This window comes from Bifidobacterium pseudolongum subsp. pseudolongum DSM 20099 (assembly GCF_000771225.1).
In the GTDB taxonomy this organism is placed as follows: Bacteria; Actinomycetota; Actinomycetes; order Actinomycetales; family Bifidobacteriaceae; genus Bifidobacterium; species Bifidobacterium pseudolongum.
On record NZ_JDTZ01000005.1, the window covers coordinates 230,685 to 325,574 of the forward strand.

Here is a 94,890-nt window from a genome sequence, read left to right on the forward strand (position 1 = left end):
TCAATCAGAACAACATCAGCCTGCCCTTGTGGAATATAGTGCTTGCCCTTATTCGGTTCAATGACAGTACGCGCCCTTTTGCCATCATCTTCTTTTTGTGAGTACTTTCTGATGAAGCTGGACGGTTTGAGCACTGTTTCCCCATCGCGTTTCTGCAACCCCAATTTGGTGGCAATCTGGTTGTACACATGCAGTTGCTCGTCATGATTGACCAGAATATAAGCAGACGGACGGCTCACATCAGGGATGGGAGCCTCAGCATCAGCCTCAATCTCATCGGCCTCCAGACTCTCCGTCATCATCCGATAAAACAGGTGACTCAGCAACACGGTTTTGCCAGTGCCAGCAGCTCCACCTACAAGAACAAGCGTTGGCAAATCGTCCTTGCCATTCGCACGCGCAGCATGCAGAGCTTCCAAAACCACACGTTCCGCGTCTTTTTGCTCGTCACTCAGTTCATGGAACGGGGATGCCTTGAACAATGCAGAATCCAAAATAATCTGTTCAGCGGGGAACAGCTCCGGGTCCTGCTTGTGCAGCCCAAGCCAGATGTCCTGGAACATCGAATCGAGCAGCGTGTCCGTATAGTATTTGCCCTGCGCATTTGTGCGTCGATTGTTCAGCCGCTTCACTGAATCAACGCTCGACATGTAATGCATGAACCGATTCTCTATATCAAGCGTCAATGATTTATTGAAGAAAGCACTGCCAATCACATATTGTTGCGCATTGCTGGCAGCAGCAATGTGGCGCCAATCATCACGAGACTTCACATCCTGCAATAAATGTTGGCGTGTGCGCGTAATAATGTCATTCGTCTCTCCCACATAAACAATATGCCGCTTCTTTTTCGCAGCACCATCTTCTGCGTGCACAATGTACACCACAGGATATTGCCCCAAATATTCCCATGCCTCTTGTTCCGACACAGAGTCGCGCGCAATGAGTTTGGCTATTTGACGCTCCATCAGCGAGCGCAGCGTAGATTCTTCCAGTTGATCTGGCCGTGCGGGAATATGAATGATATACGGGTGGCGCGGCAATTGGGTGGGCATGCTCATATTGGCATGATATCAGCTGTTTTTTGTTAGTATGACTGTCATGATTTCCAACGAGACCATTAACCAAATTCGCGAATTCATTGCCGAACGTGACTGGAGGCAATTCCACACTCCCGGCAATATGGCCAAATCCATCAGCATCGAAGCCGGCGAGCTCCTCGAATGCTTCCAGTGGAGTGACGAACCGCGCGATGGAGACTGGGAGCACGTGCACGAGGAGCTGGCCGATGTGATGATCTACTGCATCCAGATGGCCGACGTGATCGGCGTGAATCTGGACGAAATCATCCAAAGCAAGATGGCGAAGAACGCGGCAAAGTATCCGGTAGAACAGAACAAAGGATCCGGCACGAAAGCGAAGTAAGGGCAGTAGCGATAGATATCACCTCTGGAATGCATCCCGTGACCCATGTTGATCACGACTCCGCCTGCGCCGCAACAAGAACATCGCCACTGCTGCGAGAACAAGCCATCCAGCCGGATACACCAAACAGATGTACACTGAACTCACAACAAAATAGAACAAGTAAAAAGCACAGATTACCACCAACATCCATTTGGCACCAAGTATTATTCGCTGACCAAAATTAAGTCCTTTAAATGAGTTCTTACTCGAATCATCGATTTCAAGGAAACGTTTCACCCTTGTAACGATTCCACACTTTTGTGATACTCCAGATTTGAGCCCATCTTCGGTTTGGCGGTATCCTCTTGGATCAACCTTGCGATTCCACTCATCTGAAGCGCGGGCATCCGCAAGAGCATTCATGACACGCCTATCCCCAGGAAAGCGCTCATGCAACTGCTGCTGAAAATCAGCAGCATCCTCAATCCTGCCAGCGTTACGTAACGCTCTGTATAAACACAGGCCATACTCGGCGTTGGTGTTATCCAAACCCCAAGCTTGTTCATACAAATTTGCCGAATCAGCCGTATGCTCCCTTAGCTCATCAACCAAGGCTTTCACTCCGGAACATTGTGCGTTCTGCGGATCAATTGCCTGTGCTCGGCCTGCAGCCACCATTGCTTCAGCCACATTATTCAGTTCGACGGCTACCATTGCATGCACAGACCAAGCTTCTGCATCCCTTCTACCATCCGAGGCAAGATAATGTCGACCCAACTGAAGCGCCTGTGTATAGCACTCAGCATCATACAAGTCCGCCATTTCAATTGCCACGTCCCGCAGCGAATCATTATTCTGCATTCTCTTCCTTAATATTCAATACCGCTAGCTGAAATACCACCAGTTAATGATTTATCAATTTCCGCGTTCAACAGCTTGAGTCCGCGCGAATATCAGCTGCGCTTGGTGCATCCTGTCACCATTCGCAACCACCTGCTGAGGCATTGAACCTTGAGAGGGTATACGCCCTCCCTCTTGCTCCAACACCAAGAGACGGCACTGAGCAGCCTGAGTTTTATCGGCATTCTCCCGAATCCGCGAATTGACATCTTGCATAGACATCACCAAAGCTTTGATTTGCACCTGTGCGGCATTAATCGTCGATTGGTCAGCGACTTCCGCTTGCATCATACTTTGAAGTATTTGCAACTGTTGCGAAATTTGTTTCTGTTGACGCAACAACAGCTCTTGCTCGCGTTCAAGTACATGTATCATTTGCTCCTGCAGCTTCCGATCATGCTGCATCTGCGCCTCGTGCTGGGCAAGAATCTTTTCCGTCAGATTCCGCTGCTCTGACACTTGCTGCCATGCACGTTGCTCACGTTCCTCTGCTGCAATTCGACGTTCTGTTTCCAGATTCCGCTTCTCACGCTCGACCTGCGCCGTTTTCTCGGCCAGTTTGCGCTTCATCTTCCGACGCATTCGACCGCGTTCGCTCTCACATAGCTCCTCGCGGACACGTCGCTCCTGTTCGAGAGCCTGTTGGGTTTGGTTTGACTCCGTCTTTTTTGAGAAGAAATGGACAACCGCTCCCCCGACCGCAAATATGCCGGCCAGCGCAATCAGGCCAAAAAGCGAGGAATCTCCAGAGCCCCTCTGAGATATGGCTTCGACCTCATCATCGTAGCTATCATCTTCCGCCGGAATTAGATCAGGAAGAGCCATCAATTTACCATTATCATCCCTGATGCCTTTATCAATATGTCCACCATGACGTAAAGCCCACTCAGCTTTATCATCCAGATAATATGTTGGTCGCCCCATGCGTACTACTTCAAACTCCGATGGACCATATCTCTCGCTTACCGTCCAGTCTATTGAAATACAAGCAAAAGCCATTCTAAATATGAGACATTTCACAAAACATTCATTATTCGCGACAACGCTTACGGGAAGCGGAATCCAGCTTCTAAGAAAACTAACTTTTTCAGTAACTGATAAAACCTAAACAAGAAAAAGAGAATAGTAAACAAATATATAGAAACTAGAAAAAAGGTTCATTTTGCTATCATACTCTTTCGAAGAAAGGTAATTAATAATTACTTATGGTTACAGCATGCAATAGGAAAGCAACACGGAGTCATGTGGGAACCTAAGACTCTTATACGGGAAAGAATCTTAAGATCCCCACACCATCCAGCCTACTCAGGCATGATCAACATCTCATAACTGGACGTCAGAGCGAGCATCAATCCCGGTAGCACGCAGCCCACTGTGAGACCATGAGCGCAAGAGTCTGAGCGGCCTCAGATAGTTCATCGAAACTCAAGGATCGGCTCCTGACCCCAAGGGCCCAGCCATCCGTGTAACCTTGAACCAAATATCCCCGACCAGAGAGGTACTTATCCGCTAAAGGTTTCTTATTTTCCTTGTATTTCCCCGAGACGCGTTTTCCACTACGACGCCGTAGCCCTAGATCTTCGACACGCTCTGCATTTTTCTCAAGCACCTCACAATCCAGCGTATCAAGGGCGTCAATCCAACCTGGACGAATATTCGATTCAGGAGAGGGGAAATTGACAGCATCCAGAGGAACCTCTATACCAAGAAAAATTTCATAATGCTCTTCTTCAACATTTTTTAAAGTACCTCTACCTTTAACAGCAACATGTCCACGAATCCGCCGATTATCCCCTTCGTCTTGTGCACTGGAATCATGAAATTGCTCACGACTCTCGAAAGACAACGTCGGCCTACCACTGCCCCCTACACTAACGTTAAAATCCCACTCGTCCTCTGGCATATAAGCGCTCATATCTTCCTTCAGCTGGCGGAACCTATGTCGAGTCGTGGATCGCGGTACCTGAATAGAACGAATATCCGCTTCTGTCAACCTTGACTCATTAAAACAACGGAGAACTTCACCCCAAAGAAGGACGCCACTAACATCTTTGACAAAATCGATGGCGTCCCTTTCATCCTTCACAAGGAGCAATAGAAAATCAACCACCCCACTCTCACGCTCAAGCTGATCTCTAGTGACAATGTGGTCAAATTTGGCTTCGATTCCAATTCGAATTACATCGCCATTCTCGTCGTTGGCAGTCACTACGACATCCGTGCGCTCTGCTTCCTCGCATGCAACAGTTTGAAAATCCTTCACCGTGCAACCAATCTTAAGCGAAATAAGGTCAAGGAAATCTTGAGGATTGTGACGGATTTCCGCAGCCAGGGCCCTTGTGGCAGCAGGTTCCGAGGTATAGATAGGTGAATTCATGTTCCCTCCTCCATGAAACAGTTTCTTTCAGCAACAAGATTAACGCGAGAATGACAGACACTCAGCCTGTGACCATCCATTGAGCACCTATATTTGCAGCGGAGATATTATCTGACACATCTGCCATCCCCACTCTGACCATATCCACAATATGCAATAAATGGCAGTACATATCGGCTCCCCGAAGAGAGAGATAAATTATATATTTTTACAGCTAGATCATTCCCAATCGCTATGCAACGTCGTATCAGTAACAAACAGACAAGGCATGCGTCAGAATCTCGCCCGCGTCAGAACTCTTCGCCGCAATCGTTGCAGTGATAGTATGGCATGGGACGGTCATACTCAAGCACGCATCCACCCAGCGCCACTTTGCCTTCGTCGAGCTTACGTTGCAGCTCCTCGGTGAACGCCGGCATACCATATATGAGATGCGCGATATTCCGCGAACCGCAGTATGGGCAGACGACTTCCGCATCTTCCGTATTCTCTACGTCGTTGTCGTTCTTCATATTCGCTCCTTTACCGTTGTTCACCATCCACTTCTGTATTGTGGTCGTCACGCGAGCGCTCCATACCCATTCTTACGCGGCGCGAACAGTTTTCGGTTGTTCTGATGGGGCTCCCACATCCCCCTCAGCGTCGCGCATCCGCGCATATCGCGATATCGCGAAACGCTAATATCGCCCATTCCGTTGTGCGATGCCGCACTTCGCACCATCGCACGACGCACCGAAGTACTCCACCCCACGTCCCCTGATATAGACGCCGGAATATAGCCTGCAGATATGGCAATCGAATACACGGACGAGAAACGCTTCACGCAGGACCAGATCCATGAACTGTTCGCATCGGTCGGTTGACAATCCGCCCAGTATCCCGACCGCGTCTACCGCGCACTGCTCGGCAGCGACACCGTCATCAGCGCATGGGACGGCGATCAGCCCGCGGGCCTCGCGCGCGTGATCGACGACGGTGAAATGCTTGCCTACATGCATTGGGTACTGGTGAATCCGAAATACCAGGGCATGCATGTTGGCAGTGGTCTTGCCGAACGCGTCAAGGAGCGGTATGCCGGCTACATGTTCCTCGAGGTGATGCCTGAAGAGAGCAAAAACGCTCCGTTCTACCAGCGCCACGGTTTCACGCTCATGGAAGACGGCCGCGCGATGCAGATCGTAACCCGCTCTTGACTCCCGGAGCGGATTGCACCCGCCACTTTCTGACTGTATCTCCACTGGGGAGGAGCATTTTCTTCTCCACCCCCGGGTATCACCGGCCGCTACCCCATTGTTTGCAAGGCAGATACTCGCCCCCTCGCCAGAAAATGCTCCTCCCCAGCGGAAATACATTCACCAAACGGGGCGGAATCTCGAGGATATGGCTAGGTCCCTCATCGAAGCGAGCGAACACTGAATAGCAGACTCTTGCTGACTACTTCAAAGGGAAAAGTTCTTTCATGAACAGAGCTCGCTCCGATAAACAGTACATAACCCGAATTCTTACATTGAAAGAATCTATTCTTTCAATGTAAGAATTCTCTTTCATTCTGAAAGGTTTCATATCACCGCCGAAGTGCATCCAATCGCCAGAAAACACGGGAAACGCCCATGGCGTTCGAGCTCACCACTCTATGCTGGAAACACCACATCGCTCACAATCAGGAGCCCTCATGCAGCGCACACCAATCCCCGCCATCCCCGACGCCCCGCCAAGCATACGCAACCTCGCGCACGGCCGCTCGATCCATGACACGAGCAGCTCGCCCGAGGCGCGCGTCTACGCACTCGGCGCCGAGGGCGCAAGCAGCAACGCCCTGTTCGCGAAGACCGCGGCCGCCGGCACACTCGCCCACGAAGCGCGCATGAGCACCGCGTTCCACGAGCTCGGCCTCGGCCCTGAGGTCGTCGAATATCTGCCTGGCGATGACACGCACGCCGACTGGCTCGTCACGCGCGCGGTCATCGGCGAGGACTGCACCGCCGCCCGCTATCTTGCCGAACCGGAGCGGCTGTGCGACCTCCTCGCCGTCCGCCTGCGCACGCTGCACGAGCTGTTCCACACGCAGCCCGATCGCCTCGCCGCGCTCAACATCCCCGACGTGCGCGCGCGGTATCTCAACAACGTCGAGCGCGGCTGGCGCGCCGGCCGCTTCGACGCGCAATTCCGCCCGCGGACCACCGCCACAGACGCCTACCGCATCGCCGCTGAGGCCGCCGGCGAACTGCGAACGGACGCGCTTCTCCACGGCGACTACTGCCTGCCGAACGTCATCCTAGACGACTGGCGCTTCTCCGGTTTCATCGACTTCGACCATGCAGGCCTCTCCGATAGGCACATCGATGTGTTCTGGGGCGCGTGGACCCTCTGGTTCAATCTGCACACCAGCGCCTACTGCAGCCGTTTCCTTGATGCCTATGGCCGCGACGTCATCGACGAGGGCAAACTGGCCGCAATCGCCGCGATGGAATGCTTCATGTAGCGCGAAATCCCCGCCTCGTGCACGCCGCCTACTTCCCCGCGCGCGGCAGCCAAAACGCGCCGACCGCACGGCACTCCTTTTCGAACTGCTCACGCTTGCCATCGCTCAGATCGAGCTGATGTTCGGGGATCGCCAAAAACAGGTCGTCCGGCGCATCCAAAGGCGCACCTTCGCCGTCGACCGCCACAAAACCGGCGTTGCGCAAGTCATTCGCGGAATATTGGATGAGCGCGAGCCGGTCGGTCAGCAAGTACACGCGCAGCCAGTTGTACAGAAAATCCAGCGTTGCAGTGCCGTAGCCCGTGGGCACGGGCACGAGGGACGCGTGTAACTGGCGCACATCGGACCGGTATCCCAGCCACGGATCCGACTGCACGTCCACGAATTGCGCGGCGTGCACGACCTTCATGAACCGCCGCCGCTGCGCATCCTGATATTTCACGAGAATCACGAACGGCACGACCACCATCGCGACCATCATCGCGAACCCGAGCAGCACATGCCCGCGCATGCCCAGCACGTATGTCACCGTATGTCACGCCGGCCAGCACTACAAGCGCGCCCAGCAGCGCCGCCTGCGGCGTCTTGCGCGCCATGGCGACTGCCGTGAGTTTGCTGCGGACCGCGCGGTCCTCCTCCGGCGAGCGCGCCTGCAGCATCCGCGTGGCGCGCTTGGCGTACAGGCAGCACGGCGAGCCGATGAACGCGAACAGCGCGCCGATGAACGTGAAGACGATGATCGGGTAGCTCCACTCGCCGAAGTCGTTGAATATGGCAATCACCGTGAACACAAAGTCAACGAGCAGGATGCCCCAGCCGATGAGCTGCCAGAACAGGTAGGGGTGTTTTTCCGCGAAACTCATACTGCTTGTCCGTTTCTGTGACGCCCGTGTGCACCTTCCGCATGCTGCAAGCCGTGCGCCGCCGCTGCCCAGACGAACGTCATTTTCGAATCGCCGAGCATGACGTTCGTCTACGCATTCGCGACGATTGTCATGCAGCAAGCCGCAAAACATGACATTCGTCTGCAGATGGAGCTTCGGGCCTAAGGCATTGCGCCCCGTTCTACCAGCGATATGGCTGACATAGAACCTGCGCCTGACCGACGAGCGGTTCATGACTCGCACACGCACGCCCGTTGCGATTGCCGACCCCCGCCAACCGCATCGATTTCTACGCCACGTTTTTGCACAGCAACCGACGTGTGGCGCTGCCAATCCAGCAGCACCTCGCGCAACATTGGCCGCAGGCGGCCTAGAAGGCGCTTGCACCACGCCTCAAAACACCAATTGGGCCCCCACACTCCGGTATCTGCGCTGAGGAGGAGCATTTTCCTTGTGGGCTGGCCCTATGGACGACGTAGTTTCAAGGAGCATACTCGAAGCCCACAAGGAAAATGCTCCTCCCCAGCGCAGATGCATGGCAAACAGCCCATAGAACCTGACGCAACAGCTAAAATGTTAAGCTAGCTTGACAGTTAAGTAAACTTTACATAGAATCAGAGCATCATCCGCTTGTCATTCCGCGATAGGAGGCACGACATGTGTGAGAAGTTAGCAAAGAAGCCATGCAGGTTTGGACGCATCAAGCCCAGCGGACCTCCGGCGCTGCGGCTGGCCATCCCCGCTGGCCTTGTGGTTGCGACCGTCATCGGCATCGCCCTGCAGGCGGCACCGGTTTTTCCACACAACACCATGAATGCATGGCTCAGGGCCCTGCTGATCGGGGTATGCGTCGCACCGGCAGCCATCACTTTGGTTTGGACGGTGGTGGTCGATAGGTCGACCATCCCGGAAGCCCTCCCCCATCCTGAACATAGCGTGGAATGCACTTGGTATGACCAGGCCGCCAAAGACAGCTTCCATCTTCTGCTTGCAGGCACAGGACTAGGCGCCGCCCTCACCAGCTTCTGGCTGCCCCCAATGGTGTCTTGGACGCTTATTGCGGTCTTCGCCTTCGCCGCCTTGGCGTTCGCGGTCAGCTACCTTATCCGCAGGGAATCGTGAACCATGCGGAACCGCTTGCCACAGCTGCGGCGCGAAAGGCACTTGTCGCAAGAAAAACTTGCCACAATGCTTGGCGTCAGCCGTCAGACCATCATCTCCATCGAAAAGGAACGCTTCGACCCGTCATTGCCTCTCGCCTTCCAGATCGCAGGCGCCTTCGACTTGCGCATCGAGGATATCTTCACCCCTGATGCACCGCTCTGAACGCGTTCTGTTTTGCTTGGCCCCACACCAATATCAAACGGCGCTGGGTGTACTCCAATCGTCCACGTTGTCGCCGTCCTCTTCGTAGTCATCCTGACGGGAATCCCATACGTCGTATACCGTCAGCGCGGTCCACGCCACGGCAAGCAGCACATAGAGCCGCGAGCGGCCCTTCGCCTGCGCACGCTTGTACGCGGATGCGGCGGCCGCGCACGCCGTGGCGGCTCCCAGATACGCAAACGTCCTGCTTGTGGTCCATTCCTCGAGGATTTCGCTGAATTTCATGAGACGCTCCTTATCTGTTTTGCCCACAACAGTCCCATTGTAAGGGCCGTCGCAGGGCGTCGCCGCTGCTATCTGCCTTACGAGAGTGCCCGCAACTACTCCACGCAGGGCTTGAGGTAGCGGCCGGTGAGGCTGAGCGGGTTCTCCGCGACCTGCGCCGGCGTGCCGGTTGCCACGATTTCGCCACCGTTCTGGCCACCGCCCGGCCCCATGTCGATGATCCAGTCCGCGTTCGCGATCATATCGAGGTCATGTTCGATCACGAGCACACTCGCACCGTGGTCGATGAGTTTCTGGAACACACCGATCAGCGTGCGCACGTCGAGTGGGTGCAACCCGATTGTCGGCTCGTCGAACACGAACAGCGTGCCTTCCTGCGCGCGGCCCATCTCGCTCGCAAGCTTGAGCCGCTGCGCTTCGCCACCCGAAAGCGCCGGCGTGCTCTCGCCGAGCGTCATGTACCCGATGCCGAGCTCATGCAGGGTGTCAAGTTTGGCGCGCAGACGGCGCTGACTGGTTCCCGCGAAGACCTCGCGCGCCTCGTCGACCGTCATCGCGAGCAAATCGGGCAGCGAAACCGGCGCATGCCCACCCTTGGGCTCCCACGTGATTTCGCCGGCCTCGTCGCTGTACCGCGTGCCGTGGCAGTCCGGGCAGTCGATGTCCACGTCGGGCAGAAACTGCACGTCGAGTGTGATCTGCCCGGTGCCGTCGCACGTGGGGCAGCGCAGCGAGCCGGTGTTGTACGAGAACGCGCCCGCCTTCAGACCACGCGCCTTCGCCGCCTCCGTGCGCGCGTAGAGCCGCCGCAGGTCGTCGAGCACGCCGCTGTAGGTGGCGACGGTGGAGCGCACGTTCGCGCCGATCGGCGTCGCGTCGATCATCGTGACGCGTTCAACGCCCGGCGCGTCCAATTCGCGCACAGGCTCCGGCATCCGCTCGTCCGCGATCTTCGCGGTGAGCGCCGGCACGAGACTTTCCAGCACGAGCGTCGTCTTGCCCGATCCGGAGACGCCAGTCACCACGGTCAGACGATGTTTCGGCACGCGCGCGTCCAACGCGTGCACGGTGTGCAGCGGCGCGGTCTTGATCTCAATCGCGCCTTCGCTGAACACCGCATCCGCCGGCGCCTGCGGGCGCACGATCTGCGAGTGTTCGCTCGCGAGGAACGGCGCGATGAGCGAATGCGGGCTGCGCTCCACATCCCCTACCGTGCCCTGCGCAATCACCGTGCCGCCGTGCGCGCCGGCGCCCGGACCCATTTCGATGATCCAGTCGGTCGCGCGCAGCACGCGCGTATCGTGGTCGACGACGATCACGGTGTTGCCCTGCGCCTTCAGGTCGCGCATCACGCCGAGCAGGCCGTCCACGTTCGCCGGGTGGAGGCCGATGGACGGCTCGTCGAGCACGTACATCGCGCCCGTCAGCTCGCTGCGCACGGCGCGCGCGAGCTGGATGCGCTGCCGCTCGCCGGTCGACAGCGTGCTGCCGGCGCGGTCGAGCGTGAGGTAGCCGAGCCCGAGTTCGAGCAGACGGCGGGCGGTGCGCGTGAACTCGTCGACGATCGCCTGCGCCATCTCGCGCATGTCCGCGGGCATCGCGCCCGGTATGGTCTGCACCCATTGTGCGAGTTCGTCGAGCTGCATCGCGCACTGTTCGGGCAGCGTTTTGCCATGCACGGGCAGTGTGCGCGCGCGTTCATTCAGACGCGTGCCGTGGCAGTCCGGGCATGGCGACTCTTTGATGAACGGCTCGACGCGCTTGAGGCCCTTCGCGTCTTTCGCTTTGTCGAGCGCGTTGAGCACGGTGCGCGCGGCGCTGAAATACGTGAAGTCCATCTCGCCCGCGCGGTTCTGCTTCTTCAAGTGGTACACGATGTGCCGTTTTTCCGCGGGCCCGTGCAGCACAATCTCTTTTTCGTGGGCGGTGAGGTCTTTGTACGGCACATCGGTGCGCACGCCCATCTCGCGGCACACGTCCACCATGACCGACCACATCAGTGACCGCCACGGCGCCACCGCACCCTGCTCGATCGTCAGGTTCGGGTCGGCGATCAGCGTGGAATCATCCACCGTGCGCACAATGCCCGTGCCGGAGCAGGTGGGGCACGCGCCGCCCGAGTTGAACGCGAGGTCCTCCGCGCCGAGCGCCTGCACCTCGGCGCCGCACACCGGGCAGATGATCGGCCGCTCGAGCGCGACGTTCGGCGTCGGGTCGAGCATGTGGCCGTTCGGGCAGGTGTAGTTGCCCAAGCGGGAGGTCATGAGGCGCAGGCTGTTGAGCAGTTCGCTCATCGTGCCGAAAGTGCTGCGGATGCCGGGCACGCTCGGCCGCTGGTGCAGCGCGAGCGCCGGCGGCACATGCTCGATCGCGTCGAGCTTCGCTTCGCCGCTCTGTGCGATGCGCCGGCGCGTGTAGGTGGAGAGCCCCTCCAGATAGCGGCGTGAGCCTTCCGCGTAGAGCACGCCGAGCGCGAGCGACGATTTGCCCGATCCGGAGACGCCCGCCACAGCCACCATTTTGCCGATTGGCACCTGTACGTCCACACGCTTGAGATTGTGCACCCGCGCGCCGGTGATGTCGATTGTCTGCGCCATGCTGCCGCTCCTCCGTTCGTTTTCACTATTGCCGAGCGTAAGGGGGGGCTGGCCGCGCTCCGCCGAGGGCACATTCAATGTGACATTTTCATGCTCCACGTCGCAACGAAGGTCGGCACATGGTGTTCGTGCAGGTTGCCTTCGCCGTTCGTGTCCTCATACAGCGCGCGCAGCACGAAGCCGGCTTCGTGCTGGCCGCCGATCTGCTCGTCGAGCGTGTGCGAGAACTGCATGCCGCAATCCGTGCGGAGCAGCATCTGGCGTGCGCGCTCGTCGTGCAGCGGATTGAACGGCAGTGTATTCGTCAGGGTCGTCTCGTCATCGTCGAAGATGTAGTTGATGCCGTTGTCGTAGCCGCCGATGAGCGATCCGCCGGTTTTGAGCACGCGGTGGCATTCGCGGAACACGGGGCGCACCTGCTCGATGTAGCAGTTGGATACGGGGTTGATGATCAGGTCGAAGCTTTCGTCTTCGAACGGCAGCGGTTTCGTCATGTCCGCCTGGACCACCTCGATCTCGTAGCCCTCGCGCTGTGCGACCTCGGTTTCGCGTTCGCATTGGCGCGACGAATAATCGAGCACCGTGCATTGTGCGCCGAGCGCCACCATGATCGGCATCTGCTGCGCGCCACCGCTCGCAAGGCCTAGCACGCGCTTGCCGCGCACATCGCCAATCCACTCGTGTGGCACTGGTTTCGTTGGGGTGAGCAGGATGTCCCAGTCGCCGTGTTGCGCGGCGACGAAGGTGTCGTGTGAGATCGGCACGCCCCATTGCCAGCCTTCATCGACCCAGCGGTCGATTGTCCGTGCGTTCTCACTCTGGTAATCCATGTTCGCCCCCCTACATGTGGCTGCTTCGAAGCTGGGTACCGCTTATCGGCGCATCACTTGTACAACAAGGTAGCATAGCTATCTCGCGTATCTCGCTTACGCGGGTGCCCTAACCCGGCAGCCTTGAAGTATCGGCGTCGCGAATCATCGGAATTCCAGCAATCTGCAAGGGCGATACTCGCCCCTGCCGAAATTAAGGCACCCGCGTAAGCGAGATACAGCCGGCACATGCCTTTTCCATGGCAAATTTGGCCTATTCCCTTGCCCTACCGCTCGTCAACCATACCAATCAGCGCATCGGCCTGATGCTCGATGGCCGACTTGGCTGCATCATCGAGCTCAAGGGTGTCGCTGATGAACATCTCACGACTCACCGCAACACCGGTGAAGGTGGCCGGAGCAAAACGCATCTTCATGAATTCAAGCACCGGCAGCAGCGTCGCGAAGCTGTCGCGCACGCAATTCGCGCCGCCCGCGCCGCTCATCGTCATCGTCTTGCCGAACAATGGCGACGGCGAACCATCCTCCGCCGGGCGCGACAACCAGTCCAGCAGGTTCTTGAGCGGACCGGGCATACCATGGTTGTATTCGGGTGTCACAATCCACAGCGCGTCGGCGTCGGCCACCGCAGTACGGGCGGAGACCACTGATTCGGGATTCGGGAATTCCTCGTCCTGATTGAACACCGGCACATCACGCCAATCGAGGACGCTCACATTCGCGCGGCCGGCGAGCGCATGCGCGGCGAACTGCGCGAGTTGCCTGTTGAATGATTGTTTGCGTAGCGATCCGACGATCATCAATACCGTCGGCAGGCTGCCGTCATGTTCCGCGATGCGGGCTTCATTGGCTGGTTTCATGGTTTGGTCCTTTCCGGAGGCCGAATTACCTGTTCACTGTGTTCAAGAGCCCACTTCCCCAAAATCATCCACATCACGCGTTCAGCTGACCATTGGTGTGCATATCTGCGCCAACTGTCGTAGGCAACACTGGCCGCACCAATCTTTTTGCAGGAGGAGAAACTCAACGCGGTGAATACGCGTATCAACGAAAATCACCGACACGCCGGCAGGATTGACCTTCACATCATGTCAGGCCGTAGCGTACAAACCATGCACATGCAGAAACAACTCACCATCGGCGAGACGTCTGTGCTGTGTGCAGTCAGTGTACGTATGCTGCGGCATTGGGAATCGGTGGGCCTGCTCCGGCCCGGCCGCGACAGCAACGGATACAGACTGTACAGCGAAGACGACATCGCGCGCATACGGCGCATACGGCGCATCCGCCTGTACCGGGACCTTGGCCTCACCACGGAGCAGATCCGCGCGGCCCTAGACGGCCCGGCCACGGAAACGCTCACGCTGATGCGCGAGCAACGGGCGCGCATCAGCGGGCACATCACACAACTGCAGTTGATATTGCAGGACATCGACGAACTCAGCGCATACGCGCACAATATGAAAGAGAATGAGGACATGGACAGCCCATACACCGACGAAGCACACGACCGCTGGGGAGACAGCCCACAGTGGATGGAATACGCGGAATACCGCACCCGCACGGACGACGCGCAACAGCAAGCGGATCTCGACGCCATGCGGGCACTCGAGCTCGAATTGGCGCAGGCGATGCGCGACGGCGTCAAGCCCGGCAGCGAGGCGGCAGATGAGCTTGCGTTGCGGCACCGGGAATCGCTCACGTGGTATCACGTGACTCCCTCGATGCACGTGTGCCTCGCGAAGATGTATGTCAACGATCAACGATTCCGCGCGCATTATGACAGCATCGAGCCCGGATTGGCGGCCTGGTTGCACGACGTCATCGCAGCACAGGCGGCCACGGAAGGCGTGAACGCCGAGCACGCACGCTGGGAGTAGCTCAACTCCGCACTTGCGGCACTTCGAAGATCGTGCATGTGTTGAGCTCGCGCCGCAGCTCCTTCCAGTTGGGCAGTGCGTCGGTCATGCGCGCCTGGAAGCCGGCGCCATGCCCGTGCTCCCACAGATGCACCATCTCGTGCACGAGCACATACTCGAGGTATTTCGGGTCCATCAGCCCGAGCTGCAGGTTGAGCCGGATCCGCGCGGTCTTGGGCGTGCACGACCCCCAGCGCGAGCTCATCGTGCGCAGCGTGATCTTCGATGGCGCACGACCGACCACTGGCTCCCACTTGCGCAGCAGCGCCGGCAGCTGCCGCTCGATCGACTGCCGCGCGCGCTCAAGCGACTGCTCGTTCCAACTGAAGGCGCCCTCCGGCGCGCCCTCGCGCTGCATGCTGACCGCGCTCACCAGCACGTCCGGGTCCACGTTCGGCGAGGCGAATGTGCGCGAGCGTGCGGCCGCCATCTTGCGCAGTGCTTCGTCGATCCACGCGCGCCGCTCGCGCACGAACCGCACGATGTCCTGCTGCGGCATACGCGCCGGCGCCGTGACTTCAACAGCGCCATACGGCGGCTTGACGCGCAGGTACATGTTACGGTTCTTCTTGCGCAGCACGCTCACCTGCACGCCGTCGACGGTGATGACTTCGCGAGAGATCAGTGCGTGCGGCGAAGCGGAGCGGCCTGCGAGCGAACGCGCGCGGGGGAGGTTGCGAAAAGGCATACCCGATATTGTCAGCGGCCAAGGGGACAACAACGACACGCCGATTTGATTTGACTTATCGCATGCTGTTGGTATTCTTTTTCTCTGTTGCGTCCTGAACGCGATGGATCGGGCCCGTAGCTCAGGTGGTTAGAGCGCATCCCTGATAAGGATGAGGTCGGAGGTTCAAGTCCTCCCGGGCCCACGTGGGGAGCATTCTCACGTGTTCCCCCGTTGGGGCTATGGCGCAGCTGGTAGCGCATCTGCTTTGCAAGCAGAGGGTCCTCGGTTCGAACCCGAGTAGCTCCACTCGCGTCAACCGTTGAAAACATTGGGTTTTCAGCGGTTTTTTTGTTTTCTGCGTCAGGTTTCATTGCCACGAAAACATCCTCTATTCGGTGAGCATCGCGGTGATCTGCGCTTCGGGCCAGTAACCCCACGATTCCACAATCTTGCCGTCCACCACACGGAAGTTCTCAAGCGCATCGAACGCGAACCAACGTCCTGTAGGGGCAACGCCGCAGCACTCACCGGCTTGATACCCCTTGTATTGGATGCGCGTAGCGACCAGCTCCCCTGCTGAGAACACATCTTCGAACACAAGCTGCAAGTCGACGAACATATCCTTCACGATCCGCAGGATATTCACCGCATCCGCGTTGCTGCGCGCGCCAGCCGGACTATGGTCCACATAATCCTCCGCCACAAGCTCCATCACGCGGTCATAATCATGGTCGAGATAACCCGCTATGAAGAACTCTTTCACCACTTCGTTGGGGGTTGTATCTGTCTGCATCGCGCATTCTCCTTTGAATTGCTATGTATCTCGGCTGGGAGGGAGCTTTTTCCTGCCTGGCCTCGAGTATTCCCCACCTGTCAGTGGCTTGATTGCGTGCCTCATAGTCGGCATGCGCCGGGAAAATGCTCCTTCCCAGCCAGAATACCTCTGGAATCCATCCGAAGACCGACCTGCAGGCACACAAAAAGGCGCCCGGTTCCCCGGACGCCCTGCACTGCACCGATGAGCTTCACTTGACAAGCGCTGCCATGCTCACTTGCTTTCCACCGTCACGGTCGCAGTTGGAGCGGCGGAAGTTTCCGGTGCCGCTGCAGCCGCTTGCTGGTCTGCGAGCGAATTGCGGATGTCCTGCAGCAGGATGACCGTTTGCTCTTCTGGGCTCAGATCAGGCTGGGACGCCGCGACATCCTCGTCGCCGCCCTTCTTGAGCTTGGCCATCGCCTTTTCGCTCATATCGCGCAGTTTGTTGATCGGCACGACGATGCAGAAATAGACGGCGATCGCGATGATGAGGAAGTTGAGCAGCGCGTTGAGCAGGGAACCGAAGGAGATGACCGAGTTCTCCCCTGCCCAGTTCGTGATTGTCCAGTTCCATGTCTTGCTCAGGTCCGGCTTGCCGAAAATCGCCGCAATGAGCGGGTTGATGATGCTGTCGACGAGTGCGTTGACAATGCCAGTGACCGCCGCGCCCATGACGACGCCGACTGCCATGTCCACCATATTGCCGCGTGCAATGAATTTCTTGAATCCGTCCAACATGTTCCGACTCCTTTTCGATGTTTCCGACGGGTGTTGCATTGCCGCCCGCTGTCCTGTTCCTGTTGCGGCGAACAACACTGCTAGTCAACGAACGCGTAGTTGCCATAGTAAGCGCACTGAACGCATGCCAATGACCAAACGCGCGTTTTTCCGGCCCGCATTCCGCAACGCGCGCAACAATCGCCCACGTGCGCACGTTCGCTCACGGCATCAGTGCACTATTGTTCGCAATGGGGCCGGTCATACAATGGTCGCGGCCGCCAAGCGCGCCAATCCCCCTATGCCCGAAATCAGGAAGGAAACCGCCGTGCAACCGATGACCCGTGACACGATCACACCGAAGGATTCATCGGAAGGCGGCGGGCCCAGACGCTCTCATGACCGGCTCATCACGCGCGACATCGCGCTCATCATGGCGGGCACGTTCTTCTACATGACGAGCAGCATGATGGGTACGCCAATCATCGCGGGCTTTTCGCAATCGCTCGGCGCGAACGGCGCGATCATGGGCTTCATCGCCGGCGCGCTCTCGCTCAGCTCGCTCGTGTGCCGCCCGATCGCGGGCAATCTTTCGGACCGCACGAGCAAACGGCGGCTCGCGATCCTCGGCGCATCACTCTTCCTCATCGCGAACCTGTGGTATTACTTCGTGCCGAACACCGGCTGGCTGCTGTGCGCGCGCATCCTCAACGGCATCGGCTTCGCGTGCATCTCCGTGTGCATGTCCACGTGGCTGTCGATGCTGCTGCCGATTTCGCGCATGGGCGCCGGCATGGGCCTCTACGGCACGATGAACGCCCTCGCGCAGGCGGTCGGCCCCGACCTCGGCATCCGCGCCTCGCGCGCGATCGGCTACCGGCACACGTTCCTCATCGCCGCCGGACTCGCCGCGTGCATCATCGTGTGCGTCCTGCTGATCAAGGACGGCGGCGTGCCGGTGCGCGAGCGCCTGAGCGCGCATGCAGGCGGCGGCAGGCACCGCCTCCACCTCGACTCGCTTTTCGAGCCGAAGGTCATTCCGCTCGCGCTGATCTTCATGCTGTTCGCGATCCCGTACTTCGCGAACCAGTCGTTTATCGTCGAATACGCGGCGGCGAAGCACGCGCACGTGATCGTCTCGCTGTTCTTCCCGTGCTATGCACTTACGCTGCTCGTCTCGCGCATCCTCCTGCGCAACTGGTTCGACACGAAGAGCTTCCTGTTCTTCATGATCACGGGAACGGTATGCCAGGTACTCATGCTCGGTTCGCTCGCCGCGATGGCGAACAACTGGTTCATCGTGTTCGCGGGCATCGCGACGGTGGGCGCATACGGCATGATGAGCTCCATCACGCAGGCGAAGGCGGTCGTGATCGCGGGCAAGGCGCGCAGTGGCATGGCGAACACCACGTATTACGCGGGCATCGACCTTGGCATGTTCCTGGGGCCGCTCATCGGCGGTTTCCTGTACGGCGGACTGCCAATCAGCTGGTTCTACCCGGCCCTGCTCGTGACGATGCCGCTCGCATGGGCTGTCTACATCCCGTTCCACCGCATGCACGGCGCGCGCAAAGACATCTGACGAGACCAGTCGGCCGGCGCGATGACAGCGTTGGCGAAAAGACCATCCACAAAATGAGTATGTGCTTGTGCGGGTGTTTTCGCTGTCTTTAGAATGATGCTGTTTTGTCCATTATGACCATCAGAAAGAGGAACAATGCTCACCGATGAGTATGTGAAGCGCGTGTACGCGAAGGTCGAGGAACGCGACCCGGACCAGACCGAGTTTCTGCAGGCTGTGCAGGAAGTGTTCGAGAGCATCGAGCCGGTGTTCGCGAAGCACCCGGAATACGAGGCGGCCGGCGTGCTGCAGCGTTTCGTGGAGCCTGAACGTTTGGTCAAGTTCCGCGTGGCCTGGGTCGACGACAACGGCGACGTGCAGGTGAACCGCGGCTACCGCGTGCAGTTCAACTCCGCGATTGGCCCGTACAAGGGCGGCCTGCGCTTCCACCCCACCGTCACCGAAAGCGTGATCAAGTTCCTGGGCTTCGAGCAGATCCTGAAGAACTCGCTCACCGGCCTGCCGATGGGCGGCGGCAAGGGCGGCTCCGACTTCAACCCGAAGGGCCGTTCCGACGCCGAGGTGATGCGCTTCTGCCAGGCGTTCATGACCGAGCTGCAGCGGCACATCGGCCAGTTCACCGATGTGCCGGCGGGCGACATCAACGTGGGCGGCCGCGAGATCGGCTACCTCTTCGGCCAGTACAAGCGCCTGCGCAACGAGTTCACCGGCGTGCTCACCGGCAAGGGCCTGCAGTTCGGCGGCTCGCTCGCCCGCACCGAGGCCACCGGCTACGGCCTGTGCTACTACACGCAGGAAGCGCTGCGAGTGCTGCGCGACGACTCCTTCGAAGGCAAGACCGTGGTGGTCTCCGGCTCCGGCAACGTGGCGATCTTCGCGATCGAGAAGGCCACGGAACTGGGCGCCAAGGTCGTGACCTGCTCCGATTCCAACGGCTATGTGTATGACCCGAACGGCATCGACCTCGACGTGGTCAAGGACATCAAGCTCGGCCACCGCGGCCGCATCAGCGAGTACGCCGAGCGCGTGGAAGGCGCCGAGTACCACGAAGGCTGCAGCGGCGTGTGGACCGTCAAGTGCGACATCGCACTGCCGTGCGCCACGCAGAACGAGATCGACGCCGAGTCCGCGCAGGCGCTCGTCGACAACGGCTGCACCGTGGTGTGCGAGGGCGCGAACATGCCGTCCACCCCGCAGGCCATTGAGATCTACCAGAAGAACAACCTGCTCTACGGCCCGGCCAAGGCCGCGAACGCGGGCGGCGTGGCGGTCTCCGGCCTGGAGATGAGCCAGAACTCCTACCGCCTGAGCTGGACCTTCGAAAAGGTGGACGAGGAGCTCAAGGGCATCATGAAGAACATCGTGGCCGAGTCGCTCGCCGCCGCCAAGGAATACGATCATGAAGGCGACCTGATGTTCGGCGCCAACGTGGCCGGCTTCGTCAAGGTGGCCGACGCAATGGTGGCCCAGGGCATCTTCTGATCCGCGGCGAATCACCAGACGTGAATAGCGCGCTCCCGTCAGGGGCGCGCTTTTCTTATGGATAAACGCCGCCGCACACCCCACGCGCGTTCTTATGCTGGACGTATGGCAAAGGTGTATTCGAGGGGTCCCCATGCGCATACAACGCGCGTCGTCGGAGCGATCACACGCGCGCGCAAACCACAGAAAGTGGTGACGGCGAAGAAGCTGCGCGAGCAAAAGGCGCGCACGGAGCAGGTCAAGGAGAGCCGCGCGATGCGCAAGATGCTGCGCGAGAAGCCGAAACTGCGCGGCTGGCTGCACCTCATCGCCTTCCCCTTCTCCGTGGCCACGTCGGTGCTGCTGATTGTGCTCGCCCCATCCGGCTGGATGAAGGCGGGTGTGAGCGTCTACGGCGCCACGATCATGCTGCTGTTCGGTGTGAGCGCCGCACTGCACTTGGGGCACGGGCATTTCCCGCGGCTTGTGGATGAGGTGCTGTGCCGCATCGACTATTCGAACATCTTCCTCGTGATCGCCGGCACATGCACACCGTTCCTGTTCGCGCTCGACAACTGGACGGTGTGCTGGACGTACATCGGCATCATATGGATCACGGCGATTATGGGCACGCTCGTGCATCTCGTCTACCCGGTGGGTTTGGACTGGCTGTTCACGATCGTGTACATTGTGCTGGGGCTCGCGCCGATCACGATCATCCACCTGTTCTGGAAATCGCCATACATCGGACCGGTCCCCACGATTCTCGTGATCGCGGGCGGCGCGTGCTACATCGCCGGCGCGGTCTGCTTCGCGCTACGCAAGCCGAATCCGGTGCCCAAGTGGTTCGGGTTCCATGAACTATTCCATTTGGGCACGATCGGCGGGTACGTGTGCCATGTCATCGCCCTGTTCATGACCGTTCTGGCGATGCGCTAGCGACGGTCGCGGGGATCATGTCCCACGGCATGCGCTTCGCGACGAGCCAGAAGACCAGCAGCGCGAACGTGAGCCACCAGAACGGCTGGTTCGCGCCGTCCACAAGCAGCAGGTACCACGTACCCAGCACCGCGGTGCGCGTCACGTAGAACGCCACGCGGTACGTGCCGGTGCGCGGCGCCGATTCCACGGTCATCTGCGTGTATTGGCAGCCGAGCGTCTGGCCGCGGTGGCGCCACGGAATCCACACTTCGAACGCGGCGAACGCGCACACGGCCAGCAGGCGCGGCACCCACTCCACGAGCTCGGTGCCCACCTCGAATGCGCCGACGTTGAAGCGGCCGTTGTTGAGCGGCACCGCGAGCTTGTAGAACGCGTACATGAATGCGATGGAGATCGTGAACACACAGATCTGCATGAGGATCACATCGATGATGAGCGCGACGGCGCGGTGCACGAATCCGGGCCGGGTCACCATGCCGCCCGTCTCGATCTGTTTCTTCGGCCAGACGAGTCCGATCAGTTTGGCGATGCCGAAGCCGATCACCGCGCCAAGTGTATTCGTGAGCATGTCATCCACGTCGAACTGCCGGTAGGCGCACGGGTAGAGGCCCCAGAAGCCGGTGAGCTGCGACGTTTCGATGAACACCGAGCAGCCGAACGAAAACGGCAGCGCCACCCAGAAGCGCCAGCCGGCCCAGCGGCACAGCATGAACCCCATCGGCATGAAGAACACGACGTTCATCACGAGCTGCAGCACGCCGTACAGGCCCGTCTGTGCGTCCTGGATGAATTTGAGCAGGTCGAGCTGGGGGAGCAGGTGGTGCGTCGCGCAGAACCGCACGGGATCGTCCGGCATCGGGTACAGCGTGAACGCCACCAGACCGAGCGCGTACAGCACCGCCAGATATGCGGACAGTCCGGCGGCGAGGCGCAAGCGGTGGTCCTTGTGGTACAGCATGGCCAGGATCGGCAATGTGAGCACTGCGGACGCGAACGGCCACAGAATGACCGCGAGCGTGAACGAATCGCTGAATAATCCCAAATAACGAAGCACAAAGCCCAGTGTAGCGGCCGTGCCCGGTTCCGGTCTGAGCAAAGGGGAGCGTGGGTGCGCGCGGTCGCGCGGATTGTGGATAACCGGGGCGTCGGTGCACATACGCCTGTGCAAGTTGCGCGGCTGGATTCGGCGCCCGTATCCTCACGTGCATGAGAGCACATACCCAAGCCGGCGAGCTCATGCGCGCCGCACAACAGCAGCGGCGGTGCGCGTTCGCCACCGACCAGTCCACGTATGCGGCGATGACGCGGCGCACTGCCGCCGGCGAATACGTCTCGCCGTACCAAGGGCTCTATGCGAACCGCACGCATTGGCAGACACTCACGGAGTGCGAGCGGTCGGCGTACATGGTGCGCGCGCTGCACTGCAAAAAGCCGCACTGGGTGTTCACGGGGTACTCCGCGCTTGATGTGCAGGGAATCACGCATTCACGCTCTTCGCATGACGGCGCCGTGTGGATCGCAGACCACCAGCGCAACGCACACAAGCACAACTCGCCGCGCACGCCGTTGCGCAGAATCCATCTGCCGAGTGACGTGGGCACGCGGATCATCGACGGCATTCCCGTCACCGCCGGCGCGGTGACCGTGGCCGTCAGCATCGCGCATCTGCCGTTCATGCATGCGCTGCCGCTTGTGGACGACGCCCTGCGCAAAGGCGCCACTGTAGAACAGCTTGAGGAATGCTGCCGGCAGTTGCGTGTGCTCACTCCGGCGCTGCGCACACTGCTGCATTGCGGCAATCCGAAGAGCGAGAGCGGGGGAGAGTCGATCGCCCGCGCGGCGATACGACTGCTCGGGTTCGCCGAGCCGCAGCTGCAGGTGGAGTTCCCCGACCTGCGCAATTCCGGGCATGTGATCAGGGTCGATATGCTGTGGCGGCTGCCGGATGGGCGCATGATCGTTCTGGAATTCGACGGCGTGCAGAAATACCTCGACCCGACGATGACCAGGCATCGCGATGTGCGCATTCTTGTGCAGACACAGGGGGAGCGGGATGAGTCGATACGCCGATCGGGTATGACGACAATTGTGCACTGCTTCTACGAAGATGTGGTGAATCTCCGTGTCTTCGATCGGTTGCTGCGCAACGCGGGAGTGCCGTGGGTAGGTGTGCCCAATGAGTTGCAAGGTGAGCTGCGCATGGCCCTGCAGGCGTAGCGTCAGCTGACAACAACCAACAGCGGCCAACAGCCTGACCACCGACCACGGCAACCAGCAACCTCCCACAGACACCACTCGACCACCAACACCACCGATTTGCGTGCGAATTGTACGCAGAGAACAAGAGCCTGCGTACAATTCGCACGCAATCAGGTCTTGTAGCGCAAGAATTTTACGCAGATGACTCTAGACCGCGTACAATTCGTACGATAATCCTTATGCAAGCGCAAGAATTTTACGCAACCTCCCATTTTCTGCGTACAATTCGCGCGCTACCAAGCGAAGAAGATGGCATTGCGCAGCCACAGCCACGCAGGATATGAAAAAGCGCGGGGAGACCCGCGCTTTTTCCGGATGGAACGAATCAGTCGTCGCCGAGCGTGATGTGCACGCCGCCGACGAGGGCGCTGACCACGTTGTAGAGGAGCGCGAAGATCGTGACGAGGATTGTGATCAGCACGATTTCTGCAATCGAGAAGATCGTGACGCCACTGAGGATGGTGGGCAGCGAGAAGATGTTCGCCAGATTCACGCCACCGGCGTCGAGGCCGGCGGACGAGACGATCTGCGTCACTTGGTCGAAGACACCCACGACCTTGAGCAGTGACCACAGCAGGGCCACCGCGATGATCTGGATGAGGGCGCCCGCCACCGAAAGCATGAACGTGACCTTGGCCACCGACCATGCGTCGATGCGCGTGAGCGAGAGGTTCATGCGGCGCGCACGCGGCTTCTTGCCACGCTGCGTGGGGCGCACGGGCTTGTTTTCGTCCGGGCGGTCCTTGTCTGCGATCAAAGGCTGGTTCGATGCGGAACGCGCCACGCGCGGTCCATGCGCATCGTGGCCACCGGCCCCGCCCACCATGGAACGGGTCGTGTTTTCCAGCGTATTGCCGGGAGTGCCGCCGCTATTGTCGCTCATGTGCTGCTCCTTGAAATGGTCTGGCTCACAGTCGAGGGTACCAACGTTCGGGGACGTCGTGGCGCGGCCGCTCAGGCCTCGTCAGACGCCTCGCCACCGCTTTCCTCGGTGCGTTCGATCGCTTCGGAATTCTCTGTGACGAGCGGCATGCCGCTCGCCTCCGCAGTGCTCACTTCGAACACGGGCTCGCCCTGCGCCGGCTGGATCGAACTGGCCGAGCCGGAAGACTCGGTCGTCATCGTCTCGCCGTCAGCTTCGTCTTCCGCTTCGGCGTTGCGCGCGATCGAGATAATCTCGTCGTTCTTCTCTGGCTTCGCGAAGGTCACGCCCTGCGTGGTGCGGCCGGTGCGCTTGACTTCGTTCACGTTGGCGCGAATGACCTTGCCGGACGTCATGATCGCCATCACCTGGTCCTCTTCGGAGACCACAAGGGCACCCACAAGGAATCCACGGCCTTCCACGAGCTGCACGGCCTTGACGCCGAAGCCGTTGCGGCCCTGCAGTCGGTATTCGCTCAGCGCGGTGCGCTTGGCGAAGCCTTCGTTCGTGACCACGAACAGGTCCTTGTCGCTGTCGCCCCACACCACGTCCATCGCCAGCAGTTCGTCGCCGTCGCGGAACTTCATGCCCTGCACGCCGGCGGTCTGGCGGCCCATCGGGCGCAGCTGGTCGTCGTCTGCGCGGAACTTGAGGCTCATGCCATGCTTGGAAACGAGGATGATGTCGTCCTCCGCGTTGCACAGGTTGGCGCCAATCAGTTCGTCGACCGTCTCGCCGTTCTCGTCGGTCATGAGGCGCACGGCGATCAGGCCGCCCTGGCGCGGCGAATCGTATTCGCTCAGGCGCGTCTTCTTGACCTTGCCGGAACGCGTGGCGAGCACGAGGTACTTCGCCACCTCGTAGTTCGGGATCGCCAGCACGGCCTGAATCGTCTCGTCGGGCGCGAACTGCAGCAGGTTCGCCACATGTTGCCCCTTCGAATCGCGTGAGCCCTCGGGCAGCTCGTACGCCTTGCAGCGGTACACGCGGCCCTTGTTGGTGAAGAAGAGCAGCCAGTTGTGCGTGCTCGTCAGGAAGAAGTGGTCCACCACATCGTCGTCGCGCAGCTTGGCGCCCTTGATGCCCTTGCCGCCGCGGTGCTGTGCGCGGTATTCGTCGGCCTTGGTGCGCTTGATGAACCCGGCGTGCGTGACTGTGACCACCACGTTCTCCTCGGCGATCAGGTCCTCCACGTTCATCTCGCCGGAGAACGGCAGGATGCGCGTGCGGCGGTCGTCGCCGTACTTGGCCACGATCTCGTCGAGCTCGTCGCCCACGATCTTGCGCTGGCGTTCCGGGCGGGCCAGGATGTCGGCGTAGTCGGTGATCCTGCGCATGAGCTCGTCGTGTTCGTCGAGAATCTTCTGGCGTTCGAGCGCGGCCAGACGGCGCAGCTGCATCGCCAGGATCGCGTCGGCCTGGATCTCGTCCACCGTGAGCAGGTCCATGAGGCCCGTGCGCGCGACTTCCACTGTGCGCGAGCTGCGGATGAGGTGGATCACCTCGTCGATCATGTCGAGCGCCTTGAGGTAGCCCTGCAGGATGTGGTCGCGTTCTTCGGCCTCGCGCTTGAGGTACGCGGTGCGGCGCGCGATCACGTCGAGCTGGTGGCTGACCCAGTGGCGGATGAACGCGTCGAGGCTCAGCGTGCGTGGCACGCCATCGACGAGTGCGAGCATGTTCGCGCCGAATGTTTGCTGCAGTTGCGAATGCTTGTACAGGTTGTTGAGCACGACCTTCGGCACGGCGTCGCGCTTCAGCACGAGCACGAGGCGCTGGCCGGTGCGGCCCGACGTCTCGTCGCGCATGTCGGCGATGCCCTGGATCTTGCCGTCGCGCACAGCCTCGCGGATCGAGACGACGAGGCGGTCCGGATTCACCTGGTACGGCAGTTCCGTGACCACGAGGCACATGCGCCCCTTGATCTCTTCAGTGTTGACGACCGCGCGCATCGTGATGAGGCCACGGCCCGTGCGGTACGCCTGCTCGATGCCCTTGTGGCCGAGGATCGTGGCGCCGGTGGGGAAGTCAGGGCCCTTGATGCGCTCGATCAGTGCGTCAAGCAGTTCCTCGCGCGTGGCTTCGGGGTGGTCGAGCGCCCAATGCACGCCGTCGGCGACTTCACGCATGTTGTGCGGCGGGATGTTCGTGGCCATGCCGACCGCGATGCCGGACGACCCATTGACGAGCAGGTTCGGGAAGCGCGCGGGCAGTACGGTGGGCTCCTGCGTCTTACCGTCGTAGTTCGGCACGAAGTCGACGGTGTCTTTGTCGATGTCGCGCACGAGTTCCATCGCGAGCGGGGCCATGCGGCATTCGGTGTAACGCATGGCGGCGGCCGGGTCGTCGCCGGGGGAGCCGAAGTTGCCCTGGCCGTCCACGAGCAGGTAGCGCATCGACCAATCCTGCGCCATGCGCACCAGGGTGTCGTAGATCGCGGAATCGCCGTGCGGGTGGTACTTGCCCATCACGTCGCCCACGACGCGCGAGCACTTGTTGTAGCCGCGGTCGGGGCGGTAGCCGCCGTCGTACATCGCATAGACCACGCGGCGGTGCACCGGCTTCATGCCGTCGCGCACGTCGGGAAGCGCGCGTTCCACAATCACGGAAAGCGCGTACGAAAGATACGACTGGCGCATCTCTTCCTGCAGGTCGACGGGCTGCACGCGGTTGCCCTTGAGCAGGCCATAGTCGGTGTTGTCCGCCTCTTGCGGGCTGAGCGGTTCGAGTGCGCCGGCGTGCAGCGCGTTCTCGTCGTCGGCGTTGTCTGCGCCGGTGTTGGTGGGTTCGTCTGCCAATTGAAGTCCTTAACCTAGTGTTCCGTTCACATTCCAAAAACCGCGCGTCAGGCGTCGATCCAGCGGGCGTTGTGCGCGTTGCGCTGGATGAACAGACGGCGGGGCTCCACCTCGTCGCCCATGAGCATCGAGAACGTCTCGTCGGCCTGCAGCGCGTCTTCGATGTGCACCTGCTTGAGCACGCGGTTGGCCGGGTCCATCGTGGTCTCCCACAGTTCCTGATAGCTCATCTCGCCCAGACCCTTGTAGCGCTGGATGCCTTCGCCCTTCGGCAGCGTGCGGCCGTTTGCCTTGCCTTCGGCGAGCACGCGGTCGCGCTCTGCGTCGGTGTACACGAAGTCGTGCGGGCCCTTGGTCCACTTGAGGCGGTACAGCGGCGGCATGGCCACATACACGTACCCCGCGTTGATCATGGGGCGCATGTACCGGAAGAACAGCGTCAGGTTCAGCGTGGCGATGTGCGCGCCGTCCACGTCGGCGTCGGCCATGATGATGACCTTGTGGTAGCGCACCTTGTCGATGTCGAAGTCCTCGCCGTAGCCGCCGCCGATCGCGGTGATGAGCGACTCGATCGTGTCCGACTTCATCATGCGGTCGAGGCTCGCGCGCTCGGTGTTGAGGATCTTGCCGCGCAACGGCAGGATCGCCTGCGTGATCGGGTTGCGGCCCTGGATGGCCGAGCCGCCTGCCGAATCGCCCTCGACGATGAACAGCTCGCACTCGCTCGGGTCGTTCGACTGGCAGTCCTTGAGCTTGTCGGGCATGCCGGCGGATTCGAAGATCGACTTGCGGCGCGTGTTCTCGCGCGCCTTCTTGGCGGCGATGCGCGCGCGCGAGGCCTCGATGGCCTTCTGGATGATGTTCTTGGCCTCGGTGGGGTGCGCATCGAACCAGTCGCCGAGCTTCTCGTTCATCACGCGCTGCACGAAGGTCTTGGCTTCGGAATTGCCGAGCTTCGTCTTCGTCTGGCCTTCGAACTGCGGGTTCGTCAGCTTCACCGAGATGACCGCGGTCAGGCCTTCGCGCACGTCGTCGCCGGAAAGGTTGTCATCCTTCTCTTTGAGGATGTTCTTGTCGCGCGCGTAGCGGTTCACCATGCTCGTGAGCGCCGCGCGGAAGCCCTCTTCGTGCGTGCCGCCCTCGGTCGTGGAGATCGTGTTCGCGAAGGTGTGCACGGACTCGGAGTACGCGGTGGTCCACTGCATGGCGATTTCGGCGGAGATGCCGATCTGCAGGTCCTCCGACTCGATGTCGATCACATCGGGCTCGATCGGCGTGGCCTTGCGCAGCTTGACCATGTAGTCCACGTAGTCCTTGATGCCGTTCGCGTACTGGTACGTGACGGTCTGGTGCAGCTCCTCGGCGGCGTTGTCGCCGTCGCCGGTCACCTCGTCGCCCTGCACCTCGGTTTCGCGCATGTCGGTGAGCGTGATCTTGAGGCCCTTGTTCAGGAACGCCATCTGCTGGAAGCGGCTGCGCAGCGTCTCGAAGTCGTAGATCGTGGTCTCGAAGATCTTCGGGTCGGGCCAGAACGTGACCGAGGTGCCGGTCGTCTCGTCGTCGCGCATCGCACGGCCCTGCTTGAGCGGCGCGGTGGGGTGCTGGTTCACGTAGGTCTGCGTCCAGTAATAGCCCTGGCGGCGCACTTCGATGTCGACGCGCGTCGAGAGCGCGTTGACGACGGAGATGCCCACGCCGTGCAGGCCGCCGGAGACCGCGTAACCGCCGCCGCCGAACTTGCCGCCGGCATGCAGCTTCGTCATGACCGTCTCCACGCCGGAGACGCCTTCGCCCGGCACTTCGTCGACCGGGATGCCACGGCCGTCGTCGACGACGCGGATGCCGTTGTCGGGCAGAATCGTCACCTCGATGTGCGAGGCGTAGCCGGCGAGCGCCTCGTCGACCGAATTGTCGACGATCTCGTACACCAGGTGGTGCAGGCCGCGCGGGCCGGTGGAGCCGATGTACATGCCCGGGCGGATGCGCACTGCCTCAAGGCCTTCGAGCACGCGCAGATCGCTCGCGTCGTAATGGTCGGGCGAGAGGGTATCGTCGAGCTGCGCTTCGGTCAGCTGGTCGTTGGCTGGATCGCCGGACTCGGGGGATTCCATCTTCGAATCGTCCGCAAGATCTGTCACAGAGATTCCTTTCTGCGTTCGCCGTGAAGGGTTATGCGCAGGGCGATATGCCCTAGAACACAAATAAAACGCCCTTCTAGGCGTTTAGGTAGTCTACTAAGTATTCTACTTGCGCATAGGGACGTCTCCGCACAGCGGGCTCGCTGCGGATTTTCACGCGCATCATCGCCGCATCAACGCTCGCGCGGCGGCCTCATATTGTGTTGTACGTACAACCGTTTGCGCATGCCCGGCCCATGCGCCTGCGGCCCCACCACGCGCACGTCGTCCACGGTCAGCCCGGTGAGCGTCTTGCGCACTTTCTCGAGGATCTGCGGCCGCAGGAACTGCACCTGTTGGGTCCATGCGGGCGATTCCGTGCTGATTGTGAGCACGCCGTCGGCGAGCCGCTCCACGCGCGTGTGCGCGGCGAGCACATCGCCCACGATCGACGCCCAATCCTCGGTCAGCGCGGCGATCTGCATGTGGGGGAGCCAGCCGGCGCGCTGCAGGAATCCGGACATCACACCGCCGAACCCGCGCACGTCGCGCCCCGGTTTGCCGAAGTTCTCGCGCGCCTGCTCGCGCTTGATGCGCCGTTCGCGGATCAGCCCGGCGCGGTCGCTCAGGCGTTTGAACTCCTGCGCGCCGAGTTTGCGTTCGTCGAGGTGGAGCGCCACCGCCACTGGTTCGCGGATCATGCGTCCTCCCCGTGTTCCATGCGGGCGCGCAGATCGTGCACGTCGATCACGTGCGCGCCGGCGATCGGCGGAATGTCGGAAGCTGCGGCCACGGTGATGATCACCTGCCGCTGCGCCTGCGCGAAGGCGAGGATCTGCGCGCGCCGAGTCTCGTCGAGCTGGGCGAACACGTCATCGAGGACCACCACGGGCTGCGTGCCGTATTCCTGATTGAGCAGCTCGTAGACGGCCATTTTGAGCGCCAGGCCGAGCGTCCACATCTCGCCGTTCGACGCGAATTCGCGCGCGGGCATGCCGTTGAGCTGCACCACGAGCTCGTCGCGCTGCGGGCCGATCAGGTTCTGCCCGCGCGCCACTTCGCCCGCATACAGCCGTTGGAAGTGCTGGCTGATCCGCGCCGCCGGATCGTCGCCGTCGAGGACTTCGGCGAACGACGGCTCATACAGCAGCGACGCCTGTTCGCCGGCACCCGAAAGCCGTGCCACGAGGTCCGCGAAGGGCCGCTGCAGGCGCTCCACGAGGTCGATGCGCGCACGCGTGATCTGCAGGCCGAGTTCGATGTATTGGCCGGTCCAGATCTCCAGACCGGTCAGCGCGGTGTCGCGGTAGGCGTCGAAGCCGCGTTCGGCCGCGCCGAGCTGTTTGAGCAGGGCCGCGCGCTGTTTGGCGACGTGCGTGAAGCGCTGCAGCTGATCCGCATAACCGCGCATGAGCATCGCCGCGGTCTGGTTCATGAACTGCCGGCGCGCGCCCGGATCGCCCGCCACGAGCCGCTGGTCGTCCGGCGTGAACGCGACGAGCGGGATCATGCCGGCGATGTCGCGCATGTAACGAGACGAACCGCCGTTGATGCGCGCGCGGTTGGCGCCTTTCGCGCGGATCGTGGCCTCGATTGTGGTGGGCGGCTCATCCGGTTCGTCGCTGACGTTCGCGCGGATCGTGGCCTGCGTGTGGCCGCGCTGCACGAGCGGCAGCGACGACGTGGCGCGGTGGCTCGCCCCCGTGGCGAGCACTTCGAGCGCCTCCACGATGTTGGTCTTGCCCAGGCCGTTGGCCCCCTGCAGGATGGTGACGCCGGGGGCCAGGTCGAGCAGGCAATGATCCCATGACCGGAAATGGTCGAGCGCCAAGCGCGAAACAACCATGATACGCGTCAGTTGCCGAAGCGCATCGGCACGAGCAGGTAGCGGTAGGCGAGCGATTCCTCGGAATCGGCCTCCTGCTGGCCGTTGAATTCGACCGGCTTGATTGCCGTCGTCATCTTCATGCGTATGAACGGTTCGGCGATGGCGCTCAGGCCTTCGCGCAGGTAGTTCGGGTTGAATGCCACGGTGATGTCTTCGCCGTCGAGGTCCACGTCGAGGATCTCGTTCGCGGAGGCCTCGTCCGCGGCGCCGGCCGAGAGCGTGAGCTCCTGGCCGGCGAACACCATGCGGATGGGGGCGTTGCGTTCGGCCACGAGCGAGACGCGCTTGATCGCGTCGAGCAGCGCCTGCTTGTCGATGACGACGTGGATGGGGTAGGAGTCGGCATACAGCTTGTCCACGTTGGGGAATTCGCCGTCGATGAGCTGCACGGTGGAGATGCGGCCGGCGTTCTCGATGCCGAGGAGTGAGGGGTTCTGCGGGTCCAGATAGACGATCACGTTCTGGTGCTCGTCGATGGAACGGGAGATGTCGCGCAGGTGCGAGCCGCCGACGAGCGTGATCGCGCTCAGGTCGTCGCTCTGCGGCGTCCACTGGAACGTGGAGCGCGAGAGGCGGAAGCGGTCGGTTGAAGACATGGTGACCGAATCGCCTTCGAAGCGCATCTGGATGCCGGTGAGCACCGGGCGGCTTTCGTCGCGCGCCACGGCCACAGCGGCCTGGTTCACCGACTGCGTGAAGGTCTGCGCGTCCACCTGGCCGAGCTGCGGGGGCAGCTGCGGCAGGTCCGGATATTCGGTTTCGGGCATGAGCTGCAACGTGAACGTGGACTTGCCCGAGGTGATCTGCAGCGTGGATCCGTTGGTCTGCATGTAGGCCTTTTCGGAAGGCAGCGACTTGCTGATGTCGGCAAGCAGTTTGCCCGGCACCACCACAGTGCCCTCCTCATCCACACCGGCCTCCACATGGTCGCGGGCGGAAATCTCATAGGTGAACGCCGAAAGACGCAGCGTCCCCTCCGTTGCTTCCAATTTCACACCGGAAAGGATTGGATTGGTGGGGCGTGCATTGAGCACACTCGTGGTCCATGCTACGGCGTCTGCGAACGAGGCGGAATTGACTTCGACTTTCATGTTGCTCCCTGCATTGGTGACTGGTGGTGCTGTCTGAAGTTCATTCTAGCGAGTCTGCACGCTTGTTCTCTCACTGCTTGGTGTGGATTGCCGCGCGGAGTTATGAAGATGGTGATGGGTCTTAAGTGGGTAAGGAATAATCGTAATAATAACGGCTGTGGATTTGTGGATAACCTGCGAAAGCCTTTCCACCATGGGGATTGTGGACAACTTGTGTATGTGGATAACCGCTGCGGATAATGTGGATAAATAGCCGAGTTATCCACCATTGCGAGAAGGTGGCTGATGTATCCACATTTTTTGTGAATTCATCCACGGTGCATCCACGCGATCTTGGTAGTTTTCCACGGGTTATCCCCTGAAGTTACCCACATATGTGGGTAACCATGTGGATAACTTTTTTCGTCGAAGCACACCTGCCGGTGTGTCGCGCCGGCGGAACATCCACGGCGGCCTGTGGATGGGCACACAAATAACCCAGTATACGGCGCACCCAAGCTATTCGCTGATGCGCTGGCGCAGCTGCAGCGTCAGCTCGGTGACGTATGTGTAGATTTGCGGGTTGTCTTTCATGCCTTCCGAGATCGTCTTGCAGTTGTGCATGACCGTGGTATGGTCGCGCCCGCCGAACACCTGGCCGATGTTCACGAGGCTCATGCTCGTCAGGTCGCGCGTCAGGTACATGGCGATCTGGCGTGCGATCGTCACGTTCTTGGTGCGGGTGGGGCCCACGAGGTCGTCGAACGTGAGGTGGAAATACTTCGCCACACGGCCGATGATGTCGGTCGGCTTGAGCTCGATGTCAGTCGAGAAGAAGTCCTGCAGCGTCTGCTCGGCGAGGATGCGCGTGACCGGCTGGTTGTTGAGCGAGGCGAGCGCCGTCACACGGTTCAGCGCGCCTTCGAGCTCGCGGATGTTGTCGGTGAACCGCTCGGCGATCAGGTCGAGCACGTCGTTGGGCACATACGTGCCGTTCGTGGAGACGAGCATGCGCAGAATCGCGATGCGCGTCTCGAGGTCCGGCGGCTTGACGTCGACGGTCAGGCCCTGCTCGAAGCGCGAGATGAGTCGTGCTTCGAAGCCCTTGAGGTTCTTCGGTGGTACGTCGGACGCGATGACGATGCGCTTGTTGTTCTGGTAGAGCGAGTTGAACGTGTGGAAGAACTGCTCGAGCGTCGACTCCTTGTCTCCCAGGAACTGGATGTCGTCGATGAGCAGCACGTCGATCTCGCGGTATTTGCGGTTGAACTCGTTGATGCGGCTTTCCCCGCTCGCCTTGTCGGCGCGCAGCGAGTCGATGAACTCGTTGGTGAACTCCTCGCTCGTCACATAGCGCACGCGCGTGCCGGGCTGCTTGAGCAGCGCGTAGTTGCCGATCGCGTTGAGCAGATGGGTCTTGCCCAGGCCCGATCCGCCGTAGATACACAAGGGGTTGAAGTCCTGGCCCGAGCCTTCCGCCACGGCGAGCGCCACGGTGCGCGCGAAGCGGTTCGAATCGCCGGGCACGAAGGTGTCGAACGTGTCGTTGCGGTTGAGGTGCGTCTCCGGGTCGAGTGACGGCTTGCGCTGGCGGTCCTTCATCGGCACCTGCGGGAACGAGCCGGTGGATGCGGGCATGTCGAAGTTCGTGCCGGGCATGATGTCTTCGAAGGTCTGTACCACGGCCTCGTCGTAATGCGTGGCGGGCTTGGCCGGGGCGGCGGACCCGCGCGGCGCCGCTTCGGCCGCGGCCGGTTTCGCACGGCTCGGCGCGCGTTCGGCCTCGACCTGCGCCCCGGGCGGCGTGGCGCGCGTGGAGGACTGCAGGATCTTGAACGCGGGGAACAGTTCGATGCCGCCGTTGGCCACCTTGAGCGCCTGCAGCAGCACGGAGTTGAGGTCGGTCTGCAGCATGCGCTGGGTTTCGTTGTTCTCCACGGCCAAAATGATCGTGGTGCCGTAGATCGCCTCGGGCAGCACGCCTTCGAACCACCCCTTCTGCCGGGCGGACAGTGTCGCGTTGCCGCGTAGAAGGGTAAGCGCGTTCGACCAGATCAGGGCTGATTGGGTGCCCGGATCGAGATTGTCTCCGCTCATAGCTGCATCTCCACTGTCATCAGAAAAAACCTAACAGCATATGTTTACTCCGACTGAAGGAAGTTATCCACATGCTTGCGTGTTGAAAACACTGGATTTGTGAATAACATTGGTGTAGTTTGTGGATAAGTCCCTGTGAGTTTCCCCATAGATTGCAACGATTCTGTGGATTTTCCGCCCCGCGTATCCACTGCGGTTGCGGCTGTGCCGTAGGCTGACTTGGAGCCGCCCTCCCCGCGGGGTAGGGGTATCGGTAGATTAGTAGGGATTGTGTCAAGAAGCGCCATGCGTGAAACATGGCGCGTACGTTTTAACGGGAGCATCAACCATGAAGAGGACCTTCCAGCCGAACAACCGCCGCCGTCACATGAAGCACGGCTTCCGCGCCCGCATGCGCACCCGCGCCGGCCGCGCCATCATCAATCGTCGTCGTTCCAAGGGCCGCAAGACCCTCTCCGCCTGATTCCATCTGACGGCGAAGTGGAACGGCTCAAGAGCCACCGCGAATTCGTAGCCGTCCTGCGCCACCGCCGCCGCGTGTCAAGCCACGACATCGTGTTGCATTACCGCATGCGCGCCGCAGGTGAGCGTGCCCACGGCAACGTGGGGTCGGACGTGCGCGTCGGCCTGGCCGTTTCCAAGGCAGTGGGCAACGCGGTCACGCGCAACGCGGTCAAACGCCGCTTTCGCGTGCTCGCCCGGCGGTACGAACATGAGCTGCCCGGGCAATGCGACATCGTATTGCGCGCCAAGCCGAGTGCGGCGGGCGCGCAGTTCGCGTCACTCGACGCGCAGATGGCGCAGCTGTTCCGCGCGGTGCATACGAAGACGGATCAGTCGGCAGGCCAATCGTGACATTACATGCAGGGCAGGTGATGATTCGCTGCATCCGCTGGTACCAACGGCGGATTTCGGCGAATACCCCGCCCTCATGTCGTTATTACCCCTCATGTTCCAACTACGCGCTCCAGGCCATCGGCCGGTACGGGGCGTTCCGTGGCGGCCTGCTCGCCGCACTGCGCCTGCTGCGCTGCCGTCCGTGGAGTGCGGGCGGCATCGATGACGTGCCGCAGCGGTTCTCATTGTTCTACAGATTTTCCTGGTCACGCGCGCACGAAGAGCCGCGGCTGACCCCATTGCCTCACGACGAGAAGGAGTGAACGGCCAGATATGTCGGATAATTTTCTTTTGGATAGCGGATTCTGGGGGTGGCTGTACAAGCTGCTGACCCCGGTGGAGTGGCTCATGACGCAGGTCATGTACTGGTTCCACAAATTGCTCACGCTCATCGGCATGCCGGCCGTGGGCCTTTCCTGGGTGCTCTCGATCATCTTCCTCGTGATCGTGGTGCAGGCCTGCGTCTTCCCGCTGTTCTACAAGCAGATGAAGTCGATGCGCGGCATGCAGGCGATCCAGCCGAAGATGATGAAGATCCAGAACAAATACAAGGGCAAGAACGATCCCGCGAGCAGAGAGGCGATGCAGCGCGAGATGATGAAGCTCTACAAGGACAACAACGCCAATCCGGCGGGGTCGTGCCTTCCGATGCTCATCCAGGGCCCGGTCTTCATGTGCATGTTCTACGTGCTTTCGGCCATTCCGTACATCGCCCGCGGCAAGCGCGCGCCACTGGGCGCCTTTGACGTGGCCACCGCGCAGGAGTTCTCCTCGACTACGTTCTTCGGCACCAAGGTCTCCGACACGTTCACCACCGCCGGCACAAGCGGCAAGATCGTCATCGGCATCTTCGTGTTCGCCATGTGTGCGTGCCTGTGGTACATGCAGTGGAACACGATGCGCCGCAACACCGCGCCCGCCTCGATGAACAAGCAGACCGAACGCATGCAGAAGATGATGCTGTGGGTGTTCCCCGTCATGTATATCTTCTCCGGTGTGGCCATGCCGTTCGCCGTGCTCGTCTACTGGCTCGCCAACAACATCTGCAACCTGCTGCGTTCGTTCTGGCAGCTGCACGAGTTCCCGACCCCGGGTTCGCCCGCCGCGGAGGACAAAGAGAAGCGCGACCACGACAACGAGAACAAGCGCCGCGCCGCCAAGGGCTTGCCGTCGATCGAGGAGGAGAAGCTCATCGAGGCCAAGCAGGAGGCCGAGCGCAAGGCCTCGCAGGGCCACCAGCGCCAGCAGCCGCAGCGCAAGAACCGCCGCAAGAAATAAGCGCTGCGCCACTGCGAATCCATGCATATCCCCGCGCCCCTCACCCGAAGGGCGCGGGGATTTTCGATACCGATGCGTGTTGTTCCATACCGTTGTTTTACACTTGGGAACGACCTGTGTAAGTACGGGCGCCCGCGCACATCGCCCCGGGCGCGCCTGAAGGCCCCATGCCCGGGCTATGAACGAAGGAGCAGTTATGGTGCAGGACGACGAGAAGACAATCGAACAACTCAATGAAGAGGCGGACATCGCCGCCGACTACCTCGAGGGTCTGCTCGACGTGGCCGATTACGAAGGCGACATCGAGATGGGTGTGCGCAACAACCGCCCGATGGTGCAGATCGTGGCCGACGATGACACCGACATCAAGCACCTGATCGGCCGCAATGGCGAAGTGGTCGACGCGCTCCAGCAGCTGTGCCGCCTGGCCGTGCAACAGCAGACCGGCGAACGTTCGCACCTGATCGTGGACGTGGACGGCTTTTTGAAGCGCCGCCGCCAGATCCTGCGCGACATGGCGCTCGACGCGGTCGACGACGTGCGCGAGACCGGCGAGCCGGTGGATTTGAATCCGATGAACTCGTTCGAACGCAAGATCATCCACGATGTGGTGCGCGATGAGGGCCTGCGTTCGCGTTCGCACGGCGAGGAACCGAAGCGTTACGTGACCGTCTACCTCAAGCACGAGGCCGTGGACGACGACGAGTTCGAAGACGACGAGGAGTACATCGTCGAGGACTGACAATTCCGGTTTCACGCAAGGCGCCCCGGTGCATCTGTGCCGTGGCGCCTTGCTCCGTTGAGCGCGCCGGTGGTGCGCCGCGCGATAGGATGGTGCATTATGAGTGTCGAGATCCATACCGACGAGCAGCTCGCCGATTCGCCTGTGTTGCAGGCCGTGTTCGGTGAGGCGCTGCCGAAAATCGAGGTGTTTCACGGGAAACTGCAGGCCGAAGGCGAGGAGCGTGGCTTGATCGGCCCGCGTGACGTGGACATCATCTGGGAGCGCCACCTGCTCAATTCCGCCGCGATTGTGCCATTTGTGGCGGAAAAGACCGAAGGCCGCCAATTCAAGACCGTGGCCGACCTGGGCAGTGGCGGGGGATTCCCAGGGCTTGTGATCGCCGCGATGCTGCCCGACCGCCTGGTCACCTTGATCGAACCGATGGAGCGGCGCATCGAATGGCTCAACGAATGCGTGGACGCCATGGAATTGGCCAACGTGAAGGTCGTGCGTGGCCGCGCCGAAGAGGCGATCGCCTCGCTGCGCATGCACAACGGCCAGGGCCGTGGCAAAGTTGCGGTGACCGATGACCTGTACCAGGCGGTCACGCACCCGTTCGCCGTGGTGACATGCCGCGCAGTGGCGCCGATGACGAAGCTCGCCGGATGGGCGTTGCCGCTCGTGGAGCCGAAGGGCGCGCTTGTGGCGCTCAAAGGCCGGTCCGCGCAGGCCGAGATCGACAAGGCGAAGCCGATGATCAAGCGCTTCGGCGGCATCAAACCCCGTGTGGTGACCGCGCCGGTTGCCGATGGCTTCGAATCGACGCAAGTGGTGATCGTCGATAAGCGCTGAGTGGAGCGCCAGTGGCGTTAATGGTATGGCTTCACGTGAGTTGTCCACAGGTTTTGTGTAGCCGAAAAAGTTATCCACAATCGGTGGGTGGTGGAGTTAAAGTGCCCACAATCCATTGAAATCATTATGGTTTCACCCACCGTGCAATATACGGGTCACGCCGTATATTGCACACATCATCCACAGTTATCCACACCCAATCCACACCGGTGTGAAACCGTGAAATACCCGTGAATCTGTCCATACGAATGAAGAGACTGTAACGTATTGCGACTTAGAGGAGGTCCGTCTTCGTGACTCAGCAAGGGAACACCCCCGGCATGGAAAGCGCAACCGAAACCATCGCACGCATCTTCTCCGACGACCAGTCCGGTGTCGGTTCGGAGATCGCCGGGCTTTCGGCGCGCTACGAGCGCATCAACGAAGCCGTGTTCGACCCGCCGGCGCAGACGCGCCGCATCGCCGTGGCGAACCAGAAGGGCGGTGTGGGCAAGACGAGTACCGCGGTGAACATGGCTGCGGCACTGGCCCTCGCCGGCATGCGCGTGCTCGTGGTGGACATGGATCCGCAAGGCAACGCCTCCACCGCGCTCGGCGCCAAGCACAACTCGGGCGACCCGTCCGTCTACGACGTGATCGAAGGCCGCGCCACGGTCGCCGACGTGATGCAGACGTGCCCCGAATTCGAAACACTGCAGGTGGTGCCGGCCTCGATCGACCTGTCCGGCGCCGACCTTGAGCTCGCCGACATGCCTGACCGCAACAACCTGATGCGCAAGGCGCTCGACGCGTTCCTGGCCGAAACGCCCGTGCATTACGACTACGTGTTCGTCGACTGCCCGCCGAGCCTCGGCCTGCTCGTGATCAACGCGATGTGCGCGGTCAACGAGATGCTCATCCCGATCCAGGCGGAATACTACGCGCTCGAAGGGCTGGGCCAACTCATCAACACGATCGGCCTCGTGCAGTCGAACTTCAACCCCGAACTGCTCGTCTCCACGATGCTCGTGACGATGTTCGACCGCCGCACGTTGCTCAGCCGCGAAGTGTACGAGGAAGTCAAAACGCACTACCCGAGCATCGTGCTCGACACAACGATCCCGCGCACGGTCAAGATCTCGGAAGCGCCGAGCTTCGGCCAGAGCGTGATCTCGTACGACCCGCGCGGCAAAGGCGCGGTCTCGTACCGCGAAGCCGCGTACGAGCTCAACAGCCGGTCCACGGTGGTCCTGGAAACCCTTGCGTCGAGGAGAAACGAGAACTGATTATGGCATCGAAATCACGTTTGGGCCGAGGGCTCGGTGCGCTGTTTCCGTCACTGCCAGGCGAAGAGCCGGCCAAGCCGGCCGTCGAACCGGAAGAGCCTGCGCCGGCACCACAGCCGGTACGCAAGCGTGCGGCCGCCGGGCGCCCCACGCGCACACGCAAAGCGCAGCCCGCGGCGCCCGCCGAAACCGCCATGCCGGCAGGCCCGATCTCGCCCCTCGAATCGACGATTCCGTCGATGGGTGAGATGACGCGCCATGCGGAGACCGTCTCGAAGCTCGCGGCGCCGATGACGCTGCAGCCGGAAGCCGCCGAGCACAAGCCGGTGGCGCAGGCGCCCGCCAAGCCGCAGGCCAAGGCGCCGGCAGCCAAGTCCGCGAAGCGCGCCGCGATGCCGGCGATCAGCGACATGGCCCACCCGAGCGACATGTTCTTCGACGGCACGCCGATTGCGCCGAAGGCGGGCGTGGATGCGAAGCCGGCGGCCGAACCGCGGCTCAAGCCGGTCGAAGGCGGCTATCTTGTGGAACTCGAGACCGCGCAGATCGGGCCGAACCTGCACCAGCCGCGCACGGTGTTCAATGACGACGAACTGCGCGAACTCGCCGAATCGATCAAGGAAGTCGGTGTACTGCAGCCGATCGTGGTGCGCAAACGCCCGGCGGAGCAGATCCGCGCGGCGCATGCCCAGCCGCAGCAGGAGGGCGGCGACCGGTTCGCCGACCGCATGGACAGCGAATACGAGCTGATCATGGGCGAGCGCCGCTGGCGCGCGTCACAGCTCGCCGGACTCGCGACGATCCCCGCGATCGTCAAGACGACCGCCGACGACTACATGCTGCGCGACGCGCTGCTCGAGAACCTGCACCGCGTGGCGCTCAACCCGCTCGAAGAGGCGGCCGCGTACCAGCAGATGATCGACGAGTTCGGCCTCACGCAGCTGCAGCTCGCGAAGTCGGTCTCGAAGTCACGCCCGCAGATCGCGAACACGCTGCGCCTGATGAACCTGCCGGCGAGCGTGCAGAAGCGCGTGGTGGCGGGGCAGATCTCGGCGGGCCATGCGCGCGCGCTGCTCGGTCTGCCGAGCGACGCGGCCATGGAGAAGCTCGCGCAGCGCATCGTGGACGAGGGGCTTTCCGTGCGCAGCGTCGAGGAGATCGTCTCCATGCAGACGGCCGACCAGCCGAAGAAACCGAAGGCGAACAAGCACAATCCATGGGCGGGGTCGCCGATCCAGCTCAATCTGGAGAAGCGCTTCGACACCAAAGTCTCCATCAAGGGCTCCGAGCAGCATGGGCGCATCGAGATCGTGTTCTCGTCGCCGGAGGAGATGGACCGCATCATCGCCCTCCTCGACCCGCAGTAAGCGGCTGCTGGAGGCATGCCTTGATGCATTCCGCGTGGTTGACGCCGCCATACGTGTTCCTTTGGGTCCCGCAGCTGTGCGCGCTTGCGTTCCTCGCGCTCATCGTGCGGTTCGACCGCCGCTCGCTGTGGTCGGGATTCGCGCTGTTCGTGCTCATCATGACGGTCGGCGTGACCGCGGCGTGCCTCTTCGTCGACACGATGGACCTTGTGCCAAGCCAGTGGATCCGCACGGTGATGCTGTGGATCGGGCTGCTCGCGGCCGCCGTCATCGCCGCCTTCCCCGTGCTCCTGGGCGTGTTCCTGACCGCGGAGGGCTGCCGTCTGCTGCGCAGGGAGGGTGTGTCGCCCGCCAATTGCCTTTCGCTTGCGGCCGGCCTCTTTGTGCTGTTGGACCTGACGCTCATCCCGTATCTTGCGTCGCTCGTGCGCAATGCGGCGGTCACGTGGCTGTTCGCGCTCGCGTCCGCGTGTGTGCTGTTCTTCTCCGCGCAGCTCGCGATCTACTGCCTGTCGGCGTTCGTCAATCTGGTGCATGTGGGCAAGCCGAGGGGACTCAGGCAGATCGTGGTGCTGGGCTCGGGCATCTTCGGGACGGCTGTGCCGCCGCTGCTGGGCAACCGCATCCGCAAAGGCATCCAGCTGCAGCATGATGCCCCGCACGCCGTGCTCATCCTTTCCGGCGGCCAAGGGCCCGGCGAAGACATCCCCGAAGGGCGCGCGATGATGGCGTGGGCGCTGGAGCACGGGGCGGACCCGTCGCGGACGATCGCGGAAGAACGCTCGCGCAGCACCGAGGAGAACCTTGCATACTCGGCACGGCTGTTCCCCGACCCCACCGGAAAGACGGCAATCGTCTCGACACGGTACCACGTGCTGCGCGCGCTGTTCATCTCCAAACGGCTGCATATGGACGCCGTCGGCTACGGCTCGGCGGCCACATGGTATTTCTCGCTCAACGCGATGCTGCGCGAGTTTATCGCGTTCGTCGTCATGACGCGCAAGCGGCAGGTGGTCGTGCTGTGTGCGCTGCTCGCACCGCTCTGGCTCACGGCGCTCGCCGACGTGGCATAGTGGATCGCGCCGGCGAGCTGAGCCACGCCGGCGCGAGCCCTACGCCTCCGCGGCCTCGGCCACAAGCGACTCGAGGTACGCCTGCACGTCGAGCGCGGCTCGGCAGCCGGTGCCCGCGGCGCTGATCGCCTGCTGGTAGACCGGGTCGGCGCAGTCGCCGGCTGCGAACACGCCCGGCACATTGGTGCGCGTGGAGGCGCCTTCGACGACGATGTACCCGTGGTCGTCGAGTTCGACTGCGCGGCCAAGGAAGGCGGTCTGCGGCACCTGGCCGGCGGCGATGAACACGCCGTTCGCGGGCAGTTCGCCCGTCTCCCCGCTGACGACGTTGCGGATGCTCACCGAGGTGACGCCCTTGCCGTCGCCGTTGATGCGCTCCACCACCGTGTTCATCATCACGTCGATCGCCGGGTTCTCGAGCGTGCGGTCGACCATGATCTGCGAGGCGCGGAACTGGTCGCGCCGGTGCAGCAGCGTGACCGACGACCCGAAGCGGCTGAGGAACCCGGCCTCCTCCATCGCGGAGTCGCCGCCGCCGACCACGACGATCGGCTTGCCACGGAAGAAGAAGCCGTCGCATGTGGCGCAGAACGAGACGCCCTTGCCGGAGTATTCCTCTTCGCCGGGCACATCGAGGTGCCGGTAGTACGAGCCGGTGGCGATGATCACGGCGCGCGCCTGGTAGACGTCGCCGCCCGAACAGGTGACCGTCTTGACCGTCTCGTCGAGCCGCGTGGATTCGACGTCGTCGAACACGATCTCGGCATTGAAGCGTTCGGCCTGGCGCTGCATGTTCTCCATGAGATCGGGGCCCATGATGCCGTCGGGGAAGCCGGGGAAGTTCTCCACTTCGGTTGTGTTGACGAGCTGGCCTCCCGGGGTGAGTGCGCCCGCCACGACGAGCGGCTTGAGGCCTGCACGGCCCAGGTAGATGGCTGCGGTGTATCCGGCGGGGCCGGATCCGATGATGATGACGTCGCGAATTTCACTCATGCTCCCACAATAGGCGCATCGGCATGGGTATTCCGCGGTTCCACTCATAGCTCATGCGCCGTTCCCTATAATGTGGGTATGGCTGCACACACCGCGCGGCGGAAGGAGGAGCCATGGCGCATCGCACGACCCTGCGCGACATCGCGCACGAAGTGGGCGTTTCGGTCACCACCGTCTCGCTTGTGCTCAACAACCGGCTGGCGCGCGTCTCCGACGAGACCCGCGCGCAGATCTTCGAAACCGCCAAACGGCTGCGGTATGTGCCCAACCAGAACGCGCGCAGCCTGCTCACCAAGCGCACGATGCTCATCGCGCTCATCGTGCCCGACATCGAGAACCTGTTCTTCGCCGCGCTCGCGCGCTGCCTCGAGGAATCATGCCAGGCGGCCGGCTACGAGCTTGTCATCGCGAATTCGAACGACCGGCGCGCGGTGGAGCGCGACCTGCTGCAGCATGTGGTGGCGCGCGGTGTGGACGGCTTGTTCCTGATTCCCGCGCGCGAATCATACGCCGACGAGGTGGGACTGCGCGAAGACGTGCGCCGTGTGCCGTGCCCGGTGACGCTGATCGATCGTCTGGTGTCCGCACAGTGGTGCGACGGCGCGGGGTTCGACAATGTGCTCGGCGGTGCCCTGGCCGCGCGCAGGCTGCTTGAGGCCGGACATACGCGCATTGGGTGCATTTCTGGCGATGGGCGCGAAGGCAGCGCCAACCGCCGCCGGCGCGGGTTCGCCAACGTGCTCGAGCAGGCCGGCGTGCCGCTTGAACCGGCGCTCGACGTGGCCGGCGACTACCGCTTTGACGGCGGGTACGCCGCCACGGCCGCCATGGTGGACAACGGCGCCACGGCGGTGTTCTGCTGCAACGACCTGATGGCGATGGGCCTGCTGCGCGGTCTGCGCGAACGCGGGCTTTCTGTGCCCGCGGACATGTCGGTGATCGGCTACGACAACATCATGGAACGCTTCGGCATGCAGATCGAGGTGACAACGGTCGAGCAGGATGTGGCACAGCTTGCGCGCGCCGCATGGGAGCTGCTCTCGGCGCGCATCGGGGCGCCCGGCGAGGGCCACCCGTGGCTCGCCGAGCCGCGCACCCGGGTGCTTGCGCCGTGTCTTGTGGACAAAGGCAGTGTGCGCGACCTGAGCTGACCTTTGTATGGCGTGTGTAGCGCATGGCTGTGCCGGTGGGGTGCGCGACACGCTGACAGCTGACGGATTTTGACGGGCCCCGTGAAAGGGATATGATGAAGTCAACACAGTGATAAAACGTTTTATCACTCGGACCGGCTCAGCCGGATCCACTTCAATGAGGAAGGACGGACCCATGAAGAAGATGATTCTTGATCTGGACACCGGCGTCGATGATGCGCTTGCCATCTCGTACGCGCTCGGCAGTCCGGAAGTGGAACTCATTGGCATCACCGGCACCTACGGCAATGTGCTGATGGAGCAGGGTGTGCGCAACGCGCTCGCGATCACCGAACTGCTCGGCCACCCCGAAGTCAAGGTGTACCGCGGACTTGACCACTCGAGCACCACGGATTCGTTCCAGGTGCTCGAGATCTCGAGCTTCATCCACGGCCAGAACGGCATCGGGGAAGCGGTGATCGCGGACTCCACGCGCGACGCGGAGGATACCCCGGCGGTGGACTTCATCATCGACGCCGTGAAGACCTACGGCAAGGACCTCGTGTACGTGCCGACCGGCCCGCTGACGAACCTCGACGCTGCAATCGCCCGTGCCCCCGAAATCGTCGATGAGATCGGACGCGTGGTACTGATGGGCGGCGCGCTCACCGTGCCCGGCAATGTGAATGCCTGGACCGAGGCGAACATCTCGCAGGACCCGGACGCCGCCAACCGCGTGTTCCGCTCGGGCATCCCCGCCACTATGGTGGGCCTCGACGTGACGCTGCAGACGCTGCTCACCTACAAGGAGACGCAGCGCTGGCGCGACCTGGGCACCCCGGCGGGCGCATTCCTGGCCGACATGACCGATTTCTACATCAAGGCCTACGAGACGACCGCCCCGCATCTGGGCGGCTGCGGCCTGCACGACCCGCTCGCCGTGGGCGTGGCCGTCGACCCGACGCTCGTGACCACGCTGCCGATCAACATGAAGGTGGACGTGGAAGGCCCCACCCGCGGGCGCACAATCGGTGACGAGACCCGCCTCAACGACCCCGTCAAGACGATGGACGCCGCCGTCGGTGTCGACGTGCCGCGCTTCCTCGACGAATTCATGACCCGCATCTCCACGTTGGCCGCCAACGCCGCCTGAAAGGACAGTACGATGACCACCGCAACCACCAAGGGTGCCATCGACCCGTATGCCGATCCGGGCACCGCGAGCCGCACCGCCGTCAAGGCGCTCATCATGCTGCTCATCACGTTCATCATGGGCACGTTGTGCCTGCAGGGGTTCAACCTCGTCTTCGTGCAGATCGGCGCCGACGTGGGCGCCGCCGATCAGGCGTCGTTGATCACCGCCATCCCGAGCATCGTGCTCGGCATCGTCTCGTTCATCTACGGGTCGCTCAGCGATTTCGTCTCATTGCGCCGCATGGTCGTGTTCGGGGTGCTCACGCTGTTCGTGGGTTCCGTCTTCGGCTTCGTGGCCTCGTACTTCATCAACGGTGGCCTGTGGGTCGTCATCATCGCCCGCATGCTGCAGACAATCGGCGGCCAGGTGGCCGGCTCGGTGTACCTCGTCATGGCCACCAAGTACCTCGCCACGCACCTCAAGGTGATCTTCTTCGGCCTGTTCACCGCCGGATACCAGCTGTCCGCGGCCATCGGCGTGTTCGCCGCCGGCCTGCTCAGCTCGGTGGCATGGCAGTACCTGTTCCTGATCCCCGCCGTCTCGATCGTGTTCCTGCCGTTCCTGATGAAGTGGCTGCCCGGCCATGGCACGAGCGGCGACCGCATCGACTGGGTCGGCTTCACCGTCTTCGGCGTGGCCGTGGCGTTCCTGACGCTCTTCTTCTCGTACATGAGCTGGTGGATGCTCATTGTGGCCGCGGTGCTGTTCATCGCGTTCGGCATCTACATCGCCAAGGCCCGCAACCCGTTCATCACGCCGTCGTTCTTCAAGAACGTGCGTTGGCTCCTCGCGATCAGCCTGATCCTGCTGTTCTACTTCACGAACTACTGCATCTCGCCGATCTTCAATGCGATCGGTGCGGACGTGTACGGCATGAGCACCGGCCAGGTCTCCGCGTACATCGTGTGGGCCTTCATCGTGGCCACCGTCATGGGCACGAGCTCGGGCGCCATCGTCGGCCGTATCGGCCAGACCGCCTCGATCGTGATCGCCGCGTGCCTCATGATCGCCGGGTTCGTCGGCTCCGCGTTCGCCGTCAACGCCGGATTCTGGGTGCTCACGCTGTGCGCATGCGTCTACTACGCCGGCTGCGGCCTCATGTATTCGCCGCTCGTGGCCACCGTGCTCGACACCCTGCCGGTCGACCAGTCCGGCCGTGGTGTGGGCATGAATGACCTCGTGATGAACGTGACCGCCTCAATCGGCATCGCCATCTTCGGTGGACTCATGACCACGCAGGCGCTCGCCGGCTCCTCGTTCACCGGCGCCTCCGGCTCGTCCGCCGGCTACGCCAACCTGCTGCTCATCGGCGGCATCGTGATCGCCGCCGGCCTCGTGGTCTTCCTGCTGATCCGCCGCAAGGTCTACGCAGGTGAGACGAAGGCCGAAGAGCACGAGCCCGGTCCGGTCGAGGCCTGACCCCACGGGCCCGCGCGGCACCTGCTGCCGACGCGGGCCCACTCATTTTCCGCGACAATCGCACCTGTTCATCCGCCCCACCCGAAAGGACGCGCCCACCATGGACACCACATCATTCCCTTTGCAACTCCTCGAACACATGCACGGCACCGTCGCCGTGGTCGGCTCCATGAACGTGGACTACACGATTACCACCGCACGTCTGCCCGAACCCGGCGAAACGGTCAACGGCGGCCCGCTCGTGCTGCTGCCCGGCGGCAAATCCGGCAATCAGGCCGCGGCCGCCGCGCTGCTCGGCGCCGACGTGCGCATGTTCGGCGCCGTCGGCTCGGACAGCAATGCCGACTTCCTGCTCGGGCACCTCGCCGCCGCCGGCGTCGACACGTCGCATGTGCGGCATGTCGACGGCCCGAGCGGCCTGACCGTGATCACCGTCGACGACACGGCCGAAAACACGATCGTCTATTCCGCTGGCTCGAACGCGCAGGTGAGCGTGGACTACGTGGAATCGAAAATCGGCGAACTGACCGGCGCCGACGTGCTCGGCCTGTGCCTGGAAAGCCCGATCGAGACCGTGACGGCGTGCGCGCGCATGTGCCATGAGGCCGGCGTGCGCGTGCTGCTCAACGATTCGCCGTTCACCGCAGACCTGCCCGCGGAGTTGATCGAGCACACCGACATCCTGCTCGTCAACGAGATCGAGATGGCGCAGCTGCTCGACCTGCAGGCGCCCGCGGACGACGACTGGTCCGCGTTCGACTGGCCGCTCGCGCTCGAACGCCTTGAGGCGATCGGCATCCGGCAGGCCGTCGTGACGCTCGGCGCCGACGGTTCGGTCGTGCTCGACGCCACCGCCGACGAACACGTGACGCGCATCGCTCCGGTGCGCGTGGACGCCGTCGACACGACCGGCTGCGGTGACTCGTTCATGGGCACCGTGCTCGCCGGGCTCGCGTCCGGATGGTCGCTCGCGGCCTCCGCGCGCGCCGCCGCCTACGTCTCCGCCTATGCGGCCACCGGCCGCGGTGCGCAGGCCTCGTATGGCACGCCGGCGCAGATCCGTGCCAGGTTCGAAGCCTAGAAGGCCTGCACCGAATCGATGAACAGCTGGTTGCCAGGCAGGCTGTCCATCGGCACCCACATCACAATGTCCTGCGTGTCGACCGGCTTGGTGAACTTCACCTCGGTCGTGCCGCCGTCGGCGAATGTGAACTCGGCCACCTGTTCGCCGGCGGTCGGGTCGCCGGCCGTGTTGACACGCACATACCCCTTGCCCCCGGAGGAGCGGATCTTCACGACGATGCGCGAGACATCCTCCTTCTTCTCGAGGTGCAGGTAGTAGCCGTAGCCCTGCTGGCCGTTGGGGCGGTCCAGGAAGGTCTGGTTCGCCACCGGGTACGCCGTGGTGTTCTCCGGCTTCGGCGTCTCCGTTTTCGTCTCGGTGGGCTCGGGGGCCGCGTTGTTCTGCGGCGAGGCCACATCATCGCCCTTGCGCTGGCCGAAGGGCACGTCGTCGAGGTCCATGTTGGGCCAGTAGTTCTGCTGCTGGCGGTTGATGCCGAACAGCGAGCCGGTCGTGGCGATGCTGTGCACGGCGAAGCCGAGCGCCGCGAGCACCGCCACAATGCAGACGATGATGGCCGCCTTCTTCGTCTTCGATGACCTGCGCTCCTCGAACGCCGCCTTGTCGGCGGCCGTCGGCTCACGGTTGTCTTGCGGCGCGAAGCTCGGCGGCAGCGCCGGCGCGCCCATCACATATGTGGCGTCGATATCGGCATGTTCCTGCTCGAGCGCACGCTGCGAGGCCGATCCGTCAGGCACCTCGTTGCCATAGCTGTCGATGATCGGGATGCGCCCGGTCGCGCCCACGCCGTCGGTCGGGTCGGACGACCCGTCGCGCAGCTTCGACACGTCAATCGGCACGGTCATGCGCTGCGGCTGCAGCGGCGGTTCCAACGGGTTGTTCGGGTCGAAGGCCGAGAACATCTCGGTGGCGTCTTCGGGCTGCAGTTCGGGGATCTGGCTCGAGGCGCCCGTGTAGTCCTCGCCTTCCATGAGCGCCTTGCTGTGGCTCCACAGTGCTTTGAGCGAGCCGGCGTTGAGCGCCTGCGTCTGCGCGCCGAGCTCCTCGTCCTCAATGTCTTCCTCTTCGGCCACGTCCATATGCGCGAACGGGATCGTGGGCAGCGTCTGCGACGAGGCGAGCGATTCAGGGATCGGCAGAATGTCGGCAGGCAGCGCGGGGCTGACCATCGCGCGCACGATCGAGCACGCGCCCTCCACGCCCGTCAAACGCAAGTCGTGGCGCGTCAGTACCGGGAACTGCTTGACCGGCCCGAGCAGCATCTCGAGCTCGGCGAGCGTGACGAGCGGCACCGCAGGCGCGCCGTCTTCGGGCAGTTCGAGCCCGCGTTTGACGATGACGCGCAGCTCGGTGGGTGTGTCCGCCGGCAGCGCGTCGAGCGAGAAGCGCGGGTTCATCGTGGACGGCGTGCGCGTGAGCATGCCATACAGCACGCCCGCGAGCTGGCGGATCGCGCGGCGTGCGGGATTGTCGCCCGGCTGCGCGTTCGACGTGTCGGCGAGCGCCTCGCTCACCGGCGTATCCGCGAGCTGCACGCCGCTGCGTGTGAGGCGCACGGTGTCGGTCGACAGGGCGTGGTGCGTGAGGCTGTCGGCCTGCAGGGCTTTGACGGCGGCCGCGGCTTCGGCGATGATCGTGCGCATGGCCTCGTAGCTCAGCGGGGACTGTCCGTGCATGTATTCGGTCAGTGAGACGCCTGCGTCGAGCTGCGTGAGCACCACGGCGACCTGGCCGTCGTGCTGCAGTTGGATGACGGGGGTGAACCGCGCGTCCTTCGACGAGGCAAGTGTGCCGGCGAGCGCGTTCGTGCTTTCGAGCACGGCCTTGTTGCTGACGATGAAGAGCTGGCAGTCGCGTGAGAGCACGCGGTCGTTGGCTTTCCATGCCTGCAGACCCGCCTCCTCACGCAACGGCGACACCAGCGTGTACCTGTTGAGAACGGTATCTCCTAAATGCGGCCTCATAGTTTCCCCTGGTATGTATGGCATGGACGGTGCTCCCGTCATTCTACCGACCGCACTGGTCGTGCGCGGTGCTGTGCCGGTGTCGTCGCCGGTGAGCGCAATCGGCGCGGCGGCGAGCTCGCTCGGCACGGGCGGATCGAGCTGTTCGAGTTCGTCAATCGGCTGGGGCAGCGGGATGACGCGGGTCTCGTCGGGGTCGTCCACGCCGGCTACGGCTGCGGCGATTGGCGCGATGACGCGCGTCTCGTCCGGGTCCCCGGCCGGCGCGGTCTCGCCTGCGGGCGTGCGGTGCAGACGGCGCTTGAACGTGTCGACGATCTGCAGCAGTTCCTGTGAACGCACGATCCACAGTGTGGCGATGTACGCGATGAGGATCAGCACGCCCAGGATGACCGCGGCGAGCACGTTGCGCAACCATGCGGCGATGCCCGACTGTCCAGGGTCGGTCACGTGCAGCCATGCGTAGACGGGGATGCGCGCGCCGAGGCCGACGACGACCGCCACCACGGTGGCGAGGACCGCCTTCGCGTAGGTGGCGGCGATGCGTTTGCCGTCGAGCGAGCCGTCGAACCGCCGGCGCAGCATGCGCACGAGCGGGATGAACGAGATCAGGTAGGCGGCCGAGACGCACACGGCGATCATGCCGGCCCACTGCGTGGGCGGCAACAGGTGAGTGCCGGTGAGGATCAGTCCGAGCTGCAGCATGTACATGATGAGCATGAACGTGAACGGCGAGCGCCCGTCTTCGAACGCGTAGAACGTGCGTTGGATGATCAGGTACGCGCTCGCGAGCGGCAGGCAGACGCTCAGGCCCATCAATGGACCGCACATGAGGATTGCTTGCGGCACGGCCACCGTCGGCAGCAGCGAGCGCGTGATCGCGAGCGGCATGATGATGAACGCGGCGGTGAAGAAGCACATGATCGTGCCCACGGTGCGCAGCGCGCGGCTCAGGTCGTCGCGCGCGCCGGCCATGTCGCGGTTCGCGAGCGCCTGCGAGATCTGCGGGAAGATCGCCGTGGCCACCGAGACGGCGATGAGTGAATACGGCAGCATGTAGATCGTGTACGCGTTCTGGTAGGTGGCGTTGCCGGCCACGTCGAACTGGTCGAGGTGCATCGTGCGTTCGGCGAGCGAGGGCGCGCCGGTCAGCACGCGCGTCGTGATGATGTTGGCGATCTGATCGATCACGACGATCCCGAGGCTCCATGCGGCGATCGGGCCCATCGTGCGCAGGCCGATGCCGCGCACGCCGAATTTCCAGTGGAACCGGAACCCGAGTCTGAACAGCGGGATGAACAGGATAATCGCCTGGAACGCCACGCCGAGCGTCCATGCGCCTGCGGTCAGCGCGATCTTCGGCGTGGTCCACTGGCCCGCCGACGACTGTGCGTGGTCGCCGAAGATCACGATGAACGCGGTGAAGCCGATGCAGCTGATCACATTGGCCCCCACCGAGCTCCATGCGTAGGCGCCGAAGCGGTTCTTGACGGCTAGGATCTGCCCGAGCACGGTGTACAGGCCGTAGAAGAAGATCTGCGGCGTGCACCACAGCGTGAACGCGCACGTGAGCGAAATCAGCTCGGGGCTGCCGTTCACGTACAGCCGTGTGATCCACGGCGTCAGCACGCCCATCAGCACGGTCACGGCGGCCAGCAGCGTCACGGCGAAGGTGACGATCTTGTTGAGCTGCTCTTCGGCGTTGTCGGCTTTGAGCGTACGCACGATGTGCGGTACGAGCACCGCGTTGAAGATGCCGCCTGAGACGAGCGTGTAGATGACCTGGGGGATCATCGAACCCGCCTGGTACGCGTTGGCGGCCATGCCGGTCGTACCGATCGCCGCCGCGAGCAGGATCGTGCGGATCTGCCCGGTGATGCGCGACGCGGCGGTGCCCGACGCCATGATGAGCGAATTGCGGCCTACGGAAGAACTCATTCGTCAGGATCCTTCTTGCGGTGGAACTGGCGCCACAGGCCCAGCAACCCAAGCACGACCGCGAGCGCGATGATCGCGATGCCGCTTTTGTCGCTCAGCTGTAGCGAACTGGTGATGGTGGTCTGCTGTACCGCGCCGAACGGCTGGTCGTGCCGGTCGAGCAGTTGTTCGCGCGCCACCGTGGTGCCGGACGTGGAGACCCGCACGACGAACGACGTCTGGGCCTCGCTGTTGGGACCCACGTCCACATCGCTCAACCGCGATGTGACGATCTCCATCGAATCGGTGAGTGACGAGACGCGCACACTGATCGGGTAGGGCAGTTTGTTGCTCACCGTGACGGGCATCGACGCCGTTTCGGAGACGACGTTGAGGCTGCCCGAAGGCACGAGCGTGATGCGGCTCAGCAGCGCGTCGGCGAAGCGTTGCGCGCCGTCCACCATCGCCGTGCGCGCCGAGGCGTGCGGCGAGAGCGCGGGCAGTGCGAACGCGTCATGCGCCTGCAGCAGGTACTGCGCCCACGCGTCCGCGCTGAGTCGGGCGTCGGGTTGCGCGGATGCGGAAGGGGTAGCGGATGGCGACGCCTTCGCGCCCGCCGTGCCGGACTCCTGCACAGCAGCGGACGGGCTCGACCCATCGGCCGCCTGCGCGGGCTGGCCCGTGACGAGGATCGACGTGTTGAACCGCTCGATGTCGTCGCGGCTGCGGGCCAGCGCGTTGAGCGCCTCCAGCGCGCTCGAGACGGCCGGCATCTGCTGGCCGACGTATTGATTGATCAGGCCGGGCATCTGGCTGGGCTCGATTGCGGATTCGGCGGTCGCGAGCTCGTCGATCGAGGCGAGATGGACCCAGCTCGCGCTGCCGAGCGCGGTCATGAGCGAAGTGACGAACGCGCTGTTCGCGGATTCTCCGAAGCAGACGAGCAACGAACGTGACTCGTACGGCTGCTCCATCTGGTAGAACGCGCTCTGTGCGATCAGCCGTTGCAGGCGCCCCGCATCGGTCTGTTCGGCGCTCGCCTGCGCGCTTGTGGGCCGCTGTTGCGCAAGCGCGGAGAGCGTGGATTGCGCGGTCAGCACCGTCACTTCGCCATGGTCGGTGGGCACGTGATAGGTCTCCGTCGTGGCCGTTGCGTCGTCCTGCAGCGCGAAGTCACGCGTGGCCACAACGGTCTCGTAGCCTTGTGCGCGCGCGGTGTTGAGCGCTTGCATCGTCCAGCTGCCTTCGCCCTGCCAGGCGATGACGCGTGCCTGGGCACGTTCGTCGCCGAGGGCCGAGCGCAGCAGGTTGACGCCGGTTTCGGCGTGCCAAGCCTGGTCGTTGATGCCGGCGCGCGTGTAGGCGCCGGCATCGCCCATGCGCGCGTACGTCGTCACATCGAACATGCCCGGTTGGCTGATCGCCTGCACATGCGGCGTGCCGATCGCGCGCAATACGAGCGGGTCGCCCACGATCTGCAGGTGTTCGAAGCGCGCGGCCAGCTCGTCTTTCGCCTTCAGCGCGCGCACATCGTCGGCGCCGAGCGTCACCGCGTCGCTTGGGCGCACGCTGCCCGAGCCAGAGGAGAGCAGTTCGTCGGTCACGGCGGTGTTCGCCCGCCAACCATGCGACGTCAGCGGCATCGCCACAGTCAGGTTGATCGCGGGCGTGCGCTCGCCGTGCAGGCCTGCTTGGCTGCGCGTCAGGAACGTCTGCAGGGGGGTTGTGCCGGGCAGCGGACCGCCGTCCTCGCCGATGAGTTCGAGCGCGAGCGGGCGCGGGCCCCACGCGGTCAGCGCCCGCAACTGCGCGGCGTCCGCGTGCAGTTCGCCGTGCACGGTGCGCGCCCCATCCGTCTCGACCGTGCCCACGTCGATCGTGAGCAGTTCGTCCGGGGTGGGGATCACCGTGGTGCCTTCTGCCCACGCCTGCACGTCGGAGCGCGAGACGAAATTGTATTGGGCGTTCGTGCGCACGGCGAGACGCGCGTGCTCGATGGCGGCCGCGCCATGGTTCTCTATGGTGACGCGCACGGCGAATCCCGAAGAATCGGTGACGACGGGCGTGATTTCCTCGATCTGCAGCGCCACAGGGGAGGCGCTTGGCTGCGTGACGCCGTCGGTGGGCTCCTGTGCCCACGCGGGCGCGGCGCCGAGCGGCGCGAACAACGTGAGCAGCACCGCGAGCAGCACCGCAATGGTGCACCCGACACCGCCGTAGATGCGTCCAGTGGTGTGCGGATGGTTCACGGTCAGCCCTGCCTGTTCAGTTTCCTTGCGTACAGCCATGCAATCTTACGCTCATTGGGGTAACTGAGCACGTCGTCGAGGTCGGCGAAGTCCACCCAGATGGCGTCTTCGGCCTCATGGTCGGGGTCGCCTTCCACCGTGAGCTCGCCGCCGATCTGCCGCAGAGCGAAGTGATGCACGAGTTTGTGCACGCGCTGGCTGGTTCCAGTGAACCAATAGTCTATCGTGGCGATCGAATCGACCACCTCGCCCAGGATGCCCGTCTCCTCGTGCACTTCGCGCACGGCGGTCTGCTGCGGCGTCTCGCCCTTTTCGATGTGCCCCTTCGGCAGGCACCATTCCAAGTGGCCGCTGCGCGAATGGCGCGCGATGATCGCCACACGGCCGTGGTCGTCGAACACGAGGCCGCCAGCCGAGTATTCGCGCACCACGGGCAGTTCCTGCGCGTCGAGCGAGGCGAATGTGGCAGGGCGGTCGCTTGTGCGCCTGCGCGGCATCATCGCCGGCGTCGGCGTGGCGTCGGCCTGCTCGTGCGGGCTCGGCGCGGCCGGTTTCGCGTGTGCGGCCGCGGCCAAGCGCTCACGCAACTGCGCGGGCGTGGGAATCGGGTTGCCCAAGGATTCGCCCTGTGGCAGCCCCGTCGACTGCGAGGTGTACAGCAGCTCGTCCGGCTCGAGCGGATCGGCCGCGTTCAGGGTATGGTGAACCGCAGCGTTGGCATGCATGCGTGCAACGTCTGCGGGTGTAATCATGTACTCCACCTTACTCATGTTTTTATGCAGATGGGGTAACGGTATGCTTGAAGGGCAGAAAAGCAGCGCGGCACGCGTGTGTGATGCGAGAGCACGAAAGGGAAACCGTGGATTTCGAAGTGTGGCCAGAAGCCATTGAGCTGGGAGAGATGTTCGCCGAGGAAGGCTACGAACTGGCACTCGTGGGCGGGCCGGTGCGCGACCTGCTGCTGCGCCGCCCTTCGCACGACCTCGACTTTTGCACATCGGCACGCCCCGAGCAGTTCGAACCGATCCTGCGGCGCTGGGGGCACGACGGCTTCTGGGACATGGGCCGCAAATTCGGTACACTGGGCGCCATGCGCCGTCGCCCCGACGGCACCGAAGTGCAGGTGGAGATCACCACATACCGCAGTGACGAATACGACCCGGACTCTCGCAAGCCCGAGGTGAGCTACGGCGATTCGCTCGAAGGCGACCTGTCGCGCCGCGACTTCACGGTGAACGCGATGGCGTTGCGCGTGCCCGGCCTTGAATTCGTCGATCCTTTCGGCGGCGCGAACGACCTGTCGAAGCGCGTGCTGCGCACACCGGTCGACCCGCGCCAGTCCTTCGACGACGACCCGTTGCGCATGATGCGCGCCGTGCGCTTTGTAGCGCAGCTCGGCTTCCGCATCGAACCCGAGACCGCCGAGGCGATCTGCGCGATGGCCGACCGCCTTGGCATCGTCTCCGCCGAACGCGTGCGCGACGAACTCGTGAAACTGCTGTTGAGCGACCGCCCGCGCGCGGGCATCGAGGCATTCGTCGACTCCGGCCTCGCCGACGTGGTGTTCCCCGAGATCCCCGCGCTGCAGCTCGAGATCGACGAACACCACCGCCACAAAGACGTGTTCGAACACACGATGATCGTGATCGATCGCGCGGTGGCGCTCGAAACCGGCCCCGACGGCCCGGTGCCGGCTCCGGACCTGACGTTGCGCCTCGCCGCGTTGATGCACGACATCGGCAAGCCGAAGACGCGCCGCTTCGAGGCCGGCGGCAAGGTCAGCTTCCACCACCACGACGCCGTCGGCGCCAAAATGACGCGCAAACGCCTCAAGGCGCTGCGCTTCGACCACCATGTGGTCGACGACGTGAGCGAACTGGTGAACCTGCATCTGCGCTTCCACGGCTATGTGGATGAACCCTGGACCGACGCCGCGGTGCGCCGCTATGTCAAGGACGCCGGTCCGCTGTATGAGCGGCTCAACCGCCTGACACGCGCCGACGCCACCACACAGAACCGGCGCAAGGCGCTCGTGTTCAAGACCGCGATGGACGAGATGGAGGAGCGCGTGCGCGCGCTCAAGGAGCAGGAGGACTTCAACGCGATCCGCCCCGACCTCAACGGCAACGAGATCATGCAGGAACTCGGGCTCGAACCCGGCCCGCAGGTGGGCGCCGCGTACCGCCACATGCTCGACTACCGGCTCGACAACGGGCCGGTGGGGCGTGAGGAGGCGCTCGCCGAGCTGCACCGCTGGTACGACGCCCAGCGGTAAGCGGCAAGCTACAGCTCAGCCGACCGGTGTGTGCTCCGGTGCCTTCGGCACGTCGGTGAGCTTGTCGGCCGCCTTGCAGCCTTCCATGTTCGAGATCTCCGAACCGGTCTTCGGCAGCTGGTCGGTCTCTTCGAGGTCCTTGAACGTGGCGCCGAGGATGATGTCGACAAGCTTGTCCTCACGGTCGTCCATCACCAGTTGCGCGTCTGGGAAATTGCTCGCGATCGTGTACGCCTGCACAATCGCGTTCTTGCCGAAGACGATCTGCGTGCGCTCCACCTTCGCGCTGTCGTAATTGTCGACGCCCTGCACCACGAACTCGCGGTTCTCGAGCGCCTGGCCCACGGCCTGCGCGAAGCCCGTGAACTTCGTGCCGTTGAGCACGCGCACCGTGACCGCGCGGTTCTCCGGGTATTTCGGCTTCGATCCATCCGCCGCCGGCGAGACGCACGGCGCCGTACGCCCGTAGTTCGCTTCCACGGCAGCCGATTTGACCTCGCCCAAACCGCCCACATGGAAGAACACGAGCAGAGCCGCCACGAGCGCCGCCACCAGGACGACGCCGCAGATGCCGAAAACGATTGTCTGACGTTTGCGCACATAGCGTTTGCGTGCCTCACGCACCTCGTTGTTCTGGGCCATACCTGTTCCTTGTTCGCGAGCTGACTAGAGACGAGCATAACCCATGTGGCTGACGCTCGGCCCCTGTTTTCCGCCGCTGAAGCACCCCGCGCGAGGCGGTGCATCAGGCCGCTTCTACGCGCACGACCGGCCGCGCCGGGGCGTCGGCGAAGTAGATGCGGTCCACCGCGTCCGCCTGCAACCATGCGCGCTGCACGGCCTGCGCCGCCGGCTCATTTGGCACGAACGCGATGACCGAGGGGCCGGAGCCCGACACGAACGCGGTGCTCGCACCGGCGCCGAGCGCCGCGTCAATCGCCACGCCACTGCGCGGGTGCAGCGAGATGGCCGCCTGCTGCAGGTCATTGGGGCCTCCTGCGGCACCGAGCACGTCGAACGCCGCATAGACCTCGGGCGTGCTCAGCTGGGCGCGGTAGGCGCCCACGAGCACGCTGCCCGTGCAGCCACCGGCGCGCAGGGAGAGCACGCGCGTGTCGTCTTCGGCGAGCGGCTCGACGCGCTCGCCGAAGCCCGTGCCGAGCGCGTAGCCGCCGCGCAGGCAGAACGGCATGTCGGCGCCGAGCGTCGCGGCGATCGGGCTCAGCCGCTCCACCGGCCAATGCAGGCCCCACAGCTCGTTGAGCGCGAGCAGTGTGCCGGCGGCGTCGACCGACCCGCCGCCGAGACCCGCGCCAACGGGGATGTTCTTTTCGATGCGGATGCCGGCGTCCGGCTCCACGCCCGCCGCCTGCGCGAGCGCGAACAGCGCGCGCACGGCGTGGTTGCGGCGCATGTCGCTCGCCGACGAGGCGAGGTCGCCCAGATGCTGCCCGGCGAGTTCGAGCGAAAAGCCGGCGCCGGGGCGTTTGCCGGTCACGATGACCATGTCGTAGAGCCCAATCGCGCAATACACTGTTTCGAGCGCATGGCGGCCGCCCCACTCCTCGTGGCGCGCGCCCACATGCAGCGTCAGGTTCGTTTTGGCAGGGCACTGCACCTGCACCGTGGTCATGCTCGCGCCTCCCCGAGTGCGGCGGCGAGCTGCACGAACTCGTCGATCGACAGTGTCTCGCCGCGGCGCGTGGCGTCGATGCCGGCGCGATCGTACGCTTCGGGCGGCACAATCTTCTTGAGCGCCGCGTGCAGTGTCTTGCGGCGCTGGCCGAACGCGGCGTCGACCAGGCGGAACACCGTCTCGCGGCTCACACCAGCACGATCGGCCGGCGCGGCGCCCGCCGGGTAGCGGCGGAACAGCACAAGCGCGGAGTCCACGTTCGGCGCGGGCCAGAACACGTTGCGGCCGATTGCGCCCACGGTCTGCGCGGTGCCGTACCACGCCAGTTTGACGCTTGGGGTGCCGTAGATCTTGGTGCCGGGCTGGGCGGCCAGGCGGTCCGCCACCTCTTTCTGCACCATCACCAGGAACGTATCGAGGTTCGCAAAGCGTTCGAGCAGCGTCAGCACAATCGGCGTGGCCACGTTGTACGGCAGGTTGGCCACGAGCACAAAGCGGTCGTCACCGTTGAAATCGGGCAGCGACTGCGGCGTGAGCGTCAACGCGTCCGCGTTGACGACACGCAGGCGGTCCGCGGCGTCGGGCATGAATTCGGCGACCGTGCGCGGCAGGCGTTCGGCCACCGGCGGGTCGATCTCGACGGCCGTCATGCGTGCGCCGGTTTCCAAGATCGCCAGCGTGAGCGAGCCGAGGCCCGGGCCCACTTCGAGCACATGGTCGGTGGGCTGCACACCGGCCTCGCGCACGATGCGCCGCACGGTGCCCGGGTCGATCACGAAGTTCTGGCCGAATTTCTTGGTGGGGCTGATGCCGGCGTCGGCGGCGATGCGGCGGATGTCGGCCGCGCCGAGCAGCCTGCCGGTGGCTGGGGTGGGCGTGGGCGATTCAGGTGCGGATGCGGGGTCGGTCATGGTCGGTCCTTGTGGTGGGTCTGTAGGCATGCGGGGCGGTTGCGGTGTGGGAGCGGTGGTTTAGTACCAGCCGTGCTTTTCCGAGTGTTCCCAAGCCTTGGTGGGTGAACCGTATCGGCCGGCGATGTAGCTCAGGCCCCAATCGATCTGCGCGGCGGCGTCGTCGCGGTAATTGGCGCCGAACGCGGCCATTTTGCTCGGCGGCAGCGATTGCGGGATGCCATAGGCTCCCGACCAGGGGTTCTCCGCGTTCCAACGCCAACCTGATTCACGGTTCCACAGGCTCACCAGGTTCTGCCAATCCTTGCCCGTCCAGCCGTACTGGGCGGCGGCGCCGGCCGCGTATGCCTGCGCGGCGGCTGCCGTCGGCCGGTAGAGGCGGCTGCCTGCGGCCGGATCCGACGGTTGCTGCGTCGGCTGTTGTGTCGGCTTCTGTGTCGGCTTCTGTGTCGGCTTCTGTGTCGGCGCTGACGTTGGCTTTTGGGTGGGGGTCTGCGCTGGCGTTGGCTGTTGCGTGGGGGTTTGAACGGGCTGCTGTGTGGGGGTCTGGGTCGGCTGCTGTGTGGGGTCGCTCGTGCTCGGCTCCGGCTCCGGTTCGGTGGTCTGCGGCGCACTCGGTTCAGGGCTGCTTGTGTCCGCTGTGGAATCGTCGTCATTGCCATCTGCAGTGCCGCCAGCTGCGTTGTCATCGCTGTCGTTGGCGCCGGTATCCTCGCCCTCGTCGGTCTTCGCGGGGGCCTCGGGCCCGACCGCGATCACTTCGTCGAGCGCCACTTTCGTCACCGTCTCATCGGTCTGTTCGCGCGTCTGCGCCTTGCCGTCCACATATGTCACGCGGTAGGTGATCTTCTTCTCGCCGTTGACTCCCACCTGTTCCACGCGCGTCTCGCCCGGCGCGAGCGAGGCGTCGGTCACGAAGCGCGTGAGGTATGGGATCGATTCGGTCGCGGTCTCGTCACCGTAGGTCACGCGTTCCACGCGCAGAATCGTCTTGCCGCCGTCTTTCTCGACGCTCACGCGGTCATCTTTGCCCAGCACGATGCTCTTGGAGTCCAGGATCGACGCGGCGGGCAGTTTGCCGTTCGGCGCCACCGAGGTCTTGCCGTCGGCCACCACGGTCACCGGTCCGTCCGCGTTGATCATGAACCCGCCGGTGAGCTGGTTGTAGACGTTCTTGATGTCCACGCGCACACGCGACGCGGCCACCTCGTTCTGTTCGAAGAAGTCCAGCAGTTGTTCGGCGCTGTCTGCCACGGTCCAGAACGGCACGTCCTGGCCGTCGATGCTGATCGTGGTCTGGTAGGCGCTTTTCACCGTGACCACATCATGGTCGGTCAGCGCGCCGGCGGACGTGGATTGCACCAGATCGTGCGTCTTGACGTCAACGCCCTGTTCGCGCAGCAGGCCGGTCACCGTGGTGGCGTAGGTCGTCACATGCCGTGTCTCGCCGTTCACGCTCAGGGCCACGGCCTTGCGCGTGGTGCACAGGAAGAACGTGGCGCACAGCGCGAACGTGGCAAGCGCGCAGATCACCACGCGGAGCCGCCGCAATGCAGTGAACCGTTGCGGTGTCCATCGTCTGGCCATGGTTCCCCTTTGGGTTGTGCGAACAAAACAACTGTCCTTAGATTGTACGCAAGCGCTGCGTCATCCGGTCCCCGATGCTCACCCTCGCTTAGGGATGCGCAAGACGATGCAAAGTAGCGGGGGAGGTATTTTGGGCAATGACGGAAAAGAGAAGGGGTGGGGGCGAGAGAGAAGGGGATGTTCTCGCCCCCGGCGGGAGGAAGCTGGTTGGGGGGATGCTTCGTCCCGCACCAGAAGGCTTAAGTTGGGGGAGCCCTCTGGATTTACTTACTCAGAGGTAAGAATTATATTGCTGTTGAATTATCAACCATGCACCGCAGATAGTGTACACGGAGAATCGAGTCAACGCAAATCGAGCCTCCTGTCGGGATCGAACCGACGACCTGCCGCTTACAAGGCGGCCGCTCTGGCCATCTGAGCTAAGGAGGCGGTAGCTTGTGTTGCTTCGGCCTGCTGTGTGCAGACGAAAGAACAGCATAGCAGCATATGTGGAATGGTCAAGGCGAACCACGGAAAATGTTCGGTTTTTCCGCGGTTCGCCACCCGCGGCCATGCTATTTGGTGATTGGCTTGCCTTCGGCGCCGATGGACGGCAGGTCTCCCTTCACGCCCACCTGATCGGGCTTGAGGCCGATCGCATTGAGCAGCGCGTCGAACATCGTGCTGCTGCCGCCCGCCGAGTTCATGTCCCAACGGTGGCCGTTGATCGTCACGGTCGGCGTGGACATCTGCCCTTCGGAGTTCTGCAGGTTCTCCTGATGCGGCGTGTAGCCGAACACCGCGTTGAGCCAATCGTCGTAGCTGCGCGTGGCGGCCTTGCCTGCCACTTCCTCGGGCACGCCGGCGTTGGTGAGCTGTTCCTTGATCTGGTCGTCGCTCACCGGCTCGTACGCACTGCCCTCCTGCGGCTGGAAGTCTTCGGCGTACAGGTTTTGCACGGCGTGCAGCAGGTGGTCCGGATTGCTGTCGTGGTCGCTCACATACAGAATCGCGTTCGCCGCGCGCGACGAGTAGTCGTCGGTGGAGAAGCGGTCCATGAACGCCATGAAGTGCAGGTCGAGGTTGATCTGCCCGGCGTCCACAAGTTTCGTCAGCTTGGCGTCGAGCTGACGGTTTACGCTGCCGCAGCCCGGGCAGATGAAGTCCATGTAGATGCCGATCGTCGGCACGTTCTCCACGGCCTTGCCATAGCCGTCCTTCGAGATGAGGATGCCGCCTTCGTCGTCGGCGTGCGTGGGGCGTGAATCGAGCGTCTTGAGCTGTTCGTGCGCCTGCTCGACCGTCAGGTCGGCGCCGGACGATTCGCCGCCCGACGTCTGCGGGTGTAGGCTGCGGTAGACCGCCACGCCCGCCACCGCGAGCAGGACGACCACGACGGCGATCACGATGACGCCGATGATCGTCTGCTGTTTGCGCTCCTTCGCCTGTTGTTCGGCGCGCGCCTGCGCCTTCGCCCGCTGTTCGGCGCGGCGCTCGGCGTGCGTCTGCCTGTGCGGCTCCTGCAGTTTGTTTGCCATCGGGCTCCTTTCCCAAATCCTGTTAGGCAGTGTATGCGCCCGCCGGGTCATTGGCATCCGTACGCGCGAACATTCACGCAATGCTCACCATGTGGGCAGCGGGAACCAGTCCATGACCGGCGCCACCTCAATATTGACGGCCGCGGCGAGCGCGCACGCCACCTCCGCGGCGAGCCAGACGTACTGGCGTCGGTTCGTGCGCGCAAGGCCGCCCATTTCGCTGTTCTGGCGCCGCGTCAGGCCAATCGCCCAACCGGCGCCCAACCGCAGCTGCTGCGACTTCGGCCCGAGCGCGCCCGCGAGCCACGCCAACGCCATGGCCACCGCGCAGGCCGCGCCCGACGCCGACTGCGGCACGTCGTAGGGCACCTGCACCTGTACCGTCCAATCCCACAGCGCCACCGCGACGCCGGTGGTCGGCAGGCCACCGCCAAGCGTGGCGAGCGCGAGCATGAGCGCATAGGCGAGCCACATCGCCAATATGCGTGGCAGTGCGAACGCGGCCGCTTTGAGCACGTGCCACGGCAAGGTCAGTACGCGCAGCGCCCCGTCCGATGTACGCGTCCGGCCAGCGCGGCGCAATACGCGCGTGGTCTGCGCGCTCGCGTCGAGACCGAAGGCGATGAGCATCCACGTGAGCATCGACGCGGCGATCAATGCGATGACCGGCATCGACGCCGCGCACAACGCGAGCGGCACCGCGAGCAGTGCGCAGGCGAGCCGTCCGCGCTCGGTGAGGCGCGGGCACGGGTCGAGGGGCATGGAAGCGGCGGCTGGCGGGTCGGGCGGCGCTGCGGTGATGGCTTGCGCGGCAGGGAGCGGTTGCACGGCGGCCGGCATAGCCGCAACGGGCATCGGTGCCGCGCCTGCCGTGCCATAGTGCGGCTGCGGTCGCTGCAGCGGGGGCGCGAAGACCTGTGTGCGTTCTTCGGGCCGCTCCTGCGGCAGGGCTGTCGTGCGGGCGGCGGTGGGTGCTGTGCGCGTGCCCTGCGGCAGCGCCTGCGTGGCGGCCTCGGCCGGTTGCGCCGGCGGCGCTGGCACGGCCATCGTCGGCGCAGGGTCCTCTTCTTCCGGCTGCGTGCGCGCGGAGGCGTGCAGGTCGGCCGGGTCGTAGCTGATCATCGCCGTCGGCATCGATTGCGCGCGCCACAAGCGGCGCGGATTGTCCACATACTGGTTTTTCCTCAGCGCCGCTCCGCTCATGGGAGCGGGGGAATCAAAAGGGGGCATCGGCTCCGGTGTCTGCCATGCGTCCGATTGGATGGCTTCGAGCAGTTGCGCCGGCGTGCACCGCTGGCGCGGATTCGGGTGGAGCGCCGCTCGGAACGCCTGCAATGTGCGCGGAGGCAGGCCCTGCAGATTCGCGTTGCCGGAGGCCTCGCGCTGCAGCACCGCCATCATCGGCTGCGTGCCGAACACCGGTGCGCCGGTCGCGGCGAACGCGAGCACAGATGCTGTGGACCACCAGTCGGTCGCATCGTTCGCCTCCACGCCTTCGATGATCTCGGGCGCGATGAACCCCGGCGTGCCCATCACAAGCCCCGTGCTCGTCACATGGCTCTCGCCCTCGCCCATCGCGATGCCGAAATCGACGAGCACCGGCCCCGTCACCGAGATCATCACATTGGTCGGTTTGATGTCGCGGTGCACAATGCCCGCCGCGTGCACCGCGCGCACGGCGTCGATGAGCTTCGAGGCGAGCCGTTCCAGATCCTCGCCCACATACCGGCCGTTCTGCATCACGTCTTCGCGTAGGTTCTTGCCTTCAATCAGCTCGGTCACAATGAACGCGAGCGCGTCGTCGATCTCCATGTCGACGATGCTGCACACGCCCGGGTCCTTGATGCGTTTGAGCGCCATCGCCTCGCGGCGCAGGCGCTCGCGGGCGGTGGTCTGCGCGCGTTGCGCGGTGGCGTCCTCGTCGTCGAGCGAGTCGCGCAGGATCTTCATCGCGTAGCTCGTGCCGCCGCCGTCCACGACGCGCCACACCGATCCCATCGCGCCCGTGCCAAGGCGTGAGACGAGCGTGTATCCACCGACGATGTCGCCGGGCTCCAGATTCAACGCGTGCAAATCACTCATAATGTTCTATCGTACGATTTGCGCGCACAATTGCGCGGATTGTTCACGGTGCGTTCACTGATCCTGGTCTGTGGCGGTGTTCGTGGCCGTGCCTGCGGTGGCCTGCGGTGGCGTTGGGGTGTCGAGCGAGGGGTCGAGTTCGTCGAGCGGCGTGGTGCGCACCGACGAAAGGCCGTCGTGGTGCGTCAGCTTGTGGATGTGGTGTTTCTTCGTGGTGATGCGGTGCGTGCGCTTGAGCTCGGCGTTGAGTTGGCTCACCGAGTCCGCCAGACGCAGCATTTCGGCGCGTATGAGGCGCATCTCCGCGCCGTTGAGCGACGACGAGGATGTGGAATCGTCGTTTGGTTTCTTCGTCACGTTGACTTGGTCGATGATCCACGACGAGATCATGGCGCTCACGATACCGATGAGGGCGATGCCGGTGAGCATCAGCCCCACGGCCACGATCTTTCCGATGTCGGTCACGGGGTAGACGTCGCCGTAGCCCACTGTCGTCACCGTCACGAACGCCCACCACAGCGAAAGGGGGAATGTCGTGATCGTGGCGTTCGGCGCCAGGTGCTCGGCGGAGTATTCGGCGAGCGCGCCCACATAGATGAGCATGAGGATGGCGCTCGTGGCGTAGAGCGTGATGCGCCCGCGGGTCATGGCGCCGGCGCTGCGGTTGAAGATGTGCAGCATCGGGATCAGGCGCAGCATGCGCAGCGGACGGAATATCGGCAGCGCGAGCGTGAGCAGCAGCAGGATGTTCCTGCGGAACCACAGCCATTTGTCCTGCGCCAGGAACAGCTCCACCAGATAGTCGATGCCGTATACGGCCCACACCGTGTTGATCGCGATGAGGCAGCCCTGCTGATGGGTCTGTGCGAGGATCTGCCATGAGTATGCGAACAGGAACACCGCCGACAGGATGAACAGCGGTATGTTCGTGATCCGTTCCCATTTCTCCAGAGTCATACTGTCGATTGTACGGGCGGAGAGGCGGCCGCGGCGCGGAATCGGGCACGGGTGAACAGGGCCGTGGCCGGGCGAAACTCCCGGATGATTGACAAGTTCGGCCCCTCGTGTAAACTAAACCAACAGTTCGTCATGGTAATTCATGATGGGCGAATGTAGAAGTTTGTTGCCGCGTCGATGTCGACGGCTGCAGATGGAAACGCCATAACAAATAAGTAATCCCCTCACAACGGATCGTTCGGCACGTACCTGCCGATGAAAGGATGAACAAAATGGCAGAAGTCATTTTTGATCATGTCACTCGTATCTACCCGGGCAACGACAAGCCGTCGGTGGATGACCTGAATCTCGATATCAAGGATGGCGAGTTCCTCGTGCTCGTCGGTCCTTCCGGCTGCGGCAAGTCGACCACCCTCCGCATGCTCGCGGGCCTCGAAGAGGTCAACAAGGGCCGCATCCTCATCGGTGGCAAGGACGTCACCACAATGCAGCCGAAGGATCGCGACATCGCCATGGTGTTCCAGAACTACGCGCTGTACCCGCACATGACCGTCGCCGACAACATGGGCTTCGCCCTGAAGATCGCCGGCACCCCGAAGGAAGAGATCCGCAAGCGTGTCGAGAAGGCCGCTGAGATCCTCGACCTTACCGAGTTCCTCGACCGCAAGCCGAAGGCCCTCTCCGGTGGCCAGCGCCAGCGTGTGGCCATGGGCCGCGCAATCGTGCGTGAGCCGAAGGTCTTCCTTATGGATGAGCCGCTGTCGAACCTTGACGCGAAGCTCCGTGTGCAGACCCGTACCCAGATCGCCGCTCTGCAGCGTCAGCTGGGCGTCACCACCCTGTACGTGACCCACGACCAGACCGAGGCCCTGACGATGGGCGACCGCATTGCCGTCATCAAGCTCGGCATCCTGCAGCAGGTCGGCGCCCCGACCGAGCTGTACGACCGCCCGGCGAACGTCTTCGTCGCAGGCTTCATCGGCTCGCCGTCCATGAACCTCAACACCCACCCGGTGGTGAACGGCAAGGCCCAGATCGGCGCCGACACCATGGACCTGCCGAAGGAAGCCCTCGACAAGCTGACCCCGGAAGACAACAACGAGATCGTCGTCGGCTTCCGTCCGGAAGACGCCTCCCTGGCCGCGCCGGATGAGGAGAACGCCTTCTCGCTCAAGGTCGTGAACGTCGAGGACCTCGGTTCCGACGGCTACATCTACGGCAACATCATCACCGACGGCTCGGTTGCTGAGCAGACCTCGATGATGTCCGACCAGAACAAGCTGACCACGATCCGCGTGAACCCGCGCGTGCTGCCGAAAGTCGGCGACATCGTCAAGATCAAGGTCAACCCGGCCAAGATGCACCTGTTCGCTCCTTCTACAGAGCTGCGTCTAAACTAGTCTTGACGGGGATTGCTGTGCCCCGCCAATGAACAACACAAGGTCCTTTCTCTCTCTTGTCGCCTTGTGACCGAAGCCCCGCGTTGCAGCGGGGCTTCGGCGTATATGCAGCCAATGGTTCCAAGGATTCGGGGACGTGCGCACCGCGCGCGCATAGTGAGGTAGAGTAGCGACTATGAGTTTGAGCGACAACAACGGCCACCTGGACCCCCGTGCGTTGAAAGCCACGTCGGTCAAAGCCACCGACCCCGCATCGCCGGCGGACGAACCCGCTTCGCTGAAGATCACGTCCGCGAGCGCCGACCCCAAGATGTTCATGCTTCCATGGGAAAAGCCGCTCGCCACATGGCCGGCCGACCTGCTCGTCAACCTGCCGCGAGGCATCTCCCGCCACATCGTGCGCTTTGTGCGCGTGGGCGACCAGGTGTACGCGATGAAGGAGATCACGCGCAGTGTCGCCGAACGCGAATACGAGCTGCTGCGCCAGCTGCAGAAGCTCAACCTGCCCACCGTGCAGCCGATCGCCGTGGTGACCGGCCGCCACGACGACCAGGGTGAGCCGCTCGAGGCGATCCTCGTGACGAAGCACCTGCGCTTCTCGATGCCGTACCGTGCGCTGTTCGCACGCACGCTGCGGCCCGACACCGCCGAAAAGCTCATCGACGCCCTGGCCGTGCTCATGGTGCGCCTGCACCTCGCCGGCTTCTACTGGGGCGATGTCTCCCTTTCGAACGTGCTGTTCCTCAAGGACGCCGACGCGTTCTCCGCGTTCCTTGTGGACGCCGAGACCGGCGAACTGCAGATCAACCTGACCGAGGGCCAGCGTGAATACGACATCGACCTGGCGCGCACCAACATCATCGGCGAACTCATGGATCTGAGCTCGGGCCAGCTGCTGCCTCCCGATGTGGACGAGATCGAGGTGGGCAACCGGCTCGTCGACCGCTACCATTCGCTGTGGAGCGCGCTCACCGACACTGACAACCTCAACCCGAACGAGATGTGGAAGATCGAGAAGCGTGTCAACCGCCTCAACGAACTCGGTTTCGACGTCGATGAGCTCGAGATGAACACGACCGACGACGGCAAGCGTGTGCTTGTGCGCCCGCGCGTCGTGGACGCCGGCTATGCGAACCGCAAACTGCTGCGCCTGACCGGCCTCGACGTGCAGGAGAATCAGGCGCGCCGCCTGCTCAACGATCTGGATGCCTACCGTGCTTCCACATGGCGTGACGGCGAGGATCTGGAGATTGTGGCGACCGACTGGATGCGCGAAGTGTTCGAGCCCACGGTGCGCATGATTCCGCCGGAATACCGTACGCAGATCGATCCGGCCCAGTTCTTCCACGAAGTGCTCGACCACCGCTGGTACATGGCGGAGAAAGCCGGACACGATGTGCCGATGCCAGTCGCGGTGGAAAGCTATGTGCGAGACATCCTGCCCACGCAGAAGCTCGATTCCAAGGAACTCGACGAGCTCAACGCCGAAGCCGACTCCGGCGTGATCGACGAGCGTTCGACGTATGGCGACGACGCCGGGCACGATGACGATTACAATCCCGAATACGATCAGGACGCCGCCGTCTGGGCGCAGTGATTCCGCCCGCATATGCGAATGGCCGTCCGCACTGGTGCAGTGCGGACGGCCATTTCGTTATCTGCGCGCGTACCTCACTCGCTTGCCGCGGCTTCGCGGCGCGCGCGGTCCGCTGCGTACATCGCGATGCCGGCGGCGACCGACGCGTTGAGGGACTCCACCGCGTTCGACATGGGGATGCCGGCGATGCAGTCGCACGCCTCGCGCGTGAGGCGGCTCAGGCCCTTGCCTTCCGACCCGAGCACAATGACGAGCGGGTCGGTCTCGAAGCCGGTTTCGCCGACGAGCGCGCTGCCGCCGCCATCGAGCCCAACGCTGTAGTAGCCGCGCTCCTTAAGCGCCTCGATCGCCTTCGTCAGATTGACGACGCGTGCCACCGGCATGTGTGCGGCGGCGCCCGCGGACACCTTCCACGCGGTCGCGTTGACCGAGGCGGAACGGCGTTCGGGCAGGATCACGCCATTCGCGCCGAATGCGGCGGCCGAACGGATGACCGCGCCGAGGTTCTGCGGGTCGGTGATGCCGTCGAGCGCGATGAACAGCGGGCGTGCGGCGATGCGCGCGGCCGCCGAGTTCGCCGCCTCCATCGCCTTCGCCTTGCGTTCGGCGCGTTCGGCGAGTTCGATGAGTGACGAATACTGGAAGGGCTGAGCCTTCATGATCACGCCCTGATGGTTCGTGGAGCGCGCGATGCGGTCCATCTCCAAGCGGTCCGCCTCGAGCAGGTTCAGGCCGTTCGTGCCGGCCAGACGTACGATCTCGCGCGTGCGGTCGTCATGCTCGAGCCGCGACGCCACATACAGCGTGCTCGCCGGCACGCCGACGCGCAACGCCTCGAGCACGGCGTTGCGGCCGATGACCAGATCGTCGGAATCCGACGTGAACTTCGCCACGCGGCGGCGGGCCGCCAGACGCGGGTCGGAACGCTGGCGCTTTTCCGCCTGCCTCTTGGCCTTGAACGCCTTGTGGTACACGCGGTCCTCGGCCTTGGGAGTGGGGCCCTTGCCCTTGAGTTTGTTACGATGCTTGCCGCCCGACCCCTTGGTCGGTCCTTTCTTGCTAACCATGCGTCCAATTCTTTCAGCACCCCGCGCCAAAAACGCCGCCATCCACGCACGCAATGGCGCAGATTGTGCATATAGAGTATAGGATGCGGCCGTGTCCGCCTGTAGACAAACGGCTATGGAATAATGGCAACCGAATGCGGCACCGCGGTTGCGGGGCCGTGCCAATAACCGCGCAGTCCTGTAGCGGCCACCGGCTTGTGTTGCGCCGACAACTCGACTGACTACTCCGCGGCTGACCGAGGAGAATACCATTATGGATGATCGCATCATAGATCCATCTGCTCTTTCGCGCGAACCCCACGTGGAACCAGAGGATGCCAAGGAAACCCAGGAGGTGAAAGCGCAGCAGGCTCTGCTGAACGACGTCGATCCGTCGCTCACCGACGCCGACCAGGTGGCGCAGGCGCTCAATGTAGACCCGCGCACCGGCCTGAGCTCCGAAGAAGCCAAGCGCCGACTCGACAAGTTCGGCCCCAATGAGCTGGCCAGCGCACCGCCGGTCCCCAAGTGGAAGAAGTTCCTGCAGCAGTTCCAGGACCCGCTCGTCTACCTGCTGCTCGCCGCCACCGCCATCTCGCTTGTGGCGTGGATCATCGAAAAGGTGAACGCGGCGCCGGGCGCCGAAGGCGAGGCGCTGCCGTTCGACTCCATCGTGATCGTGCTGATCCTGATCGTCAACGCCGTGCTGGGCTATATGCAGGAAGCGAAGGCGGAAGAGGCCGTCAACGCGCTTTCCGAAATGACCGCACCCACGTCCAACGTGCTGCGCAACGGCCGTGTGGAACGCATCAACACGACCGACATCGTGCCCGGTGACATCCTGGTGCTTGGCGAAGGCGACACCGTGCCGGCCGACGGCCGACTGCTCGCCGCGGCGAGCCTGCGCATCGCCGAGGCGTCGCTCACCGGCGAATCGGTGCCGGTGAGCAAGAAGCCCGCCACGCTCGACAGCGCGAAGGCGCTCGGCGACCGCGCGAACATGGTGTTCAACGGCACGTCCGTGACGCAGGGCACCGGCCGCGCCATCGTGACCGGCACCGGCATGAACACGCAGGTGGGCAAGATCGCCGACCTGCTCCAGTCCACCGAAGACGAGGCCACGCCGCTGCAGAAGGAGATGAACCACGTCTCCAAGATCCTGGGCATCGCCGTGTGCATCATCGCCGTGGTCGTGCTGCTCGCGCTCGCGGTCCTCGAAGGCTTCCACAGCGTGCACGACGTGATTGATTCGCTGCTGCTCGCCGTGTCGCTCGCCGTCGCGGCCGTGCCTGAAGGCCTCGCCGCGATCCTGACCGTGGTGCTCGCGCTCGGCGTGCAGCGCATGGCCGCGCACCACGCGATCGTCAAGAAGCTGCACTCGGTGGAGACGCTGGGCTCCGCTTCGGTGATCTGCTCTGACAAGACCGGTACGCTCACGCGCAACGAGATGACCGTCGAGCGCGTGGTCGTGCCGTCGGGCGAAGTCGAACTGACCGGCACCGGCTATGCGCCGGAAGGTGACATGGTCTCCATCGACGGCTCCGCGGTCCCCGAGAACATCGCGAACGAAGTCCTCGCCACGCTCGGCGCGGGCACACTCGCGAACGACGGCGAACTGCGCGAGGGCGAGAAGCCCGGCACCTGGGAGATCGTGGGCGATCCGACCGAGGTCTCGCTCGTCGTGGCCGCCCGCAAGACGCACGCGGACAAGAAGTTCGCGCACTTCGACCGCGTGGCCGAAATCCCGTTCACGTCCGAACGCAAGCGCATGTCCGTCATCGCGCGCAACGCGACCGACGCTGGCAAGCTCACCGTCTTCGCGAAGGGCGCGCCGGACGTGCTGCTGAGCTACTGCGACCGCATCTACGTGAACGGCGCGATCCGCAAGCTCACCGAAGGCGACCGCCAGGACATCCTCGACACCGTCGAGCGCCTGTCGCGTGAGGCGTACCGTACGCTCGGGGAGGCGTTCCGCCCGCTCGAGACCGATTCGCTCGCACAGATTCCGGGCATCCGCACGAACTCCGCCGGTGAGATCTCCGACATCTCCGAACAGGCCGAGGCGATCGAACAGCACCTTATCTGGAACGGCATGGTCGGCATCATCGACCCGCCGCGCACCGAAGTGCGCGACGCGGTCGCCGAAGCGCACCGCGCGGGCATCCGCACGGTCATGATCACCGGCGACCACCCGCTCACCGCCGCGCGCATCGCCTCCGACCTCGGCATCATCGCCAAGGACGGCAAGGCGCTCACCGGCGACGAACTCGACACGATGGATGAGGCGCAACTCGACAAGGCGACCTCCGAAGTCTCCGTGTATGCGCGTGTGGCGCCCGAGCACAAGCTCAAGATCGTCGAATCGCTGCAGCGCCAAGGCAACATCGCGGCCATGACTGGCGACGGCGTCAACGACGCCCCGGCCGTCAAGTCCGCGGACATCGGTGTGGCTATGGGCATCACCGGTACCGAGGTGACGAAGCAGTCGGCGAAGATGATCCTGGCCGACGACAACTTCTCCACCATCGTGGCCGCCGTGCGCGAAGGCCGCGGCATCTTCGACAACATCCGCAAGTTCCTGCGCTACCTGCTCAGCTCGAACGTGGGCGAGGTCTTCACTGTGTTCTTCGGCGTCGTGCTCGCAGGCTGGCTCGGCATCAAGAACCCGGAGTCCGTGGGTGTGACCGTACCGCTGCTCGCCACGCAGCTGCTGTGGATCAACCTGCTCACCGACGCTGCCCCGGCGCTCGCGATGGGCGTCGACCCGATGACCGAAGACGTGATGAACCGCAAGCCGCGCAAGCTCACCGACCGTGTGATCGACGGCGCGATGTGGGGAGACATCATCTACATCGGCATCATCATGGCGATCGTGACGCTCATCGGCATGGACATGCACCTGACGGGTGGCTTGTTCACCGATCGCTCCGTGGACGCGATGGGCCATGACGCGCAGATGGTGGAGGCCCGCACGATGGGCTTCACGATCCTCGTGTTCGCCCAGCTGTTCAACGCGATCGCCTCGCGCAGCCACCTGCAGAGCGCCTTCGTGGGTCTGTTCTCAAACAAGTGGCTGTGGGGTGCGATTGGCCTGTCGATTGTGCTGCAGCTGTTCGTGATCTACGTGCCGTTCCTCAACACCGCGTTCGGCACCACGCCGCTGCCGCCGATGGCATGGCTCGAGTGCATCGGCCTGGCGTTCTTCGTGCTCGTCGCCTCGGAGGTCCGCAAGGTCTTCCTGCGCATGCGTGCGAAGAAGTGATTCAGTCACACTGAATGACAGTGGGGTTCGGTTCAGCGTGAATCGGACCCCATTTTTTGTGCCCGCAACAGAGAAGCCGCCACCATTTGAGGATTTTCGCCGTTTTCGTCGCCGTTTTCGCTGTTATCGTCATCTTTCCAGCTAAAAAGTGACGATAACAGCGAAAACGGCGACGAAAACGGCGAATCCAAAGAGGTGCCGGCGGTGAGGGGTGCCGTTCGTGGATGAGCAGTGCCGCCTACATCATGCCGGAGGCGATGTTGTGGTCGAGGAGCCACTGGCGCAGGTCGGCGAACTCGTCGAGGCTCACCGAATGGTCGAGGCCGCGGTAGGCGTGCGCGCTGAGCCACGTGTGCTCTTCGAGCCATGCCAAGGTTTCATTCACCAAGAACCGGGGGACCACGGTGTCGCCCGTGCCGTATCCGTAGAAGACGGGGATGTCGAGTGCGGCGAGACGCTCGTCGGCCGGGTGCGTGCCCGGCACAATGCCCGGCGCCACGAAACCGGAGAGGCAGATCGAGGCACGGTACCGTTCGGGATGCACGCGCAACAGTTGTATGGCCAACAATCCGCCCTGAGAGAATCCGATCGGCACCACGTCGCGTTCTGTTGGCACATTGTCCGCGACCCATGTGTCAATCGCCCGCGCGGCGGCATAGGCGTCGTAATCCAGGTCCTCACCGCCCGGCACGGCGTCGTGCAGCCACGAATACGCGCCCGGCTGCGCGAAGAATCCGCCGTTGGACGGCTCCTGCAACGTGATCGGCGCGCGCAGCGACACGAAGTCGTTGTATGGCGCCACATATTGCATCATGCCGGCCAGATCGTCCTCGTTCGACCCCCAACCGTGCAGGCATACAAACAGCGGCCGGTTCGGTTGCGCCGTGGTATCCCCGCGTGACATACGCGTCCGCGTGACTTCGAGCGGTTCGCCGAACCTGCCCGGCACGACGGACGAAGGGCGGCCCACCAATGGTTCCGGTTGCATTGCCTGTGCATCGTTGTTCATGCCTCCACCATACACGCGCGCGGGGCGCCGCACACCCCATGCGCGCACGCTCGTGCCGCCCTGTGGCTACACTGGAACCGAACTGTTGTCGTTGCCGGGCCTCACGGGCGCCGGTGCTAGGAGATGCTTGCCGATGCTGCTGTCCGACCGCGATATTCTGGCCGCTCAGGCCGAGGGCCATATTTCGCTCGAACCGTGGACTCCCGAAATGGTCCAGCCGGCTTCCATCGACGTGCGCCTCGACCGCTTTTTCCGGCTCTTCAACAACCACGCATATACGTACGTCGACCCTGCGGAGAACCAAGGGGAGCTGACCGAGCAGTTCGAGGTCGCCCCCGACGAACCGTGGATCCTGCATCCGGGTGAATTCGCGCTCGGCTCCACATGGGAGTATGTCAGGCTCGATGCGACGCTCGCCGCCCGTCTGGAAGGCAAGAGCTCACTCGGCCGACTCGGCATCCTCACGCATTCGACCGCCGGGTTCATCGACCCGGGTTTTGAAGGGCATATCACGCTCGAACTGTCGAATGTCTCCACGCTGCCGGTCAAACTCTGGCCGGGCATGAAAATCGGGCAGATGTGCTTCTTCCAGCTGAGCTCGCCGGCCGAGCACCCGTATGGATCCGCTGGCACCGGATCGCATTACCAAGGTCAGCGAGGCCCGACGCCGTCGCGGTCGTATGAACGCTTCTACCGCGCGCACATCGACGACTGACGCACCGCGGGCCATTGGCGAAGGGGAGGGGAAAAGATGAGCCACATCAATGAATCGGACCTACAGTTTCCGGACACCGGAAATGACGGCGCACACGACGAACATCCGGATGACCTGACGTCGTTCGACAGTTCGACGCTGATGTTTCCGTCGGTCGGCGACGCCGACGAGCCGCGGCAGACACCGCCCGCACAGCCGCCGCAACCACCGGCGAAACAGCGCCGAAAGGCGAAATCGGCTGTGGTGACGCCTGACGAGCCGGCGGCGCAGACCGGGCGGACAGCGCAGCCCACGCAAACCGGGCACACCGAAACCGGCGACGGCTTCGACCTGCCGGTGTGGGGTGCGGGCGTCGGCACAGCCGACGACGAACCGACACAACTATTCACGCCGGCCGAGGCCGCACAGCGCGCGACGACGGCAATGCCCGCGATCGGCGGCACCACCGCCGAGCGCACGCAAATCCTCGCGCAGGGCCGACCCGCGCGCACTGCGGCCAATACCGTCAACGAAACGCATACGGCAGCGCCGGAACCCAACGCTCCGGTGGCGTTTGCGCTGATGGACGGGGGCGATGGTGGGGACGACGACGGCACGCCTGAACACGCCGCTTCGGATGGCGGCAACGGCAAGCGCAAGAAGATCATCATCGGATCGGTCGCTGCGGTCGCTGTGATCGCACTCGCGGCCGGCAGCGCGGCGCTGTGGCAGCGCAACCGCTCCACGCAGGAGGAGAACGCGAAAAACGCCGCAGTCGAAAGCTGCGAGCGCGCACGCACCGCGCTGCAGACCGCGTACACGGCGCTCGACAAGCAGGTGGCGCAATCCAAGCCGCTCACGCAGACGGAGGAGTCCGCCGTGGCCGACGCCGCCACGCTGCAGGCGTTCCAGAAGTCGAACAAGGCGGCCACCAATCTGCAGCAGAAGCAGAGCGAGACCTTGGTCGAGTGCAAGACGTCGGATTCACGCGAACAGCTCGATCGGAACGCGCAGACCATGGATGAGCAGCTCGACAGGGTGGAGAGCGCAACGAAACAGCTCAAGGCCGACGCCAACGCGCTGACCGCCTCGCGTGACGCGAAGAGCACAAAGAGCCTCAAGGACGACCTGGCCAAGGCGATCGCTGACGCGCAGGCCACCTATGACGCATCCGCGAATGCGGTCGCCGACGAGCAGACGCGTACGGCGCTGCAGCAGGCGATCGGTGAAGCGCAGACGCTTGCCGACAAGCCGTCGCTCGACAAGGCCGCGGTCGATGCGGCCAAGGAGAAGCTGACCAACGCGGTGAACGCGGTGGTCGAGTCCGAAAACGCGCTCGCCGAAGCGAACGCCGCCGCCGCGCAGGAGGCCTTGCGTCAGCAGCAGCTGCAACAGGAACAGGCGCAGCAGGAAGCGTTACAACAGCAACAGGAAGCTCTGCGTCAGCAACAAGAGGAGGCCTTGCGTCAGCAGCAAGCGCTTCAACAGCAACAGCAGCAGCCGGCGTCCACAAATCCTTCGGACTCTCCACAACAGCAATAGTAAGGTTGGGTGTGCGCCTTTCGGCTGGTCCTCATATCAACACGCAGCAAAGTCGGAGTGATTAGAGGTGTGGGTGCGGCTTCTTTCAGGGCGCACCCACACGCATATTCAGATGCTCGAATCGGCGGCCACGCTCATCACATACACGTTCTTGCGCAGCTGGCGGGATTGCGCGCGCGTGATGTCGTCGGCTTCGAGCATATCCTGGATCACGCTGAGCTCGATGCCGTAGCTTTCGCGTTTGATCTCCTCGATCTGCGTGATCATCTCGGTTGTGGCGCCCATATTCGGGCGCGCCTTGAGTGTCGCCTCCGCGCGGCGGTAGTCGAGCAGCAGCGCCGAGCAATACTCGGTGTTGTACCTCGATTTGCCCATCTCGTCGTACAGGTGGTCGATCACATTGTCGATCGCCGCCGTCTGCACGGTGCGCATGTGCGCGTAGATCTGGTGTTCGCTCAGCATCGGCGTGTTCTTGCGGATCAGGTTGTTCACGCGGCTCGACAGGATCTTGATGCGACGCTGCAGCGACCGCATGCGACCCTTGATCTGCCAGATCGCGTGCGCGGAGTCGTGGTCGGTGACCGCGTGGCGCAGCGATGTCATGATCTGGTCGAGCAGACGCTCGCATGCCTCGATCTCGAGGTCGCGGTCCACGGATTGTTCGCCGGTCTGCGCTTTCGTGGCCGCGAGCCGGCCCTTCACATAGTCCTTCTCCCACTCGAGCGCCGCAATCTGCAGTTCCGAGAATCCGATTGGGTCGATCGCGCCCAGACGGTGCTTGAGGCGTGTGATGCGCTTGGTGTACGAGTCGATGACGGCCATGACGGCGCGGCGGTTGTCGGGCGTCACACGTTCGGCGAGCTCCTCGACCGTACGGCGCAGCACTTCGATCGAGGCCTCGGTGATCGCGCGCGAATCATCGGTGCTCTTCTTCGGCGCCACCACGGGCAGCAGGAAGTTCGCGAGCAGCAGCGTGACGACGATCACGCCGCCGGCGATGAAGATGAGCTCGTCGCGCATCGGGAACCATTCGCCGTCTGCAAGCGTGTAGGGGATCGTGAACATCAGCGAAAGCGTGATCGTGCCCTTCGGGCCGCCGAAGGTCATGACGGCGGCCGAACGCCAGCGTTCCTTGGTCATGCGCCGGCGTTCGCGCGTCACCTCGTGGCGCGTGATGCGCAGCATGGCGGCCACCCACGCGAACCGCATGCCCACAACAACCGTGGCCACAATCAGGATCGTGGCGAGCAGGGTGAGATTGCTGATCTGCTGGTCGTTCCAACTCGCCTCCATCGCGTCGGGCAGCAGCATGCCGAGCAGGATGAACACCGCGCCGTTCAACGCGAACGAGAGCACCGACCACACGCTGGATGCGACGATGTTCGTGCGCGCCACATTCGGCCCCACGCCGGAACGGTCGAAGCGGATGATCAGGCCGGCCGCCACAACCGAAAGAATGCCGGAGACATGGATCGCCTCGGCGCCCAAGTACAGCAGGAACGGCAGGAACAGCTCCATCAACACGCGCGTTGTGGTCGTCTCCCAGCCGAGCGAGCGCACCGTTTCGAACAGCCAGTTGATGATCAGGCCGAGCACCACGCCCACGATTGCGCCGCCGAAAAACGAGATGAAGACCTCGCCGATCGCCTCGCCCACCTCGAATGTGCCGGTGACGGCGGCGGCGATCGCAAATTGGAACCCGACGATGCCCGACGCGTCGTTGAGCAACGATTCGCCTTTCAGCACGCCCACCTGACGTTGCGAAAGCGATGCCTCATGACTCAGCGAGCTCACCGCGACCGCATCGGTCGGCCCAAGTGCCGCGCCGAGCGCAAGCGCGGCGGCGAGCGGCACGGCCGGCCATGCCGCGTGCAGCGTGAACCCCACGCCCACCATTGTCGCGATGGCCAGGCCCACGGCCAGTGAGAGCGAGAGTTTCAACGATTTGAGCAGCGAGCCCTTGTCTATCTCATGCGCCTCCAAATACAGCAGCGGCGCGATGAACAGCACCATGAACAGTTCTGGGTCGAGTTCGGTGTCGGGAAAGAACGGCAGCTGCGAGGCGAGCACACCGAGTGCGATCTGCACAAGCGGTGTGGAGACCTTGGGGATGAACCGGCTGAGGAACGAGGACAGCACGACCGCAGCAATGATGCACAGAATCAGTTCGAATGTGGGCACAACCGTCCTCCTCGCTCACCAAGCATCTCAGGGAACCAGAATATCAAGTGAGTGGTCACCATATGGAAACCATGTCAGCCGGAGGAATACGCCACGGGTGGTGCCACAATGAGCCCATGGCCAATTCCGTGAATCCCGCACTGCCGCCGCTCGACCCGCTGACGCTCGACGAGGCGATGGCGGCGGCCCTCGAACAGGGCGCGTTGGCGGCGCTCGCTGGCGATGTGCCGGTCGGCGCCGTCGTGCTCGACGAACAGGGCCGGCTCATCGGGGCGGGTCGCAATCTGCGCGAACGCGACGGCGACCCGCTCGCGCACGCCGAAGTGGAGGCGATGCGCGCGGCCGCCCGCACGCGCGGCGACTGGAATCTGGAGGGCTGCACGCTCGTCGTCACGTTGGAACCGTGCCCGATGTGCGCGGGGGCGTGCCTGCAGACGCGCATCGGGCGCATCGTGTTCGGTGCGTGGGATGCGAAGCTCGGCGCGTGCGGCTCGGTGTGGGACCTGCCGCGCGACCCGCATGTGGGCCACGAGCCGCAGGTCTTTGGCGGCGTGCGCGAAGAGGAGTGCGCGCGCGTGCTCACCGACTTCTTCCGCACGCGCCGCGCATAATTTTCTTGCGCGCTGCGGGGAACACTCCGAATCGTGGCAAGGAATCCGCGAATCCGTAGGATGGTCGCGAGATCGCATCAACTGGTGCAATGACGCATCCATACAGGGAGGGCAGGAAAATGGCAATCATGGATTTCCATGGGAGTTCGAGCCGTGGCGAAGATATCCACGTCGTGTATGTCGAGCAGCGGGACGCGCGGTCCGCGTTCGCATTCGCGATTGTGGATCGCGAGCTGCCGCGCATTGTGCATTGGGGCCGGCCGCTCTCCGACCCGCGCACACTCGTCGCAGCGGTCGATGCGCTGCGCCCGCAGCGTGTCTCCGGCGCGCTCGACGAGACGGCCTGGCCGAGCATCCTGCCCACGCAGGCCGAAGCATGGACCGGCGCGCCGCGCTTCGTCGTGCGCGCCGGCGGCGTGGAGCTGTTCTGCCGCTTCACCGTGGCCGATGTGCGCATCGACGATGGCGGCGCAACGGTCAGCGCCGAGGACGCCGAGCAGGGCGTGCGCGTCCTGTGGCGGTGCGAACTGCGTGAAAGCGGCCTCGTGCGCCAACGCATGTCGGTTGTCAACATGCGCGCCGAGGACCTGGAAATCGGCACGGTGGAGCTCGCATTCCCCGTGCCCGCGGACATGACCGAGATCCTCACGACGACCGGCCACCACCTGCGCGAACGCTCGCCGCAGCGCCAGCCGTTCACAATCGGCCGGTTCCAGAAGGCGAGCCTCGTCGGACGCCCCGATTTCGATTCGTCGCTGCTGCTGAACGTGGGCCGCCCCGGCTTCGGTTTCACGCACGGCGACGTCTACTCCGTGCATGTGGCCTGGAGCGGCAACTCACTCATGGCCGCGGAACGTCTGCCGTACACCTCCGGCCTGATCGGCGGCGCGGAAGCGCTTTCCGGCGGGGAAGTGACGTTGTGTGCGGACGGGGACGATAACCGCTACACGACACCATGGCTGTACGGCTCGTACGGCGAAGGGTTCAACGAGGTCGCATCACGCTTCCACAACGAACTGCGCGCGACGCACGCGCAGTGGCGCGCCGAACTCGGTGTGGCCGAAAAACCGCGCCCCGTGATCCTCAACACATGGGAGGCGGTCTATTTCCAGCATGATTTCGACACGTTGAAGGCGCTCGCCGACAAGGCCGCCGCAAGCGGCGTCGAACGCTTCGTCGTGGACGACGGGTGGTTCGGCGCCCGGCGCGACGATACCGCAGGGCTGGGCGACTGGCACATCGCACAGGACGTCTGGCCGGACGGCGACCATTCACTCAAGGCGCTCGCCGACTACGTGCACGCCAAAGGCATGGAGTTCGGCTTGTGGTTCGAGCCGGAGATGGTCAATCCCGATTCGGACATGTACCGAGAGCACCCCGACTGGGTGCTGCGCCCCACGGCGCATCGCCTGCCGATGCAGGGCCGCAACCAGCAGGTCGTCGACCTGACGAACCCGCAGGCCTACGGCTATGTGTACGGCTGCATGGATGCGCTTGTCAGCGAACTCGGCATCGACTACATCAAGTGGGACCACAACAAATACGTGACCGAAGCGGTGTCGCCGCGCACCGGCCGACCGGCCGTGCATGGGCAGACACTCGCCGTCTACCGCATCTTCCGCGACCTCAAAACCGCGCACCCCGGCCTGGAGATCGAAAGCTGCTCGTCCGGCGGCGGCCGCGTCGACCTCGCGATCCTCTCGCTCGCCGACCGCATCTGGGCGTCGGATTGCGTCGATCCGGTCGAACGCGCGGACATCCAGCGCTACACGTCGCTTCTCGTGCCGCCGGAGATGATCGGCGAACATGTGGGCGCGAGCCCCGCGCATTCCACCCACCGTGCGACGAGCCAGCAGATGCGCATGGCGATGGCGTTCTTCGGGCATCTGGGCATCGAATGGAACCTGCTCAAGGAACCACAGTCGGCGCTCGACGAACTCGGTGTGTGGGTCGACGCGTACAAGCGGCACCGCGCGGACTTCGCGCACGGCACCGTGGTCCACGGCGATGCGGCCGATCCCGCAGTGCGCGTCGATGGCGTCGTCAGCGCCAGCGGCGAACGCGCCGTCTACCGCTTCACGCAATTGACGACATCGCAGACCTACCCGGCGGCACCGGTGCGCCTGCCGGGACTCGCCCCGGACGTCGACTATCTGATCCAGCCGCTCGCATGCAATCTCGCCAGCGGCGAGCCGTTCACACAAATCGGTAACGGGCAGAGCGAACTCGGCTGGTGGAACAGCCAAGGCGTGGTCATGAACGGCGGTGCGCTCGACGCGTTCGGCCTGCGCCCGCCGTGCATCCACCCGGCGAACGCCGTGCTGTTCAGCGCCACGCGCGTGTGAGCGCGGTCAGCTGATGAACGTGGAGATCGCGCGTGCGGCCGCTGAATCCGACCACAGGCGCCAGCTGAAATCCGGGATTGAGAACGAGACCGGCGCGGCCTGGCTGTGCCGGTAGGTATCGATGCCTTTGCGGATGAACTCGCGGTTCTTCTTGGCGATGAACGAGCTTTCGCCGCTGATGAGCACCGTCGTGGGCATGGCGAGGTTGGAGACGGTCGCGACGAGCACGCCAAGGCGGAAGCAAGTGCGCTCGCCCAAGCGCCGTGCTTGTGGCACGTTCGCGTGAAGGTCGCGCGCGAACTCCTCGAACGTGGTCACACGGCCGACGATCGCCGAGTACTCCTCGGCGATCGAATCCGACGTGAGGCACTGCGAACAGCCCACATGGCCCGACGAGCAGCGCGGGCCCTCCGGGTCGATCAGCACATGGCCGGCCAGGCCGTAGCTTTTGTCTGGATTGTCGATGGGATTGCCGCGGTCGGACAGCGAATAGCCCACGCCGGCGCCCATCGTGATGACGGCGAAGCGGGGGACACCGATCGCGTCACCGAACCAGCATTCGTACAGCAGGATCGAATCGAGATCGTTGAACACGCGCGTGGGGATGCCGGTCGCCCGCTGCACGAGGGCGCCCAAGTCCACGACCGAATCCCAATACAGGAACGGCGCGAAGGTCACAAAACGGTCGTCGACGATATGCCCGCCGAGCGAAAGCCCGATCGCCGTCGGCACCGGCGCGTCGGGGGAGGTGGTGCCATGCACCATGCGCGCGATCTGCGCGACAATCGTGCTGGGCGAACGGTCGGTGATGTCTTCGGTGCGCTCGCTGCCGATCGGGCGGCACATCGCATTGACTTCGGAGACGGTGATCGCCCCGTCGTGGATGTTGATGCCGATGAAGGTGTGGGAATCCTCGCGGATGCGCAGCGCCGTCTGTGGCCGTCCACGCCGACCGCTCGCATCGTGGACCGTGAACCCCGGGGGCAGTGTTCCCGTCTGCGCGGAGCCGGCGGGCATCTCCTCGATGACGCCGTCATAGATGAGGTCGCTCGTGATGCGCGAGAGCGCACCCTGTGACAGATTGAAGATCTGCGCGAGCGGTGTGCGCGCGATCGGGCCGTATTGCATGATGCCACGCGCAACGTCGTGCGTGGCTTCCGACTTGTTGAACCAGTGCGGGAACTCAAGCGAATCCGATTTTGTTTCCATGGGTATATAAATATACGCCCATTTTCTTACTCCGTTTTTGGACGCGCGGGGAGGTGGGAATGAAAACTGTGCATCCATACACTGACGTGTATTGGCCGATGTGAAGAAGGACCGGCCGCAGTGAGGAACAAGACAACGGACGAGGGAGTCACTATGAAGTTCGCTACGAACGCCGGGCATTCGGTGCTGCGGCGCGCGTTGAAGGGAATCGGGGCCGCCGTATGCGCGGTCGCGGTCGGGCTGGGGGCGGCCGCCTGCGGCGCCGACAGCGGCGCGGGGCAGGTCACACTTGATTTCTTCCAGTTCAAGGCCGAGGCCGCGGACTGGTTCAAGCAGGCGGCCGAGGAATTCGAACGCCAGAACCCGGACATCAAGATCAACATCAACAATTCCGCGAACGCGCAGACCGATCTGCGCACGCGCTTCGTCAAGGACCGTGTGCCAGACGTCATCACATTCAACGGCGACTATAGCTTCGGCATGTTCGCCGCGAGCGGCGTCTTCCATGATTTCACTGATGACCCGCTTGTCGACGACCTGAACGAAGGCATGGTCACGATCGCGAAGAACCTTGTGCAGACCAACGACCCGGCGAAGAAGCGGCTGTACGGCCTGCCGTTCGCCGGCAATGCGTCCGGTTACATCTACAACAAGGATCTGTTCCGCAAGGTCGGCCTCGATCCGGAGAATCCGCCGCAGACGTGGGATGAGTTCACGGCGATGCTGCAGACCTTCCGCGATGCCGGCATCGACCCGGTGCAGGCGACGCTCGCCGACGCGTGGACGACGCAGGCGCCGCTCGCCTCGCTCGCGGGCACACTTGTGCCGGAAAGCGAATACGCGGACCTCAAGGACGGCACGACGACGTTCAAGCAGATCTGGACGGAGCCGGTGGCCAAGGAGATCGAACTGTTCACGTATGCAGACGGCGAGAAAGGCGTCACCTACCAGCAGGGCACACAGAACTTTGCGAAGGGCGCCGCGGCGATCATCCCGCTCGGCACGTACGCGATCCCGCAGATCACGATGATCAACAAAGACATCGACCTCGGTTTCGCGCAGATGCCGGCCACGAACGACGCCTCCGAACAGGTCCTCACCGCCGGTGACGACGTGATGCTCACGATGGGCGCCAACAGCAAGCACAAGGAGCAGGCGATGCGCTTCATCAGGTTCCTCATGAGCAAGCAGCAGCTCGAGGACTATGCGCGTGCGCAGTCCGCGATCACGCCGCTCAAAGACACCTATTTCGGCAATCCAGCGCTCGAAACGGTGCGGCCGTTCTTCGAAAGCAACCGTGTGGCCGATTTCTGCGACCACTACATCCCGTCATCCATCAACATCGGCGGCTACCTGCAGTCCGCGATCATGAGCGGGAACGTGAACCAGTTCGTCGATGCGATGCAGAACGAGTGGGACAAAGTGCAGGCCCGCGATTTCCGCGAATGAGATTGCAAGGAAAGGAAAGCCAGAAATGACTTCGTTGACCAACACCGGTCAGCAGGCACGCGCAATGGAGGACGTGCTTGCCAACGACATCGACACCCATCACTCCCGCAGGCCGGCGAACAAGACGCCGCGCAAGCGGAAACCATCCGCATTCTCCCGCCGCAAAGTGGATCGCGCCTATTATTGGATGGCCGTGCCGGCCGCGGTGATCTTCGCAGTGTTCCTGTATGTGCCGTTCATCCGGGGCATCATGTACTCGTTCACGAACTCGCAGGGCTACGGCAGCTATGACTGGATCGGGTTCAGGAACTACACCGCGCTGTTCCGCGACGAACGCGTGGGGCACGCCTACCTGTTCACGTTCCTGATCGCGGTCGCGATCACCGTGCTGATCAACGTGATCGCGCTGTTCCTCTCGGTCGCGCTCAACGGCAAGATCGCGTGCAAGAACGGCTTCCGCGCGATCTACTTCATCCCCTACACGCTCGCAGTGCTCGTCATCGGCTACGTGTTCAAATACATTTTCATGCAACCGCTGCCCGCGCTCGGCAAGGCGCTCGGCATCGGCTGGCTGAGTGAATCATTGCTGACGAGCGAGCGGTATGCGTGGATCCCGATCGTCTTCCTGGCCGTGTGGCAGGGCGTCGCCTACTCGGTGCTGATCTACCTCGCCGGCCTGCAGACGGTGGACACGGAGGTCTATGAGGCCGCCGCGATCGACGGCGTCAACGCATGGCAGAAGTTCTGGAAGATCACCTTCCCGCTCATCGGGCCCTTCTTCACGATCAACCTCGTGCTCACGATGAAGAACGCGCTCGGCACCTTCGACCAGGTCGTGGCGCTCACCGACGGCGGCCCGAACTCGAAGACGGAGACCGTGACCTACCTCATCTGGAAGGGCGGCCTGACCGGCGGCGAATACGCATACCAGACCGCGAACGCCGTACTGTTCTTCATCGTCCTCGCGATCATCGCGTTCATCCAGCTCAAGTTCTTCGGCAGCAAGGAAAAGGTGTGAGGCCATGACCACCGCAACAACCAACATCCAGTCATCCATGGGGCAGACCGCCGCGTCGGCGCCCACGAAGTTCCGCAAAGACAAGCGCATCAACTGGTGGCTCACGGCAGTCGTTGCCGTGTTCAGCCTGACGATCCTCGTGCCGCTGTACTTCACGGTCGTCACCGCGTTGAAGACGCCAGCCGAAGCGGGCACATTCAGCCTGCCGACGAGCTGGCAGTGGGGGAACTTCGCCGCCGCGTCCGCGAAGGTCGACTACCCGCGTGCCGCGCTCAACTCGGCGATTATCACCGTGCTCGCCGTCTCACTCACGCTCGTGACGAACACCTTCGTCGCCTACGCGATCGCGCGCAACATGGACAAGCGGTTCTTCCGCTTCCTCTACTACTTCTTCATCGCCGCGATGTTCGTGCCGTTCCCGGTCGTCATGCTGCCGCTCGCGAAGCAGATGGGCTCGTGGCACCTCGATAACCAGGCCGGTCTGGTCATCCTGTATGTGATCCTGGGCCTCGGCACGAACCTGTTCATCGCGACCGGTTTCATCCGCTCGATCCCGGTCTCGCTCGAAGAGGCCGCGCGCATCGACGGCGCGGGCACGTGGCGCATCTTCTGGAAGATCATCTTCCCGCTCATGGGTCCGATCAATGCGACGATCGCGATCATGACGGCGTTGTGGGCGTGGAACGACTTCCTGCTGCCGCTCATCATCCTCACGAACCAGCAGGACCAGACGATCCCACTCGCGCAGTACGTGTTCAGTTCGCAGTTCGCCACGAACTACCCGCAGGCCTTCGCGAGCTACCTGATGGCCATGGCCCCGGTACTCATCGTCTATATCTTCGCCCAGAAGTGGGTCGTCGGCGGTGTGATGCGCGGCGCCGTGAAGTAGCGCGGCGGCAATACCGTTCAGATACCCCCATGCGGTAGGCCGCACTCGATTCCCGAGTGCGGCCTACCGTTGCACAGGGCATGATGCGCCGAAAATCTCCGTGTGTGTTCCTGTACGCAGGAAAACTCTGTGCCGCGTTCGGTGACTAATCATTGTTCAACATGAGATGTATCCAATGATTCGAACGTCTCGTCGGCGTTGTCGAAACGCGCCGACTTCTTGCTGGCGATGGCGCGGGCCTCGTCGAGTGCCTCAGCGGTCTCCTGAGGCATATCGGGATAGAAGAGATTCAAGGGAATCCCATGCTCGCGAACAATCTGCCGGTAGAACGCGCGGGTCACGCTGGAGAGGTCAAGTCCGAAATCCTCTGCGATGTTGGCGGCCTGCTTTTGGTGTGTGCGTCGACACGGATGGTCACAGATGCCATGGTCATAACGACTTCGATCTCTGTTGTAAGACAATGGCAGGTATATGTCTTACATCGTGTCTGGCAGTCGTGATCCATTCAGAAGATTTCTCGCATGCATACCGTATGGATGGCGCCACGTCGGCCGGCACGCGGGTGTGCTTGTAGTGCAGGGCAAGGTTGGCTACTATGTCGGCAACCTTGACAACGCAAGCGCGCAAAGGAGAGTGCCCATGACGAAACGACTGTTGGAAATCACGTCGGTGACGGCCCACACGGAATGCGGGCCCACGGGCGAACGCAGTGACATGCCATTGCCGCTCGACGCCGCCGAACTGCGTAAGACCGGCAACCTCATCGAGATCTCCGTGCACGCGCAGCTGCCCGTTGAGAACCCCATCCTCGAGCATGCGACTTTCCAGCCGGGATGCTCGCTCACGGTGTCATGCGCGCTGCCCAGATATTCGCGGCCCGCGCAGGGAACGCCGATCCTGTGCCTGTACCAGCACAAGGAGTGGTGGATGCGGCCCACGTGGGTCAGCTGTTTTGCAGATGTGCCGGAGCGCACGCAGATGCTCGTGTGGAAGACGCGGAGAACGTACAAGGGTCAGGTCCGCGAGCAATGGCATGTGCTGCTCGCGGTGAGCGACGGGGAGTGCCGTGCCGATATCCGCGGTTGCGCGACGGATGCGGCAGGCGCGGCAGGTGGGGTGCTGGCCGTCGATAGCTCGACGAATCGCGTCGGTCAGACGAGTCTGGACGGCCTTGCTCTGCTGTACGCCCGTGGCGGTGACCCGTATGCACTCATCGAACAATGCGTGACTGCAACGTGGAGGCGCTTGCCGGTAGGGCCGAAGTCCTTGCGCCGGTTCCCGGAGGCGTTGCGCGGCTTCGGTTGGTGTACGTGGGACTCGTTGGGGCAGAACGTGAGCGAAAGCGGCATCCTCGCGAAAATGGATGAGTTCAAGGCGAAACAGGTGCCGGTCTCGTGGGTGCTGATCGATGATGGTTGGTCGCAGACGCGCAACAACAAGCTGACCGGTTTCGGCGCCGATCCCACCCGCTTCCCCCAAGGCCTTGCGCACACCATCGACGTGCTCAAACAGGACTACGGCGTGCGATATGTGGGCGTATGGCAGGCGTTCCAAGGGTACTGGGGAGGCGTCGACCCCGATTCAGATGCGTTCAAAGAGCGCAGATACATGTTCGAGACATTGCCGGGTGGCATGACCGTGCCATCCGCCCAGCCGGCATGGGATATGTTCGTGGACGGCGAATGCCTGTCCGAGTACGGTTGCGAACGGTTCTGGTGGCGTTGGAGTGAAGAGCTCGCCAACGCTGGCGTCGACTTTGTGAAGGTGGATTCGCAGAGCACGATGTCGGTGCTCACGCGGGGTGCACAATCATACGGTACGCTGCTCATGCGGCACCGTGCGGTCGATCTTGCGGCGTCCGCGTTCTTCAATAACGCGCTCATCAACTGCATGGGCATGGCGCCCGAAGACTATTGGCGGCGCCCGTATTCGCCGATCACGCGCACAAGCGACGACTTCTTCCCGCGCATCCCCGAGTCGCTGCCCGAACACGCGATCGAGAACGCCTACTGCTCATTGCTCATGGGCTGCCTCTACCACTGCGACTGGGACATGTTCTGGACCAAACACCCCGACGCGCGCGTGCACGCGTGGCTCCGCTGGTTCAGCGGCGGCCCAGTGTACTGCTCCGACGCGCTCGGCGAAACCGATCCGGAGACGTTGAAGCCGTTCTTCGACGAAGACGGCGTGCTGACGCATCCCGACGGTGTGGGTATGCCGGTCATAGGCAGCCTGCTTTCCGATCCGGTGCATTCCACTGTTCCTCTTGGCGTTCGCAACACGTTCCGTGGTGAGGAGGTGCTGTTGTTCGTCGGCCTGAACACCGCAGCCGTCCAGTCCGCGCACATTCCCGCCGGCGATTCCGCGTGTCTGGTGCGCAATCTGGAGACAGGCGAATGCACACAGGTCGGCGCGGGAGAGACCCTCGACGTCGAACTGCGGTACGGCGAATACGCCGCGCTCGCCGTGGCCCGCGCATAAATACTTTCCCACACGCCCACAGCGCACAGCGAATGGGAAACTAATTTACTGCCGACTAGCATGGGCACATCTGAAAATCGTTGAAATACCAAGCAAAGGAGCCTCAAGTCATGACGACGCTCAACCGGTCCGCAATTCCCGACGACGTGCGTACCAACGGCGCGACGCCGAACCCGTGGTGGGCGAACGCGGTCGTCTACCAGATCTACCCGCGCAGCTTCCAGGACTCCAATGGCGACGGCATCGGCGACCTCAAGGGCATCACAAGCCGGCTCGACTACATCGCGGATCTGGGCGTCGATGTGATCTGGCTGAGCCCCGTCTACCAGTCGCCGCAAGACGACAACGGCTACGACATCTCCGACTACCAGGCGATAGACCCGCTCTTCGGCACGATGGAAGACATGGACGAGCTGCTCGAGCAGGCCCACGCCCGCGGCATCAAGGTGATCATGGACCTCGTCGTCAACCACACGTCCGACGAGCACGCATGGTTCCAGGAATCGCGCGACCCGAACTCCGACAAAGCCGACTGGTACTGGTGGCGCCCCGCACGCGAAGGCAAGACGCCCGGCGAACCCGGCGCCGAGCCGAACGAGTGGGGGTCGTACTTCGGCGGCTCCGCATGGCAATACGACGAGCAGCGCGGCGAATACTTCTTCCACCAATACTCCAAGAAGCAGCCCGACCTCAACTGGGAGAACCCCGAGGTGCGCAAAGCCGTCTACCAGATGATGAACTGGTGGATGGACCGCGGCATCGACGGATTCCGCATGGACGTGATCACCCAGATCTCCAAGGTCGTCGACTCGCACGGCCGCCTGCCTGGCGAACCCGGCTCTGAAATAGAGGATTACCCGGCCGGCCCGGAAGGCTATTCCTCGCCGTATCCGTTCTGTTCCGACGGCCCGCGCGTCGACGAGTTCCTCGCCGAAATGCGCCGTGAGGTCTTCGAACAGCGCGGCGGCTACATGAACGTGGGCGAGGCCCCCGGCGTGGACGCCTCGCGCAACGAATACATCACCGACCCCGCGCACAAGGAACTCGACATGCTGTTCCTCTTCGACCACGTGGGCATCGACCAAGGCGATTCCAAGTGGGACGTTGTGCAGTTCGACGTGCGCCACCTGCGCGAGCGCCTCAAGGAACAGCAGGAAGCCGTGCATGATCGTGGCTGGGCGAGCCTGTTCACCTGCAACCACGATCAGCCGCGCGTCGTGACGCGCTGGGGCGACGATTCGACCGAAGAGAACCGCGCGCACTCCGCGAAGGCCTTCGGCATGCTCGTGCACCTGCACCGTGGCACCCCATACATCTACCAAGGCGAGGAACTCGGCATGACCGGAGCGCACTTCACCGAGCTCGGCCAGTATCGTGACCTCGAAGCGATCAACGCCTACCGCCAGCGTGTCACCGAGGCGAAGGTGCAGTCGGGCGAGTCGATGATGGATGCGCTCGCGATGTTCGGCCGCGACAACGCGCGTACGCCAATGCAGTGGGACGGCTCGAAGTACGCCGGCTTCACCGCTGCGGACGCGCCGAAGGAGCCATGGATCTCCGTCAACCCGAACCATGTGGAGATCAACGCCGCCGCGCAGTTCGACGACCCGGACTCCGTGTATGCGTTCTACAAGAAGCTCGTCAACCTGCGGCACAACAGCCCGGTCGTGGCGGCCGGCGAGTGGGAGCTCGTCGACGACAACGATGAGGCCGTGTACGCGTTCACGCGCACGCTGGGGGAGCGCCGCATGCTCGTCATGATCAACCTGAGCGGGCGCCATGCCCAGCTGCCTGCGCACACGCAGGAGCTGCTGCGCAATGGGGTGGCGGAAGACCATGTGGTGCTGAGCACCTATGATGCAATCCACAGCGTCAAGTCCATCGCCAAGGGCGAGCTTTCCGAGTGGGAAGGCGTCGTTGTGCAGCTGTAACGGCGCTCAAGCACTAAAAAACCGGCCCTTGAGGCCGGTTTTTTAGTACGCCTAGACCCATCTTGGCTGGGGAGGAGCATTTTCCAGGGACCCCTCAGGTATGAGGGCTGAAACCATGCCATGTATAGCCGCCCGTACTGGCCCTGTCCCAAGAAAATGCTCCTCCCCAGCTGAGATGGGTATGGTGCAGGTGCCCAGCCATTACAATGTTGGGTAATCATAACGAGTGTGTCCAATACGAGGGGATCCACATATGGGCGACGCAGCTGTACTTGACCTGACCATCGGCAATGGCGACGACTATGCGTTCGGCTCGTACATCGCCTGAGCTACCGATGCCGCGCAAGCGGAATTGGATCAGTTGGCTGACATCATCGCTTTGGCCGAACGGCTGCAGCCCGAATGCGACCAACTCGACTATGCGTTGGCCGCCGGCTCAGGCGCACTCTGCGGCGTGATCGACATCTTCTGCGTAGGGGCGCCGGGGGATTCGAAACTACAGGGGCCGGCGTTGCAGTGGATGCGGCGCGCTACGGTGACCTTTGCGAAACTGTGTGGTTGGAGCGGCGAACAAACCGGCATCCAATCGGCCGTGGCATTCCTTGCAACCAAGTTCCTTGCCGACTCCGGTTCCCCACATGCCCGGAAACTCGGCCTGTTGTTCGAGGAAGACATCGACCCGGAAAGCCGGGGCAGGTCGTTCCGCGCGTTCGGGCGCGAATCGTCGTTGCTCGGCGTCTTCTTCGCCATTCTCGGCGAATTCACCAACATGGCCCCTGCCGGAGAGACGGGCAAACTCCACTTCATGCATGACAAGGATGCAGGCGCCGGTTTGCACGGCAGCACACCCGCAGAGAAGATTTTCTGCGGCGTCGTCAATTGGCTTGGCTACCAGTTGTTCGGCCGCGATGGCGCCGTTGAGGCCATGCAGCAGACGCTGCCCGCGCGGGGCATCCCCACCCCGGTGTGGACTATGATCAAGCAATACGCCATGCAGGCCCGAGACATTCCACTGCCCGCGCCCAGGTTCCTTGAGCGCTTCCAGCAGCTCGCCAATCAGGTCTACGAGCAGGGATATGACGTTCGGTTCCTCGCCGCGCAATCCGTTCCGGTATTGCTCAACGAGGCCATCACCCGGCTGTTCTACGCCGTCCGGCGGCTGTTCGCCTACGCCAGTTCCACCAACCCCGGTGATTTCTCCATGCAAGCCATGTGGGAGGCGTGCGAACCGTTTTCCAATTCGACCGTGCAGCGCATGCTCACGGTGGCACATGGCACGTTCTGCCTGTTGGACACCACGGATGCCGCAATCCGTGGAGCTGTCATCGGCGCCGGCACATTCAACGTGCGGGAATTCATGATGCGGCTCAACCTGGTGGGGGCCGGCCGGTTCGCCATCAGTCTATACGGCGAGGGCGTGCGGGCGGTGGCATTGCAGACCGCCGGGCCAAACGCGGAATTCGCCCGGCGCGAGCGTACGATCGTCGAAGACTATCTTGATGGTCTGCGCGAACTCGGCAGGTTGTACGACGACCGCCACTTGGTTGATTTCACCGAGGACTTCAAACACAGCGCGCCATATGAACGCGCATTCGCAAAATCCGTGCAGTTGGCGCAACTGCGCAAGGTGCCGGAGGAGCGCATTCTGGCGTCCAAATCCGACATTGACGCATATTTCAACAACTAGGAGCAACCATGGGCAATTTCTTCGACAATATGGGCAATGCGTTCAACGAGATAGGCAAGAACGTGAGCAAAGCCACGGGGGACGTGGTGAACAATGTCGGCAAGGCCGCCGGTGATGTGGGCAACAACATCTCCCGGGCCGCAGGCGAGGCGGGCCGCAACATCAACAATTTCGCAGGTGATGTGGGGCGCAATGTCTCGTCCGCCGCGGAAAACGTGTCGCACAACGTGGGGGCCTTCGCCTCACAAGTGGGGGAGAACGTCTCCAAAACCGCCGGGGACATCAACCGCAACATCCAAGGTGCCTTCGAGAAGAAACCCTCGAAGATGGAAGAGGCGCGCACTGAAGCGCAGCACGCGTTGGACAAGGTGAACAAGCAGTTCGTCGAGCTGGGTGAACGTGACGCGCGGCTTTTCGACAATCTCAACGAGATCCAGGCCTGCTTCGACGCCATCAGGAACATTCCCGCTGAGCAGCGTCTCCAGTACGAGGAGCTGAAGAAGATTCGCCTTGAATGGAAGCAGCGGGCGCAGAAGATCGAAGATGATTACAAGAAAGCAACGCTGAAGAACGCCGGTGCGGGCGCGGCCGGCGTAAGCGCCGGTGTGGCGTTCGCCGCGCTTGCCCCCACCGCCGCCATGGGCATCGCCAGCACGTTCGGCGTAGCTTCCACCGGCACCGCCATCTCCGCGTTGAGCGGCGCCGCAGCGACCAACGCGGCGCTTGCTTGGCTCGGTGGCGGTGCGTTGGCGGCTGGCGGCGGTGGCATGGCCGCCGGCAATGCGTTTCTGGCCATGTGCGGGCCGATCGGTTGGGCAATCGCCGGCGTTGCGCTGCTGGGCAGTGGCTTCTTGCTGTACAAAGGCAACGAAGAGAAGAAGAAGCTCGAGAATGTGTTCACCTTGATCGGCAAACGCGACACCAAATCGTACAATCTGGCGGAAACGGAGCTCAAGGAGCGCATTGTGCGCATAGACGACGAAAATCCCCGCCTTGGCGAAGCCATCGCGCGCACGAAGTCGTTCGGGCTGGACTACAACCAGATGACCGAAGCCCAGCAGTACGAACTTGGGTCGTATGTGAATCTGATGAACGCCTCCACGCAATTGCTGGTGAATCCGATTCTGGGACTGCAGCCGAAGGTCACACCAGAAGACCTGACCGAGTTCGGGCTCTCGACAGGAAAGCACTTTGACAAGAAGCACGGTGAGGCCATTGTCTCACTGGCCAATCTGCTGTACAAGATCGACGTCGACGGCACTGACCGCAGACTGCTGGGCAACGCATTCTCGAAGAACAGGGATTTCCTGCAGTCGGTGCATTTGGACAAGAAGGATTTCGACCCGTCGGTGTTGACGACGGTGAATGAACTGCTCCTGTGGAAATATGGCAAGGACGCGGCGGGCAAGCGGTAGAAGCGGGGGCCGAGCCGCTTGGCACACACAAGGTTTCCCGTGAAACATGCTGCCGGCGAAAGGTGCGCTTCGGGCTGAGTCCTTGCGGATCGCATCTTTCAACCGCCCGTCTCATGCGTGCGGCCACTAGGCGGACGCAGCGCTGGCAGTTGCCGTGCGGAACCCTACAATAGCGGCTTATGGAACAGAAAGATGTGTTGCAAGCAATGCGGCATGACCATGCCGCCGAATTGAAACTGGCCGCCAGCCGTCTGGACGGAACCGCGAAGCACACGCAGATCATCGCCTCGCCGGTGCTGTCCGAGATGACCGGCCATACGATCCTGCTCAAGCCGGAGAACCTGCAGGTCACTGGCTCGTTCAAGATCCGCGGCGCATACAACAAGATCGCCTCGCTCACCGACGAAGAGCTCGAGCGCGGCATCGTCACGGCCTCCGCAGGCAACCACGCGCAGGGCGTGGCCTACGCGGCGCGCGAGCGGGGCGCCAAAGCAACCATCCTCATGCCGGAAATCACCCCGCCGCTCAAGGTGGACGCCACCAAGGCGTACGGCGCCGACGTCGTGCTGCACGGCGAGGTCTTCGACGAGGCTGCCGCGTACGCGATCGAACTGAGCCAGAACGAAGGCATGACGTACGTGCCGCCGTTCGACGATTACGCGGTGCTGTGCGGGCAGGGCACCATCGGCATGGAAATCCTCGAAGATGTGCCCAACGTCACCGACGTGGTAGTGCCGCTCGGCGGCGGCGGCCTCGGCGCGGGCGTGGCGCTCGCGATCAAGACATTCCGCCCGGACGTGCGTGTGATCGGCGCGATCCCCGAAGGCTCGCCCGCATGGCGCAAGTCGCTCGACGCAGGCCGCGTGATGGCGGCCGACAAGGTCGTCACTTCGGCCGAAGGCGTCGCCGTGCGCCGTCCCGGCGACCTGACCTTCGCGCTGCTCAACGAGTTCCTTGACGATCTGGTCGAGGTGTCCGAGCGCGACATCAACGAGATGATCCTGCTCATGCTCGAAAAGCACAAGATGGTCGTCGAGGCGGCCGGCGCAGTGTCGCTCGCCGCCCTCGAGCACCTCAATCTGCGCTCGCGCAAGTTCGCGGAGGCGGAGGGCGACCACGTCGTCGTCCCGATCATGTCGGGCGGCAACATCGACACCGTCACGATTGGCGCCGTCATCCAGAAGGGCATGATCGCGCGCGGCCGCATCATGAACTTCGAGGTGGAGCTGCCCGACACCCCCGGCCAGCTCGTCAAGGTCGCCACAATTCTGGCGAAGGCGCGCGCGAACGTCATCGCGCTCGACCACGACCAGTTCAAGGCGAACGGCCACTACACGAACTCCGTCGCGCTCGGCGTGACAGTCGAGACGAACGGCCCCGAGCACATCGAGCAGGTGCTGCAGATGATGCGCGAGGCGGGGTATACGCCGAAGCGCATCTACTGACGCGCTCATAACGCACGAACGGCGGGATTCCGGTGAATCCCGCCGTTCTGGTATATGCGCGTCACTCCTGCGCGATCGTCTGCTCCACGAGCTCGGGCAGCGCCACGGCGATGTCGTCATGGATCAGCCGGTCGGCGAGCGAATCGTACTGCGTGCGGCCCATGTTCATGATCGTAATCGGCACGCCGGCCTGAGCGGCAGCGGGCACGATCGACGCGGCGGGGAAGACTTCGAGTGTCGATCCGATCACCCACAGCTCGTCCGCGCGTTGGGCGGCGCGGATCGAGCGTTCCATTGCGCCTTCGGGCAGCATTTCGCCGAAATACACGACGTCCGTCTTGAGCAGCCCGTTGCACGGCATGTTCCCCTTGTACGGCAGGCGGCGGTGGCAGTGCGGGTCGGGTTCTTCGTCGAGGCGCGCCATGATGTCCGCCGTGTCGTACTTCGCATGGCACTTCATGCAGTGCGATGTGCCGATGGTGCCGTGCAGATTGACGATCTTGTCCGGGCTGTTGCCGGCCTTTTCGTGCAGCGCGTCGAAGTTCTGCGTGGCGATGAGGCTCAGCATGCCGGCTTTCTCCAGGTCGACGAGCGCGTAATGCGCCTTGCCGGGTTTCGCGTTCCATACCGGTGACTCCTTCTGCCAACGCCACGAGTATTCGCGCGCCGCCTTGTCGGTCAGGAAGGCGTCGATGTCGTACACCTGCATTTGGTCGGGGTGCTTGGTCCATACGCCATCGGGGCCACGGAAGTCCGGGATTCCTGCGGACGTGGAGATGCCGGCCCCCGTGAGGACCATGATTTGTTTCTGTGCCATTGGTTGCTCCTGTTCGATCTGTCTATGGTCTGCCTATGTACAGGCTTACCACGGATGACACGGTGGTGGGGAAGAAGTACGTAAGGCGTGGTTGTGGGTTGTAGTTGTGTTGTGCGACACGCCGGTGGAGGTGTTGTGTTTGT

At 63.2% G+C, this 94,890-nt stretch carries 76 protein-coding genes, 3 tRNA genes and 2 pseudogenes (1 of these 81 cut by a window edge); 42 read left to right on the forward strand and 39 right to left on the reverse strand.

Annotated features, from left to right (window positions below; all coding sequences use genetic code 11):
- A protein-coding gene (locus OU02_RS05650) for a DUF2075 domain-containing protein (RefSeq protein WP_033489238.1) crosses the window boundary here: on the reverse strand, positions 1–1,061 show its 5' end (the start). The gene continues 1,075 nt to the left of window position 1, outside the view; only the first 1,061 of its 2,136 coding nucleotides appear in the window; the start codon lies at positions 1,059–1,061; its stop codon lies beyond the left edge, outside the window.
- A gap of 40 nt (positions 1,062–1,101) precedes the next feature.
- Here OU02_RS05650 and OU02_RS05655 point away from each other — a divergent pair, with 40 nt between their 5' ends.
- Complete coding sequence (locus OU02_RS05655) at positions 1,102–1,425, forward strand: nucleotide pyrophosphohydrolase (protein WP_033489239.1); 324 nt, start codon at positions 1,102–1,104, stop codon at positions 1,423–1,425.
- 18 nt (positions 1,426–1,443) lie between these two features.
- Here the strand turns inward: OU02_RS05655 and OU02_RS08745 are convergent, their stop codons facing one another.
- The 4 genes from OU02_RS08745 to OU02_RS05670 form a co-directional block, all read right to left on the reverse strand.
- Positions 1,444–2,268: a tetratricopeptide repeat protein gene (locus OU02_RS08745; RefSeq protein WP_129902403.1), complete on the reverse strand. Its 825-nt coding sequence runs from the start codon at positions 2,266–2,268 to the stop codon at positions 1,444–1,446.
- Positions 2,269–2,322: 54 nt separating this feature from the next.
- Entirely contained in the window at positions 2,323–3,231 is a 909-nt protein-coding gene (locus tag OU02_RS05660; protein WP_152593152.1) for a hypothetical protein, read from the reverse strand.
- 424 nt (positions 3,232–3,655) lie between these two features.
- Entirely contained in the window at positions 3,656–4,684 is a 1,029-nt protein-coding gene (locus tag OU02_RS05665) for a hypothetical protein (RefSeq protein WP_033489241.1), read from the reverse strand.
- A gap of 290 nt (positions 4,685–4,974) precedes the next feature.
- Positions 4,975–5,196 carry a hypothetical protein gene (locus tag OU02_RS05670; protein WP_238552044.1) on the reverse strand — a complete coding sequence of 74 codons (222 nt, stop codon included), beginning with the start codon at positions 5,194–5,196 and terminating at the stop codon, positions 4,975–4,977.
- Positions 5,197–5,472: 276 nt separating this feature from the next.
- Here OU02_RS05670 and OU02_RS08125 point away from each other — a divergent pair.
- Positions 5,473–5,877, forward strand: a pseudogene (locus OU02_RS08125) (GNAT family N-acetyltransferase).
- Between the two features lie 479 nt (positions 5,878–6,356).
- A complete protein-coding gene (locus tag OU02_RS08565; RefSeq protein WP_033489243.1) occupies positions 6,357–7,166 on the forward strand; it encodes an aminoglycoside 3'-phosphotransferase in 810 nt (269 codons plus the stop codon).
- A gap of 28 nt (positions 7,167–7,194) precedes the next feature.
- Here OU02_RS08565 and OU02_RS08355 read toward each other — a convergent pair whose 3' ends face one another.
- Positions 7,195–7,686: a hypothetical protein gene (locus tag OU02_RS08355; RefSeq protein WP_051918332.1), complete on the reverse strand. Its 492-nt coding sequence runs from the start codon at positions 7,684–7,686 to the stop codon at positions 7,195–7,197.
- Here OU02_RS08355 and OU02_RS08750 point away from each other — a divergent pair.
- From OU02_RS08750 to OU02_RS05695, 3 genes are all read left to right on the forward strand, one after another.
- Entirely contained in the window at positions 7,676–8,050 is a 375-nt protein-coding gene (locus tag OU02_RS08750; protein WP_152593153.1) for a hypothetical protein, read from the forward strand. The genes OU02_RS08355 and OU02_RS08750 overlap by 11 nt on opposite strands.
- Positions 8,051–8,707: 657 nt before the next feature.
- Positions 8,708–9,172 carry a hypothetical protein gene (locus OU02_RS08360; protein WP_051918330.1) on the forward strand — a complete coding sequence of 155 codons (465 nt, stop codon included), beginning with the start codon at positions 8,708–8,710 and terminating at the stop codon, positions 9,170–9,172.
- 3 nt (positions 9,173–9,175) lie between these two features.
- Entirely contained in the window at positions 9,176–9,376 is a 201-nt protein-coding gene (locus OU02_RS05695) for a helix-turn-helix transcriptional regulator (RefSeq protein ID WP_033489244.1), read from the forward strand.
- Between the two features lie 33 nt (positions 9,377–9,409).
- On the opposite strand, the gene OU02_RS05700 is transcribed toward OU02_RS05695, so the two are convergent.
- The 4 genes from OU02_RS05700 to OU02_RS05715 all read right to left on the reverse strand — a co-directional run bounded on the left by OU02_RS05700 (position 9,410) and on the right by OU02_RS05715 (position 13,948).
- Positions 9,410–9,661: a hypothetical protein gene (locus tag OU02_RS05700; protein ID WP_033489245.1), complete on the reverse strand. Its 252-nt coding sequence runs from the start codon at positions 9,659–9,661 to the stop codon at positions 9,410–9,412.
- A 95-nt stretch (positions 9,662–9,756) separates the two neighbouring features.
- On the reverse strand, positions 9,757–12,258 hold the full coding sequence (locus OU02_RS05705) for an excinuclease ABC subunit UvrA (RefSeq protein WP_033489246.1): 2,502 nt from the start codon (positions 12,256–12,258) through the stop codon (positions 9,757–9,759).
- Between the two features lie 74 nt (positions 12,259–12,332).
- Positions 12,333–13,088 carry a class I SAM-dependent methyltransferase gene (locus tag OU02_RS05710; protein ID WP_033489247.1) on the reverse strand — a complete coding sequence of 252 codons (756 nt, stop codon included), beginning with the start codon at positions 13,086–13,088 and terminating at the stop codon, positions 12,333–12,335.
- A gap of 266 nt (positions 13,089–13,354) precedes the next feature.
- Complete coding sequence (locus OU02_RS05715) at positions 13,355–13,948, reverse strand: NADPH-dependent FMN reductase (RefSeq protein ID WP_033489248.1); 594 nt, start codon at positions 13,946–13,948, stop codon at positions 13,355–13,357.
- Between the two features lie 258 nt (positions 13,949–14,206).
- Between OU02_RS05715 and OU02_RS05720 the strand changes: the two genes are divergently transcribed.
- On the forward strand, positions 14,207–14,968 hold the full coding sequence (locus OU02_RS05720; protein ID WP_160248856.1) for a MerR family transcriptional regulator: 762 nt from the start codon (positions 14,207–14,209) through the stop codon (positions 14,966–14,968).
- Between the two features lies 1 nt (position 14,969).
- On the opposite strand, the gene OU02_RS05725 is transcribed toward OU02_RS05720, so the two are convergent.
- Positions 14,970–15,695: a M48 family metallopeptidase gene (locus tag OU02_RS05725; RefSeq protein ID WP_033489250.1), complete on the reverse strand. Its 726-nt coding sequence runs from the start codon at positions 15,693–15,695 to the stop codon at positions 14,970–14,972.
- A 110-nt stretch (positions 15,696–15,805) separates the two neighbouring features.
- On the opposite strand from OU02_RS05725, the gene OU02_RS05730 reads away from it, so the two are divergent.
- Positions 15,806–15,879, forward strand: a tRNA-Ile gene (locus tag OU02_RS05730).
- 31 nt (positions 15,880–15,910) lie between these two features.
- A tRNA-Ala gene (locus OU02_RS05735) sits at positions 15,911–15,983 on the forward strand.
- Positions 15,984–16,065: 82 nt separating this feature from the next.
- Here the strand turns inward: OU02_RS05735 and OU02_RS05740 are convergent.
- On the reverse strand, positions 16,066–16,470 hold the full coding sequence (locus OU02_RS05740) for an ester cyclase (protein ID WP_033489251.1): 405 nt from the start codon (positions 16,468–16,470) through the stop codon (positions 16,066–16,068).
- A 255-nt stretch (positions 16,471–16,725) separates the two neighbouring features.
- Positions 16,726–17,232 (reverse strand): large conductance mechanosensitive channel protein MscL, encoded by a 507-nt coding sequence (gene mscL, locus OU02_RS05745; RefSeq protein WP_033489252.1) that lies wholly within the window; start codon positions 17,230–17,232, stop codon positions 16,726–16,728.
- Between the two features lie 280 nt (positions 17,233–17,512).
- On the opposite strand from mscL, the gene OU02_RS05750 reads away from it, so the two are divergent.
- The 3 genes from OU02_RS05750 to trhA all read left to right on the forward strand — a co-directional run bounded on the left by OU02_RS05750 (position 17,513) and on the right by trhA (position 21,193).
- Positions 17,513–18,793, forward strand: coding sequence for an MFS transporter (locus OU02_RS05750; protein WP_236710315.1), 1,281 nt, complete (start codon positions 17,513–17,515; stop codon positions 18,791–18,793).
- 135 nt (positions 18,794–18,928) lie between these two features.
- On the forward strand, positions 18,929–20,275 hold the full coding sequence (gene gdhA / locus OU02_RS05755) for an NADP-specific glutamate dehydrogenase (protein ID WP_033489253.1): 1,347 nt from the start codon (positions 18,929–18,931) through the stop codon (positions 20,273–20,275).
- Positions 20,276–20,380: 105 nt separating this feature from the next.
- Positions 20,381–21,193, forward strand: coding sequence for a PAQR family membrane homeostasis protein TrhA (gene trhA, locus OU02_RS05760; protein WP_051918329.1), 813 nt, complete (start codon positions 20,381–20,383; stop codon positions 21,191–21,193).
- On the opposite strand, the gene OU02_RS05765 is transcribed toward trhA, so the two are convergent.
- Positions 21,168–22,238, reverse strand: coding sequence for a VanZ family protein (locus OU02_RS05765; RefSeq protein WP_051918328.1), 1,071 nt, complete (start codon positions 22,236–22,238; stop codon positions 21,168–21,170). The genes trhA and OU02_RS05765 overlap by 26 nt on opposite strands.
- 164 nt (positions 22,239–22,402) lie before the next feature.
- On the opposite strand from OU02_RS05765, the gene OU02_RS08365 reads away from it, so the two are divergent.
- Positions 22,403–23,413 (forward strand): hypothetical protein, encoded by a 1,011-nt coding sequence (locus OU02_RS08365; protein WP_152593154.1) that lies wholly within the window; start codon positions 22,403–22,405, stop codon positions 23,411–23,413.
- 367 nt (positions 23,414–23,780) lie between these two features.
- On the opposite strand, the gene OU02_RS05780 is transcribed toward OU02_RS08365, so the two are convergent.
- From OU02_RS05780 to dnaA, 7 genes are all read right to left on the reverse strand, one after another.
- Positions 23,781–24,281 carry a DUF3566 domain-containing protein gene (locus tag OU02_RS05780; RefSeq protein WP_051918367.1) on the reverse strand — a complete coding sequence of 167 codons (501 nt, stop codon included), beginning with the start codon at positions 24,279–24,281 and terminating at the stop codon, positions 23,781–23,783.
- A gap of 128 nt (positions 24,282–24,409) precedes the next feature.
- Positions 24,410–27,175, reverse strand: a complete 2,766-nt coding sequence (gyrA, locus tag OU02_RS05785) for a DNA gyrase subunit A (protein ID WP_033489256.1) — start codon at positions 27,173–27,175, stop codon at positions 24,410–24,412.
- A 47-nt stretch (positions 27,176–27,222) separates the two neighbouring features.
- Positions 27,223–29,286, reverse strand: coding sequence for a DNA topoisomerase (ATP-hydrolyzing) subunit B (gene gyrB, locus OU02_RS05790; RefSeq protein ID WP_051125552.1), 2,064 nt, complete (start codon positions 29,284–29,286; stop codon positions 27,223–27,225).
- Positions 29,287–29,486: 200 nt separating this feature from the next.
- Entirely contained in the window at positions 29,487–29,993 is a 507-nt protein-coding gene (locus OU02_RS05795; RefSeq protein WP_022857862.1) for a DciA family protein, read from the reverse strand.
- The gene (gene recF, locus OU02_RS05800) at positions 29,990–31,138 is read right to left on the reverse strand and encodes a DNA replication/repair protein RecF (RefSeq protein ID WP_033489257.1); all 1,149 of its coding nucleotides are present in this window, start codon (positions 31,136–31,138) and stop codon (positions 29,990–29,992) included. The genes OU02_RS05795 and recF overlap by 4 nt, the downstream gene beginning before the upstream one ends.
- An 8-nt stretch (positions 31,139–31,146) precedes the next feature.
- Positions 31,147–32,271 (reverse strand): DNA polymerase III subunit beta, encoded by a 1,125-nt coding sequence (dnaN, locus tag OU02_RS05805; protein ID WP_033489258.1) that lies wholly within the window; start codon positions 32,269–32,271, stop codon positions 31,147–31,149.
- Positions 32,272–32,769: 498 nt separating this feature from the next.
- Positions 32,770–34,347, reverse strand: a complete 1,578-nt coding sequence (gene dnaA / locus OU02_RS05810) for a chromosomal replication initiator protein DnaA (protein WP_026643890.1) — start codon at positions 34,345–34,347, stop codon at positions 32,770–32,772.
- Between the two features lie 328 nt (positions 34,348–34,675).
- Between dnaA and rpmH the strand changes: the two genes are divergently transcribed.
- The 9 genes from rpmH to OU02_RS05850 all read left to right on the forward strand — a co-directional run bounded on the left by rpmH (position 34,676) and on the right by OU02_RS05850 (position 41,803).
- A complete protein-coding gene (rpmH, locus tag OU02_RS05815; RefSeq protein WP_026643891.1) occupies positions 34,676–34,810 on the forward strand; it encodes a 50S ribosomal protein L34 in 135 nt (44 codons plus the stop codon).
- 17 nt (positions 34,811–34,827) lie between these two features.
- Positions 34,828–35,202, forward strand: coding sequence for a ribonuclease P protein component (gene rnpA / locus OU02_RS05820; RefSeq protein WP_022857857.1), 375 nt, complete (start codon positions 34,828–34,830; stop codon positions 35,200–35,202).
- Positions 35,203–35,222: 20 nt separating this feature from the next.
- Positions 35,223–35,507: a membrane protein insertion efficiency factor YidD gene (yidD, locus tag OU02_RS08575; protein WP_054321385.1), complete on the forward strand. Its 285-nt coding sequence runs from the start codon at positions 35,223–35,225 to the stop codon at positions 35,505–35,507.
- Positions 35,508–35,517: 10 nt separating this feature from the next.
- The gene (gene yidC, locus OU02_RS05825) at positions 35,518–36,522 is read left to right on the forward strand and encodes a membrane protein insertase YidC (RefSeq protein ID WP_033489259.1); all 1,005 of its coding nucleotides are present in this window, start codon (positions 35,518–35,520) and stop codon (positions 36,520–36,522) included.
- A gap of 196 nt (positions 36,523–36,718) precedes the next feature.
- Complete coding sequence (locus OU02_RS05830) at positions 36,719–37,264, forward strand: Jag family protein (RefSeq protein ID WP_033489260.1); 546 nt, start codon at positions 36,719–36,721, stop codon at positions 37,262–37,264.
- Positions 37,265–37,363: 99 nt separating this feature from the next.
- Entirely contained in the window at positions 37,364–38,098 is a 735-nt protein-coding gene (rsmG, locus tag OU02_RS05835) for a 16S rRNA (guanine(527)-N(7))-methyltransferase RsmG (RefSeq protein WP_033489261.1), read from the forward strand.
- A 320-nt stretch (positions 38,099–38,418) separates the two neighbouring features.
- The gene (locus OU02_RS05840; RefSeq protein WP_033489262.1) at positions 38,419–39,363 is read left to right on the forward strand and encodes a ParA family protein; all 945 of its coding nucleotides are present in this window, start codon (positions 38,419–38,421) and stop codon (positions 39,361–39,363) included.
- 2 nt (positions 39,364–39,365) lie between these two features.
- Positions 39,366–40,730 (forward strand): ParB/RepB/Spo0J family partition protein, encoded by a 1,365-nt coding sequence (locus tag OU02_RS05845; RefSeq protein WP_033489264.1) that lies wholly within the window; start codon positions 39,366–39,368, stop codon positions 40,728–40,730.
- Between the two features lie 23 nt (positions 40,731–40,753).
- On the forward strand, positions 40,754–41,803 hold the full coding sequence (locus tag OU02_RS05850; protein ID WP_033489266.1) for a YdcF family protein: 1,050 nt from the start codon (positions 40,754–40,756) through the stop codon (positions 41,801–41,803).
- Positions 41,804–41,842: 39 nt separating this feature from the next.
- Here OU02_RS05850 and trxB read toward each other — a convergent pair whose 3' ends face one another.
- On the reverse strand, positions 41,843–42,796 hold the full coding sequence (gene trxB / locus OU02_RS05855; RefSeq protein ID WP_033489267.1) for a thioredoxin-disulfide reductase: 954 nt from the start codon (positions 42,794–42,796) through the stop codon (positions 41,843–41,845).
- A 113-nt stretch (positions 42,797–42,909) separates the two neighbouring features.
- Between trxB and OU02_RS05860 the strand changes: the two genes are divergently transcribed.
- The 4 genes from OU02_RS05860 (at position 42,910) to OU02_RS05875 (ending at position 47,621) form a co-directional block, all read left to right on the forward strand.
- Positions 42,910–43,947, forward strand: coding sequence for a LacI family DNA-binding transcriptional regulator (locus OU02_RS05860; RefSeq protein ID WP_033489269.1), 1,038 nt, complete (start codon positions 42,910–42,912; stop codon positions 43,945–43,947).
- Positions 43,948–44,122: 175 nt separating this feature from the next.
- Positions 44,123–45,079 (forward strand): nucleoside hydrolase, encoded by a 957-nt coding sequence (locus OU02_RS05865; RefSeq protein WP_033489270.1) that lies wholly within the window; start codon positions 44,123–44,125, stop codon positions 45,077–45,079.
- Between the two features lie 12 nt (positions 45,080–45,091).
- Complete coding sequence (locus OU02_RS05870) at positions 45,092–46,540, forward strand: MFS transporter (RefSeq protein ID WP_051918326.1); 1,449 nt, start codon at positions 45,092–45,094, stop codon at positions 46,538–46,540.
- Between the two features lie 100 nt (positions 46,541–46,640).
- The gene (locus OU02_RS05875) at positions 46,641–47,621 is read left to right on the forward strand and encodes a ribokinase (protein ID WP_033489271.1); all 981 of its coding nucleotides are present in this window, start codon (positions 46,641–46,643) and stop codon (positions 47,619–47,621) included.
- Here OU02_RS05875 and OU02_RS05880 read toward each other — a convergent pair.
- From OU02_RS05880 to OU02_RS05890, 3 genes are read right to left on the reverse strand one after another with little or no spacing between them, the layout of a single operon-like run.
- Positions 47,618–51,526 carry a murein biosynthesis integral membrane protein MurJ gene (locus OU02_RS05880; protein ID WP_033489272.1) on the reverse strand — a complete coding sequence of 1,303 codons (3,909 nt, stop codon included), beginning with the start codon at positions 51,524–51,526 and terminating at the stop codon, positions 47,618–47,620. The two genes, OU02_RS05875 and OU02_RS05880, sit on opposite strands and share 4 nt — an antisense overlap.
- Positions 51,523–53,793, reverse strand: coding sequence for a DUF6049 family protein (locus OU02_RS05885; RefSeq protein ID WP_033489273.1), 2,271 nt, complete (start codon positions 53,791–53,793; stop codon positions 51,523–51,525). The genes OU02_RS05880 and OU02_RS05885 overlap by 4 nt, the downstream gene beginning before the upstream one ends.
- Positions 53,757–54,506: an NUDIX hydrolase gene (locus tag OU02_RS05890; protein WP_033489275.1), complete on the reverse strand. Its 750-nt coding sequence runs from the start codon at positions 54,504–54,506 to the stop codon at positions 53,757–53,759. Before OU02_RS05890 ends, OU02_RS05885 begins: the two co-directional genes overlap by 37 nt.
- Before the next feature lie 107 nt (positions 54,507–54,613).
- On the opposite strand from OU02_RS05890, the gene OU02_RS05895 reads away from it, so the two are divergent.
- Positions 54,614–56,029: a CCA tRNA nucleotidyltransferase gene (locus tag OU02_RS05895; RefSeq protein WP_033489276.1), complete on the forward strand. Its 1,416-nt coding sequence runs from the start codon at positions 54,614–54,616 to the stop codon at positions 56,027–56,029.
- Between the two features lie 15 nt (positions 56,030–56,044).
- Here the strand turns inward: OU02_RS05895 and OU02_RS05900 are convergent, their stop codons facing one another.
- The 8 genes from OU02_RS05900 to OU02_RS05935 all read right to left on the reverse strand — a co-directional run bounded on the left by OU02_RS05900 (position 56,045) and on the right by OU02_RS05935 (position 64,719).
- Positions 56,045–56,671: a LytR C-terminal domain-containing protein gene (locus tag OU02_RS05900; RefSeq protein WP_033489278.1), complete on the reverse strand. Its 627-nt coding sequence runs from the start codon at positions 56,669–56,671 to the stop codon at positions 56,045–56,047.
- Between the two features lie 103 nt (positions 56,672–56,774).
- Positions 56,775–57,662: a 4-(cytidine 5'-diphospho)-2-C-methyl-D-erythritol kinase gene (locus OU02_RS05905; protein ID WP_033489279.1), complete on the reverse strand. Its 888-nt coding sequence runs from the start codon at positions 57,660–57,662 to the stop codon at positions 56,775–56,777.
- Positions 57,659–58,576 carry a 16S rRNA (adenine(1518)-N(6)/adenine(1519)-N(6))-dimethyltransferase RsmA gene (gene rsmA, locus OU02_RS05910; RefSeq protein WP_051918324.1) on the reverse strand — a complete coding sequence of 306 codons (918 nt, stop codon included), beginning with the start codon at positions 58,574–58,576 and terminating at the stop codon, positions 57,659–57,661. The genes OU02_RS05905 and rsmA overlap by 4 nt, the downstream gene beginning before the upstream one ends.
- Positions 58,577–58,636: 60 nt before the next feature.
- The gene (locus OU02_RS05915; RefSeq protein ID WP_033489281.1) at positions 58,637–60,163 is read right to left on the reverse strand and encodes an aggregation-promoting factor C-terminal-like domain-containing protein; all 1,527 of its coding nucleotides are present in this window, start codon (positions 60,161–60,163) and stop codon (positions 58,637–58,639) included.
- A 355-nt stretch (positions 60,164–60,518) separates the two neighbouring features.
- Positions 60,519–60,592, reverse strand: a tRNA-Thr gene (locus OU02_RS05920).
- Positions 60,593–60,717: 125 nt separating this feature from the next.
- Positions 60,718–61,680 (reverse strand): DsbA family protein, encoded by a 963-nt coding sequence (locus OU02_RS05925; RefSeq protein WP_033489282.1) that lies wholly within the window; start codon positions 61,678–61,680, stop codon positions 60,718–60,720.
- Between the two features lie 84 nt (positions 61,681–61,764).
- Positions 61,765–63,762, reverse strand: coding sequence for a serine/threonine-protein kinase (locus OU02_RS05930; protein WP_033489284.1), 1,998 nt, complete (start codon positions 63,760–63,762; stop codon positions 61,765–61,767).
- 54 nt (positions 63,763–63,816) lie between these two features.
- Positions 63,817–64,719 (reverse strand): potassium channel family protein, encoded by a 903-nt coding sequence (locus OU02_RS05935; RefSeq protein WP_080720540.1) that lies wholly within the window; start codon positions 64,717–64,719, stop codon positions 63,817–63,819.
- 272 nt (positions 64,720–64,991) lie between these two features.
- On the opposite strand from OU02_RS05935, the gene OU02_RS05940 reads away from it, so the two are divergent.
- Both OU02_RS05940 and OU02_RS05945 read left to right on the forward strand, forming a co-directional pair.
- Positions 64,992–66,119, forward strand: a complete 1,128-nt coding sequence (locus OU02_RS05940; RefSeq protein WP_033489286.1) for an ABC transporter ATP-binding protein — start codon at positions 64,992–64,994, stop codon at positions 66,117–66,119.
- A 175-nt stretch (positions 66,120–66,294) separates the two neighbouring features.
- A complete protein-coding gene (locus OU02_RS05945; protein ID WP_033489287.1) occupies positions 66,295–67,716 on the forward strand; it encodes a DUF4032 domain-containing protein in 1,422 nt (473 codons plus the stop codon).
- A gap of 74 nt (positions 67,717–67,790) precedes the next feature.
- On the opposite strand, the gene rlmB is transcribed toward OU02_RS05945, so the two are convergent.
- Positions 67,791–68,783, reverse strand: a complete 993-nt coding sequence (rlmB, locus tag OU02_RS05950; protein ID WP_033489288.1) for a 23S rRNA (guanosine(2251)-2'-O)-methyltransferase RlmB — start codon at positions 68,781–68,783, stop codon at positions 67,791–67,793.
- Between the two features lie 253 nt (positions 68,784–69,036).
- Between rlmB and OU02_RS05955 the strand changes: the two genes are divergently transcribed.
- Positions 69,037–72,024: a cation-translocating P-type ATPase gene (locus OU02_RS05955; RefSeq protein WP_033489290.1), complete on the forward strand. Its 2,988-nt coding sequence runs from the start codon at positions 69,037–69,039 to the stop codon at positions 72,022–72,024.
- A 238-nt stretch (positions 72,025–72,262) separates the two neighbouring features.
- On the opposite strand, the gene OU02_RS05960 is transcribed toward OU02_RS05955, so the two are convergent.
- Positions 72,263–73,033, reverse strand: coding sequence for an alpha/beta hydrolase (locus OU02_RS05960; RefSeq protein ID WP_033489291.1), 771 nt, complete (start codon positions 73,031–73,033; stop codon positions 72,263–72,265).
- Between the two features lie 133 nt (positions 73,034–73,166).
- On the opposite strand from OU02_RS05960, the gene dcd reads away from it, so the two are divergent.
- Both dcd and OU02_RS05970 read left to right on the forward strand, forming a co-directional pair.
- Positions 73,167–73,748, forward strand: coding sequence for a dCTP deaminase (gene dcd, locus OU02_RS05965; protein ID WP_033489293.1), 582 nt, complete (start codon positions 73,167–73,169; stop codon positions 73,746–73,748).
- A gap of 36 nt (positions 73,749–73,784) precedes the next feature.
- On the forward strand, positions 73,785–75,269 hold the full coding sequence (locus OU02_RS05970; RefSeq protein WP_033489295.1) for a hypothetical protein: 1,485 nt from the start codon (positions 73,785–73,787) through the stop codon (positions 75,267–75,269).
- 108 nt (positions 75,270–75,377) lie between these two features.
- Here OU02_RS05970 and OU02_RS05975 read toward each other — a convergent pair whose 3' ends face one another.
- A complete protein-coding gene (locus tag OU02_RS05975) occupies positions 75,378–77,450 on the reverse strand; it encodes a Na+/H+ antiporter (RefSeq protein ID WP_033489297.1) in 2,073 nt (690 codons plus the stop codon).
- Between the two features lie 116 nt (positions 77,451–77,566).
- On the opposite strand from OU02_RS05975, the gene OU02_RS05980 reads away from it, so the two are divergent.
- Both OU02_RS05980 and OU02_RS05985 read left to right on the forward strand, forming a co-directional pair.
- Complete coding sequence (locus OU02_RS05980) at positions 77,567–78,061, forward strand: nucleoside deaminase (protein ID WP_152593155.1); 495 nt, start codon at positions 77,567–77,569, stop codon at positions 78,059–78,061.
- A 119-nt stretch (positions 78,062–78,180) separates the two neighbouring features.
- Positions 78,181–80,406, forward strand: a complete 2,226-nt coding sequence (locus tag OU02_RS05985; protein ID WP_033489299.1) for an alpha-galactosidase — start codon at positions 78,181–78,183, stop codon at positions 80,404–80,406.
- 6 nt (positions 80,407–80,412) lie between these two features.
- On the opposite strand, the gene OU02_RS05990 is transcribed toward OU02_RS05985, so the two are convergent.
- Positions 80,413–81,615 carry an ROK family protein gene (locus OU02_RS05990; RefSeq protein WP_033489301.1) on the reverse strand — a complete coding sequence of 401 codons (1,203 nt, stop codon included), beginning with the start codon at positions 81,613–81,615 and terminating at the stop codon, positions 80,413–80,415.
- A gap of 153 nt (positions 81,616–81,768) precedes the next feature.
- Here OU02_RS05990 and OU02_RS05995 point away from each other — a divergent pair, with 153 nt between their 5' ends.
- From OU02_RS05995 to OU02_RS06005, 3 genes are all read left to right on the forward strand, one after another.
- Positions 81,769–83,064, forward strand: coding sequence for an ABC transporter substrate-binding protein (locus tag OU02_RS05995; protein ID WP_033489303.1), 1,296 nt, complete (start codon positions 81,769–81,771; stop codon positions 83,062–83,064).
- 64 nt (positions 83,065–83,128) lie between these two features.
- Complete coding sequence (locus OU02_RS06000; RefSeq protein WP_101428183.1) at positions 83,129–84,082, forward strand: carbohydrate ABC transporter permease; 954 nt, start codon at positions 83,129–83,131, stop codon at positions 84,080–84,082.
- A 4-nt stretch (positions 84,083–84,086) separates the two neighbouring features.
- Positions 84,087–84,971 carry a carbohydrate ABC transporter permease gene (locus OU02_RS06005; protein WP_033489307.1) on the forward strand — a complete coding sequence of 295 codons (885 nt, stop codon included), beginning with the start codon at positions 84,087–84,089 and terminating at the stop codon, positions 84,969–84,971.
- A 149-nt stretch (positions 84,972–85,120) separates the two neighbouring features.
- Here the strand turns inward: OU02_RS06005 and OU02_RS08135 are convergent.
- Positions 85,121–85,404: pseudogene (locus tag OU02_RS08135) on the reverse strand (type II toxin-antitoxin system RelB/DinJ family antitoxin).
- Between the two features lie 206 nt (positions 85,405–85,610).
- Between OU02_RS08135 and OU02_RS06015 the strand changes: the two are divergent.
- From OU02_RS06015 to ilvA, 5 genes are all read left to right on the forward strand, one after another.
- A complete protein-coding gene (locus OU02_RS06015) occupies positions 85,611–87,452 on the forward strand; it encodes a Sip1-related alpha-galactosidase (protein ID WP_238552025.1) in 1,842 nt (613 codons plus the stop codon).
- 110 nt (positions 87,453–87,562) lie between these two features.
- Complete coding sequence (locus OU02_RS06020; RefSeq protein ID WP_033489309.1) at positions 87,563–89,383, forward strand: glycoside hydrolase family 13 protein; 1,821 nt, start codon at positions 87,563–87,565, stop codon at positions 89,381–89,383.
- Positions 89,384–89,744: 361 nt separating this feature from the next.
- On the forward strand, positions 89,745–91,070 hold the full coding sequence (locus tag OU02_RS08140) for a hypothetical protein (RefSeq protein ID WP_051918323.1): 1,326 nt from the start codon (positions 89,745–89,747) through the stop codon (positions 91,068–91,070).
- An 8-nt stretch (positions 91,071–91,078) separates the two neighbouring features.
- Complete coding sequence (locus OU02_RS06030) at positions 91,079–92,485, forward strand: hypothetical protein (RefSeq protein WP_202962612.1); 1,407 nt, start codon at positions 91,079–91,081, stop codon at positions 92,483–92,485.
- Positions 92,486–92,664: 179 nt separating this feature from the next.
- On the forward strand, positions 92,665–93,930 hold the full coding sequence (gene ilvA / locus OU02_RS06035; RefSeq protein ID WP_033489311.1) for a threonine ammonia-lyase: 1,266 nt from the start codon (positions 92,665–92,667) through the stop codon (positions 93,928–93,930).
- A gap of 61 nt (positions 93,931–93,991) precedes the next feature.
- On the opposite strand, the gene OU02_RS06040 is transcribed toward ilvA, so the two are convergent.
- Positions 93,992–94,747, reverse strand: coding sequence for an SIR2 family NAD-dependent protein deacylase (locus tag OU02_RS06040; protein ID WP_022857813.1), 756 nt, complete (start codon positions 94,745–94,747; stop codon positions 93,992–93,994).
- Between the last annotated feature and the right edge of the window lie 143 nt (positions 94,748–94,890).

What these genes read in the sequence shown, in the direction of transcription:
- OU02_RS05655 (WP_033489239.1), top strand. Translation starts at nt 1,102, where the DNA reads ATGATTTCCAACGAGACCATTAACCAAATTCGCGAATTCATTGCCGAA.
- OU02_RS08745 (WP_129902403.1), bottom strand. Translation starts at nt 2,268, where the DNA reads ATGCAGAATAATGATTCGCTGCGGGACGTGGCAATTGAAATGGCGGAC.
- OU02_RS05660 (WP_152593152.1), bottom strand. Translation starts at nt 3,231, where the DNA reads ATGGGGCGACCAACATATTATCTGGATGATAAAGCTGAGTGGGCTTTA.
- OU02_RS05665 (WP_033489241.1), bottom strand. Translation starts at nt 4,684, where the DNA reads ATGAATTCACCTATCTATACCTCGGAACCTGCTGCCACAAGGGCCCTG.
- OU02_RS05670 (WP_238552044.1), bottom strand. Translation starts at nt 5,196, where the DNA reads ATGAAGAACGACAACGACGTAGAGAATACGGAAGATGCGGAAGTCGTC.
- OU02_RS08565 (WP_033489243.1), top strand. Translation starts at nt 6,357, where the DNA reads ATGCAGCGCACACCAATCCCCGCCATCCCCGACGCCCCGCCAAGCATA.
- OU02_RS08750 (WP_152593153.1), top strand. Translation starts at nt 7,676, where the DNA reads ATGCCCAGCACGTATGTCACCGTATGTCACGCCGGCCAGCACTACAAG.
- OU02_RS08360 (WP_051918330.1), top strand. Translation starts at nt 8,708, where the DNA reads ATGTGTGAGAAGTTAGCAAAGAAGCCATGCAGGTTTGGACGCATCAAG.
- OU02_RS05695 (WP_033489244.1), top strand. Translation starts at nt 9,176, where the DNA reads ATGCGGAACCGCTTGCCACAGCTGCGGCGCGAAAGGCACTTGTCGCAA.
- OU02_RS05700 (WP_033489245.1), bottom strand. Translation starts at nt 9,661, where the DNA reads ATGAAATTCAGCGAAATCCTCGAGGAATGGACCACAAGCAGGACGTTT.
- OU02_RS05705 (WP_033489246.1), bottom strand. Translation starts at nt 12,258, where the DNA reads ATGGCGCAGACAATCGACATCACCGGCGCGCGGGTGCACAATCTCAAG.
- OU02_RS05710 (WP_033489247.1), bottom strand. Translation starts at nt 13,088, where the DNA reads ATGGATTACCAGAGTGAGAACGCACGGACAATCGACCGCTGGGTCGAT.
- OU02_RS05715 (WP_033489248.1), bottom strand. Translation starts at nt 13,948, where the DNA reads ATGAAACCAGCCAATGAAGCCCGCATCGCGGAACATGACGGCAGCCTG.
- OU02_RS05720 (WP_160248856.1), top strand. Translation starts at nt 14,207, where the DNA reads ATGCAGAAACAACTCACCATCGGCGAGACGTCTGTGCTGTGTGCAGTC.
- OU02_RS05725 (WP_033489250.1), bottom strand. Translation starts at nt 15,695, where the DNA reads ATGCCTTTTCGCAACCTCCCCCGCGCGCGTTCGCTCGCAGGCCGCTCC.
- OU02_RS05740 (WP_033489251.1), bottom strand. Translation starts at nt 16,470, where the DNA reads ATGCAGACAGATACAACCCCCAACGAAGTGGTGAAAGAGTTCTTCATA.
- mscL (WP_033489252.1), bottom strand. Translation starts at nt 17,232, where the DNA reads ATGTTGGACGGATTCAAGAAATTCATTGCACGCGGCAATATGGTGGAC.
- OU02_RS05750 (WP_236710315.1), top strand. Translation starts at nt 17,513, where the DNA reads ATGCCCGAAATCAGGAAGGAAACCGCCGTGCAACCGATGACCCGTGAC.
- gdhA (WP_033489253.1), top strand. Translation starts at nt 18,929, where the DNA reads ATGCTCACCGATGAGTATGTGAAGCGCGTGTACGCGAAGGTCGAGGAA.
- trhA (WP_051918329.1), top strand. Translation starts at nt 20,381, where the DNA reads ATGGCAAAGGTGTATTCGAGGGGTCCCCATGCGCATACAACGCGCGTC.
- OU02_RS08365 (WP_152593154.1), top strand. Translation starts at nt 22,403, where the DNA reads ATGAGAGCACATACCCAAGCCGGCGAGCTCATGCGCGCCGCACAACAG.
- OU02_RS05780 (WP_051918367.1), bottom strand. Translation starts at nt 24,281, where the DNA reads ATGGTGGGCGGGGCCGGTGGCCACGATGCGCATGGACCGCGCGTGGCG.
- gyrB (WP_051125552.1), bottom strand. Translation starts at nt 29,286, where the DNA reads ATGGAATCCCCCGAGTCCGGCGATCCAGCCAACGACCAGCTGACCGAA.
- OU02_RS05795 (WP_022857862.1), bottom strand. Translation starts at nt 29,993, where the DNA reads ATGATCCGCGAACCAGTGGCGGTGGCGCTCCACCTCGACGAACGCAAA.
- recF (WP_033489257.1), bottom strand. Translation starts at nt 31,138, where the DNA reads ATGGTTGTTTCGCGCTTGGCGCTCGACCATTTCCGGTCATGGGATCAT.
- dnaN (WP_033489258.1), bottom strand. Translation starts at nt 32,271, where the DNA reads ATGAAAGTCGAAGTCAATTCCGCCTCGTTCGCAGACGCCGTAGCATGG.
- dnaA (WP_026643890.1), bottom strand. Translation starts at nt 34,347, where the DNA reads ATGAGCGGAGACAATCTCGATCCGGGCACCCAATCAGCCCTGATCTGG.
- rpmH (WP_026643891.1), top strand. Translation starts at nt 34,676, where the DNA reads ATGAAGAGGACCTTCCAGCCGAACAACCGCCGCCGTCACATGAAGCAC.
- yidD (WP_054321385.1), top strand. Translation starts at nt 35,223, where the DNA reads ATGATTCGCTGCATCCGCTGGTACCAACGGCGGATTTCGGCGAATACC.
- yidC (WP_033489259.1), top strand. Translation starts at nt 35,518, where the DNA reads ATGTCGGATAATTTTCTTTTGGATAGCGGATTCTGGGGGTGGCTGTAC.
- OU02_RS05830 (WP_033489260.1), top strand. Translation starts at nt 36,719, where the DNA reads ATGGTGCAGGACGACGAGAAGACAATCGAACAACTCAATGAAGAGGCG.
- rsmG (WP_033489261.1), top strand. Translation starts at nt 37,364, where the DNA reads ATGAGTGTCGAGATCCATACCGACGAGCAGCTCGCCGATTCGCCTGTG.
- OU02_RS05840 (WP_033489262.1), top strand. Translation starts at nt 38,419, where the DNA reads ATGGAAAGCGCAACCGAAACCATCGCACGCATCTTCTCCGACGACCAG.
- OU02_RS05845 (WP_033489264.1), top strand. Translation starts at nt 39,366, where the DNA reads ATGGCATCGAAATCACGTTTGGGCCGAGGGCTCGGTGCGCTGTTTCCG.
- OU02_RS05850 (WP_033489266.1), top strand. Translation starts at nt 40,754, where the DNA reads ATGCATTCCGCGTGGTTGACGCCGCCATACGTGTTCCTTTGGGTCCCG.
- trxB (WP_033489267.1), bottom strand. Translation starts at nt 42,796, where the DNA reads ATGAGTGAAATTCGCGACGTCATCATCATCGGATCCGGCCCCGCCGGA.
- OU02_RS05860 (WP_033489269.1), top strand. Translation starts at nt 42,910, where the DNA reads ATGGCGCATCGCACGACCCTGCGCGACATCGCGCACGAAGTGGGCGTT.
- OU02_RS05865 (WP_033489270.1), top strand. Translation starts at nt 44,123, where the DNA reads ATGAAGAAGATGATTCTTGATCTGGACACCGGCGTCGATGATGCGCTT.
- OU02_RS05870 (WP_051918326.1), top strand. Translation starts at nt 45,092, where the DNA reads ATGACCACCGCAACCACCAAGGGTGCCATCGACCCGTATGCCGATCCG.
- OU02_RS05875 (WP_033489271.1), top strand. Translation starts at nt 46,641, where the DNA reads ATGGACACCACATCATTCCCTTTGCAACTCCTCGAACACATGCACGGC.
- OU02_RS05880 (WP_033489272.1), bottom strand. Translation starts at nt 51,526, where the DNA reads ATGAGTTCTTCCGTAGGCCGCAATTCGCTCATCATGGCGTCGGGCACC.
- OU02_RS05885 (WP_033489273.1), bottom strand. Translation starts at nt 53,793, where the DNA reads ATGGCTGTACGCAAGGAAACTGAACAGGCAGGGCTGACCGTGAACCAT.
- OU02_RS05890 (WP_033489275.1), bottom strand. Translation starts at nt 54,506, where the DNA reads ATGATTACACCCGCAGACGTTGCACGCATGCATGCCAACGCTGCGGTT.
- OU02_RS05900 (WP_033489278.1), bottom strand. Translation starts at nt 56,671, where the DNA reads ATGGCCCAGAACAACGAGGTGCGTGAGGCACGCAAACGCTATGTGCGC.
- OU02_RS05905 (WP_033489279.1), bottom strand. Translation starts at nt 57,662, where the DNA reads ATGACCACGGTGCAGGTGCAGTGCCCTGCCAAAACGAACCTGACGCTG.
- rsmA (WP_051918324.1), bottom strand. Translation starts at nt 58,576, where the DNA reads ATGACCGACCCCGCATCCGCACCTGAATCGCCCACGCCCACCCCAGCC.
- OU02_RS05915 (WP_033489281.1), bottom strand. Translation starts at nt 60,163, where the DNA reads ATGGCCAGACGATGGACACCGCAACGGTTCACTGCATTGCGGCGGCTC.
- OU02_RS05925 (WP_033489282.1), bottom strand. Translation starts at nt 61,680, where the DNA reads ATGGCAAACAAACTGCAGGAGCCGCACAGGCAGACGCACGCCGAGCGC.
- OU02_RS05930 (WP_033489284.1), bottom strand. Translation starts at nt 63,762, where the DNA reads ATGAGTGATTTGCACGCGTTGAATCTGGAGCCCGGCGACATCGTCGGT.
- OU02_RS05935 (WP_080720540.1), bottom strand. Translation starts at nt 64,719, where the DNA reads ATGACTCTGGAGAAATGGGAACGGATCACGAACATACCGCTGTTCATC.
- OU02_RS05940 (WP_033489286.1), top strand. Translation starts at nt 64,992, where the DNA reads ATGGCAGAAGTCATTTTTGATCATGTCACTCGTATCTACCCGGGCAAC.
- OU02_RS05945 (WP_033489287.1), top strand. Translation starts at nt 66,295, where the DNA reads ATGAGTTTGAGCGACAACAACGGCCACCTGGACCCCCGTGCGTTGAAA.
- rlmB (WP_033489288.1), bottom strand. Translation starts at nt 68,783, where the DNA reads ATGGTTAGCAAGAAAGGACCGACCAAGGGGTCGGGCGGCAAGCATCGT.
- OU02_RS05955 (WP_033489290.1), top strand. Translation starts at nt 69,037, where the DNA reads ATGGATGATCGCATCATAGATCCATCTGCTCTTTCGCGCGAACCCCAC.
- OU02_RS05960 (WP_033489291.1), bottom strand. Translation starts at nt 73,033, where the DNA reads ATGAACAACGATGCACAGGCAATGCAACCGGAACCATTGGTGGGCCGC.
- dcd (WP_033489293.1), top strand. Translation starts at nt 73,167, where the DNA reads ATGCTGCTGTCCGACCGCGATATTCTGGCCGCTCAGGCCGAGGGCCAT.
- OU02_RS05970 (WP_033489295.1), top strand. Translation starts at nt 73,785, where the DNA reads ATGAGCCACATCAATGAATCGGACCTACAGTTTCCGGACACCGGAAAT.
- OU02_RS05980 (WP_152593155.1), top strand. Translation starts at nt 77,567, where the DNA reads ATGGCCAATTCCGTGAATCCCGCACTGCCGCCGCTCGACCCGCTGACG.
- OU02_RS05985 (WP_033489299.1), top strand. Translation starts at nt 78,181, where the DNA reads ATGGCAATCATGGATTTCCATGGGAGTTCGAGCCGTGGCGAAGATATC.
- OU02_RS05990 (WP_033489301.1), bottom strand. Translation starts at nt 81,615, where the DNA reads ATGGAAACAAAATCGGATTCGCTTGAGTTCCCGCACTGGTTCAACAAG.
- OU02_RS05995 (WP_033489303.1), top strand. Translation starts at nt 81,769, where the DNA reads ATGAAGTTCGCTACGAACGCCGGGCATTCGGTGCTGCGGCGCGCGTTG.
- OU02_RS06000 (WP_101428183.1), top strand. Translation starts at nt 83,129, where the DNA reads ATGGAGGACGTGCTTGCCAACGACATCGACACCCATCACTCCCGCAGG.
- OU02_RS06005 (WP_033489307.1), top strand. Translation starts at nt 84,087, where the DNA reads ATGACCACCGCAACAACCAACATCCAGTCATCCATGGGGCAGACCGCC.
- OU02_RS06015 (WP_238552025.1), top strand. Translation starts at nt 85,611, where the DNA reads ATGACGAAACGACTGTTGGAAATCACGTCGGTGACGGCCCACACGGAA.
- OU02_RS06020 (WP_033489309.1), top strand. Translation starts at nt 87,563, where the DNA reads ATGACGACGCTCAACCGGTCCGCAATTCCCGACGACGTGCGTACCAAC.
- OU02_RS06030 (WP_202962612.1), top strand. Translation starts at nt 91,079, where the DNA reads ATGGGCAATTTCTTCGACAATATGGGCAATGCGTTCAACGAGATAGGC.
- ilvA (WP_033489311.1), top strand. Translation starts at nt 92,665, where the DNA reads ATGGAACAGAAAGATGTGTTGCAAGCAATGCGGCATGACCATGCCGCC.
- OU02_RS06040 (WP_022857813.1), bottom strand. Translation starts at nt 94,747, where the DNA reads ATGGCACAGAAACAAATCATGGTCCTCACGGGGGCCGGCATCTCCACG.